75 protein-coding genes and 1 pseudogene are annotated in these 84,625 nt (G+C 70.4%); 42 read left to right on the forward strand and 34 right to left on the reverse strand.

Annotation, left to right across the window (positions count from 1 at the left end):
* Nucleotides 1-499: 499 nt before the first annotated feature.
* Together H483_RS21955 and pntB are read left to right on the forward strand one after the other, a co-directional pair.
* A complete protein-coding gene (locus tag H483_RS21955; RefSeq protein ID WP_042328790.1) occupies nt 500-2,083 on the forward strand; it encodes a Re/Si-specific NAD(P)(+) transhydrogenase subunit alpha in 1,584 nt (527 codons plus the stop codon).
* 4 nt (nt 2,084-2,087) lie between these two features.
* Nucleotides 2,088-3,512 (forward strand): Re/Si-specific NAD(P)(+) transhydrogenase subunit beta, encoded by a 1,425-nt coding sequence (gene pntB / locus H483_RS21960; protein WP_031264426.1) that lies wholly within the window; start codon nt 2,088-2,090, stop codon nt 3,510-3,512.
* A gap of 144 nt (nt 3,513-3,656) precedes the next feature.
* Here pntB and H483_RS21970 read toward each other — a convergent pair whose 3' ends face one another.
* Entirely contained in the window at nt 3,657-5,042 is a 1,386-nt protein-coding gene (locus H483_RS21970) for an ammonium transporter (protein WP_017835395.1), read from the reverse strand.
* Between the two features lie 403 nt (nt 5,043-5,445).
* On the opposite strand from H483_RS21970, the gene glnT reads away from it, so the two are divergent.
* The 7 genes from glnT (at nt 5,446) to H483_RS22005 (ending at nt 13,322) form a co-directional block, all read left to right on the forward strand.
* Complete coding sequence (glnT, locus tag H483_RS21975) at nt 5,446-6,738, forward strand: type III glutamate--ammonia ligase (RefSeq protein ID WP_031264427.1); 1,293 nt, start codon at nt 5,446-5,448, stop codon at nt 6,736-6,738.
* Between the two features lie 80 nt (nt 6,739-6,818).
* Nucleotides 6,819-7,724: a hypothetical protein gene (locus tag H483_RS21980; protein WP_017835397.1), complete on the forward strand. Its 906-nt coding sequence runs from the start codon at nt 6,819-6,821 to the stop codon at nt 7,722-7,724.
* Nucleotides 7,725-7,787: 63 nt separating this feature from the next.
* Entirely contained in the window at nt 7,788-8,537 is a 750-nt protein-coding gene (locus H483_RS21985) for a hypothetical protein (RefSeq protein WP_017835398.1), read from the forward strand.
* 31 nt (nt 8,538-8,568) lie between these two features.
* Nucleotides 8,569-9,951: an FMN-binding glutamate synthase family protein gene (locus H483_RS21990; RefSeq protein ID WP_017835399.1), complete on the forward strand. Its 1,383-nt coding sequence runs from the start codon at nt 8,569-8,571 to the stop codon at nt 9,949-9,951.
* Between the two features lie 96 nt (nt 9,952-10,047).
* Complete coding sequence (locus H483_RS21995; RefSeq protein WP_031264431.1) at nt 10,048-10,704, forward strand: XRE family transcriptional regulator; 657 nt, start codon at nt 10,048-10,050, stop codon at nt 10,702-10,704.
* A 125-nt stretch (nt 10,705-10,829) separates the two neighbouring features.
* A complete protein-coding gene (locus H483_RS22000; RefSeq protein ID WP_017835401.1) occupies nt 10,830-12,086 on the forward strand; it encodes an allantoate amidohydrolase in 1,257 nt (418 codons plus the stop codon).
* Between the two features lie 27 nt (nt 12,087-12,113).
* Nucleotides 12,114-13,322 carry an FAD-binding oxidoreductase gene (locus H483_RS22005; protein WP_017835402.1) on the forward strand — a complete coding sequence of 403 codons (1,209 nt, stop codon included), beginning with the start codon at nt 12,114-12,116 and terminating at the stop codon, nt 13,320-13,322.
* A gap of 42 nt (nt 13,323-13,364) precedes the next feature.
* Here the strand turns inward: H483_RS22005 and H483_RS22010 are convergent, their stop codons facing one another.
* From H483_RS22010 to H483_RS22035, 6 genes are all read right to left on the reverse strand, one after another.
* Nucleotides 13,365-14,225 (reverse strand): PhzF family phenazine biosynthesis protein, encoded by an 861-nt coding sequence (locus H483_RS22010; protein ID WP_017835403.1) that lies wholly within the window; start codon nt 14,223-14,225, stop codon nt 13,365-13,367.
* 28 nt (nt 14,226-14,253) lie between these two features.
* Nucleotides 14,254-14,730 carry a hypothetical protein gene (locus H483_RS22015; protein ID WP_017835404.1) on the reverse strand — a complete coding sequence of 159 codons (477 nt, stop codon included), beginning with the start codon at nt 14,728-14,730 and terminating at the stop codon, nt 14,254-14,256.
* A 31-nt stretch (nt 14,731-14,761) separates the two neighbouring features.
* A complete protein-coding gene (locus H483_RS22020) occupies nt 14,762-15,724 on the reverse strand; it encodes a TIGR03885 family FMN-dependent LLM class oxidoreductase (RefSeq protein WP_017835405.1) in 963 nt (320 codons plus the stop codon).
* The gene (locus tag H483_RS22025) at nt 15,721-17,619 is read right to left on the reverse strand and encodes a glycoside hydrolase family 15 protein (protein WP_017835406.1); all 1,899 of its coding nucleotides are present in this window, start codon (nt 17,617-17,619) and stop codon (nt 15,721-15,723) included. The genes H483_RS22020 and H483_RS22025 overlap by 4 nt, the downstream gene beginning before the upstream one ends.
* A gap of 2 nt (nt 17,620-17,621) precedes the next feature.
* Entirely contained in the window at nt 17,622-19,715 is a 2,094-nt protein-coding gene (locus H483_RS40445) for an SDR family oxidoreductase (RefSeq protein ID WP_017835407.1), read from the reverse strand.
* 114 nt (nt 19,716-19,829) lie between these two features.
* The gene (locus H483_RS22035; RefSeq protein WP_017835408.1) at nt 19,830-21,113 is read right to left on the reverse strand and encodes an acyl-CoA dehydrogenase family protein; all 1,284 of its coding nucleotides are present in this window, start codon (nt 21,111-21,113) and stop codon (nt 19,830-19,832) included.
* Nucleotides 21,114-21,268: 155 nt separating this feature from the next.
* On the opposite strand from H483_RS22035, the gene H483_RS22040 reads away from it, so the two are divergent.
* Nucleotides 21,269-22,288 (forward strand): TIGR03620 family F420-dependent LLM class oxidoreductase, encoded by a 1,020-nt coding sequence (locus tag H483_RS22040; protein ID WP_017835409.1) that lies wholly within the window; start codon nt 21,269-21,271, stop codon nt 22,286-22,288.
* Between the two features lie 17 nt (nt 22,289-22,305).
* On the opposite strand, the gene H483_RS22045 is transcribed toward H483_RS22040, so the two are convergent.
* On the reverse strand, nt 22,306-22,842 hold the full coding sequence (locus H483_RS22045; RefSeq protein WP_238556202.1) for a hypothetical protein: 537 nt from the start codon (nt 22,840-22,842) through the stop codon (nt 22,306-22,308).
* A gap of 103 nt (nt 22,843-22,945) precedes the next feature.
* On the opposite strand from H483_RS22045, the gene H483_RS22050 reads away from it, so the two are divergent.
* On the forward strand, nt 22,946-24,364 hold the full coding sequence (locus H483_RS22050; RefSeq protein ID WP_017835411.1) for an MFS transporter: 1,419 nt from the start codon (nt 22,946-22,948) through the stop codon (nt 24,362-24,364).
* Between the two features lie 185 nt (nt 24,365-24,549).
* Here the strand turns inward: H483_RS22050 and H483_RS22055 are convergent, their stop codons facing one another.
* The 3 genes from H483_RS22055 to H483_RS22065 are packed head-to-tail and all read right to left on the reverse strand — an operon-like array spanning nt 24,550 to nt 28,263.
* A complete protein-coding gene (locus H483_RS22055; protein WP_017835412.1) occupies nt 24,550-25,437 on the reverse strand; it encodes an alpha/beta fold hydrolase in 888 nt (295 codons plus the stop codon).
* Nucleotides 25,430-25,954: an SRPBCC family protein gene (locus H483_RS22060; protein WP_017835413.1), complete on the reverse strand. Its 525-nt coding sequence runs from the start codon at nt 25,952-25,954 to the stop codon at nt 25,430-25,432. Before H483_RS22060 ends, H483_RS22055 begins: the two co-directional genes overlap by 8 nt.
* Before the next feature lie 56 nt (nt 25,955-26,010).
* The gene (locus tag H483_RS22065) at nt 26,011-28,263 is read right to left on the reverse strand and encodes a catalase (RefSeq protein ID WP_017835414.1); all 2,253 of its coding nucleotides are present in this window, start codon (nt 28,261-28,263) and stop codon (nt 26,011-26,013) included.
* 226 nt (nt 28,264-28,489) lie between these two features.
* On the opposite strand from H483_RS22065, the gene H483_RS22070 reads away from it, so the two are divergent.
* From H483_RS22070 to H483_RS22085, 4 genes are all read left to right on the forward strand, one after another.
* Nucleotides 28,490-29,719, forward strand: a complete 1,230-nt coding sequence (locus tag H483_RS22070) for an AI-2E family transporter (protein ID WP_042328800.1) — start codon at nt 28,490-28,492, stop codon at nt 29,717-29,719.
* A 56-nt stretch (nt 29,720-29,775) separates the two neighbouring features.
* The gene (locus tag H483_RS22075; protein WP_017835416.1) at nt 29,776-30,987 is read left to right on the forward strand and encodes an acyl-CoA dehydrogenase family protein; all 1,212 of its coding nucleotides are present in this window, start codon (nt 29,776-29,778) and stop codon (nt 30,985-30,987) included.
* A complete protein-coding gene (locus H483_RS22080; RefSeq protein ID WP_017835417.1) occupies nt 30,984-31,463 on the forward strand; it encodes a hypothetical protein in 480 nt (159 codons plus the stop codon). Before H483_RS22075 ends, H483_RS22080 begins: the two co-directional genes overlap by 4 nt.
* A gap of 135 nt (nt 31,464-31,598) precedes the next feature.
* Nucleotides 31,599-32,498: an alpha/beta fold hydrolase gene (locus H483_RS22085; protein WP_017835418.1), complete on the forward strand. Its 900-nt coding sequence runs from the start codon at nt 31,599-31,601 to the stop codon at nt 32,496-32,498.
* A 113-nt stretch (nt 32,499-32,611) separates the two neighbouring features.
* Here H483_RS22085 and H483_RS22090 read toward each other — a convergent pair whose 3' ends face one another.
* Nucleotides 32,612-33,082: a hypothetical protein gene (locus tag H483_RS22090; protein WP_017835419.1), complete on the reverse strand. Its 471-nt coding sequence runs from the start codon at nt 33,080-33,082 to the stop codon at nt 32,612-32,614.
* A gap of 212 nt (nt 33,083-33,294) precedes the next feature.
* On the opposite strand from H483_RS22090, the gene H483_RS22095 reads away from it, so the two are divergent.
* Nucleotides 33,295-33,897, forward strand: coding sequence for a hypothetical protein (locus H483_RS22095; protein ID WP_017835420.1), 603 nt, complete (start codon nt 33,295-33,297; stop codon nt 33,895-33,897).
* A 73-nt stretch (nt 33,898-33,970) separates the two neighbouring features.
* Here H483_RS22095 and H483_RS22100 read toward each other — a convergent pair whose 3' ends face one another.
* The 4 genes from H483_RS22100 to H483_RS22115 form a co-directional block, all read right to left on the reverse strand.
* A complete protein-coding gene (locus H483_RS22100) occupies nt 33,971-34,522 on the reverse strand; it encodes a YceI family protein (protein WP_017835421.1) in 552 nt (183 codons plus the stop codon).
* Between the two features lie 118 nt (nt 34,523-34,640).
* Nucleotides 34,641-35,552 (reverse strand): alpha/beta hydrolase, encoded by a 912-nt coding sequence (locus tag H483_RS22105; protein ID WP_017835422.1) that lies wholly within the window; start codon nt 35,550-35,552, stop codon nt 34,641-34,643.
* Nucleotides 35,549-36,202, reverse strand: a complete 654-nt coding sequence (locus H483_RS22110; protein WP_017835423.1) for a TetR/AcrR family transcriptional regulator — start codon at nt 36,200-36,202, stop codon at nt 35,549-35,551. Before H483_RS22110 ends, H483_RS22105 begins: the two co-directional genes overlap by 4 nt.
* Nucleotides 36,199-37,554 carry an NAD(P)/FAD-dependent oxidoreductase gene (locus H483_RS22115; protein WP_017835424.1) on the reverse strand — a complete coding sequence of 452 codons (1,356 nt, stop codon included), beginning with the start codon at nt 37,552-37,554 and terminating at the stop codon, nt 36,199-36,201. The genes H483_RS22110 and H483_RS22115 overlap by 4 nt, the downstream gene beginning before the upstream one ends.
* A 157-nt stretch (nt 37,555-37,711) precedes the next feature.
* Between H483_RS22115 and H483_RS22120 the strand changes: the two genes are divergently transcribed.
* Together H483_RS22120 and H483_RS22125 are read left to right on the forward strand one after the other, a co-directional pair.
* Nucleotides 37,712-38,497, forward strand: a complete 786-nt coding sequence (locus H483_RS22120; protein ID WP_031264438.1) for an SDR family NAD(P)-dependent oxidoreductase — start codon at nt 37,712-37,714, stop codon at nt 38,495-38,497.
* Nucleotides 38,494-39,373: pseudogene (locus H483_RS22125) on the forward strand (SDR family NAD(P)-dependent oxidoreductase). Before H483_RS22120 ends, H483_RS22125 begins: the two are co-directional and overlap by 4 nt.
* A 15-nt stretch (nt 39,374-39,388) precedes the next feature.
* On the opposite strand, the gene H483_RS22130 reads toward H483_RS22125, so the two are convergent.
* Together H483_RS22130 and H483_RS22135 are read right to left on the reverse strand one after the other, a co-directional pair.
* Nucleotides 39,389-39,799 (reverse strand): cupin domain-containing protein, encoded by a 411-nt coding sequence (locus H483_RS22130; RefSeq protein ID WP_017835429.1) that lies wholly within the window; start codon nt 39,797-39,799, stop codon nt 39,389-39,391.
* Nucleotides 39,796-40,221, reverse strand: a complete 426-nt coding sequence (locus H483_RS22135; protein ID WP_017835430.1) for a DUF1622 domain-containing protein — start codon at nt 40,219-40,221, stop codon at nt 39,796-39,798. Before H483_RS22135 ends, H483_RS22130 begins: the two co-directional genes overlap by 4 nt.
* A gap of 80 nt (nt 40,222-40,301) precedes the next feature.
* Between H483_RS22135 and H483_RS22140 the strand changes: the two genes are divergently transcribed.
* The 3 genes from H483_RS22140 to H483_RS22150 are packed head-to-tail and all read left to right on the forward strand — an operon-like array spanning nt 40,302 to nt 42,268.
* Entirely contained in the window at nt 40,302-41,417 is a 1,116-nt protein-coding gene (locus H483_RS22140) for an LLM class flavin-dependent oxidoreductase (protein WP_017835431.1), read from the forward strand.
* Nucleotides 41,418-41,441: 24 nt separating this feature from the next.
* Nucleotides 41,442-41,804, forward strand: coding sequence for a thiamine-binding protein (locus H483_RS22145; RefSeq protein WP_017835432.1), 363 nt, complete (start codon nt 41,442-41,444; stop codon nt 41,802-41,804).
* Complete coding sequence (locus H483_RS22150) at nt 41,801-42,268, forward strand: hypothetical protein (RefSeq protein WP_017835433.1); 468 nt, start codon at nt 41,801-41,803, stop codon at nt 42,266-42,268. Before H483_RS22145 ends, H483_RS22150 begins: the two co-directional genes overlap by 4 nt.
* A gap of 334 nt (nt 42,269-42,602) precedes the next feature.
* Here H483_RS22150 and H483_RS22155 read toward each other — a convergent pair whose 3' ends face one another.
* Both H483_RS22155 and H483_RS22160 read right to left on the reverse strand, forming a co-directional pair.
* Entirely contained in the window at nt 42,603-43,523 is a 921-nt protein-coding gene (locus H483_RS22155; RefSeq protein WP_152427832.1) for a DUF6615 family protein, read from the reverse strand.
* Between the two features lie 57 nt (nt 43,524-43,580).
* A complete protein-coding gene (locus H483_RS22160) occupies nt 43,581-43,931 on the reverse strand; it encodes a hypothetical protein (RefSeq protein ID WP_017835435.1) in 351 nt (116 codons plus the stop codon).
* Nucleotides 43,932-44,170: 239 nt separating this feature from the next.
* Between H483_RS22160 and H483_RS22165 the strand changes: the two genes are divergently transcribed.
* Nucleotides 44,171-45,382, forward strand: a complete 1,212-nt coding sequence (locus H483_RS22165; RefSeq protein ID WP_017835436.1) for a D-arabinono-1,4-lactone oxidase — start codon at nt 44,171-44,173, stop codon at nt 45,380-45,382.
* Entirely contained in the window at nt 45,379-45,756 is a 378-nt protein-coding gene (locus H483_RS22170; RefSeq protein ID WP_017835437.1) for a sensory rhodopsin transducer, read from the forward strand. The genes H483_RS22165 and H483_RS22170 overlap by 4 nt, the downstream gene beginning before the upstream one ends.
* On the opposite strand, the gene H483_RS22175 is transcribed toward H483_RS22170, so the two are convergent.
* Entirely contained in the window at nt 45,719-46,288 is a 570-nt protein-coding gene (locus H483_RS22175; protein WP_238556203.1) for a GNAT family N-acetyltransferase, read from the reverse strand. The genes H483_RS22170 and H483_RS22175 overlap by 38 nt on opposite strands.
* A 29-nt stretch (nt 46,289-46,317) precedes the next feature.
* Here H483_RS22175 and H483_RS22180 point away from each other — a divergent pair, with 29 nt between their 5' ends.
* Nucleotides 46,318-46,725: a hypothetical protein gene (locus H483_RS22180; protein ID WP_017835439.1), complete on the forward strand. Its 408-nt coding sequence runs from the start codon at nt 46,318-46,320 to the stop codon at nt 46,723-46,725.
* Nucleotides 46,726-46,770: 45 nt separating this feature from the next.
* Here H483_RS22180 and H483_RS22185 read toward each other — a convergent pair whose 3' ends face one another.
* On the reverse strand, nt 46,771-47,541 hold the full coding sequence (locus H483_RS22185; protein WP_017835440.1) for an SDR family oxidoreductase: 771 nt from the start codon (nt 47,539-47,541) through the stop codon (nt 46,771-46,773).
* Between the two features lie 141 nt (nt 47,542-47,682).
* Nucleotides 47,683-48,429, reverse strand: a complete 747-nt coding sequence (locus H483_RS22190) for a cyclopropane-fatty-acyl-phospholipid synthase family protein (protein WP_017835441.1) — start codon at nt 48,427-48,429, stop codon at nt 47,683-47,685.
* Between the two features lie 457 nt (nt 48,430-48,886).
* On the opposite strand from H483_RS22190, the gene H483_RS0118960 reads away from it, so the two are divergent.
* From H483_RS0118960 to H483_RS22205, 4 genes are read left to right on the forward strand one after another with little or no spacing between them, the layout of a single operon-like run.
* Nucleotides 48,887-49,540 (forward strand): RNA polymerase sigma factor, encoded by a 654-nt coding sequence (locus H483_RS0118960; protein ID WP_152427833.1) that lies wholly within the window; start codon nt 48,887-48,889, stop codon nt 49,538-49,540.
* Nucleotides 49,537-50,181: a methylated-DNA--[protein]-cysteine S-methyltransferase gene (locus tag H483_RS22195; protein WP_017835443.1), complete on the forward strand. Its 645-nt coding sequence runs from the start codon at nt 49,537-49,539 to the stop codon at nt 50,179-50,181. The genes H483_RS0118960 and H483_RS22195 overlap by 4 nt, the downstream gene beginning before the upstream one ends.
* Nucleotides 50,178-50,870 carry a LysE family translocator gene (locus tag H483_RS22200; RefSeq protein WP_017835444.1) on the forward strand — a complete coding sequence of 231 codons (693 nt, stop codon included), beginning with the start codon at nt 50,178-50,180 and terminating at the stop codon, nt 50,868-50,870. The genes H483_RS22195 and H483_RS22200 overlap by 4 nt, the downstream gene beginning before the upstream one ends.
* A 24-nt stretch (nt 50,871-50,894) precedes the next feature.
* On the forward strand, nt 50,895-52,076 hold the full coding sequence (locus H483_RS22205) for an MFS transporter (RefSeq protein WP_031264442.1): 1,182 nt from the start codon (nt 50,895-50,897) through the stop codon (nt 52,074-52,076).
* A 113-nt stretch (nt 52,077-52,189) separates the two neighbouring features.
* On the opposite strand, the gene ppc is transcribed toward H483_RS22205, so the two are convergent.
* Nucleotides 52,190-55,066: a phosphoenolpyruvate carboxylase gene (gene ppc, locus H483_RS22210; RefSeq protein WP_017835446.1), complete on the reverse strand. Its 2,877-nt coding sequence runs from the start codon at nt 55,064-55,066 to the stop codon at nt 52,190-52,192.
* Between the two features lie 149 nt (nt 55,067-55,215).
* Here ppc and H483_RS22215 point away from each other — a divergent pair, with 149 nt between their 5' ends.
* Nucleotides 55,216-55,629 (forward strand): DUF4870 domain-containing protein, encoded by a 414-nt coding sequence (locus H483_RS22215; protein ID WP_017835447.1) that lies wholly within the window; start codon nt 55,216-55,218, stop codon nt 55,627-55,629.
* Nucleotides 55,630-55,748: 119 nt separating this feature from the next.
* Nucleotides 55,749-56,597, forward strand: a complete 849-nt coding sequence (locus tag H483_RS22220; protein ID WP_141244218.1) for a tyrosine-protein phosphatase — start codon at nt 55,749-55,751, stop codon at nt 56,595-56,597.
* Here the strand turns inward: H483_RS22220 and H483_RS0118965 are convergent.
* Nucleotides 56,581-56,982 carry a hypothetical protein gene (locus H483_RS0118965; RefSeq protein WP_017835449.1) on the reverse strand — a complete coding sequence of 134 codons (402 nt, stop codon included), beginning with the start codon at nt 56,980-56,982 and terminating at the stop codon, nt 56,581-56,583. The genes H483_RS22220 and H483_RS0118965 overlap by 17 nt on opposite strands.
* Nucleotides 56,983-57,232: 250 nt before the next feature.
* Between H483_RS0118965 and H483_RS22225 the strand changes: the two genes are divergently transcribed.
* The gene (locus tag H483_RS22225; protein WP_017835450.1) at nt 57,233-58,354 is read left to right on the forward strand and encodes a hypothetical protein; all 1,122 of its coding nucleotides are present in this window, start codon (nt 57,233-57,235) and stop codon (nt 58,352-58,354) included.
* On the opposite strand, the gene H483_RS22230 is transcribed toward H483_RS22225, so the two are convergent.
* The 5 genes from H483_RS22230 to H483_RS22245 are packed head-to-tail and all read right to left on the reverse strand — an operon-like array spanning nt 58,347 to nt 67,136.
* Entirely contained in the window at nt 58,347-61,787 is a 3,441-nt protein-coding gene (locus tag H483_RS22230; protein ID WP_017835451.1) for an exodeoxyribonuclease V subunit beta, read from the reverse strand. The genes H483_RS22225 and H483_RS22230 overlap by 8 nt on opposite strands.
* Nucleotides 61,784-64,741, reverse strand: a complete 2,958-nt coding sequence (locus H483_RS22235) for a PD-(D/E)XK nuclease family protein (RefSeq protein ID WP_017835452.1) — start codon at nt 64,739-64,741, stop codon at nt 61,784-61,786. Before H483_RS22235 ends, H483_RS22230 begins: the two co-directional genes overlap by 4 nt.
* A gap of 35 nt (nt 64,742-64,776) precedes the next feature.
* Nucleotides 64,777-65,370 carry a TetR/AcrR family transcriptional regulator gene (locus H483_RS22240; RefSeq protein WP_042328789.1) on the reverse strand — a complete coding sequence of 198 codons (594 nt, stop codon included), beginning with the start codon at nt 65,368-65,370 and terminating at the stop codon, nt 64,777-64,779.
* Between the two features lie 36 nt (nt 65,371-65,406).
* Entirely contained in the window at nt 65,407-66,210 is an 804-nt protein-coding gene (locus H483_RS38080; protein ID WP_017835454.1) for a Fic family protein, read from the reverse strand.
* Nucleotides 66,207-67,136, reverse strand: a complete 930-nt coding sequence (locus H483_RS22245; protein WP_017835455.1) for a putative nucleotidyltransferase substrate binding domain-containing protein — start codon at nt 67,134-67,136, stop codon at nt 66,207-66,209. The genes H483_RS38080 and H483_RS22245 overlap by 4 nt, the downstream gene beginning before the upstream one ends.
* 188 nt (nt 67,137-67,324) lie before the next feature.
* On the opposite strand from H483_RS22245, the gene H483_RS22250 reads away from it, so the two are divergent.
* From H483_RS22250 to H483_RS22275, 7 genes are all read left to right on the forward strand, one after another.
* Nucleotides 67,325-68,896, forward strand: a complete 1,572-nt coding sequence (locus tag H483_RS22250; RefSeq protein WP_017835456.1) for an amino acid permease — start codon at nt 67,325-67,327, stop codon at nt 68,894-68,896.
* Nucleotides 68,897-68,900: 4 nt separating this feature from the next.
* On the forward strand, nt 68,901-69,794 hold the full coding sequence (locus H483_RS22255; RefSeq protein WP_017835457.1) for an urea amidolyase associated protein UAAP1: 894 nt from the start codon (nt 68,901-68,903) through the stop codon (nt 69,792-69,794).
* 10 nt (nt 69,795-69,804) lie between these two features.
* On the forward strand, nt 69,805-70,482 hold the full coding sequence (locus tag H483_RS22260) for an urea amidolyase associated protein UAAP2 (protein WP_017835458.1): 678 nt from the start codon (nt 69,805-69,807) through the stop codon (nt 70,480-70,482).
* 55 nt (nt 70,483-70,537) lie between these two features.
* Entirely contained in the window at nt 70,538-72,520 is a 1,983-nt protein-coding gene (locus H483_RS22265) for a 5-oxoprolinase/urea amidolyase family protein (protein ID WP_017835459.1), read from the forward strand.
* Nucleotides 72,517-74,262 carry an allophanate hydrolase gene (atzF, locus tag H483_RS22270; protein WP_017835460.1) on the forward strand — a complete coding sequence of 582 codons (1,746 nt, stop codon included), beginning with the start codon at nt 72,517-72,519 and terminating at the stop codon, nt 74,260-74,262. Before H483_RS22265 ends, atzF begins: the two co-directional genes overlap by 4 nt.
* A gap of 370 nt (nt 74,263-74,632) precedes the next feature.
* Nucleotides 74,633-74,761 (forward strand): hypothetical protein, encoded by a 129-nt coding sequence (locus H483_RS40360; RefSeq protein ID WP_256378830.1) that lies wholly within the window; start codon nt 74,633-74,635, stop codon nt 74,759-74,761.
* 76 nt (nt 74,762-74,837) lie between these two features.
* Nucleotides 74,838-75,473 carry a hypothetical protein gene (locus H483_RS22275; protein ID WP_017835462.1) on the forward strand — a complete coding sequence of 212 codons (636 nt, stop codon included), beginning with the start codon at nt 74,838-74,840 and terminating at the stop codon, nt 75,471-75,473.
* A gap of 4 nt (nt 75,474-75,477) precedes the next feature.
* On the opposite strand, the gene H483_RS22280 is transcribed toward H483_RS22275, so the two are convergent.
* Nucleotides 75,478-76,074 (reverse strand): HD domain-containing protein, encoded by a 597-nt coding sequence (locus H483_RS22280; protein WP_017835463.1) that lies wholly within the window; start codon nt 76,072-76,074, stop codon nt 75,478-75,480.
* Nucleotides 76,075-76,199: 125 nt separating this feature from the next.
* Here H483_RS22280 and H483_RS22285 point away from each other — a divergent pair, with 125 nt between their 5' ends.
* Nucleotides 76,200-76,508, forward strand: a complete 309-nt coding sequence (locus H483_RS22285; RefSeq protein ID WP_017835464.1) for a hypothetical protein — start codon at nt 76,200-76,202, stop codon at nt 76,506-76,508.
* Nucleotides 76,509-76,524: 16 nt separating this feature from the next.
* Here the strand turns inward: H483_RS22285 and H483_RS22290 are convergent, their stop codons facing one another.
* Entirely contained in the window at nt 76,525-77,583 is a 1,059-nt protein-coding gene (locus H483_RS22290) for an NAD(P)-dependent alcohol dehydrogenase (protein WP_017835465.1), read from the reverse strand.
* Between the two features lie 254 nt (nt 77,584-77,837).
* Entirely contained in the window at nt 77,838-78,455 is a 618-nt protein-coding gene (locus H483_RS22295) for a hypothetical protein (RefSeq protein ID WP_017835466.1), read from the reverse strand.
* A gap of 384 nt (nt 78,456-78,839) precedes the next feature.
* Here H483_RS22295 and H483_RS22300 point away from each other — a divergent pair, with 384 nt between their 5' ends.
* Genes H483_RS22300 through H483_RS38370 form a run of 3 tightly spaced genes read left to right on the forward strand, consistent with a single transcriptional unit; the run spans nt 78,840 to nt 83,592 of the window.
* Complete coding sequence (locus H483_RS22300) at nt 78,840-80,813, forward strand: hypothetical protein (protein ID WP_017835467.1); 1,974 nt, start codon at nt 78,840-78,842, stop codon at nt 80,811-80,813.
* Nucleotides 80,813-82,420, forward strand: a complete 1,608-nt coding sequence (locus H483_RS22305; RefSeq protein WP_017835468.1) for a class I SAM-dependent DNA methyltransferase — start codon at nt 80,813-80,815, stop codon at nt 82,418-82,420. Before H483_RS22300 ends, H483_RS22305 begins: the two co-directional genes overlap by 1 nt.
* Complete coding sequence (locus H483_RS38370; RefSeq protein WP_193746834.1) at nt 82,417-83,592, forward strand: restriction endonuclease subunit S; 1,176 nt, start codon at nt 82,417-82,419, stop codon at nt 83,590-83,592. Before H483_RS22305 ends, H483_RS38370 begins: the two co-directional genes overlap by 4 nt.
* A gap of 117 nt (nt 83,593-83,709) precedes the next feature.
* Here the strand turns inward: H483_RS38370 and H483_RS38375 are convergent.
* Nucleotides 83,710-84,625: ATP-binding protein (locus tag H483_RS38375; RefSeq protein ID WP_305809408.1), on the reverse strand; the 916-nt coding region annotated here is incomplete at its 5' end.

An 84,625-nucleotide genomic window follows, 5' to 3' on the forward strand; every position in this document is an offset into this window, starting at 1 on the left:
TCAAGTCCCCCTTCGCCCACACATCGAGTGCAGCCGCGGTTGCCCGGGAGCCGGCCGAGAGGCCGGCTTCGTGCATTTCCGGGTGCGAAAGAGCTCCGGCGGGGCAGTGGGCAGACCGTGCCCACCCCACCTGAATCAAGTTCAATTTTCGTCGTGTCGTAAGCTCACCCAGACGTTCTCCCGGAGAGCGGCACCACCATGCCGAGCCCCGGAGAGGATCGCCATCCGGGTGGACGGAGCAGAGAGCACCCTCTCGCCCGCCCTGCCCGCGAGCTCGTACCCCGGCTCGCATCGAGCAGTTCGCCCGTGATGGAAGGCTTGAGACCGGTTTCCGGCCCGATCCCGGATGGCCCCACGCCGAGGCCGGACACCGTGTAAGGATCGGACATCGTCCGTGGTCGGTCGTGTCGGTCAACCTGCGTCGCTTCGTCACACCGCTGTCTTCCACAATCCTGTCGAAGGAACCCCCATGGCCTCGAGCCTCGAAGAGATCCCCGATATGTCCCCGCAGACCGAGGTGCCGGATCCCGTCGCCGCCCCCTCGGTGATCGGCGTGGTCGCCGAGTCCGGTCCCTCGGAGCGGCGGGTGGCCGCCACGCCGGCGACCGTCGGGAAGCTGATCGGCCTGGGATACCGGGTCGTGGTGGAGAGCGGGGCGGGAACCCGCGCCGAGTTCTCCGACGCGGCCTACGCCGACGCCGGCGCCGACCTGGTCGACGGCGACACCGCCTGGTCGAGCGACGTCGTGATGAAGGTCGCCGTCCCCACCGAGGCCGAAGTGGCGCGACTGCGGCCGGGCGCCACCCTCGTCGGCCTCCTGGCGCCGGCCCAGAACGAGCGGCTGCTGTCCGTTCTGGCCGAGCGCGGGGTCACCGCCCTGGCGATGGACGCGGTCCCGCGGATCTCCCGCGCGCAGTCGATGGACGTCCTGTCCTCCATGGCCAACATCGCCGGCTACCGCGCGGTGATCGAGGCCGCCCACCACTTCGGTCGGTTCTTCACCGGACAGGTCACCGCGGCGGGCAAGGTCCCGCCCGCGAAGGTGCTGGTGGCCGGTGCGGGCGTGGCCGGTCTGGCGGCGATCGGTGCGGCCAGCAGCCTCGGCGCGATCGTCCGCGCCACCGATCCGCGCCCCGAGGTGGCAGACCAGGTCAAGTCGATCGGTGGCGAGTACCTGCCCGTCGAGGTCCCCGACGAGGAGAAGGTCGTCTCCACGGACGGGTACGCCAAGGCGACCAGCGAGGCCTACGACCGGGCGGCGGCGGCCCTGTACTCGGCCCAGGCGGCCGACGTGGACATCGTCATCACCACCGCGCTGATCCCGGGCCGGGCGGCGCCGCGGCTCCTCACCGCCGCGGACGTGGCGTCGATGAAGCGCGGATCGGTCATCGTGGACATGGCCGCGGCCCAGGGCGGCAACGTCGAGGGCAGCGTGGCGGACGAGGTGGTGGTGACCGAGAACGGCGTGACGATCATCGGGTACACCGACCTGGCCGGACGCCTGCCCGCGCAGGCCTCGCAGCTGTACGGCACCAACCTGGTGAACCTCACCAAGCTGGTCACCCCGGACAAGGACGGGCGGTGGGCGCTGGATCTGGACGACGTCGTCCAGCGTGGGGTGACCGTGGCCAGGGACGGTGAGGTCCTGTGGCCACCGCCGCCGGTGCAGGTCAGTGCGGCACCCGCCGCGGCGGCCGCCGAGCCGCTCGAGCCGCCCGCGGAGAAGAAGAAGCTCTCCCCCCGGGCCAGGCTCGGCCTGATCGCCACCGGGATGGCGCTGCTGCTTCTGCTCACCGCAGTCGCGCCCGGAGACATCCCGCGCCACATCACGGTGTTCGTCCTGGCGATCGTGATCGGGTACTACGTGATCGGCAACGTCCATCACGCGCTGCACACCCCGCTCATGTCGGTGACCAACGCGATCTCCGGGGTGATCGTCGTGGGCGCACTGCTCCAGATCGGGATCGACAACACCGTCGGTCAGGTCCTGGCCACCATCGCGATCCTCGTCGCGTCCATCAACGTCTTCGGCGGATTCGCCGTGACGCGCCGCATGCTCGGCATGTTCTCGAAGGGAGCCTGAGGAGATGTCACTCGTGACCGCCGCCAACGCGGCCTACCTCGTCGCCGCGCTGCTGTTCATCATGTCCCTGGCCGGCCTGTCCAAGCACGAGACCGCCCGCCGGGGCCTGAGCTTCGGCATCGCCGGCATGGCGCTGGCGCTCGTGGCCACCGTCGCGCTGGTGATCGACCATCATCCCGCCACCACCGGGATCGTCCTCATGGTGGTCGCGGTGCTCATCGGCGCGACCCTGGGGCTGCTGCGCGCCCGACGGGTCCAGATGACCGAGATGCCCGAGCTGATCGCCCTGCTGCACTCCTTCGTGGGCCTGGCCGCGGTGCTCGTGGGCTGGAACGGATACCTCGAGCCCGAGCTGCACGGTGAGCTCACCGGCGCGCTGCTGGACATCCACCACGCCGAGGTGTTCATCGGCGTCTTCATCGGCGCCATCACCTTCACCGGATCGATCGTGGCCTACCTCAAGCTCTCGGGGAAGATGAAGTCCGCGCCGCTGGTGCTGCCGGGCAAGAACCTCATCAACGCCGGGATCCTGGTGGCGTTCGTCGTCCTCACCGTGGCGTTCGTCGTCACGCCGGCGCTCTGGATGCTCGCGCTGGTCACGGCCTTGGCGTTGGCCCTGGGCTGGCACCTGGTGGCCAGCATCGGCGGTGGCGACATGCCGGTCGTGGTCTCGATGCTCAACTCGTACTCCGGGTGGGCGGCGGCCGCGACGGGATTCCTGCTCGGCAACGACCTGCTCATCGTCGTCGGCGCGCTGGTCGGCTCCTCGGGTGCCTACCTGTCCTACATCATGTGCAAGGCGATGAACCGCTCGTTCATCTCCGTCATCCTCGGTGGCTTCGGCATCGAGGCCGCCGCGGGCGAGGGCAAGGACCACGGGGAGCACACCGAGATCGACGTCGCCGGTACGGCCGAGTTGCTGGCGGGCGCCTCGAAGGTGATCATCGCCCCGGGATACGGCATGGCCGTCGCGCAGGCGCAGTACCCCGTCGCCGATCTCACCCGCACCCTGCGCGAGCGGGGCGTCGACGTCCGCTTCGCCGTGCACCCCGTCGCGGGCCGCCTGCCCGGCCACATGAACGTGCTGCTCGCCGAGGCGAAGGTGCCGTACGACATCGTCTTTGAGCTCGACGAGATCAACGACGACTTCTCGGACACCGACGTGGTCCTGGTGATCGGTGCCAACGACACCGTCAACCCGGACGCCGCCGAGGACCCGGGCAGCCCGATCGCGGGCATGCCCGTGCTCCACGTGTGGGAGGCGACGGACGTGATCGTCTTCAAGCGATCCATGGCCGCCGGGTACGCGGGTGTGCAGAACCCCCTGTTCTTCCGAGACAACACCCAGATGTTGTTCGGCGACGCCAAGGACCGTGTCGACGACATCCTGGGCGCGCTCAAGGAGCAGCCTGTCGGGGCGGGCGGGTAGAGCCGGTCGCAGGATCCTGTACTACGAGGACCTGGACGACGAGGACCTGGACGACGACGAGGAGGCGGTCCCCACGCGGGACCGCCTCCTCGTCGTTGATCGGAACAGCAGGGTCGTTCGGAACAGCAGGGTCGTACGGAAGGTCTAAGTCGACGACGCGGGCGGCGACGCCGTGGCCGCCTCCGTCTCCCCGGCCTCGCCGACCGCCACGGCGTCGGTCCCGAGCCCGTCGGGTTCGAGTGCGCCGCCCTCGAGCCCGTCGCTCTCGAGCACGTCCTGGAAGTACGCCATCTCGCGGTGGTAGGCCTTGTCCAGGCCCTCCCGTTCGTCCTCCTCGGTGACCCGCAGGCCCATCGTCTTGTCCAGGACAAAGGCGATGAGCAGGGTGACGGTGAAGGAGTAGGCGAGGACGGCCGCGGTGGCCAGGGTCTGGGCGCCGAGCTGCCCGAACCCGCCACCGTAGAGCAGGCCCGCCTCACCGACCGGGGAGGCGGGATCGGCGATCACACCGATGAGCAGGGTGCCGATGATGCCCGCGACCATGTGGAGTCCGGCCACGTCGAGGGAGTCGTCGTACCCGAGGCGGTACTTCAGGCCCACCGCGTAGTGGCAGACCACGCCGCAGATCAGGCCGATCGCGATGGCGCCGAGCGGGCTGACCGCGGCGGCGGCCGGGGTGATGCCCACCAGTCCGGCGACGAGCCCGGACGCCACGCCGAGGGTGGTGGGGTGCTTGGCGCGGACCTGCTCGGTGATCATCCAGGCCAGTGCGCCACACAGTCCGGCGACCACGGTGTTGAGCGCGGCCACCCCGGCCGTGTTGCCCGCGGCGACAGCGGAGCCGGCGTTGAAACCGATCCACCCGGCGAAGAGCATTCCGGCGCCGAGGAACGTCAGGGGGACGCTGTGTGGCCTGCTGATCGCGGGGAAGCCGGCTCGTCGGCCGAGCACGAGCACCAGGGCGAGGGTCGCGACGCCCGCGTTGATGTGGATCGCGGTGCCGCCCGCGAGGTCGATCGCCCCCAGATTGTTGGCGATCCACCCGCCCGTGACCGAACCGTCGTCGGAATCGAACGCGAACACCCAGTGGGCCACGGGGAAGAACACCAGCACCGGCCACACGACGGCAAAGACGAGCCAGGTGGAGAAGCGCATCCTGTCCGCCACTCCGCCGGCCACGAGGGCGACGGTGATTCCCGCGAACAGCAGCAGGAACCCGGCGAACAGGGCGGGTGGCAGGCCCGGGGTCGCGGGTTCGGCCATGATGCCCCGGAGTCCCAGGTACTCGAGCGGGTCGCCGAGCAGGCCCGCGCCCCCGACCGAGTCGCCGAAGGTCAGCGAGTAGCCGATCAGGACCCACAGCACGGCCATCACGGCGACCGCGCCGATCGTCATCATCATCATGTTGAGCGTGCTGCGGATGCTGACCATGCCGCCGTAGAACAGGGCCAGGCCGGGGACCATGAAGGCCACCGCGACCATGGCCGCGAGCACCCAGGCGGTGTCTGCCGCCGCAATGGCTACGTCCATGTCTGTCTCTTTCCTCTGGGGCCACTCCCGGGCGGGGCGACGTGGGGACCGTGCGTTTCACAGTGTGAACCTGTGTTGCTTTCTGTCAGGTACCGCGCTCGTTGCCATTCGGTTACCGCGCGGTGGGCGCACCTGGCCTCGGGCCCGACTCTGCGTAATCGGGCCAGCTCAACAACGTCCGGTCCGGCCGGTAATCCGTAACACCGAGGTAACCAACTCGCCGTTTAGCCGCAGTATATTTTGACCACCAAGCAGAAACAGTGGATCAGGAGACGTCATGACAGTCACCGCAGACCCCTCCGCGGGGGTCGCCGACCGCGCGAACGGCGCGAGCAGGCAGTCGTCGTTCCCGGCGCTCGACTCCGACCGTGACCACCTGAGCGCCCCCGGCACCCTCGCCCGGATGGTCGCGGACACCGGGACGCGATTCGTCCTGGCCGTGTTCACCAACCTCCGGGGCAAGCCGTGCGCCAAGCTCGTCCCGGCCTCCGCGGTCGACCAACTGGAGGCCGGGGAGCTGGGCTTCGCCGGGTACGCCGCCGACGCGATCGGCCAACAGCCCAGGGACCCCGACCTCCTCGTCGTCCCCGACGCCCGCTCCTTCACCACCCTCGACTTCATCAAGCCCGGACTGGCCCTGGTGCACTGCGACCCCTGGGTGAGCGGGGAGCCGTGGCGCTTCGCGCCGCGCGTCATCCTGGGACGGATGCTCGCCGACGCGGCCACCGACGGCCTCGAACTCAAGGTGGGGGCGGAGGTCGAGTACTTCCTGGTCCGGAAGAACGCCGACGGGTCGCTGTGCACCGCCGATCCCAAGGACGACGAGTCCCACCCGTGCTACGACGCCCGGGGCGTGACCCGGATGTTCGAGCACCTCGCCGGGGTCTCGGACGCGATGAACGTGCTCGGCTGGGCCAACTACGCCAACGACCACGAGGACGGCAACGGGCAGTTCGAGCAGAACTTCGCCTACGACGAGGCGATGGTCACCGCCGACCGGGTCATGACGCTGCGCTACATCATCTCCATGCTGGCCGAACAGCGGGACATGATCGCCACCTTCATGCCCAAGCCGTTCTCCGACCGCACCGGATCGGGAATGCACCTGCACATGTCCCTGTGGCGCGACGGGCACCCGGTGTTCCCCGCGGTCGGCGACGACCGGTACGGACTGGGGCTCTCGCCCACCGCGTACTCGTTCATCGCCGGCGTGCTCACCCATGCCGCCGGCATGCACGCGATCCTGTGCCCCACCATCAACTCCTACAAACGTATCGGTGCACGCACGACGGCGTCGGGGGCCACGTGGTCGCCCACGGACGCCACCTACGGCGGCAACGACCGCACCCACTACCTGCGTGTGCCCGACGGCAACCGGGTGGAACTCCGCGGCGGCGACGGCTCCGCCAACCCCTATCTCGCCGTCGCGGTGCAGTTGGCCGCCGGCCTCGACGGGGTGCGGAGGGATCTCGACCCCGGCGTCCCCGCCACGGTCAGCGAGGCCACCCACACCCTTCCTCCGACCCTGCTGCACGCGGTGGAGGAGTTGGGCCGGGACGAGGTCGTCCGCGCCGCACTGGACATCGGCGGGGACGGCGTCGCCGACTACTACGCGGATCTCAAACGCGAGGAGTTCATCTCCTGGCACAACACGGTCACCCAGTGGGAGATCGACGAGTACCTGACCGCGTTGTGACGCGCCGCGGCCCCCGCCGCGCGGCTGTATCGCTCGACCCGACACCACCCCCAGACCCCACGACACCAGGAGAACCCCCCATGTGCGGCATCGTCGGACTCCACCTGCGCGACCCGGATCTCGAACCCCGGCTCGGCGACCTGCTCACCACCATGCTCGGCGAGATGACCGACCGCGGATCGGATTCGGCCGGCGTCGCGGTCTACGGCAACCCCGACTGGACCCCGGCCGGATCGGCCACCGTCACCGTGCTCGCCGACCTCACCGACGGCGTCGACGCCCGGACCCTGGCCTCGCGTGTCGGTGGGCACCTGGGGTGCGAGGTATCGGGCCGCGAGCTGGGTGCCACCGTCCTCCTGACCGCCGGGACCGACCCGCAGACCCTGGCCTCCGCCGTCCGCACGGCCCTCCCGGAGGCCGTCCTGGTGGGCCTGGGCACCGAGCTCGCCGTCCTCAAGGGCGTGGGACTGCCACTGGACCTGGCCTCGGGCTTCGGCCTACCGGGGGCCTCGGGATGGCAGGGCGTGGGGCACACCCGGATGGCCACCGAATCGGCGGTCACCCCCGCCGGGTCACATCCCTTCTCGGTGGGCCCGGACCAGTGCATCGTCCACAACGGGTCCTTCTCCAACCACGCCTCGGTCCGGCGCGAACTCGCCCGACGCGACATCCACTGCGACACCCTCAACGACACCGAGGTCGCGGCGCGGTTCGTGGCCGCCCAGATCGCCCTCGGGGCGGGCATCGACCAGGCACTGGCCGAGATGGCCGGCGTCCTCGACGGCTTCTACACGCTGCTGGTGTCGACCGCCGAGGAGTTCGCGGTGGTGCGGGACCCGATCGCCTGCAAGCCGGCGGTGATCGCCGAGACCGACCGCTACGTCGCCATGGCCTCGGAGTACCGGGCGATGGCGCACCTCCCGGGCATCGACGACGCCCGTCTCTTCGAACCCGAACCGGGCCGCGTGTACCACTGGCGGCGCTGAGCCCGTCCCCTGCGCAACCGAACCACCAGCACGCGGTGGAGTCCCCACCCGAAAGGAAGAACGATGACCGTGACGCCGGAACAGGCCTTCGCGCCGAGGGACCTCGGCCCCGTCGGCGACGCGCCGCCCGCCGCCCCGCACGTGATCGACGTCCGGGAGGCCGGGCTGCGCGAGACCAATCGGATCCTCCGGGAGTCCGACGGCACCGGCAGATACCTCCTCACCGCTCCCCGGGGGGCGCACGCGCTCGCTGTGGGCCTGACGGAGCCGGACGAGGTCGTGATCGACGGGCCCACCGGGTACTACACCGCCGGGATGAACGACGGTGCCCACGTCACGGTCAACGGGAACGTGGGGGTCGGGGTGGCCGAGAACATGATGTCGGGGACGGTGCGGGTCGCCGGGTCGGCCTCGCAGTCGGCCGGGGCGACGGCCCATGGTGGGCTGCTGGTGATCGAGGGAGACGCCGGCGCCCGGTGCGGCATCTCGATGAAGGGCGTGGACATCGTCGTCGGCGGCTCGATCGGTCACATGAGCTGCTTCATGGGCCAGGCCGGGCGTCTGGTCGTCCTGGGCGATGCCGGCGACGCCCTCGGCGACTCGCTCTACGAGGTCCACATCTACGTGCGGGGTCGCGTCGAGTCCCTCGGCGCCGACTGCGTCGAGAAGGAGATGCGGCCCGAACACCACACCGAGCTCCGGGAGCTGCTCGACCGTGCTGCCGCCACCGGGGTCTCGACCGAGGAGTTCCGGCGCTACGGCTCCGCCCGCACGCTCTACACCTTCGACGTGGACAACGCCTCCGCCTACTGACCGCCCGCCGCACCCCCGACAGGAGCCCGACATGCCCTTCGACGGACACACCCGATCCGACCAGGCCACCCCACCGCAGATCCCGACCGCGACGGTGGACCCGACCCTGCGCGAATCCGCCACCTTCCCGCGTTCGGTGATCCACGAGATCCAGCGCGCGGCCGCGACCGGGATCTACGACATCCGCGGCTGGGGTGCCAAGCGGAAGGTGCCGCACTTCGATGACCTGCTCTTCCTGGGCGCCTCGATGTCGCGCTACCCGCTCGAGGGATACCGCGAACGCTGCGACACCGACATCACCCTGGGCACCCGACACGCCACCAAGCCCCTCCACCTGGACATCCCCGTGACCATCGCGGGAATGAGCTTCGGTGCCCTGTCGGCGCAGGCCAAGGAGGCCCTCGGGCGCGGGGCCAGTGCCGCGGGCACCTCCACGACCACGGGTGACGGTGGGATGACGGCGGAGGAGCGCGGCCAGAGCTCGAAGCTCGTCTACCAGTACCTACCCTCGCGCTACGGGATGAACCCCGTCGACCTCCGCAAGGCCGATGCCATCGAGGTGGTCCTGGGGCAGGGAGCCAAACCAGGTGGGGGAGGCATGCTCCTGGGCCAGAAGATCTCCGACCGGGTGGCACAGATGCGGACCCTGCCCCGGGGGATCGACCAGCGTTCGGCCTGCCGGCACCCGGACTGGACCGGCCCCGACGACCTCGCGATCAAGATCCTCGAGTTGCGGGAGATCACCGGGTGGGAGAAGCCGGTCTACGTCAAGGTCGGCGCGACCCGCACCTACTACGACGTCAAGCTGGCGGTGAAGGCCGGCGCGGACGTGGTGGTCGTGGACGGGATGCAGGGTGGCACCGCCGCCACGCAGGACGTCTTTATCGAGCACGTGGGCATCCCCACCCTCGCCGCGATCCCGCAGGCGGTGCAGGCACTGCAGGAGATGGACCTGCACCGGAAGGTGCAGCTGATCGTCTCCGGAGGGATCCGCTCGGGGGCGGACGTGGCCAAGGCCATGGCCCTGGGCGCCGACGCCGTCGCGATCGGGACGGCCGCACTGATCGCGCTGGGGGACAACGACCCCCGGTACGAGCAGGAGTACCGCGCACTCGGCTCGGCGGCGGGGTTCTACGACGACTTCCAGGACGGGCGTGACCCGGCCGGGATCTCCACCCAGGACCCCGACCTGGCGCGACGACTCGATCCGGAGGCCGCCGGCCGGCGCCTGGCCAACTACCTGCACGTGCTCACGATGGAGGCGCAGACGATCGCCCGGGCCTGCGGCAAGTCCCACCTGACCCACCTGGAGCCGGACGACCTGGTGGCGTTGACGATGGAGGCCGCCGCGATGGCGCGCGTGCCGTTGGCGGGGACCGACTGGATCCCCGGCCGCGCGGGACGGGAGCTGTAGATGACCGTCGTGCCGGACGACCGGACCGGTGCCGGACCCGCGCCGGTCGCGGGTGGCGACTTCCGCCGGGCGGCGACGATGACTACCGTCGAGGACATGGCAGCCGGGCGGGATGACGAGCGGAGGGTCGTCCACCAGGCGGCGCCCCGTGAGCTCCCCGTGGACGTGCCCACCGGCAACGATCTCGAGCGCATCATCGGGTTCCACGTCCGCAGACTGCGTCTGGCGGAGAACCTGGGGGTCGCGGAGATGGCCCAGCGGATCGGCATCTCCAAGGCGATGCTGTCCAAGATCGAGAACGCGCAGACGTCCTGCTCGCTGAACATGCTCGCCAAGCTCGCCACCGGGCTCGACGTGCCGGTGACCTCGCTGCTGCGCGGAGCGGACACCCGACGCGACGCCGTGTTCACCCCGGACGGGCAGGGGGCGACGATCGTGGGCCGCGGCACCTCGGTGGGCCACGACTACGAGTTGCTCGGCGCGCTGCGGGGACCTAACAAGCGGATCGAACCCGTCCTGGTGACGTTGACCGCCGAGTCGGAGACCCACCCCCGCTTCCAGCATCCCGGCACCGAGCTGCTGTACATGCTCTCCGGGGACATGATCTACCACCATGCCGAGTCCGAATACCGACTCCGTCCGGGGGACTCCCTGCTCATCGACGGCGAGGGCGTCCACGGGCCGGTGGCGATGCTGGAACTGCCCATCCGCTTCCTCTCGGTGACCGCCTACCCCGACGGCGTCGACGGCTGATCCGCCCAGGTCAGCCCGTCCAGCCCGCTCCGCTTCACCCACGCCGCGCCGACCCTTCCGGGGGCCGTGGCGCACCCGCACCTTCCGCACCGTCCGGACGTTCCGGACCTCCCGAGGAGCCCGTCATGACCATTCCGGTCGCCACCACCGTCACCTCGCTGATGTCCGCGATCGCGGACGTCGGGACCGACCCGACGCGGGGCGGGTACAGCCGCCCCGTCTACTCCCGCGCGGAACTGGACCTGCGCGAGTGGTTCCTGGCCGAGGCGGCCGCGCGTGGTCTGGACACCGAGACCGACCGCAACGGGATCATCTGGGCCTGGTGGAATCCGGGTGGCCATCTGCTGGAGGACGCCGTCGTCACCGGCAGCCACCTGGACTCCGTGCCCGGGGGAGGAGCCTTCGACGGCCCGCTCGGCGTCGCCTCGGCGCTGGTCGCGGTCGACCTGCTGGAGGCACGGGGCGTGCAACCTCGGCGGGCCCTGGCCCTGACCGTGTTCCCGGAGGAGGAGGGGTCCCGGTTCGGGCGGGCGTGCCTGGGTTCGCTGCTGCTCACCGGCGCGATGGACCCGGCCACCGCGGCGCGCCTGACCGACGACGACGGGACCACCTACGCCGAGCTGTGCGCCGCCAACGGGCTGGACCCGTCGCGACTGGGCCGCGATGAGGAGGCGCTTCGACGGATCGGTCGATTTGTGGAGCTTCACGTGGAACAGGGTCGGGGTCTGATCGACCTGGACAATCCGGTCGCGGTGGCCTCGTCCATCATCGGCCACGGGCGCTGGCGGATCAGCTTCACCGGCCAGGGCAACCACGCCGGGACCACGCTGCTGGCGGACCGCCGCGACCCGATGATCCCGGCCTCCCGCACCGTCCTCGACGTCCGGCGCATCGCCCGCGCACACCGGGGGGCCCGGGCGACCGTGGGACGGATCGTGCCCACCCCCGGCGGCACCAACGTCATCGCCTCCCGGGTCGACCTGTGGCTGGACGTGCGCCACCCCGACGACGCCGTGACCGCCCGGATGGTCCACGAGATCGCGGAGGCGGCGTCGATGGCGGCCGCGCGCGAGGGCTGCGGGAGCTCGATCGTGCAGGAGTCGCTCAGCGGTTCGGTGACCTTCGACCCGGTGTTCCGTGACCGACTGCTCGACGACCTGCCCGGGGTCCCCGTCCTGGCCACGGGGGCGGGCCACGACGCCGGGGTCCTGGCCGCGCACGTCCCCACCGCGATGCTGTTCGTCCGCAACCCCTCCGGGGTGTCGCACTCCCCGGAGGAGCACGTGGAGGACGCCGACGCCGAACTGGGCGCCGAGGCGTTGGCCGACGTTCTCGCCGACCTGCTCACCTGCGATGACCTCCCGGCTCCCGACGCCGCCTGACCCGCACACCACGAGAAAGTGATCCCCATGACCGACACAGCGCACCCGGCCGACACAGTGAAGTTCCTCGTGATCGGCGGGGGACTCGAAGGGTTGTCGATCGCCTGGAACCTGGCCGAGCGCGGCGAGACCGACGTCCTCGTCGTCGAGAAGGACACCCTGTGCTCCGGCATGACCGGCAAGTCCAGCGGCATCGTCCGTTGCCACTACGGCTCGCCCACCATGGCGGCCCTGAGTTGGCACAGCATCCCGGTGTTCGAGAACGCGACCGAGTTGCTGGGCGACGACATGGCGTTCCGCCAGTGCGGGTACGCGGTGATCGTCGGCGAGGAGAACGTGATCCCGCTGCGCGCGAACGTGGCCATGCAGCAGAGCCTGGGCATCGAGACCGAACTCATCCCGCCGGACCGGATGGCGGAGTTGTGGCCCGGTCTGAACGTCGACGACGTGGCCGCGGCGGCGTGGGAGCCACGCGGCGGTCGCGGGGAGGCGTACATGACGGGGATGGCGTTCGCCGCCGCCGCCCGCCGACACGGGGTCCGGGTCCGCCAGAGCACCAGGGTCACGTCGCTGCTGCGGGGGCGGGGCGACCGGGTGGTGGGAGCCGAGTTCGCGGACGGCAGCACGGTGCACGCCGAGCAGGTGATCCTCGCGACCGGGGTGTGGGCGCCGCAGCTCGGCGCCACCGTCGGTCTGGACCTGCCCGTCCGGGCCCAGCGCGCGCAACTGGTGTTGGTGGATCAGGGCGAACCGCTGGAGCAGGTGCCCACGCTGTCGGACCTGGTGGGCCTGCAGTACCTGTGCCGCGAGCCCAACGGGGAGATCCTCGCCGGCAACTCCGACCACCACTCGCCGCAGTACATCGATCCGGACTCCTACTCCAACCGGGCCGACGACACGACGGTCGAGAAGGTCGTGGAGCGGCTCTTGCACCGCCTTCCCGACATGCCGGATCCGGCGATCACCGGCAGTTATGTGGGGGCGTACGACACCACTCCCGACTACAACCCCGTGATCGGCCCGTCACCCCTCGACGGATTGTTCCTGGCGGTCGGCTTCTCGGGGCACGGGTTCAAGATGTCGCCCGCGGTCGGTCGACTGGTCGCGGAGTTGCTCCTCGACGGGACGACGACGATGTCGGGGGTCGACCCGGCGGACTGCCGACTCTCCCGATTCGCTGAGGGCAGGCCCACGATCAGCCTCAACCCCTATGTGGGCGCCGGCGAGATGCGCTGAGCCGCGCCCGCCGACGTCGCCCGGCGGGATGCCGAGAGCCGGTCAAACCGCCCGGATCTCCCCGGTGACGAGGTGCGCCACATGACCGGTCACCCAGATGCCGGTGCCGGGAGCGTCGTCGCATCCGGCCGATATCGCCACGCATCCCTCGCGGCCGAGCACGGTGCCCTGCCGGGCGGTGTAGCGCTGCGGCAGCGTGCCGTTGCCGGTGAGCCACACGGCCAACCCCGCCTGGAAACTCCCCGTCACGGGGTCCTCCGGGATCCCGGCCGAGAACGGGAAGAAGCGGACCTCGACATCGACCTCGGCCGGGTCCGCCGGGTCCGTGGGGTAGCGGCCGAGGACTCCCACCCGGTCCCCTGCCAGGGCCTGCATGTCGGGCCTGACGGCGAGAACGGTCTCGGCATCCCGCAGGAGCAGCGCGCACGAGCCGGGGCCGTTGTCCACCCAGGAGTGGTCCACCACGTCGTCGCGGCTCAGGCCCAGGCCCGACACCAGCCGTTCCACCTGCGATTCGCCGAGGGGTCCGGACCTGATCAACTCCGGCGCGGCGAACGACCAGTCTCCGGCCCCCTCGTCGCGGACGGTGATCAATCCGATCCCGCATTCCTGCACGGCCCTGCCCGGCATCCGGGGCCGGCCCCCTGCCTCGTGCCACGCCGCGCACGAACCGAGGGTGGGGTGGCCCGCGAACGGCAGCTCCCCGGCCGGGGTGAAGATACGGACCCGGTAGTCGGCGGCCTCGATGGTGGGCGCTAGTAGAAAGGCGGTCTCGGACAGGTTGGTCCACCTGGCGATGGTCGCCATCTGCGTGCCGGACAGTTCGTCCGCGTCGTGGACCACGGCGAGGGGGTTGCCCCGGAACGGGACGGGGGAGAAGACGTCGACCTGCGAGAACCTCATTCCCGAGACGGTACTCCCGGGGCCCAGCTCAGCTCTCGCGGAGCGCTCCCGTGCACTTCAGCCGAAGCTTCTCCAGCTGCGCGCCGTGCTCGACCGCGCGCTCCACCAGCGCCTCCAGGGTCGGCTGGGGCAGCCGCGGGTCGCCTATGTCCAGCAGGGCCCGGAACCCCAACTCCTTGCCCCGGACCGCGATCGTGAGTGCCTCCAGTTCGAGCAGATCGCTGAGCGGGGATCGTTGGGCGAACCGCTGGTTGGGCTTGAGCTGACCGAGCTTCTCCGCCGCCCGCGCCGACAGGTCCTTGAGTGCCGACGGAGACGTTCCGGCCAGGGTCATGAGTTCCTCGAGGCTGTGGAGGTCGTCCTCGGTCTCGTCGCCAATCCGGGCGACGACCTCACGGATCTCCGGGTCCTCGTGGTCCTGCGCCACACGCCGGAACAGATCCACCCCGGCGGCGGCCCCGGCGTGGTGGTCCTGCATGTACGTGTGCAACATCTCAGTGGCCATGTCCGCGACGTTACGTCGTCTGGTCCTCAGGTCAACCGCGAGCGAGCGCCGGGAGCAGCTCCTGCTCCGCCAATTCCAGGAACCCGAGTTGGTCCTGGGAGACGTGGTGCAGGTAGATCTCGTCGAATCCCAGGTCCTCGAACTCGCGGAGCCGGGCGACGAGGTGGTCGACGGAGTCGGTGACGATCACGGTCTCCTCGATCTTCTCGTCGGGGATGTACCGGGCGACCAGGTCGAACTCCTCGGGGGTGGGCAGGTCGTAGGCGACCGGTGGGTCCACGGCGTGGTTCTGCCACTGGTCGCGGGCGACCTCGCGGGCGCGGCTCATGGTGTCCTCGATGGCCACGTGGACCTGGAGGGCGAGAGGGCCCCGGCCCCCCGCCGTGCGGTACGACTGGATGATCTGCCGGACCGATTCCGGGTCGTCGTTGATCGTGATGAGTCCATCGGCCCAGTTCGCCGCCCGCGCGGCGGTCTCCGGGGTGAGCGCCGGGCCCATGATCCGGGGTGGCGTCTCGGGTAGTGAGTACACCCGCGCCTTCTCGACGTCGACGAGACCGTGGTGCGTGACCTCCTCGCCGCGGTGCAGGCGGCGGATGACGTCGACGCTCTCCTCCAGGCGGGCCTGCCGAGTGGCCTTGCCGGGCCATTTGTCGCCGGTGATGTGCTCGTTCATGTTCTGGCCGCTGCCGAGGGCCACCCAGAAGCGATCGGGGAACATCTCCGCCAGCGTCGCCGACGACTGGGCGACCACGGCGGGGTGGTAGCGCTGGCCGGGCGCACAGACGGTACCGAACGTCATGTCGGTGGTGGCCAGTGCCGCACCCAACCACGACCAGGCGAAGCCCGAATGGCCCTGGCGGGTGGACCAGGGGGAGAAGTGGTCGGAGCACATCGCGATGCGGAAGCCCGCCCGTTCGGCCTGCTGGACGTCCCGCAGCAACCTGCCCGGGGAGATCTGTTCGTGCGAGGCGTGGAATCCGTACGTGGTCATCGTTCGCCTTCCTCTCGTCCCTTCCGGGCCGCCTGCAGGGCGTCGGCCGCCCGGATCAACCCGATGTGGCTGAACGCCTGGGGGAAGTTCCCCGCCAGGCGGCCGGATTCGGGGTCGAACTCCTCGGAGAACAGCCCCAGGTCGCTGCCCCGGGACACCATGGTGTCCATGAGGTTCTGGGCATCATCGATGCGGCCGCTCCCGGCGTACTGCTCGACCAGCCAGAAGGTGCACAGGACGAACGGGTACTCGCCGCCCTCCAGGCCGTCGATCCCGCTGTCGACCCGGTACCGGTGGACGAAGCCCTCCTCGGTGACGAGGTCCCGTTCGATGCACGCCACCGTCCCGAGCATCCGGGGGTCGTCGTAGTCCAGGAACCCGGTGTGGGGGAGCTGGAGCAGGGAGGCGTCCACCTCGGAGTTGTCGTAGGTCTGGGTGAAGCTGCCCAGCTCGGAGTCGTATCCGTGCTCGTTGATCTCCTCGGCCAGCCTCGCTCGCAACTCACGCCACCGCTCGACGGGGCCGTCGAGCCCGTGCTCCCCGACCGCGCGGACGCCACGGTCGAAGGCGGCCCACATCATGGCCCTGCCGTGGGTGAAGTGGTGGGTGGACCCGCGCATCTCCCAGATGCCGTGGTCCTCCCGGTCGAAGTGCTTCTCCGCGTAGCGCAGGAGACCCTTCTGCAACCCCCAGGTGTACTCGTCCTCGTGGGCCCCGGCCTCGCGCAGGTCGTGCAGTGCGATCATCACCTCCCCCACGACGTCGGCCTGGTACTGGTCGGCGGCTCCGTTGCCGATGCGCACCGGACGGGAGTCCTCGTAGCCGTCGAGGTGGTCGAGCTCCATCTCGATCAGCTGGCGCTCCCCGCCCAGGCCGTACATGATCTTGACGTCGTCGACGTCACCGGCGACCGCACGCAGGAGCCAGTCCCGCCACAGTTCGGCGCCCTCTGTGAGCCCGTGTGCCACCACGACCTCGATGGTGAACGCCGCGTCGCGGAGCCAGGTGTAGCGGTAGTCCCAGTTCCTCTCGCCGCCGAAGTACTCGGGAAGTGAGGTGGTTGGCGCGGCCACGATGGCCCCCGTGTCCAGGTTGGTGAGCGCTCGCAGGACGAGCAGCGACCGGGTCACCTCAGGCCGGGGATCGCAGTCGACCTCCAGCTGTGACGACCACTCGGTCCAGGCGCTGATGGTCGCCGCGATGGTCTCGTCGGCCTCGGGCGGGTCGGGCACGTCTGCGTGGGACGGGAACCACGTCAGGTCCCAGTCCAGCCGCTCCCCGGCGCGGACGTCGAACGTCCCCTCGAGTCGGCGGGCGCGCCCACCCTCCTGAGATCGTTCGTCGTCTCGCACGTCGGCGTGGGTGTCGTCGGTGGGCGACGAGTCGTCGTCGTCCTCGTCGGGCCACCGCAGCATCGGCCCGGTCACCAGGATGCCGTCGGGCCCCGCCAGTGCCAGCAGCGCTCGGTGCTCCCCGTCTCTGGCGATCTCCCGGGTCCACGGCGTGGCCCGTGCGTAGTCGAACCGCAGGCGCAGGTCGTGCTCGACGGTCACCTCGCCGTCGAGGCATTCGACCCGGCGGATCAGATCCCCCTGCGACTCGCTCCGCAGGAGGCAGTCGGTCACCCGGGCGGTGCCGGACGGGGACCGCCAGGTCGTCTCGAGCACGAAGGTCTCCGGGATGTAGCGGCGGTCGAGCACCTCACCGTCGACCACCGACAGGCGCCACCGGCCGGCCTCCGGTCCGTCGAGCAGGGCCGAGAACACGGCGGGGGAGTCGAATCTGGGCAGGCAGAGCCAGTCGATGCTCCCGTCCCGCGACACGAGCGCTCCGGTTCGCAGGTCGGACAGCAGCGCGTAGTCCTCCAGGGGTGTACTGCGTGTCGGGCTCGCCATCTCTAGAAGACGGGCTTGCCGCCGGTCACGCCGAGCACGGTGCCCGAGACGTAGCCGGCGTCCGAGGGCGAGGCGAGGAAGACGAACGCGCCAGCGCACTCCGCGGGCTGTCCCGCGCGGCCGAGGGGGGTGTCCGACCCGAACTCCTCCAGCTTCTCGCCGGGCTGCGTGGCCGGTTGCAACGGCGTCCAGATGGGGCCGGGGGCGACCGCGTTCACCCGGATGCCCCGGGACCCGAGTTCGGAGGCGAGGTTGACGGTGAGGTTGTTCAGGGCCGACTTGGTGGCCGCGTAGTCGAGCAGCGGCGGGGCCGGCTGGTAGGCCTGAATCGACGTGGTGGTGATGATCGACGACCCGGGGCCGAGGTGCTCCAATGCCTCCTGGCTCGCCCAGATGGTGGCGTAGAGATTGGTCTTGAAGACCCGGTCCATGTTCTCGCTGTCCATGGTCTCCAGACCCTCGCCGCGCGCGTGCTGGTAGCCGGCGTTGTTGACGAGGATGTCCAGTCCGCCGAGCTGCTGCGCCGCGTCCCGGACCATCTGCCGACACTGGGTCTCGTCGCGCAGGTCGCAGGGCAGCAGGACCGCCCGTCGCCCCGCGTCCTCGATCCAGCCCCGGGTGTCCTGGGCGTCGGATTCCTCCTCCGGAAGGTAGGAGATCGCCACGTCGGCGCCCTCGCGGGCGTAGGCGATGGCCGCGGCTCGCCCGATCCCCGAGTCGCCGCCGGTGATGAGGGCCTTCATGCCCCGGAGCTTGTCCGATCCGCGATAGGTGTGTTCCCCGTGGTCGGGGACCGGGGTCATCTCGGAGCTGAGCCCGGGGGGCTGCTGTTCCTGGGCTGGGAACCCGCCGCTCTCGTTGGTCATCTCCTCGGCACGTCGTGTGATATCGCGTGTGGTGCTCATATTTCCAACGTACGTAACGCTCTCGTATCCGCCACCGGCACGCGGGTCGGGATGCGAGTCGGCACGCGGATGGGCATGGACGGGGACAGCCGGGCCGACGGGCGGCCGGGTGGCCCGGCCGGCGGCCGCCTCCAGCGCCGCCACGGCCTCGACCTGAGACATCCCGGTGATCCGGAGGAGGTCGATCACGGCCGACCGGATCTGCCCCACCGCCACGCTGACGGCCGGCGAGCTCGGTGTGGCATAGGTGGAGGAGGCCGAGATCGCCGAGTCCAGCGCCAGGCGGCGGACCAGTTCGGCGTCCCCGGAGCCGGTGGTCCATCGGCGGAGCTCCTCCACGGCGGACACCAGGTGGTCGAGCGCGTCCACGACGACCGGGTCGACGGGGTCGCCGTGGCGGACCAGGTTCGCTCCCGCCCGGCACAGCGCCCGCCCGGAGGTGACCAGCAGCACCACCCGGTCGCCGAGTCTCCCCGAGGCCCGCAGCGCCCGCCGGCGTTCGGCACGTGCGCGACCGGGACCCGCGGGGAGACGTTCCCGCGTGGCGGATGCGGCGTCGAGGAGTTCCTGGCGGGCGGCGGCGAGGTCGTCCATCTCCTCGAGCCGCCGCTCGGTGCCGATCAGCGACCCGGCGGCGAGGTCGTCTCGCAGGGCGGTGAGCACGGAGGCGAATCGATCCAGGTGCCGGGCGGCGACCGCGGTGACCCTGTGGCGGGAATGGTGGGGGACCACCGAGGTCAGCGCGACCGCCACCGCGCCGCCGATCACCGCGTCACCGAGCCTGATCCACGGGCCGGTCTCCAGGACGGGGACGAGGACCATGACGACGACTGCCGCGACCGCCGCCTGATTGCTCAGCAGGCCACTCGCACGGAACGCCACCGCAGCGGTGGTCGCCGCGAGGACCGCCACCGTGAGCTGCCACGCGCCGACACCGAACCACCGGGCCAGGAGTTCGGCGGCCACGATCCCCAGGAGCACGCCCGTGGAGATCTCGAGCGCCCGGACCCGCCGCTGCCCTGCCGAGAGCCCGGTCGCGACCACGGCGGCGATCGGCGCGAAGACCGCGTTCTGGGGGCCGAACACCAGCTCGGCGAGGAGAAAGGCGAGGCCGGCGGCCGTCGCGGCGAGAAGCAGGGTGGGCGAGTACCGGACGACCCTCGCCCAGGACTCGGACCCGCGATGACGCACGCCCTCGACCAGCCGGGACCAGTGGGCGGAACTCTCCGACTCGATGCGACACCACCTCCGGCTACCGGCGTGAGTCCACGGTACGGGCGGGCCGCGGGGACGTCACCCGGATGATCAGCGCGAGAGCAGCCCCTTGGCGATGTGGGTCACCTGGATCTCGTTACTACCGGCGTAGATCATGAGCGATTTGGCATCCCTGGCGAGTTGTTCGACCCGGTACTCGGCCATGTACCCGTTGCCTCCGAAGAGCTGCACCGCGTCCATCGCGACCTCGGTCGCCGCCTCGGAGGAATAGAGCTTCATGGCCGACGCCTCGGCCAGGGTGAGTGGCTTTCCGGCCCGCGCGCGCTCGATGGACTGGAACACCATGTTCTGCACGTTGATCCGCGCCACCTCCATCCGGGCCAGTTTGAGCTGGATCAGTTGGAAGCGTCCGATCTCCTGGCCCCACAGGGTCCGCTCCCGGGAGTAGGCCACGCAGAGCCGGTGGCATTCCTGAATGATCCCCAGCGCCATGATCGCCACACCGGTGCGCTCGGCGGTGAAGCTGGACCTGGCGGACTCCCGCCCGTCGCCACCCCGGTGGTCCTCGGTCTCCCCGAGGAGGCGGTCGCGGCCGAGACGGACGTCGTCGAAGAACAACTCGCCGGTGGGGGAGCTGTGCAGGCCCATCTTCTTGAACGGGGCGCTCTGGGTCAGGCCGTCCATCCCCGTGTCCAGGACGAAGGTCAGGACCCTGCGGTCCCGCTTGGCGGTCGCGGCGGCACCGTCGTCGACACCGGCTGCCGCGCCCTCGTCGAGCTTGGCGTAGACGATCATCACGTCGGCGTGCGGGCCGTTGGTGATGAACGTCTTGCGGCCGTTGAGGATGTAGTCGTCGCCGTCCCTCCGCACGTAGGTCCGCATCCCGCCGAACGCGTCCGACCCCGAGTCCGGCTCCGTGATCGCCCACGACGCGACCTTCTCCATGGTCACGATGCCCGGCAGCCAGCGTTCCTTCTGCGCCAACGTGCCGCGCGACATGATCGTCGTGGCGCCCAGCCCGATGCTCACCCCGAGCGCGGAGACCAGGCCCATGCACGCTCCCGCGAGTTCGCTGATCACCACCGCCATCAGCGAGTCCTGGCCCTCGAACGCCCCGCCCGACCCGCTCGACCCGCTCGACCCGCTCGAGGTCTCCGACGCGCCCGCCTCCCGCGCACGCTGCCCGGCGAGCATCTTGCTCACCGCGTCGGCGGCCATCGTGTCGATCCCGAACTCCGCGAACAGTCTGCGGATGATCGGGTACGGCGTCATCTCCCCGCTCTCCAGGGCGTCCAGGTTCGGACGGATCTCCTTGTCGATGAAGCCCCGTACGGCCTCTCGGATCATCAGGTCGGTCTCGGACCACTCGAACATCGACGTCTCATCTCCTCGGTGTCCCAGGGCGCCGCTGGAACGTGTTCCGCCTGAAGTCTGCCGCGCCCCCGTCGGGCGGGGCGTGGTTTCGGCGTGAAACGCCTCGCAGCACTCAAGGCGCACAGCAGCTCGCGCGGTCGGGCACACTCGGGTGCATGAGCGATTCCCCCCACGATGCGACCGACCGGGCTGACCACGACCGGGTTGACCACGAGCGGGCCGGCGGCAACCGGGCTGACGACAGTAGGGCTGCCGACAACCGAGCCGGTCGCGCCCAGCTGGGGAGGGTGGGCCTGTGGACGGGTTCGCTTGAGGGCGTGCCGCCGGCGGGGATCCCGGACCTGCTCGGCGAACTCGACGACCAGGGATGGGGGTCGCTGTGGTTCGGGGAGGCCGTCGGGCGTGAGGCGTTCACCGCCGCGCAGCTCTATCTGTCGGCCACCAGCCGCATGGCCATCGGCACGGGAATCGCGAACATCTACGGACGGGACGCCTCGGCCGCCGGCGCGGCCGCGCGCACCATCGAGGCCCTGCACCCCGGTCGGTTCGTGCTCGGCCTCGGGGTCTCCCACGCCCCGCTGGTGGAACGGCACCGCGGACACCACTACGGTCGCCCGCTGTCGGCGATGCGCGAGTACCTCGACGCGCTCGACCGTTCCCAGCCCATGGCGGCGGGGGAGGACACCATGCCGCCGGTGGTGCTGGCCGCGCTCGGGCCCAAGATGCTCGAGTTGTCCCGGGACCGGACCTCCGGAGCGCACCCGTATCTGACCCTGCCCGAGCACACCGCGCGGGCGCGCGAGATCCTCGGCGGGTCCGGGGATGACGGGCCGGCGCTGGTGGTGGAACACGCCGCGGTGCTCGCCGCAGGTGTAGAGGACGACGACGAGCTGTGGCGGTCGCGGGCCCGGGACCACCTGAACATCTACACGGGACTGCCGAATTACCGGAACTCGTGGACCCGCCAGGGCTTCGACGAGTCCGACTACATCCGCGGCGGCAGCGACCGCCTGCAGGCGGCCTTGGTGACCCGGGGGATCGAGGCCACGCGGGTCCGGGTGCAGGAGCACCTGGACGCGGGCGCCTCCACGGTGCTCGTGCAGGTGCTCGGTGAGAACGTCCTGGCCCCGCCGGTAGAGGACTGGCGACGCGCGTCCGAGGGCCTCCTGGTCTGATCGCTCCCGGTCCCCGATCAGCCCTGGTACGCGGCGGTGTCGACGACGATCGGCCCCGCCACGGCTCCCCCGGTGGTGGTGAGGCGGTACTCGACCCGACCCGATCCGGTGGAGATGATCGCGTCGTAGGGGTGGGCGATGGGGTCCGGGACCCCGAGGGAGAACCGGGGGTGGGGGATCTGCGCGACCTTCTCCCCGCTCGCGCCGGTGTCCAGGTTGCGCCACGACAGCGTGGCGGTCAGGGCGCACGGACCCACGCCCGCGACCGCGAAGGCCCAGCTCACACTGGCCGTACCGGGATACCCGTCGCCCCGGAGTGAGGTGGACACGGCGCCGGCGCACGCACCGGTGGGAGACCCGCCCCAGGCGACCAGACGGTTCGGGGCGGGCAGGACCTGGACGACCGCCTCGGAGGAGCCCTGGGCGTGCGCCGTGGCCGGGGCCGCGAGGGCGGCCGACGAGGCGACGGCCGTGGCAGCGAGAGTCGCGACGACGGTGGCGGGGAGACGGCGGGCGGACCGCCGGGACGTTCCGGTGATGTTCACACTGGTCATGCTCGCACCGGGTGATGCGGACCACAAGAGCGCGGGGTCGGGAGCGAACGCGGTCGACACCTGTCTGTAATGTCCGACTACAGGTCTCTGGAAGGACACGACGATGGGCGGTAGGACTCGGGGCGGGGACGCCGTTCGTGCGGAGCAGAACGGGCTGGTCCTCGTTCTGGCCTTCGGCGGCATCGTCATGTCCCTCACCCAGACCCTGGTCATCCCACTGCTGGGCATGCTGCCCGCCATCCTCGGCACGTCGGCGACCAACGCAGCGTGGGTCGTCACCGTCACCCTGCTCGCCGGAGCGGTGGCCGGCCCGGTGATGGGGCGTCTCGGCGATCTCTACCCCAAGAAGAACGTCCTCATCGGCGTCACCGCGGTGATGGTCGTCGGGTCCGTGTTGTGCGCCCTGGCCACCTCGTTGTGGCCGATGCTCATCGGCCGGGCGCTCCAGGGTGTGGGGATCGGGGTCATCCCGATCGGCATCGCGACGATGCGTGAGGTCCTGCCCGCCGTGCGCCTCGGCCCGGCGATCGCATTGATGAGCTCCTCGTTGGGGGTCGGTGGTGCGCTCGGGCTCCCGGCGGCGGCCGCCCTCGCGCAGTACGGCTCCTGGCAGTGGATGTTCTGGGGCACGGCCGTGCTCGGCCTCGGGATCATCGCGATGATGGCCCTGCGCATCCGGTCGCTGCCGGCGGCCAAGCCCGACGGGACCCTGGATCCCGTCGGCGCCCTGGGTCTCGCGGTGGGTCTGATCGCGCTCCTGTTGGCGGTGTCCAAGGGCGCGGACTGGGGCTGGGCCTCCCCTCTGACCCTCGGACTGTTCGTCCTGGCCGCCGTCGCGTTCCCGGTGTGGGGCTGGTGGGTCCTGCGTCACCCGTCTCCGCTCATCGACCTGCGGGTGGCGGCGCGGCGACCGGTCCTGTTGACCAACATCGCCTCGATCCTCGTGGGCATGGGGCTCTACGCGCAGCTGCTGGTGATCCCGCAGATCCTCCAGCTCCCCGTGGCCACCGGTCATGGTCTCGGCCAGTCGATGGTCGCGATGGGACTGTGGATCGCGCCCGGCGGGCTGGCCATGATGGCCGTGTCCCCCCTGAGCGGACGGCTCATCACCACCCGCGGCCCCAAGCCCACGCTCATCCTGGGATCGCTGGTCATCGCGACCGGCTACGCCTCCGCCCAGTTCCTCATGGGGTCGACGTGGGGCGTCATGATCGCGGCCGTCATCACCAGCGCCGGGGTGGGTCTGGCCTACGGCGCCATGCCCGCGCTCATCATGTCGTCGGTGCCGCACTCCGAGATGGGGTCCGCCAACAGCGTCAACACGCTCATGCGCTCGATCGGCACCACCACCGCCGCGGCGGTCCTCGGCGTGATCCTCACGCAGATGTCGGTGGACTTCGGGGGGTTGTTCGTCCCCACCGAGACCGGTTTCCGTGTGGGCCTGCTGCTCGGGTGCGGCGTCGCCCTGGCCGCTGCGGCGGTCGCCGCCGTGATCCCGCCGCCGTGGGAGTCGGAGGACTGACCCGCCGAGCGCCGCGAGACCCGCGGCTCGCATTCGGCGCCCGCGGACTTGCGATGCGTGTCGGGACCGATCCCGCCGCGTAACCGGGTCGCAGCCTGACATTCCGCCCGCATAGGCCAAAGGGGCCGCGCACCCGGGGCCGCGCACCCGGGGCCGCGCACCCGGGGCGACGCAGCTCGACCGGGTCAGCCTCCGGCGCGCGCGGCGATCTCGCGGGCCAACTCCTCGGGGCGTTCCTCCGGTATCCAGTGGCTCGCGCCGCTCATCTCCACGAACCGGTAGTCCGCGTCCACGAACCGGGCCGTCCGCTCGGCGCCACCGCGACCGAGGGCCGGGTCGTGATCGCTCCAGACGAACGTCGTGGGCACGCGGACGCGGGCGGTGGCCTTCCCGGGCGAGGCCAGCGGCAGCGCCCGGTACCACCCGAGTCCGCCGGGCACGGCACCGTCGGCGACCATCTCGCCGTGGTAGCGCGCGATCATCTCCGGCGTCATACCCATCCCGGCAAGTGCCCGGTCCGGCAGGCCGCCGCGCGAACAGAGCAGCCGCTCCGGCAGCCAGGGGAGCTGGAACAGTCCGATGTACCAGGACCGGAGCAGCTGGTCGGAGAGGAACATGGCCTGCCGGAAGGCCGCCAGGTGGGGCACCGATACCGCCGTCAGTGACAGGACCCGGTCGGGATGCCCGGCGGCCACCGCCCACGCCACGGCCGCGCCCCAGTCGTGGCCGACGACGTGCGCGGCGGGCAGGTTCGCGCTGTCGAGCAGGGCGAGGACGTCGCCCACCAACTCGGAGAGCCGGTACGCTCGCCGCCCCGAGGGGCGGGCGGTGGAGCAGTAGCCTCGCTGGTCCAGGACCAGGGTGCGGAACCCGGCCGCGTGGAGGTGGGGAATTACCGCGTTCCAGCTGCTCGTGCGCTGAGGGAAGCCGTGGAGGAGCACCACGACCGCGCCGTCGACCGGTCCGGAATCGATGGCCCGGAACGTGAGGCGACCCCGGGAGAACGTGATCTCCCGGGACGTCGCCGGTTCGGGTCGCGGCGGGGTCGGGCCGGGGGAGGTCGGTTCAGCCACGGACGTATCCTCTCCGGACAGCCCGCTCAAGGATGCCCAGGGTCGCTTTGAGCGCGGACGCGTCCAGCACCGGCAGGATGCCGGAGTCGCGCCACTTCGGGTGGGCCTCGGACCAGTCGTAGTAGCTCACGACCTCGGTCCTCTCGCCGAGCGGCGTCAGGCGGTACCCGTAGGTATGGCCGATGGGCGGCCTGATCTGGCCGTCGATGGTCCAGGCGATCTCCTCGCCCGGCACGTACCGGGTGATGATCACGGTCACGTCGTACCGGCCGAGGTCGTAGTCGCCGAGTGACTCCCGGTCCATGTGGACGACGAACCGGTCGCCCGGGGCCGTGACCACCGACCCCTCGGCGGACTGCAGCATCCCCGAGGAGTCGATGGCCACGTGACCGTCCGGATCGCAGAGCACGGCGAAGATCCGGTCCGCCGGCGCCGCGATGACCCGCGTGGCCTCGAGGCGGGTCCCGGGGGCGGCGGCGTCGGCCCCGGACGAGCTGGTCGGTTCGCTGTCCGTCATGCCGTCGACGCTACCCCCGGGTATCGGCCGGGCGCTGTGGCGAGGTGGGAGTCGCCTCAGATCCGTACGGGGTCCGGCCGGTCCCATGCACGGTGGGTGGCGAGCAGCGGCTTGAGCGCGGGCAGCACCCCGGCCGCCTCGTCCACCACCACGACTCCGGGGGAGTCGGTGGTGAGCCCCACGTCCGCGAGTCCGTCGAGGGGAGCCAGCGAGGCGATCGCCTTCTTGTGCCGGTACATCTCGCTGATCAGCACATCGGTCCTCGGGTGGGCGGGGAGGTCCACCACGACGAGCGCGTCGAACTCGATCGACCGCTGCGTCTGGTACGTCCGTGACACGGCGACGGTCGCATCCGGCTCGCCCTCGCCCAGCCGGCCACCGGTCGGGGCGATGACCAGCGGGACCATATCGTCGGCGAAGACCGCCTGTTCGAGCTCCTTGACCGCGGCGACATCGGACCCCTCGGTCACGAGGATCCCGATGAGACGCCCGTCGGAGGGCCACTCGCGCCCGATCTGGGACAGCGCGGGGCTGGTGACGACCTCGGCCGTGGGCACCTCGGCGGGTGCTGGCAGACCGAGACCGGTGGCGACGGTGACGGCGAGGCCGTGGTCGATCCGGGCCAGCTGCTCGACCTGCCGGATCTTGATGTTCTCCTCGTAGCACTTACCCAGTTCGAACGTGTACGCGGCAGCGATGTGCTCCTGCTCCACCTCGGTCATGCTGGCGTAGAAGAGGGTCGCTTGCGAGAAGTGGTCGTCGAAGGTCGCCGGGGCGTCGCGGACCACCTGGGCGTCGGCGATCTGCTGGGCCACCTCCACGAGGGCACCGTCACTGGCGCCCGCGAGGAACGGGCATCCGCCGTCGAGGCTGTTCGGCTGGTACGGCGCGACCCCCACGTGATCGGCGGTCTGGTGCATCCCGTCGCGCAGCATGTCGTTGACCGGGGCGTGCGGCCGGTTGATCGGCAGCTGCCCGAAGTTCGGTCCGCCCAGGCGCGTGAGCTGGGTGTCGAGGTAGGAGAACAGCCGGCCCTGCAGGAGCGGGTCGCTGGTCACGTCGATGCCCGGCGCCAGGTGACCCGGGTGGAACGCGACCTGCTCGGTCTCGGCGAAGTAGTTCTTGGGGTTGGCGTTGAGCGTCATGGTGCCGATCACCTGCACCGGCGCGAGCTCCTCGGGGACGATCTTGGTGGGGTCGAGCAGGTCGATCCCGTGGAACATCTCGCTGACGCCGTCGGAGTCCACGGTGTCGGGGAACACCTGGATCCCCAGATCCCACTTCGGGAACGCGCCGGCCTCGATGGCGTCGGCCAGGTCCCGGCGGTGCAGATCGGGATCCATGCCGGCCGCGATCTGGGCCTCCTCCCACACCAGCGAGTGCACGCCGAGGTGGGGCTTCCAGTGGAACTTGACCAGGCTGGTCTCGCCCGCGTCGTTGATGAGCCGGAAGGTGTGGACCCCGAAGCCCTCCATCGTCCGGTAGGAGCGGGGGATGCCGCGGTCGGACATGTTCCACATGGTGTGGTGCTGCGCCTCGGTGTGGAGGGAGACGAAGTCCCAGAAGGTGTCGTGCGCGCTCTGGGCCTGGGGGATCTCGCGGTCCGGGTGGGGCTTGGCGGCGTGGACGACGTCGGGGAACTTGATGGCGTCCTGGATGAAGAACACGGGGATGTTGTTCCCGACCAGGTCCCACGTGCCCTCGTCGGTGTATAACTTGGTCGCGAAACCTCGCGTGTCGCGGACGGTGTCGGCGGACCCGCGCGACCCGAGCACGGTGGAGAACCGGACGAAGACCTCGGTCTCCTTGCCGTCGGCGAAGACGCCGGCCTTGCACACCCTGGAGGCAGCGCCATTGCCCACGAAGACGCCGTGCGCACCGGCGCCGCGGGCGTGGACCGCGCGCTCCGGGATCCGCTCGTGGTCGAAGTGCATGATCTTCTCGCGCAGGTGATGATCCTGTAGCAGGACCGGGCCGCGGCGGCCGGCCTTCTGTGAGTGATCGGTCTCGGAGAGCCGCGCGCCCTGCGCGGTGGTGAGGAACTCGCCCTGTTGGCGGGCGGCGTCCTCGGTATCGGAGGACTCCGCTCCGGTGGGGCTGTACGGCGTGGCGCCCTTCTGGTCCGGCTTGGGGGGAAGCGGGCCGGTGGGGTCGGTGGGCTCCTCGAGCGACGGGGGCGTGGGGGCCGGGACGCCGGGCACGACGTCTCCGCCGCCGATGACCTCGTCGGCGAGCTTGCCGGCGGCGTCGGCGACCTTCTTGGCGGCCGCTTCGGCCGTCTTCGATGCGGCGGATTTCTTGTCAGACATGTGACTCCTCCGATGGGTTGGGTCTGAGCGCACGGGTGTCGCACCGACTCTCCCACTCGGGGCGGACCGCGCAACCAGTCGCGAAGGAGGTCCGGTTGGCGTACGCTCCGTCGCCCGGTCGCCCGGACCAGCGTCGCCTCCCGCGGTCCCTTCGCGCCCTCCCGCCGGTGTGGCCGGGACTGACGAACTCGACGTCGACGGAGGTCAGCGCGCCTATGGTGGTCTCATGTCGACCCACGGTGAGGACACCGGCACGACCGTGATCCCCCGATCTCATCTCCCGTATCCGGTGGTGCTGGCGGCGGCCTGGGCGGCCTGCCTGTTGCTGATCGCTGGGGGCGGGTGGATCCTCGGACAGGCCATCGGCCGGTTGGCGATCATCTTGGCCCCGCTCGCCATCGCGGTGTTGCTCGCGGCCATGCTCCGGCCGCTCGTGGACCGTGTGCCCCGGCAGGTCCCGCGGGCGCTGGCGTCCCTCGTCGTCGTCCTCGGGGTCCTGGCGCTGGTCATCGGGGCGCTGGCGGTGGTGACCGCCCAGCTCGCGACCGGGGTTCCGGAGATGAGGGAGAAGATCGGCAGCGGCGTCGACACCGCACTGCAGTGGCTGGAGGAGGGCCCGCTCCACCTGACCGCAGATCGACTCCAGGAGGCGGTCACCCAGGTCCGAAGCTGGATCGAGTCCCACTCCGAGGCCGTCGCCGCGGGCGCCGTGCAGTTCGGCCACACCGCCGTCGACGCGGTGGCGGGCATGCTCATCTGTCTGGTGGCCCTGTTCTTCTTCCTCTACCAGGGGGAGACGCTGTGGAGGTTCTTCGTCAGGTGGTTCCCGCGTGCGGGCCGCCTCAGGGTCGATCGGGCACTGCGGCAGGGCTGGATCAGTCTCGGCGCCTACACCCGCACGCAGCTGACCGTGGCCGCGATCAATGCCACCGGGGTGGGGCTCGGCGCGCTGGTGCTGCGCGTGCCCTTCGTGATCCCCATCGTGGTGGTGGTGTTCCTCGCGTCGTTCGTCCCCATCGTGGGCACCCTCGTCGCGGGGTTGATCCCCACGGTCCTGGCGTTGGTGGACCGTGGGCCGGTGATCGCGATCGCCATGCTGGCGATCGTCCTGGTGGTCCACCAGGTGGAGTCGCACCTGCTGCAACCCGTCCTCATGGGTCACGCGGTGGCGCTGCATCCGCTGGCCGTGATCGTCGTGGTGGCCGCGGGCACGTACCAGTTCGGCATCGTGGGAGCGCTGTTCGCCGTCCCCGTCACCGCCATGGCCAACACGGTGGTGAGATACCTGGCCGGTGGGAATGGTGACGAACCGGACGGTGACGATCCAGGCGGGCCACCGGTCGACGGGCCGGGACCCGTGCCCGACCGCGCCAGTGTGTCCGGACCGGACGACGGGGACGACGACGGGGTCGATGCGCAGGCCGCTGCCTCCGATGGCGGCCCCGCCACCCGCTGACCCGATACCCGCAGCTCTGCCACCCGCTGACCAGAAGACCCGACCGAGAGGACCCGATGACCTTCAGCCTGGAACTGACCGAGGAGCAGCGTGAGCTACAGGACTGGGCCCACGCCTTCGCCGAGGAGGTCATCCGGCCGGCCGCCCACGAGTGGGACGAGCGCGAGGAGACGCCCTGGCCGATCATCCAGGAGGCCGCCAAGATCGGGCTGTACGGCTACGAGATCATGGCGACCCTGCGGCAGGACACTACCGGTCAGTCCTACCCGATCCTCTGCGAGGAGCTGTTCTGGGGAGACGCGGGGATCGGTCTGTCCATCATGGGCACCGGCCTGGCCGCCGCGGGGATCGCCTCGGCCGGGACGACCGAGCAGATCGTCGAGTGGGTGCCCCGCTGCTACGGCAGTGAGGCCGAACCGGCGGTCGGCGCGTTCTGCTCGTCCGAGCCGGAGGCGGGGAGCGACGTGGGCAACATGCGCACCCGGGCCCGGTACGACGAGGCCGCGGACGAGTGGGTGATCTCCGGGCAGAAGGCCTGGGTGACCAACGGTGGCGTGGCCTCCGTGCTGGTGGTGCAGGCGGTCGTGGACCCGGATCTCGGATCCCGCGGCCAGGCCGCCTTCGTGGTGGAAGCCGGGGCCGCCGGGATCCAGACCGGCTCCAGGATCAAGAAGCACGGTCTGCGTGCCTCGGCGACCGCGGACATCTTCTTCGACGACGTCCGCGTCCCGGGCTCGGCGCTGCTGGGCGGTAAGGAGAAGCTCGACGAGAAGCTGGCCCGCGCGAGGGAGGGCGAACGGACCGGCGGCCAGGCGGCCATGGCCACGTTCGAGCGGACCCGCCCAACCGTGGGGGCCATGGCCGTGGGTATCGCGCGGGCGGCGCACGAGTACGCGCTCGAGTACGCCAAGGGCCGGGTGGTGTTCGGCCGGCCCATCATTGAGAACCAGGCCATCTCGTTCCTGCTCGCGGACATGGCGGTGGAGATCGACGCCTCCCGCCTGTTGGTGCGCCGGGCGGCGTGGATGGGCGCGACCGGGCAACCCATGGCCCGGGCCGAGGGGTCGATGTCCAAGCTCAAGGCCGGCCGGACGGCCGTCTGGGCCACCGAGCGCGCGATCCAGATCCTCGGCGGGGTCGGGTACACCCGCGAGTACCCGGTCGAGCGGATGCACCGCGACGCCAAGATCTACGACATCTTCGAGGGCACCGAGCAGATCCAGCAGCTGGTGATCGCCCGTGCGATCTCCGGGGTGCGGTTGCCGTGACCGCCGAGGGATCGCGGGCGTCCGTCGAGGTGGTGCGGTCGAGTGTGGTCCGCGCCCCGCGGGAGGAGGTGTGGGCACACGTGGTGACCGCGGAGGGGATCTCCGACGAGTTCAGGCCCCTCCTGCGGATGCGGATCCCGGCGCGACTGGCCGGGGCCTCGATCGCGGACGTGCCGCTGGGCCGGCCGCTCGGGCGCGCGTGGATCCTGCTGGGCGGGGTCGTGCCGCTGGAGTACGACGACCTGGTCTTGGTCGACCTGGAGGCTCCCCGGTTCTTCCAGGAGCGCTCGGAGCTCGGGTCGTGTCGGGTGTGGGAGCACCGCCGTGAGCTCGAGTCACTGGCCGACGGCTCCACTCGGATCACCGACACGCTGCGGGCCGTACCGCGCGCGCTGATTCCCGGGTCGGTGGTCCGAGTGCTGGTCGGAGCACTGTTCACGCACCGGCACCGGCGACTCGTGCGGAAGTTCGGATGAGCGTCCGGGCCGGATGTGATAGAGGGAACTGCTCGCCGGGCCCCTGATGGCGCACAATGGGCCCAGGTACTCCTGGCGACGAGGTACGGCGCGGAGACCGTCCCCGAGGGGGAATGCGACATGCGGAAACCCGAAATGCAGAGAACAGTTCTTCACGGCCGCGAGCTGGCCTACAGCGAGTCCGGAGCCGGCGAGGGAAAGCCCACGCTGCTGCTCCTGCACGGGATGGCGGGGAGCTCCGTCACCTGGCGCGAGCTGATCCCCCGTCTGGAATCGAAGTTCCACATCATCGCCCCCGACCTGCCCGGTCACGGGGAGAGTTCGCTGGATTTCGACGACTACTCGCTCGGCGCCCTGGCCTCCGCTCTGCGGGACCTGCTGGTGGTCAAGGGCATCAGGCGCTGCACGGTAATCGGGCAGTCGCTCGGTGGCGGCGTGGCCCTGCAGTTCGTCTACCAGTACCCCGAGTTCTGCGAGCGCATCGCGCTGATCGGCAGCGGCGGCCTGGGCAAGGAGGTCAACTGGATCCTGCGGCTGCTCGCGGTCCCGGGTGCCGAACTGCTGCTGACCGCCGGCGCGGCGCCGTTCCTGGTGTCCGCCGGGGACAGGGCCCGCGGGTTCTTCACCGGCAAGGGCGTCCGCGCCATCGCCTTCGAGGAGCCCTGGGCGGCGTACGAGTCGCTCGGCCGCCCCGGTCACCGACGCGCGTTCTTCAAGACCCTCCGGGCGGTCGTGGACAACAAGGGCCAGGCGGTCTCCGCCAGTAACCGGCTCTACCTGGCGGCGCAGTTGCCGTTCCAGCTGATCTGGGGAGATCGGGACCCGATCATCCCGGTCTCGCACGGGCACACGACCCACGAGGCGATCCCCGGTAGCCGGCTCGCGATCGTGGAGGGCACCGGGCACTACCCGCACGTCGAGGATCCCGCCGCGGTCGAACGGATCCTCGTCGACTTCATGGAGTCGACGGATCCCGGTCACATCGACCACCAGCTGCTTGGTGAACTCGTGACGACCGGCGGCGACACCGCGTAGGTTCCGCTGACCTGCCGGGCGCGCACTGACACGACTCGGCCCCGGCGTCCTCTGCGGAAACCGGGGCCGGGCCTGCGCCGTCAGGCGCCGGGTCGGTCGAGTGCCAGGTCGTATCAGGCGTCGGTCTCGACCGTGTCGGCGTCGACCGCGTCGTCGTCCGGCTGGGCCTCGTCGCCGATGGTGGCGTCGTCGCTGTCGGTGGCGTCGCTGTCGGTGTCACCGGGGACCTCGGCGGCGATGCCACGGAGGATGTCGACGGCCCCGGAGATGTCGCCCCTCAGCGCGGTGGAGATGGCCAGGTCGGCGTTCGCCTCGCACTCGTCCCCCGAGAGGCCGGGGGCGACGGCGCCGACGGAGCCCAGGAAGTCGTACGCGGAGATCGTGCCGCACAGCTGCTGTGCGATCTCCGAGACCTCGGCGGGGGTCTCGACATCGTCGAGGTCGGTTTCGCCGGCCGCGGGGGCACCCACTGATCCGCTGTCGAGGCCGTCGAGGCCCGGGAGATCGCTCTGTGCGGCGGCGAGTCCTGCACCGGAGAAGGACAGGGCGGCAGCGGAACCGATGACGGCGATGGTCTTCTTCATGGTGGTCACCTTTCGATCGAGCGCCGGGTTCTCCCGGAGACACGCCGGAGACCATAACGGGATCGGCCGGCGTCGGCTGTGATCTGGATCACTCCCCACTCGGGGGTGGTGGGCGGAAACGGAGGGTGCGCAGGAGTGACGGCGTCGGGACAAATTCTTCTTCATGTCGCCGAGTGGCCGCCGCACCGCGTCGCTACGGGGATGCTTACCCCATGAGTGGAACCGCCGAGATCTATGACGCCGTCCTCCGTCCGGGCAAGCTGGAGCTGCTCCGCGGATGGATCGCGCACCAACCCTGGTTCGACGGGGACCCCGCGCGAGTGGAGCAGGTGACTTCCTACCGGTTCGTCGATCCCGACGGCGAGGTGGGCATGGAGTCCTTCCTCGTCACGGACGGCGTCCGGACGTACCACGTCCCCCTGAGCTATCGGGCAGCGGAGCTGCCGGGTGCGCAGGACGCCCTGGTCGGGACTCTCGAGCACTCCGTTCTCGGTCGGCGCTGGGTGTACGACGCACCGGCGGACCCCGTGTACGTGGCGGAGGTGCTGCGGGTGATCAGCCATCGCGACACCGCAGCCGACCACCTGGCGGTGGCGGACGGCACCGTCTCCCCGTCGCCGGTCAACGTCCGCGGTGGTGGGGACGACGCGGCCGGAGACTCGGACGCGGCCGCTCTACCTCAGGTCATCCGGTTAATCTCGGAGGAGAACGACGCCGAGGCGGACCGTCCGCTGATCGGCTCGCCGGGCACGCTCAGCGGGACGTGGCAGGACGCGGACGGCACGCATTCCGCCGTCTTCGTCGTCGTCGCCTGAGAACGCCGCCCCCACCTCGTAGGAAGGTGGGGGCGGCGTCGTCCGGTGGGGCCAAATGGGACCGGTAGGGAGCTCAGGCCCGCTTGACGGCCGAGAGCTCGATCTCGAGGGTGACCTTCTCGGAGACGAGCACGCCACCGGTCTCGAGTGCGGCGTTCCAGGTCAGACCGAAGTCGTTGCGGTTGATGACCGTGGTGCCCTCGAAGCCGGCGCGGAGGTTGCCGAACGGGTCGGTGGCGGTGCCCTCGTACTCGAAGGGGATCGTCACGGACTTCGTGGTGCCCTTGATGGAGAGGTCGCCGGTCACGTCCACGCCGCCGGAGCCGTTGGCTGCGATCTTCGTCGACCGGAAGGTGATCTCCGGGTGGTTCTCCATGTCGAAGAAGTCGTTGGACTTCAGGTGGCCGTCGCGGTCGGCGTTGCGGGTGTCGATCGAGGAGGCGGTGATGACGACCTCGGCGGTCGCGGCGTCGATACCCTCGGCGGGGACGGTGACCGTACCGGTGTAGTCGTTGAACGACCCGCGGACCTTGGTGATCATCGCGTGGCGGGTGACGAAGCCGAGGCGGGTGTGGGTGGGGTCGATGTCCCAGGTCCCGGTCAGATCGGTGAGGGTCGAGGTCATGGTGACTCCTTCGGTGGCGCCCGGCCGGATGCCGGGGTAAGTGGTTGTTGTGTCACATACAGTAGCGCCTCGATGGTGATGCGTCAACAACAAAGTCGGCGGGGTCTCACGCCGCCCGTCAGCCCACGTGACGGCGCAGGAAGTGCAGCGCGTGGGTGACCGCGAGGTCGTGGCACGGCCGGCCGGGGAAGAGATCGAAGTGATCGCCCGGGTAGTGGCGCACCTCCGCGCGGGCGGCGAACGCCGCGGTGCTCGCGGCGTGCGGTGGGGCGCTCCGGTCAAGGTCGGCGATCTGGACCAGCACGGGGGTCCCGGCGAGCTCGGCGGCCTTCGCGCCAGGCCGGAAGGACCCCAGGACCGCCCCGACCCCGCCCCCGATCTCGTTGCGCCAGCTCGGCCCCGCGATCGACGCGTAGGCCTCCTCGTATCCCCCCAGGGAGAGCACCGCGTTCGACCCCGGCGGACCGACCAATGGGACCATCGGCTCCGTCCGCCCCAGCGCCGCCGCTGCCTTGGCCGCCACGGTGGTGCCGGTCGAGCGGAGAAGTGTGCCCGGTCGGTGCTGTCTGGCGGCGGCCACCGCCGCGGCCCGCCCGTCGACGAGGGGGACCACCGAGATCACCGCGGCGATGCTCGACGCCCCGCCCGGCTCCCGAGCCACCTCGAGCGCGTGCCCGCCGCCCAGGGAGCACCCCCACAGGACGATCCGGTCGGCGTCGACGTCCGGCCGCGCCGCGACAGCGGCGACCGCCGCCCGGACGTCGTCCTGCTGCCGCGACGGCGAGACGACCTGTCGGGGCCCGCCGTCAGATCGTCCGAAACCGCGGTAGTCGAACGCGAACGCCGCGTACCCGGCGGCGGCGAAGGCCTCGGCGAACTGGAGCAGACCCGAGTCGGCCGTTCCGCCCAGCCCGTGTGCCAGGACGACGCACGGTGCCCGATCCGTCCCGGCCGCGGGCAGGAACCACCCGCGGCAGGTGTCCCCCCCGGAGCGGAAGTCGAGGTCGACGGGGGTGATCTGGCTGGTCACGAGGGTTCTCCAGGGTTGTCGACCTCCGGGTCCGGGCGGCCGTAGATGGCCCGGACCCACAGGTCCGAGGCGGTGGCGATCATGGGCTCGCGATCCGCACCGGGGTCGTAGACCAGGTGTTCGAGAACCGATTCGTTGATCTGGATCAGGGCGGTGGCGAGCGAGTCCGGGTCGGCCCCCTCGGGGGCCCGGCCGGCCGCCCGCTCGGAGCGGATGTACTCGGCGATGGGCGTCGCCAGCTCGGCCCGCCCCTCGTCCCAGAGGCGGCGCATGGGTTCGTGCGTGGTCCGCGCGGTGAGCAGGGCACGGTAGACGTGCGCGTTGTCGACCATCCGGTCCGCCAGGCGGCTCAGCGTGGTCGACACGCGGGACCGGAAGCGGCCGTCGGAGTTCACCAGCATGTCGTTCGACTTGGCGGCGGTCGCCTGGATGGACGAGAGCAACACGGTCACCGCCGCGGCCTTGGAGTCGAAGTAGAAGTAGAACGCCGATCGGGTGATGCCGGCCGCGTCGGTGAGGTCGGCCACCGAGATGTCGTCGAGTTTGGTGGTGCGCAGCTGCCGGTCGAGCTCGGCCAACAGGGCCTCGCGGCGTCGATCGCCGCGGGGTGAACCGTTCGCGCCCTCGCCGGAGGTACCGTTACCGCTCACGCGTGCGCCGCCGTCCGGATCATCCAGCCGAGGCGTGCCGCCCGCTCCCGTCCCGCCGGGATCTCGCGCGTCCGCAGGTCGTGCTCGTACAGGAAGTAGTCCACCTGCTGCTGGTGCCGCGGGGTGTCGAGCATGTGCCCGATGTACTTCTTCTCGTCCGCCACGATGACCTGCTCCATCTCCGCCCGCCCCGGCGTCCGGTACAGGCCGGCCGCCCACGCGGCGGCCAGCCTGGCCTGGGCCTCGACGAACGGGAACAACGTGGGCGTGGACTGCGCGAAGCCGACCATCACCAGGTCGTCGATGCCCGGGGAGAACATCCGCTTGTAGAGCGGCACGTGGTTGTGGGCGTCGGCGCTGAGGAAGTCCGGGTCGAAGAACGGGAACGAGGTGTTGTAGCCGGTGGCCTGGATGACGACGTCGAACTCCTGCGCGGTGCCGTCCTCGAAGTGCACGGTCCGCCCGTCGAACCGGGCGATGTTCCCCTTGGCCGTGATGTCCCCCGAGCCGAGCCTCAGCGGCAACTCGACCGACTGGGTGGGGTGGGCCTCGAAGAACTTGTGGTTGGGCGTGGGCAACCCGTAGGACTCCGGCCGACCCGCGGACATCGGCTGCATGGCCTGAATTGCCTTGCGCTGCCACGAGTAGGGCAGGAAGGGGAAGGTGGCGAAGTACTTGTCGGCCGGCTTGCCGGCGATGTACTTCGGCACGATCCACGCGCCGGACCGGGTGGAGATCACCACCTCGTTCCGCATCACCTTGGAGGACAGCTCCACGGCGATGTCGGCGGCGCTGTTGCCCAACCCCACCACGAGAATGCGCTTGTCCTGCAGGTCGAGCGGATCCCACGGGTCGACGTAGGCGTGGGAATGGATCATCTCGCCAGTGAACTCGCCCGGGAAGTCGCCGAACCGCGGGTCCCAGTGGTGCCCGTTGCCCACCACGAGTGCGTCGAAGCGGCGGGTGCCGGTGCGTTCGGTGGTCAGCTCCCATCCGCCGCCGTCGAGCCGTTCGGCGTGCAGGACCCGGTTCTCGAACTCGATGCGGCGCAGCAGGTCGAAGGCCTCGGCGTAGTCGTCGAGGTACTGCTTGATCTGCGAGTGGTGCGGGAAGTCCGGGAACTCCTCGGGCATGGGGAAGTCGCGGAAGCTCAGCTGGTGCTTGGAGGTGTCGATGTGGAGTGACCGGTACGCGCTCGAACTCCCGTTGGGATTGTCGAACGCCCAGTTCCCACCGATGCGGTCGGAGGCCTCTAATCCCACCGCCTCGATGCCGTAGTCGTCGAGCATCTTGAGGGTGGTGAGACCGCTGATGCCCGCGCCGATCACGGCGACGGTGGGGGCGGGTGCCATGGAAACCTCTTCCTGCCGGGAGACGCCGCGCCGGAAAACTATGGCGCGGATCACAGTGCCGTCCTAGATTATGGCCACGGGTTGACGGGCGTCAACAGCGTCCATGGCGCTCTGACGGGGCACGCCTTCCCGGGCTCGACCCCAGACGGAGGCGGACATGGCAGAAGATGCGGCAGGTGGGCGACACGCGGTGGTGGTCGGTGGCGCATCCGGGATCGGATGGGCCACGGCGCGGCGACTCGCCTCGGACGGGTGGCGGGTGACGGTGGCCGACGTCAACGGCGACCTCGCCGAGGCGCGCGCGGCCGAGTTGGCGGGCCTGACCGACGCTTCGGGCGGGGGTCATGAGTACAGGGTCGTCGACGTGGTGGACGAGTCGTCGGTCGAGACGCTGTTCGCCGGGACCGCGCCCGAGCTGGTCGTCACCACGGCCGGGGTGAGCACGCTGGGGTTGGTCACCGACCACGACACCGCGGAGTTCCGGAGAGTGGTGGACGTGTGCCTGACCGGCGCGTTCCTGGTGGTCAAGCACGCCGGGCGCGTGGTGGAGGAGGGCGGGTCGATCGTCGCCGTCGCCTCGCTCAACGCCCGGCAGCCGGGCCGGGGGATGGCCGCGTACTGCGCTGCCAAGGCGGGCCTGGTGATGCTCGCGCAGGTGGCCGCGCTCGAGCTCGGGGAGCGGGGGATCCGCGTGAACACGGTCTCGCCCGGATTTCTGGTCACCCCGCTCACCGAGCCGGTCCTGCAGATCCCCGGTCTCGCCGAGGAGTACGCCGAGAATTCGGCGATCCCGCACCGCGGCACCGCGGAGGACGTCGCCCGGGCCGTGCTGTACCTCGCCGATTCGCCCTGGATGACGGGGGAGGACCTGGCGATCGACGGCGGTGCCCAGTTGCGGCGCTATCCGGACGTGCTCGGCCTGGCCACCACGGCGTTCTCGTGAGGACGGGCCGCGGCCGCGGTACGGGTGCCCGCCCTGTCCCGGGGTTCGCCGGCCGATCCGCGATCGTCACCGGCGGGGGCTCGGGGATCGGCGCCGCGCTGGCCCGCGCCCTGGTGGCGGCCGGTGCCCATGTCGTGGTGACGGACATCGACCCGGCGGCCGCGCGGCGGGTGGCGGAGGAGCTCCCCGCGGCTGGCGGGAGCGCCCGGGCGGCCGTTCTCGACGTCACCGACGCGGCGGCGGTGTCCGATCTGGTGGGCGAGGTGGTCGCCGATCACGGTGGCCTGGACCTCATGTTGGCCAACGCCGGCATCACCTGGGGCGGGGACACCGAGCTGCTGACCCTGGGGCAGTGGGACGCGATCATCGACGTGAACATTCGCGGGGTCGTGCACTGCGTCCACGCCGCGTACCCGGAGATGATCCGCCGGGGATCGGGGTCGCTCGTGCTCACCGCGTCGATGGGCGGGTTGTGCCCGGCGGGACTGATCACGAGCTACGCCATGACCAAGCACGCCGTGGTGGGGCTCGGGCTCTCGCTGCGCGCGGAGGCCGCCGGCCACCGCGTTGGGGGTGACCGTGGTGTGCCCGGCCGCGGTGGACACCGCGATCCTGGACAAGGGCGAACTCGACGGTTTCGACGGCCGCCACTTCTACCTGGAGGGCCAGGGTGTCCGGGAGCCGCTGGACCCGGACCTGCTGGCCGACAGCGTCCTGCGCGGGGTCCGCAGGAACCGGGCGCTCGTGATCGAACCCGCGCGGGCCCGGGCGACGTGGCGGCTGCAGCGCCTGTCGCCGGCGCTGATGGACCGGATGCTCACCGGGTACGTGCGCGCGACGAGGCGCCGGCGGGACGAGGGGCCCACCGGCGCCTGACGTCGGGGACGTTCCTCAGTGCTCGTCGGCGTCCGACTCGGCCTTGGTCGCGTGCACGGTGCCGTGCTCGTGCTCCGGCGGCGCGTAGATGGAGTAGACCTTGAGCGGCTCGTCACCGATGTTGGTGACGTTGTGCCACGACCCGGCGGGGACCAGAATCACCCAGTCGTCGCCGACCTCCTCGTCGAAATCCAGGCGGTCCTCGGCGGGCCCCATCTGGACGCGACCCCGGCCCTGCTCGACGCGCAGGAACTGGTCGTGATCCTCGTGCACCTCGAGGCCGATGTCGTCGCCGGGAGCGATCGCCATGACCGTCATCTGCATGTGCTTCCCGGTCCACAGCGTGGTGCGGTAGTTGGTGTTGGACAGGGTCTCGTCCTCGATGTTGACGACGTAGGGGTGGGGTCCGTGATCACTGGCGGTCATGGTGTGGTCCTCTCGCTCTCGTGCACGTCGGCTCGCGCCCGGTCGTCTCCATCATGCCGGGCGCGCCCGCCGCGCGATCCGGTTCCCTTCTGCCACGGCCACCGGCCCGAGATCTCGAGCTCGAGCGACCAGCTGAGGAAGGTCCTGATGAGCACGACGAGTGCGAGCAACCCTACCGAGTCGTAGCTCGGTGAGATCGCGACGGTCCGGATGATGTCCGCGGCCACGAGCAACTCCAGGCCCAGGAGGATCGCGCGTCCGAGTCGGCGACGAAACGCGGTGTAGGCGTCCCCCTCCGGGCCGGACCGGCGGCGCGGGTCCAGGGCGAACAGGGCTGCCACCAACGCGCCCACCACGATGGCGGCCACGCCCGCCGCGTCGATCGTCTTGCCCACCAGTTCCACGGCCTCCGAGAACGTCATGGAGGAACTGTAGACCGGCCCGGCAGGGCGTGAGGGGCCTCCGCGAACGCTATGGTTGACAAGTCAACTAATATGGGGGCATGACTCAGCACAGCGCCTCCACCCCCGCGTCGTCGTCACAGTCCGTCGCGCTGGGCCTCGACACCTTCGGTGACACGACGGTCGACTCCAGCGGCGCCCGCGTCCACCACGCCCAGGTGATCCGGGATGTGGTCGAACAGGCCGTCCTCGCCGACGAGGTGGGGGTCGACGCCTTCGGGGTGGGCGAGCACCACCGCCCGGACTTCGCCGTCTCCGCCCCGGACGTCGTGCTCGCCGGCATCGCCACCCGCACGCAGCGCATCACCCTCGGCTCGGCGGTCACCGTCCTGTCCAGCGACGACCCGGTCCGCGTGTTCCAGCGTTTCTCCACGATCGACGCCCTGTCCAACGGGCGCGCCGAGGTGGTGCTGGGGCGCGGGTCGTTCACCGAGTCGTTCCCGCTGTTCGGGCTCGACCTCCAGCAGTACGAGCAGCTGTTCTCCGAGAAGCTGGACCTGTTCTCCGCGTTGCTGCCCGAGACGCCGGTGACGTGGTCCGGCGAGCTGCGGCGACCCCTGGTCGACCAGCGCGTCTACCCGGAGACCGAGCACGGGCTCTCCGCGTGGATCGCGGTGGGCGGCAGTCCCGAATCCGTGGTGCGTGCGGCCCGCTACCGCATGCCCCTCATGCTGGCGATCATCGGTGGGCCCGCGGGCCGGTTCGCGCCTTTCGCCGACCTGTACCGCCAGGCGAATGCGCAGCTGGCGGGCACCGACGCGCCGCGGTTGCCGATCGCCGTGCACTCGCCCGGTTTCGTGGCGGAGACCGACGAGAAGGCCGCCGCCCTGGCGCTGCCGCACTGGCTGGTCAACCGCAACCAGATCGGGCGCGAGCGCGGGTGGGGGGACGCGAGCGAGGCCGACTTCCACCGCGAGGTGCGGTCCGGGGCGATGTACGTCGGCTCGCCCGAGACCGTCGCGCAGAAGATCGCCGCGACCGTGCGCACGCTGGGACTGGACCGCTTCGACCTCAAGTACGCCAGCGGACCGACCCCGCACGAGCACCTCATGACCTCGATCGACCTCTACGGGCGCAAAGTCATCCCTCGCGTCCGGGAGCTGCTGGCCGGGGCCGGATACGAACCCGGGGTGCCGCAGCAGGTGTCCCGCGCCTGACGGGCCGGGTATTACCGTGGGGCCATGCTCTTCGCGTTCTCCGTCGCACCCACCACGACTGCGGACGACTCGGCGTCCATGAGTGAGGCCGTCGCCGAGGCGGTCCGGGTGGTCCGCGCGTCCGGACTGCCCCACGAGACCACGTCGATGTTCACCACGATCGAGGGCGACTGGGACGAGGTCATGCCCGTCATCCGCGCCGCTACCGACGCGGTCCTGGCGGTGTCCCCGCGCGTGAGCCTGGTGCTCAAAGCTGACCTGAGGCCCGGCCGCTTCGGTGAGTTGCGCGGGAAGGTGGACCGGGTGGAGCGCCGCCTGCAACACGGCCTGGCGGCGGATCCCGGGGGAGGGGAGAAGGGCGACGACGACGAGGTGGTCGCCCCGTGACCTCCCGCACCCCCTCGGATCACTCCGTGAACGACTCCGGTTCCGCCGGCCTGCACGGCGCAGACGGTGCCGCCCCGCGTGGTCCGCAGACGGTTGCATACGTTGCGGCCACCGCGCTCGGCGGGATCGGTGCTGTGGTGGTGGCGGCCGTGAAACTGACCTCCCCCGAGGCCGGCACCTTGGACGTTCTGCTGTGGAGCGCTCTCGCGGTGTTGCTCCTCGCCGCGGCTGCCCGCCGGTGGTGGTTCGGGGCCAGCGGCGAGGATCGCTCGCGTCGCATCGCCTCCGAGCTCGGGGCGGGCGAGGTCGTCGAGGCGGTGCAGGCCTCGTCCGGTGAGGTCGACGCGGTCCGCCGACTCCGGGCCGCGTACCCGGGTCTCGGGCTCCGGGATGCGGTCGAGCTGGTTCGGCGACATAGTGGTGACGGCCGGACCGTGGAGGGCCGCGGCAGCGGGGGCGGTTGACCCTCCCCGGGCCAGCGAGGCCAACCCCCGCCTAGAGACCGCGGCCACCAACAAACACATCGACGTAGTCCCCGTTCCAGGAGAGTTCGACTACGCCCACGTCTGGCGTTTCTGTGTGCCGATCTGGGGCCCGATGCCAGTCATCTCAGCGACGGTGCACCAGCCTATCTGTCGCCGGAGGGAGCTGTAGCGGTTGTCCGTGTCTGCGCGGCCTCTGCTCGATCACAGGCCCAATTGCGGAGGAGGGCCTGCTGCATCGTCAGGTGAGCCACGATCGCATGCCAGAAGCCGACCGGTTAAAGTGGTGCAAACGCCAGCCTTTCGCTTTCCACAGTCAGCTACTCCGGACGATGACTACGCCTGCAATGTTGTCGGCTGGCGGTTCGCCCAGTGTGTCGCCGGCGATGATCGACACAACGTAGTCAGGTGGTGATCGCACGAGTCCTCGAAGCATCAGCGACATGTACGGCGCACCGAAGTGCCCATAATCTCCCGGTAAGTCGCTGAACACTCGGCCGGTTTGGTCTAGTTGAACCATCTCTTTGACGCTCTTGCTGAACTGCCCCTGGCGCACATCGAGAACTCGATCGACGAGGGTACGGGCGATCGCGCGGACGCCAACCTGGGGCATGTGGAGGAAGGCCGAGAGGTCATCCGTGAGATCTGCGCTGATTGCACCCAGCCAAGCCGATTGCTCCTCGGCATTATCGAAAGCGGTCTCCAACGCGACTGAACGCTGGTATGTGGATTCGGCGTCCACGACTAAGTGACTATCGGCGAGGAGTGCGGGCATCAAGGAGACTGCGAGCGTGGCGCAGTTCGCGCAGTCCTCCGAGTTGTGCGATTCAGCTCCGCAAGTCGCTGCTCCTCGGTAATGCTGTGTGCCGAGGTACAAGCTGTAGACGGGCGCGACGTCGAGTGCGGCAGCAGCGTCGAACAAAGCTCGACGTTGCTCGCCAGAGTTGTGATTGAACTTGAAGCTCCATTTGGCTTTGTCGACGTACAAGCGCTTCGCCTGCACGATCATCCCGAAGCTCTCGCCGCTCGGTGCCACCCACCACCAGAGCCAGTCGGCGCCGACCTTGGCCTCCTGCTTGCGGGTGAACGTAGCGAACCGGACCCGCGGAGACGTCCGGCTCAGCAAGATCTCGGTGACAGGTTCTTCCGTCCACTGGAGCCCGGCCGCCTCACATGCGGCCATATGTTCGAGACAAGCGGTACGGCCCCCAGCAAGGGCGGCATCGATACCAGTCACTGGTCGATACTCGCATGGGAACTGCCGGCTCGACGAGAATATAGACCGGCCAGCGTGTCAGACTCGGCCGCGCCTCCACGCCCACGCCGACAGTCCCCCCAGGACCAGAGCGGTGACTGGCAGGACCCACCGCCCTGGAGAGAGAGCGTGGAGCTGCCAGAACTGATCGTTTTCCAGGACCTGGACGCCGTCGTGGGAGTCGGCCAGAGGCATGTACATCGGCACGCCTCCGGTCGCAGCGATGAGCGGGAGCCACATGGTCAGCGACCCGGTCGCCAGGAGCACGCAGAGCGGAAAGGCCACCCAGAACCAGGGGAACCCCTGCGAAGGCTCGGAGGCTCGTCGGGGCAGTACGGCAGCTCCGACCACCAGAACGATGACCACGGCGAACGTCCAGACCCAGACCATGGCAACGACGGTAATCCAAGGCGCGACCGGGGGGCCGGACGCCATCGACGGACGCCCGCGGCCGGATGCGTGGGCATCGCATAGATGCCACCATGCGGGTGACCCGTTCCCGATCCTCGGAGACGATCATGTCGACCGCCCTCCTTCCTGACCGTCTTCGCACTCAGCTTCGCGCTGTAGACCACGCCACCGCGCCGTGCGGTGACATCGAGGCAAGACCGAGACAAGGAGGAACACCGATGACCAAGGAATTCGTCAACTGGTCCGGGAGTCTGCGCTTCACCCCGTCGGACACCGCGCGGCCGTCGGACGAGGCCGCGGTGCAGGAGGTGGTCCGTCGAACCGCTGAGGAAGGGGGGACCATCCGGCCGGTGGGATCGGGGCACTCCTCGGTCCCGCTCATGCAGACCTCGGACGTCCTGCTCACACTGGACGAGATGTCCGGGCTGGTCTCACATGACACCGATGCCGGTCGTGCCTCGTTGCTACCGGGGACGGGCATCGCCCGGGCGGGTGAACTGCTCGCCGAGCACGACCTGGCGATGGAGAACCTCGGCGACGTCGACTACCAGGCCCTCGCCGGGGCGATCGGTACGGGGACGCACGGGACCGGCCGGGAGCTGGGCAACCTCTCCCAGACCGTGGTCGGTGGCCGGCTGGTGACGGCGGACGGAGAGGTGGTGCCCTTTGGGGAAGACGCCGGGCCGGAGTACGACGCGGACCTCCTCCGCGCGGCGCAGGTCTCGATGGGCTCGCTCGGGGTCATGACGTCACTGACGTTGCGCCTGCTGCCCGCGTACAAGCTGCACCGCCTCAACTGGTGCACCCACATCGACTGGGTGCAGGACAACTTCGCCGAACTCACGACGTCCAATCGGCACTTCGACTTCTACTGGTATCCCCGCAGTGACGAGGCCCAGGTCAGAACGATGAACCTCCCCGGGCAGGAGCCGGACCTGACCCCCCCGGGCGACCACGTCCACGAGGACGCCACCGGCGTGAGCTACGACATCATCCCGAACTCACGGGACCTGAGGTTCGAGGAGATGGAGTACATGCTGCCGTTCGACGAGGGCCTGGAATGCTTCAAGGTCCTGCGGGAGCGGATCAAGGAGCGGCACCGCCAGAAGGTGGGCTGGCGCGTCCTGGTCCGGACCATCGCGCCCGACGACGCGCTCATCAGCAACTGCTACCAGCGCCCCACCATGACCATCGCGCTACTGCAGAATAACGAGCTGCCCTACGAGGAGTACTTCAACGACATCGAACCGATCCTGCAGGACTTCGGTGGCCGCCCGCACTGGGGCAAGAAGCACACCATGCGCGCGGACCAGCTACGCGGTCTGTACCCGGAATGGGAGACGTTCCACGACGTCAGACGCCGCCTCGACCCGGACGGTGTCTTCATGAACGACTACCTGCGGTCCCTGTTCGAAGGGGATGTGGCATGAACCAGGAGATCGGCCGGACCCTGTGGGTGTTCCCCGGCGGGAACATCCCGTCAACCAGTACCGGCCCGGAACCCGAGTACACCAGCCGGGACGAGCTCTGCATCCTCAACGTGTGCGAGACCGACGCCAGCCTGGAGATGACGATCTACCACTCCGACGGCGACCCTGTCGGCCCCTACCCGGTGCAGGTCGCGGCCCAGCGGGTGCGGCACGTGCGCGTCAACGATCTGATCGACCCCCAGGCCGTGTTTCTGGGTGAACCGTACGGCGTGGTCATCCGGTCGGATGTGCCGGTGTTCGTCCAGGTGACGAGGCTCGACACCCGTCGTGGCGGTCTCAGCGGTATGACGACGATGGGTTTCGCTCCCGACTGAGACGGCGCGATGCGGGAGGGAGTTCCCTGCGCATGCAGGCGCGCGGCCACTGGTCGAGGCCGTGGGCGATCTCCGCAGCCCGGATCTCTCTGAGGCCGGGGCTCTCCTCGTGCTCGGCGAGGTACCGGAACCCATGACGCTCGTAGTACGGCCCGTTCCACGGGACGTGGGTGTAGGTGGTCAACGTGACCGCGGGGAGCCGGTGCTCCCGCGCCCATCCGATCGTGTGGTTCAGCAGGGCCGTCCCGATCCCGCGGCGCATGACCTCGCTGTGCACCGAGACCTGGCCCAGGTGAGCGTTGCCGTCGACCACATCGGCCAACAAGTACGCCACCGGCCGGTCGGATCCATCGGTGCTGACCCACGCCCGCCCGTTCTGCACAAACTCTCGGAGTGAGTCGATCGACGGCGGGTCGTCCTCGGCCACCGAGGTCATCCCCATGTCCGCAAAGGGTGCTCCGGCCGAGCGTTCGATGTCCTGCAGGACGATCAGGTCGATTTCCCTGGCGGGCCGGATGCGGTACGTCGTCACCGGCTCGCTCTCTCCGTTCACATCGTCCCGTGCAACGCAGTCTGGGCGTTGCGTCTCAGGCAGCACTCGCCGCCGCCGGGCTTCCCACCGCGAGCCTCACCGCCCCCGACACCATTCGCGCGGTCTTGTGCGCCGTGGCCTATCTCGTCCTGGCCGCCGTCCTGGGCCTCGCATTCGGCACCCTCACCCGCAGCTCCACCGGTGCGCTGGCGATCATCGTCACCGTCGCCCTCCTCGTGCCCGCCCTCACGCCGGGCATGCCCGGCGTCCTCGGCGAGATCGCCGGGACCTACTGGCCCACCACGGCCGGACAGAGCTCTTACGCGGCCACCTCGACCGGCCCGCTGACGCCATTGGCCGGGCTCGCCGTCATGGCCGCGTTTACCTTCGTGACCGCCCTCGCAGCCCACGTCACGCTGAAGTCGCGCGACGCCTGACGGCCCGCGCGACGAGAGGGCGACCGTGTCTCCTGCGTCTCCGCTCTACTGGGCCAGGACCTTGTTGACCAGGCGCGTCGCGAAGTTGGGTGAGAACTTGGAGATGTTCGCGAGCACGGTCGTCTGCTCGCCGACGCTGTAGGACGTGCGATGAAAGCGGCGGTCAAGGGGTGTCGGGTGGACGGACTGCCAGACCTTCTCCGCGACCTGCTCGGGGGTGATCTTGATGCCGAGTGTCCGGGTCGTCTTGGCCTTGGGGTCCGCGAGAGCGGTCTTGGCCCACAGTGGCCAGATCCCCACCACGCGCACGCCGTGCGGGGCCCACTCGAGCTCCAACGCCTCGGTCAGTCCGGCGACGTAGAACTTGGCGGCGCTGTACGTGGCGATCCCGGGCTGACCGTAGATCGCCGACGCGGACGCGATGTTGACCAGGTGCGACCCCGGTGTGGCCTTGAGGTATGGGAACGCGGCTTTGGCGCCGAGCGTCACGCCCAGCACATCGATGTCGATCTGGGCCTTGACCGCGTCAGCCGAGATCTCCGTCAGGTCGCCGGCGACGAGGACGCCCGCGTTGTTGTCCAGGACGTCGAGCGTGCCTCCGGTGTGCGAGGTGAACTCCTCCAGCGCCCTCTCCCACTGCTGCATGTCGCGGACGTCGAGTTCCCCGGTGATCCAGTCGGGATGCTTCGACTGCACCGCGGCGAGGGCGTCCTTGTCGACGTCGTACACTCCTACAGTCCAGCCTTCGCGGCTGAATCGCTCCGCCGTTGCCAGGCCGATTCCGGCCGCTCCGCCCGAGATGAAGATCGATGCCATTCCCTGTCCTCCACACGCAAGTCCGAGGCAGCGTTCGCCCGGAGTGTCCGACACCCGACAATACCCAGCACTGGACGGGCGTGGTGGTGGGGCTCGAGGGCCGCGACGTCGGTGGTGGCCGCAGTGGGGTCGGGTTCCCGGCTAGCGCTTCATGAGGGCGAAGACGCCCCACCCGAGGTACTCACGGGTGTAGCGCGCGTAGCGGGCGGGAGTGGTGGTGAGTTCCTCCCTCACCTCGGTGGCGAGGTCGTCATCGGGGTTCCGGTCGAGCCAGTGGCGCAAGTTGAGCCATTGGGCTGCCGTGTACCGGTCCCAACTGTCCTGGTCGGCGAGCATCATCTCCACGACGTCGTAACCGAGACTCTGAAACCGCCCTATCAGGTCGGGGAGCGCCAGGAAGTCGGCGATGGCGGTGGCGTGGCAGGCGACGGCCGTCTCCTCGTCCGGCGGGGTGCGCCGCCAGTACGGCTCGCCGATCAACATCACGCCTCCCGGACGGAGGCTGCGTTCGAGCAACTCGATCGTCTCGGCGACACCGTTTCCGATCCAGGTGGCACCCACGCATGCGGCCAGATCAACCGGCTCGTCCGCGACATGGCCTGCGGCATCCCCGTGGATGAAGTCGACACGGTCGGCGACCCCTAGTTCTGCGGCGCGGGCCCGGGCCTCCGCGGTGAAGACCGTGCTGATGTCCACGCCGGTGCCCGTGATCCCGTGATCACGCGCCCAGGTCGTCAACATCTCGCCCGAGCCGCTGGCCAGGTCCAGTACTCGCGTCCCTGGCGTGAGTCGGAGGGCTTTCCCCAGCGCGGCGAGTTTGTCCTCGGTGAGTGGGTTGTGGATCCGGTGGCTGCTCTCGCGGATGGTGAAGATGCGGGGAAGGTCCATTAACTCGACCTCGTTCCTTTCTGTACTGCCCTGTCCTTTGCGGGCGATAGCTGCCCGAGTGGGCGGGAGCGGGCCGGCAGAGAGCGGTGTGGGGGGACACCGTGCCGGACCTGTGATGATGGGCCTTCCAAGCGGAGACGCTGGCCCCGTTGTTCTTACGCCGGGGGAATCCGAGCAACCGTCAGGACGAGGCCCGGCACGTGAGGATGATCCGGGCACCGCGCGCAGCGGTGGTCTCGATGACGACCATGCAACTCACCTCCGCAGACAGCCACTCGACCAGTGGTGTTGGTGGCCCAAGATATCACCCGTCGCGGACTTCGAAGCCGTGCTCAGGCCCCACCCTCGTCTCCTGCCGGACGGACCTCACGTTCTCGCGGCCCGGAACGACTACCTGCTGAAGTCGGAGGGAGGGTCGTGTGAACGAGGTGGCGGGGACGAGGGGAAGATCGAATTCATGAGGGCAGCCTTCGACGGTGCGGTGGTCCGGCACGGGCCGACCGTCCTGCGCGTGTGCCGCGCGGTCCTGGGACCCGGCCCCGATGCCGAGGACGCCTGGTCCGAGACGTTCCTGTCCGCGCTGCGGGCCTGGACGGATCTGCCAGATGAGACCAACGTGGAGGCGTGGCTGGTCCGGGTCGCCCACCGCCGGTCGGTGGACGTGGTACGCCGATCGGTGCGGTCGGCCGCTCCGGCGGGAGGCGCGGACGATGTCGCCGTGCTCGACGAGTGGGCGGCCAGGAGCCACGGGCGCAACGGGTCCGCGTGGAGGGGCCGTGAGGGCGACGACGACGACCTCGGCGACCACCCGATCTGGGACGCCGTCGCCGCTCTGCCCACGCGGCAGCGGCTCTGTGTGGCCTACCGGTACCTGGGCGGGTTGCCATACGGCGAGATCGCCGCGCTCACCGGGGGCAGCGAGGCGGCCGCGAGACGCGCGGCGGCCGACGGCGTGGCGGCCCTGAGGCACACCGTCGACCGCGCGACCGCAACTGGCCGCGAGGTCCGAGAACCCACCGTGCCCGACCAGACCGTGCCCGACCAGACGGTGCCCGACCAGACCGTGCCCGACCAGACCGAGCACACGACGCGAACCAAGGAGCAGCCATGACCGCGGACGACGTCATCGACACACTCCGCGGCGCCCCCGCGGACACGGACCGTCTGCGCGACCGACTGGCCCGCGACGCGCAGCGAGGGGGGCTGGTGGATGTGCTGGTCCGGTCCGTCGAGTCGCCGATCGGAGAACTGATCCTCGCGGCGACCCCGCGCGGCCTGGCGTATGTGGCGTTCGAGGGGGAGTCCCGGGACGAGGTCCTCCAGTTGCTCGCCACGAAGATCGGCCCTCGCGTCGTGAGCGCGAGCACTCCGGGAACGCCGAGCGGGGGCACTGGCGACGCGGACATCGCGAGCGTGCTCGACGACGCCACCACGCAGCTGCACGACTACCTCGCCGGGCGTCGCCGCGAGTTCACCCTGCCGCTGGACACCGTCCTGGCCACCGGGTTCCGCGGCCTGGTCCAGCGCCGACTGTCCGAGGTCGGCTACGGGCGCACGGCCACCTACCGGGAGATCGCCACCGCCCTCGACAAGCCCGGAGCGGTCCGCGCGGTCGGCACGGCGTGCGCCACCAACCCGCTTCCCCTGGTGTGGCCATGCCATCGGATCCTGCGCTCGGATGGCGGTCTCGGCGGCTACCGGGGCGGGCTCGAGGTCAAGAAGCGGCTCCTGGCGATGGAGTCGGCTGCGTGACCGCAGCGCAGGTCGCGGCGCTCTACGGCGTCTGGGTGATCGCGGTGATCTCGCCGGGGCCCGACCTCGTCGTCGTCCTCCACCGGTCGCTCGTCGGTCGCCGCCACGGTGTCGCCACGGCGGTCGGGGTGGTCACCGGGATCGCGATCTGGCTCGCGGCCGCGTTCGCCGGACTGGCCGCGCTGGTGCGCGTGTATCCGCAGATCATGACGGGGCTACAGGTGGCGGGCGGGCTGCTGCTGGCGAGTCTGGGGGTGCTCGGGCTGCGGGGGTGGTGGCGCTCGAGGTCGAGGGCGGGGGCCGCGGGACTCGATCCCACCGGCCCGGAATCGTCGGACTCCACCCCGGCCGCACCCACGCCGGCCGCACCGGCCACACTCGGCACTCGACCGCCGGGAACCGACTTCGTCCGCGGGCTGGCCACCAACCTGGCCAATCCCAAGGCGCTGGTGTTCTTCGGCGCCGTCCTGACCCCGTTCCTGAGGGGCGAGGTCCCTCCGGGGCAGTCGGTCGCACTCGTCGCGGGCATGATCGCCGTGGCGCTGATGTGGTTCTGCACCCTCGCCGTGGCGGCGTCGCACCGACTGGTCAACGAGCGAGTCGGGCGGGTCCTGCCGACGGTGGATGTGGTCGTCAGCACGTTGTTCGTGGCGGTGGGGGTGGCGTTCGTGATCGAGGCGCTCACCTGACGATCGGGCGATAGGTTCTGCCACATGACAAGTGCGCCTTCCGATCGCGCGTGGTGGCGCGCCGCCCTCGCGGTGTTCGCCGTGGGATGGGGCGCCAACCAGTTCGCACCGTTGCTGCTGCTCTACCGCGAGGAACAGGGCCTCGGACAGACCGAGGTCACCGCGATGTTCAGCGTGTACATCGTGGGGCTCCTGCCCACGCTGCTCGTGGCGGGCCGGTGGTCCGACGCCCACGGTCGACGCGTGCTCATGCGGCCGGTCCTCGTCCTGTCCCTGGTCGCCACGGTGCTGATGCTTCTCGGGCCGCAGGACCCGCTGTGGCTCTACCTCGGCCGTTTCCTGGCGGGGCTCGCATCCGGTGCCGCGTTCGGCGCGGGCAGCGCGTGGGTGCGCGAACTCTCCGCGGGTGCCGCACCCGGGACCGGCGCGCGGCGGGCCGCGATCGCCCTGACCGGCGGATTCGGGCTGGGCGGACTGGTCGGCGGCCTGGTGGGCCAGTTCGCCCCCGCTCCCATGATCTCGGCCTACCTACCGCACCTGGTGCTCGGGACGATCGCCCTGGTGGCCGCCTGGAACGCCGCCGACCCCTACCGCCCGCACGGGGGCGCCGACCCCGCCGGGCTCATCCCCTCGAGCGCGGGCACCCGTAGGTTCCTGCTGGGGGTCGCGCCCTGGGCGCCGCTGGTGTTCGGGTGCGCCAGCATGTCGTTCGCGGTGCTCGCGGACCTGCTGGGCGGCGACGCAGGAGGCCTGCCCACCGCGTACGCCGGGGTGATGGTGGGCGTCACGCTCGGAGCCGGGGTGCTGGTCCAGCCCACCGTGCGCCGGCTCGCCGCGTCCTCCCCGCCGTCCCGCCCCCCGGTCATCGGCCTGACCGCCGCCGCGCTGGGCATGTCCGCGGGCGCGGTCCTGGCGGCGTCCCCGGACCTGCCCGGCCGGGCCCTGTGGCTGCTGCCCGTCGCGGTCCTGCTGGGCGCGGGGTACGCGACCCTGCTGGTGGCCGGGCTCGTCGAGGTGGAGCTGCAGTCCGGCCCCCGCGACCACGCCGGTCTCGTGGCCGTCTTCTACGTCCTGGCCTACCTGGGCATGGCGACCCCGTACGTGCTCGCGGTGCTCTCCCGCATGGGCGGCCCGGTGCCGTGGATCGCCGCCCTGGCGGTGGTGTGCGTGCTGCTCATCCCGCTCGCGCAACGGCAACTGCGGTAGCGGCCCGGTCGCCCCCGCCCGTGCCCCGCCCCGCCCGGCATCGAGAAGAGCGTTCCGCGCACCCGCACTCGAGAAACGTGTTCGGAACGGTTTTCTCGATGCGGTGGCCGGGCTCAGCCCGAGTTTCGCAGCGCTGTGGCCAGGCCGTTCATCGTCAGTTGGATGCCCGTGCGCACGTCGGGGTCGTCATCGCCCGCGCGGTAGCGCCGCAGCAGTTCCACCTGCAGCCTGTTGAGCGGTTCGAGATACGGGAACCGGTTCCGGACGGAACGGGCGAGGGCCGGGTTGTCGTCCAGCAGGGTCTCCTGACCAGTCACGGCCAGCAGCATCTCGCGGGTGAGCTCGAACTCGTCGGAGATCACCCCGTGGATCCTCCTGCCCACCTCGGCGTCCGGGACCAGCTCGGCGTACCGGCCCGCCAGACTCATGTCGGCCTTCGCCATGACCTGCGCCATGTTGGACAGCGTGGTGCGGAGGAACGGCCAGTCCCGGTAGAGGCGGCGCAGCGTGGCCAGGCGCTCCTCGGCGTTCGCGCCCCCCGCGTCGTGGCCGTCCACGTCCGTGGGCCCGCCGTCGTCGACCCAGCGCTTCAGGGCGCTGCCCACGCCGAACCAGCCGGGCAACATCACCCGGGACTGCGACCACGACAACACCCACGGGATCGCCCGCAGGTCGTCGACCGAGGAGGTCTGCTTCCGGGACGTGGGGCGGGAGCCCATGTTGAGTTCCCCGATCTCGCTGAGCGGGGTGGAGGTGGTGAAGTACTCGATGAACCCCGGGTCCTCGTGGACCAACTCGGCGTACGCCTCGCGGCCGAGGCGGGCGAGGGCGGCCATCACCGCGTAGGCCTGCTCCGCGTCGTCCCCCAGACCCTCGACGTCGAGCAGCGAGACCTCGAGGGTGGCCGCCACCAGTGCCTCGAGGTTGCGGCGGGCGCGCACGGGCTCGGAGTACTTGGCGGAGATGATCTCCCCCTGTTCGGTGATCCGCAGCGCGCCCTGCACCGCGCCCGGGGGCTGCGCGAGGATCGCGTCATAGGAGTTCCCGCCGCCGCGCCCCACCGCGCCGCCGCGACCGTGGAAGAAGCGCAGGTGCACATCGGCGCGTGCGGCCGCATCGACCAGAGCGAGCTCGGCCTCGTACAGGGACCAGTTGGCGGCGAGGTATCCGCCGTCCTTGTTGGAGTCCGAGTAGCCCAGCATGACCTCCAGCACGTCCTCCTGGGAGCGGACCAGTGCACGGAACTGCGGGAGCGCGAGCACCTCGTCGAGCATCCTGGCCCCGCCGGCGAGATCGTCGATGGTCTCCAGCAACGGGATGAGGCGCACGGTCGACCGGGGCTCGTCCGGGCTGCCGGAGAACAACCCGACCTCCTTGAGGAGGACGGCGGGTTCGAGAAAGTCGGAGACCGAACCGCACATCGACACGATGTAGTGGGGCACCACGTCCGGTCCGAGCCCGGCGACCGCCTCCGCGGCGGCGCGCAGCACCCCCATCTCCTTGTCCGCGAACTCCGAGAGCGACGCACGGACGCCCAGCAGCGGGCGATCGTGGGAGAGCTCGGAGAGCAGGAGCTCGACACGGGCGTCCTCGTCGAGCGCCGAGTAGTCCTCGGACACCCCGGCGAGCGCGAACAGCTCGGTGAGCAGGTCCTCGTGCGACTCCGAGTTCTGGCGCATGTCCAGGGACTGCAGGTGGAACCCGAACGAGTTCAGCGCCCACCGCAGGTCCCGTAGTCGCGGGGCGCGCAGCAGGTCTGACCCCACTGCGGAGAGTCCCGCGTCGATGATCTCGAGGTCCGCCGCCATCTCCTCCGGATCCTCGTACGGAGGATCGTCGTCCAGGCCGATGAGACGCCCGGCGGACAGGAGTACCGAGCGGGGCAGCGACGACCCGGTCGCGCGCGCACGCGCGGCGAGCCGACGACGGACCACCCGGACCGCCTGGCGGAACGGAACGTCCTCCCGGGCCGGGCTCCCCTCGACCTGGGTGTCCTCGAGGGAATCGGCCAGTGCCGCTATCCCCGGGTCGACCTCGACGATCCGGGCCGACATCGACAGCTCACGTTCGAGGAGGCGCAGCTGCTCGGCATAGTGACCGTGGAGCAGCTCCGCCGCCCGGTCGGTGGCGAACCGCACCACGTCGCCCGTGACGTACGGATTGCCGTCGCGGTCGCCGCCGATCCACGAACCGGGCCGCACGACCGCACGACCCCCGCACCCGAGGCGCTCGTCGATCTGCGCGTTGAGCGGGGGGATCACCTCCAGCAGGGTGGCCTCGTAATACTGCAGCCCGGCCATCACCTCGTCCTCGATGTGGGGACGTTCGTTGCGGATGAGGGCGGTCTGCCACAGCGCGAGCACGAGGCGGCGCAGCTCGAGTTCGATCTCCGCGATCTCCGCCTCCGTCACCGGGTCCTGGTCCCTCGACCGCAGACCGTCCCGGCGGGCCATGAGGAGATGCACCCTGCGGGTGGCCTCGAACACCATCCGGCGACGGGTCTCCGTGGGGTGGGCGGTGAGCACCGGGGACACGCGGGCGGTCGCGCGCACGGCGGCCAGTCGCTCGTCGTCGTCCGCCTCCAGCAGGTCCGCGACCCGGGTCCACGTGACCTCCAGGTCCCCGTCGGGCGGCGTCTCTCCCGCGGCCCGGTGGATCCGCCTGCGGCGCTCCTGATGCAGGTCCTCCGCCACGTTGGCAAGCAGGGCGAACAGTGAGAACGCACGGATCACCGGAATGGCGTCGGCGGCACTGATGTCCTTGAACAGGGCGGACACCTCGTCCCTGTCGGCCTCCGAGCGCCGCACCGCGAACGCCGTCCGGCGGGCCGTCTCGACGAGATCGAACACCCGGTCCCCGGCGTGCTCCCGGATAGTGTCGCCGAGCAGGGAACCCAGGAACCGGACGTCCTCCCGCAGGGGGGCCACCGCGCGGGCGAGAGGATCGGTCCCGGAATCGGGTGCGGTGTGATCCTGTGCGGTCTCTGTCATGGCCGCCAGGGTAGGCGGGGGATGTGACAGGCGGGTGAAACCGTGGTTCGGGGGCGCATGGGGCGCGCGGCGTGCACGACCGCGGGGATCAGGCGGACACGGGGGTCATCCCTGATGTCCCCGGGCCCCCGGTGGCGCACACTGGGGGTATGACGCAACAGCCCGGATTCCCCCAGTACGGCGACTCCCAGTACGGCCAGCCCGTGGCCGGCCCCGACGACCGCACCCCCGCGGCCCTGGCGCACGCGTCCAGTCTCATCGCCATGGCGCTCTCGGCGGGGTGGCTCTCCTTCGTGGGGCCGCTGGTGATGTGGCTGATCTACAAGGACCGCAGCCCGTTCGTCCGGCAGGCCGCTGCCGGGTCCTTCAACTTCAACGTCGGCCTGTGGATCATGAGCATCGTGGGCTGGATCTTCATCATCACCGTGATCGGCATCCCGATCGGACTGGTCCTGCTGGCGGTCTCCTTTGTCCTCCAGATCGTCGGCCACCTGATCGGGGTCGTGCGGGCCACGCGGGGCCGGACCATCAACTACCCGTTCCAACTGCGCATCCTGAGCTGACGCCCCCGCTCGCACCGGTCCCGGCGATCCGGTAGGAACGACAGAGGGGCGGCGCGCCATCCGGGCGCGCGGGAGCCCGAGTGGGTGCGGAGCAGTGGACGCGGAGAAGGGGACGCGCAATGGGCGCAGATGCGCGCGTGAACACCGGGGTCGACGCCGAGGTCGTCCGGGATGTCAGTGCAGCGGCCGGGGCGTCCGGTCCGGCGCCGGGGGACGTCCGACTCACCAGCGTCCACAATTTCCGTGACGTCGCCGGCCACGGATACGCCCTCGAGCCGTCCGGGACCATGGCCCGCGGTCTGGTCTACCGGTCCACCACCTTGTCCGTGGGTGAGGACGACCTCGGCGTGCTCAACCGGCTCGGGGTGAGCACCGTCGTCGACCTGAGGACCGACGAGGAGATCGTCCGTCAGCCCGATGTGATCCCGGACGGGGCCCACTACCTCGCGATCGACGTGCTCGCCGGGAACACCTCCGCCGCCGCCTTCACCGGGGCCGGCACGTACAGCGTCGAGGACGCCCGGAGGGAGACGGCGATCATGTACGAGCGATTCGTCGTCGGGGACGAGGAGCGGACGGGTTTCGGACGCGTGGTCCGCGCCGTGGCGCGGTCGACGGGCCCGGCGATCGTGCATTGCACCGCCGGCAAGGACCGGACAGGCTGGACCTCTGCCGTCCTGCAGCTGCTCGCCGGCGTCCGCGAGGAGGACGTGATCGCCGACTACATGTTGACGCGCGAGCTGTCCGTCGACTTCGTCAACGCCATCCGCTCCTACGTCCGGGCGGAGATGCCCGAGCGCCTGGAGGCGATCGACGTGCTCATCGGGGTCGAGGAGGCCAACATCAGGCGGTCGCTGACAGCGTTGAACCGAGAGTTCGGCGATGTCCGTCGATACCTCGTGGACGGCGCCGGAGTAGAGGCGGGCCTGGTGGACGAGTTGGGGGCGCGGCTCAGAGCACCACGATGATCGCGCCGAGCACGCCACCGAAGGCGATCGCCTCGAGGACCACCGCCACCGTGCGGCCCACCTCGGTCCGGGCCATGGAATGGACTCGGGGGCCCGCCATCGTCAGCGCGAACACCAGCACCAGCAGCGCCACACCCACCAGGGTGTCGGCGAGAAGCGCCGCGACGCCGTAGACGGCGCCGAGGCCGATCACCCCGCCCGTCGCCGCGGCCGAGACCGCGGTCAGCGGCGCGGGGAAGACCGCAGCCGGGGCGGCCTCGCGGATCCCGTGGTCGTCGAAGCCGGGGCGGGCCTCGGGCCGGGCCTCCTCCTCGGGGCCCTCAGCAGGAGGAACCGGGACGGAACGGCTCCGGCCCCCGTCCTCGAGCATCAGATGTCCGTTCATGTCCAGGACCCTACGTTCGTTTTCCACGGGAACGCTCGGTCGTCGATAGGAATCTGAGTAGAAAACGGAACGCACTGGTCAAGGCGGTGTGACAGCCGGAGAGATCGGTCACAACCGCCGGCTGAGCCCCCCTCCGGGCCCTGCGGCTGCAGGACCGCCACAGGGCCCACCCGCGTAGGATCTCGCCTGGAACCGGTGGGGGCCGGGTCTGTTCGACGGTGGGGAAGATCGGGGGATCAGCGTGGGAGCTATGGGTGCACTCGGAGGGTGGTTCGAGCCCGGAGACCATGCGGGAAGGGCGTTCGACGAGGCCGAGGCGGTGCTCCTGGCGTGTGAGGACCTCACGGCCGTGATGGAGACGATCCGGCGCTCGGATTCCCCAGTCGAGGCGCGTCGCGCCCTCAAGCTGGGGTTCGGCTTCTCAGGACGGCAGGCCGCGTTGCTCCTCATGCTCCCGGTGATGTCGTTCACCCGATCCGAACGTGACCGGATGCGCGACAGCCGCCGTGACCGGCTGGACCTCTTCGCCGACGTCACCGGCTCGATCCCGGCCCTGCGGCAGGACGACGTCCGATCGGCACCGGCCCCTGTGGACGCGGGCCCCTCCGTCGCCCGGCCGGAGTGGGTCGCCGATCTCGACGGCGCCCTCGAACGGATCCGGTGGGCGATGGAGGGGGAGAGGGGCGACGGTTCGGCTACACAGGAGTCCGTGACCACCGTGGCTCCCGTGACCACCGGGGCTCCCGCATCGACCGGGCAGGTGGTTCGTCGATCGCGGTCCGGACGCGTGGATGACGCCTCGGTGGTGCTCGACGAGCAGGTCGGGGAACTGTGCGACGCGCTGGCCGAGATCGTGCAGGTGGAGGGGCTGCCCGATGCGTGGCTGGATGATCCCCGGGCGTCCGATTCCCGGGCGGGCATGTTGCTCGACAGTTGCGGTGTCGACGATTCGGTGGGGATCCGCACGCTTGCCTGGCACCTCCGCCGGACGGGCCTGGACGCGGTCGAGGGACTGTTGCCGTTCGCCGACCCGCTGGACCCGGCCCAGGGCTTCGATGTCCAGGCGCGGATGTTCGAGCGCGCCATGGCCACCGGTGGGCTGGGTTCGGAACCGGGGCCCGGGGTGACCTGGGCCGGGAGACTGTGGCCGATCGCGGAGAGGCGGGGTTACGGGTACGCGGTCTCCTACCGGGACGGTCCGGGTGCCGGAGCGGTCTGGGCGTACGGCGGGGACGAACCGCTCCACCGGGTGTGGGACTCGGTCGTGGACCTGCTGGTGGAGCTGTACCGGGCGGCGACCACCGGCGAACCCTGCGATGCCGCCATCGCTGCCGCGACGCACGGGCGCGTGGCGTGGACGAACCTCAGCTGAGGTCCCGACCTATGACGGTGGCCCGGCCGCCGCGGCAGAACACGAGGTCGACGCGGCTGACCGTCCGGCCGGTGGTCGCGCCCAGGAGTTCGGCGTACGCGCACAGCTGGAGCAGATAGTCGTCCACGGTGGCGCAGGTGACGGCGACATCGGTCTTGTAGTCGATGACGGACAGGGACCCGTCGGGGTGGTCGACGACCAGGTCGACCACTCCCTCCACCGCGACGGACGTGCCGTCGGCCGTGGTGAGGGATCCCGCGACCGGCAACTCCGCCCAGTGCGGGCGGACAGCCGCCCTCCGCACGGGGTCCGAGGTGAGGGCCGTGCGGGCGACGGCGACCATCTCCTCGACGGCCTCGGGGGACCTGGCGCCGCGGACGCCGCCACCGAGACCGAGGGCGGTGAGCTGATCGGCCGCCCACGACTCCCACTCCTGGATGGCCGAGGAGGGGGCTGCTGCGGCGAGCTCGGCGAGATCGGTGTGTTCGGCCAGGTGATGGACGGCGGTGCCGACGTCGGGACCGGAGGCCAGGGGGACCGTACGGGGTGCGGGCGGCAGTTCCTCCTCGCGCGTGGGAGCGGGCGCGAAACGGTCCCACACGGCAGCGGCCAGTTGCTCGGGTAGCGAGGGGTCGGGCCCGCCCGCGGGGTGATGGGCGATCCGGGTCGCCGACCACCCGGCTCGCTCGGCGGAACGGGCGACGACCTCGCGGCTGCGGTCGTTCCATTCGTCCCGTCCGGGGACGTCGACGGGGGGTGCGGGCGCCGGTTCGAGCAGGTCCTGTCCGTAGGGCACCAGCTGCGGCGCGTCGGGCACCTCCATGACCGAGCCGAGGAGCGAACCCCACAGCTTCCGGGGTTTCGGGTTCGTCTCCTTGGTCAGAACGTATCCGTGCCCGGAGACGGCGAGGCGACTCTCCGCGCGCGTGGCGGCGACGTACAACAGCCTGATCCGCTCCGCCAGTGAGTGTTCTGCCTCGCGTTCCGCGGCCCGTGCGAACCCGGGATCGCGCACCGAGGTGGAGAACGAGGCCGCGGGCCGTGGAGGCTCGTCGTCCGTCCACAGCAGCCTGTCCCGGTCACCGGGCCACTTGCGGCTCATCCCGGCCAGCACGACCATCGGGTACTCGAGACCCTTGGCGGCGTGGATCGTGGTGATGCGCACGGCGTCGACCCCGATCTCCGGGATCGCCGCCTCCGGGACCCGGGCGTCCTCGGCGGTGAGGGCCAGCGCCCAGTCCGCGTACTCGCGCAGGTCGGCGCGGGCGGGGTCGGCGGCGGAGTCCTCCCACTGCCAGGCGTGTTCGATCACGAATCGGATGCGTCGCCACAGGTCGCGCCGGCGGGGCGACTCGGCGACCGATTCGAAGACCATCCGGTCGTGGACGAGTGCCTCGAGGATCTCGCCCGGCCGTCGGCTCCGCCGGGACAGGCCGGAGAGGTAGTCGATCCCCACGGCGACGGGGGAGTCGACGAGGTGGTCGGGCGCCGGGGCGCCGGGGGCCCATGCCCCACCGGCCGCACGCCAACGGAGCAGGTCGTCGTCGCCACAACCGAAGAGCGGGGAGCGGAGCGCTCCGACGAGCGACGCCTCGTCGGCCGCGTTGGCCACGGCCCGCACGGCGAGGAGGAGGTCCCGGATCTCGGGGGTGCCGTAGACGATGGACGACGCTTCGGTCCGGAAGTCGATCCCGGCGTGGTCGAGGCATTGTTCGATCATCGGCAGGGAGCCCCGGGAGGGCAGGAGGATCGCGATGTCCCCGAGGCGGAGCGGGGTGTGGCCGCCATCCTTGGACTCGTGTGTCCACTGCTCGCGGACGGCGGTCGCGATCACCCGTGCGACATCGGAGGCCTCGGTCCAGTGCCGTGTGAGGTCGTCATTCGCGTCCGCGGGGCAGTGATCGGGCAGCGTGGGCACGTCCTCGGTGCGGAACACGAACGGCCGGGGCCCGTGTGCGGGGTCGTGCGGGGGCCGATCAGGACCCGGTTCCAGTTCCCGGTACCCGGGCTGCACGCCCTGCGCGGCGAGCATCACCTCCGAGAACACCGAATTGACCCAGTCCAGCACCGCCCGCGAACACCGGAAGTTGGTGGTCAGGCGCTCGAGCTCGACCCCGTCCATCCGCTGCGCCCGCAGGTAGGTGGAGATGTCCGCCCGGCGGAAGCGGTAGACGGACTGTTTGGGGTCGCCGACGGTGAACAGCCTTCCGGCCACCGGCCCCGATACCGGCCCCGCACTCGACCCGGACGTCGACCCGGCCCCCTGTCGGCCGTCCTCGGCGGTGAGGAGTACGGCGAGGTCGAGCTGGATGGGATCGGTGTCCTGGAACTCGTCGATGAGGATGCGCGTGTACCGGCTCCTGACCCGGTCCCGCACCGCGGGGTCCTGCAGCAACTCCCGCGCCAGGACGAGTTGGTCGTGGAACTGCAACGTGCCGCGCCGGCGCCGGTCCTCGGCGTGCCCGTGGATGACCGGGATGAGGGCGTCCAGGACGATCGCGATGCGGGGGCGCCAGTGGGCGGACAGGACCTCGGTGCAGATCGAGGGCAGTCGCTTGATCTCCTCCTTGATCCCCCTGACGGTGTCGGCCCCACCCCAGTTGGGCCCCTTGCCCCCGCTTCCGGGACCGAGGGGCTTGGCGAGGAGTTCGACCCAGGTGGGAGAGGCCGTCGGATCCGCGGCCGCCGACTGCAGGTCCCTCAGCCAGTCCTCGTGCTTGGAGAGGGTCTGATAGAGCTTGTCGGTCTCGTCCTGGCAGGACTCGCGCCAGCCGATGATCGACCCGATCGCGGCGACGATCTCCGCGAGATCGGGGGTGGCGGGCAGCTCGGAACCGGGAACCCCGCCGGAGTGGAGGGGACCGCGCGGGAGTCGGTCCCAGTCGCGGTGCAGCGCCTCGACGATCTCGCGGAAGGCGAGGGTGCCGACGCCGGCGTCGAGCATGTCGTCGACCGCCTGGGCCAGGATGCCGGAGCGCGCCCCGTCCCGGTCTCCGCCGAACAGGACGCTCGCGCATTCCTGCCACATCGCTTCCACGGCCGTGGCCTCGGCGGTGTCCTGCTGGGCGGTCACCTTCGGGGGTATCCCGGCCTCGAGCGGGTTCTCCGAGAGCAGGCGCAGTGCGAACGAGTGCAGGGTTCCGATCGCCGCGGTGTCGAGCCCGGCGAGTGCGGCGTCCGCGCGGTGGTCTCCGCCGTCCCGACGGTCGACCAGGTGGACCCGCAGCCGGTCACGCAGTTCGGCGGCCGCCTTCTCGGTGAACGTGATCGCGGCGATCCTGTCCACGGGCACCCCGTCGGTGAGGAGGAGGGTGCTGAGCCGGCGGACCAGGGCGTGGGTCTTACCGGTGCCCGCCCCGGCCTCGACGAAGAGGGTGGCGGCGGTGTCCCGTTCGACCCGGTCCCGGGCGGGTTGGTCGTGAAGCGTGCTCATGAGGTCGATTCCGATCCGGTCCCGGCGGTGTCCCCGGTGACGATGCCGACGAACGCGGGATGGGACGCCAGTGGCTCCCGCCCGGACAGCCGCTCCCACGTGCGGTCCAGGTCCGCTCCTCCGAGGAGTTCGGCCAGGTCGCGGGAGGATCCGCGCCCGCCCTTGAGGGGGAACCATCCCCGCTGGATGGCGTCGACCAGGTGGCCGACGTCCGAGCGGACCCGGTCCATGACGGTGTCCGAGATGGCGAGGGAGATCTGCTCGAAGCCGCCGCGTTCGGTGCAATACCAGTAGCGGGCCTCGCACACGGCCATGTGCCGGGCGGAGGCGGCGGCCGCGGCGTACAGGGGGAGCTGGAACCGGGTGCCGGCCACGGTGGGGTCGTCCTCGCCCGGGCGCAGTTCCGCCCCGGGAGGCGTGCCGGTCTTGTAGTCGGTCACGCGCTGCGCACCATCCCGGACGTCGAGTCGGTCGATCGATCCGGCCAGGAGCAGGGTCTCCGGTCCGCGGGAGGTGCTCACCTCGAACGGGATCCGGGCCGTCGGCTCTCCGGGCAGCTCGCGCCCGAATCCGAACTCGGTGGCGGTGGGGCGCCAGCCCGCAACCGAATCAGCGCTGTCCTCCTCGAACCACCGGCCGAGCTCGACTTCCAGGAGCATCCGTCGCCGGCGCCACAGGGGGGCGAGCAGCCCGGGGGCCGCGGCGACGGCCTTGTCGCACTCCTCCGAGAGGGCGCGCATGAGCAGGTCACGATCCGGACCGACCCCCAGCTCGAGTCGGTCGTCCACGTATCTCTGCAGGATCGCGTGGACCAGGTCGCCGTAGTCGCGGAGGTCCATCTCGATGTCCGCCGCCGGGTCGTCGAGCACGCGGACTCGTAGAACGGTCGCGAGGAAGAACAGGTAGGGGCTCTGGGCCCAGTCCTCCAGGCGGGTCGGCGAGACGGGTGTGTCGAGAACCGTGACCAGGTCGTTCACTGACGACACGTCTCCGGTGAACCGCGAGAACACACCGAGCCGCCGGTCCCTGCGCATCTCGTGGGCCCGGATGAGTGGCTCCGGCGCGGTGGGTCCCGCCCGCCACCCGCGTGCCGCCAGTTCACGGAGGCGTAGCTCGGTGAGGGTGGCCGGATCGGGACCCAGGAGGGGTGCGGGCGAGAGGACGCCGTCGACGAACGAGGGGACCGCGGTGACGGCGGGGCACCCCGCCACGGCGTCCTGCCACCGGGTGGCGTGGACCTGCCGGCCGGTGAGGCGCGAGACCGTGGGCAGGAGCCACCGGGACGGGATGCGGTGTCCGCCGCCCCGCATCGACCCGCGGGGGAACGAGCACAGTCGACGGTTCGCGCCCGCCGACAGGGCCAGCTGGAGGACCCGGTACCGCTCGTCGAGCAGTTCGGAGGCGGGCGGTCCGACCGCTCCCTCGGGCAGCAGCGGGTCGGGTCGGTGCAGGACGGGTAACAGTCCCTCGGCCATGCCCACCACGCACACCGTGTCGAGGTCCCGGCCGACCGCGTCGTCGATCGGACCCAGGCTCACGCCCGCCCCCTCCTCGCCGACCCGCTCGGTGATCGAGTCCAACCGGGTGGACACGGCTCCGACGATCCGCTCGCGGGTGATCGCGGGCGACAAGGTGTCGAGGTCGGCGAGAGAGCCGACCGCGGCCTGCACCGCCGCCCGGTTGGGGGTCTGCCGGAAGACCGAGGTGAGCAGGGCGTCCAGCGTCTCACCGACCTCGGACCAGGTCCGTGCGGATTCGAGGGCGCCGAGGGTGGACCGGATCCTGTCGACGAGGCGAAGTAACGCCGCGGCGGCCGCCCGGTCGGAGTCGGTGAACCCGTCCCCGGGCTGATCACCCCGGTCCGCGAGGCGTTCGGCCAGGCGGGCCCAGTCGCCCGCTCCGATGACCGGGAGACGCGTGCGGGTGAGCAACTCCAGCCGACGGGACGAGACCGACGCGCCCTGCTCGTCGAGGATCACCACGGCTCCCTCGGCCACGATCGAGAGCAGGTCGGCGCGCGGCATGAGTCCCGGGTCGATCGCGAGTAGTCGCACGAGGGACCGGCCGGCGGGCGTGCGACCGAGATCGGTGGCGGAGGGTCCGTTGACGACGATCCCCGCCTCCGAGAACGCCCGGAGCGCCAGTCGGAGATAGGGATCCGGCGACGGGTAGTAGACGCCGATCCGGTGCCCCGGGGTCCCGTCCGCCAGGCGTGAGCGGACGAACCGGACCACGGCCCGCACCTCGTCATCCGGGTCCGACGCGTGCAGGACGTGGGTTCCCGTGACGGCGCCGTCGCCGTCGGGCTCCGCCGCGGAGGCCAGGTGGTCGGCTCCCGTCCCGGGGATCGGCGTGACCCCTCGCGCGTCCAGGGCGGCGCGCAGACGTCGCTCGGTCTCTGTTCCCCTCAAGGGGGCCGCGAGGACGACGCGGCCGAGACCGTCGAGCCTCTCGAGCGCGGCCGAGACCGCCTCGAACTGCGTGTAGTAGGTGGCGCCGGTCATCGCACGGGCCTGCTCCGACAACCGGAGCACCTCGGCATGGAGCCGGTTCTCCGCGGCCACCGACCCCGCCTCCACGGTTCCCAGCCGCAGGCAGGCCCGGGCCACCGCCTGGCCGGTGACCGGCTCGCCGGCCACCGCCCGGAGTTCGCCGGGGTCCGCGTCCAGGGCCTTCTCCACTGCCGCCTCCAGGAGCGGGAACGGCAGCGCGGCGCGGGGGGCCAGGGCGGGTGCGGACAGCTCTGCGACCACCTGGTCGGCGGTCCGCACCGCGACGCCCGCCGCGCCGCCGGACAGGGCCAGCGCCCGGACCAGGTCCCGCGCGGCACCGAACGAGGCGACGATGACGGTGATGCGACCGAGGGCGTCGTGCGCGCGGAGTCGACGGATCTCGGCCACCACGGGAGAGCCTGCGATGGGAAAGCCAGCGGCGGGGGACTGGGAGCCGGTCACAACGTCATCGTGCCTCACGGCTACGACAGGTCGGCTCACCCCGTGCCGATCACGCGGACCGCGGCCGCCGCCCACCGAGCGGCGTCCACCGCGACCCCCGGGTGGTCCTGACGGTGCGGGATCACGGCCTCGACCACCCGGAAGGGCAGGTCCAGGACCGGATCACCGGGGTCGAGGTCGGGGCGACACCCTGAGACGAGCTCCCGGTAGATCCCCCGTAGTTCGGAGCGGGCGGCCCGGAACTCGTCGAAGTCCTCCCCGGCCAGCTCCGGGAGCACGTACAGCATCCCGATGTTCCAGCGCGAGGCCAGGAGTCCCTCGACGTCGATCGTCGCGAGTTCCCGGAGGACCTCCCCCGGGTCCCGGCTCCCGTCGCGCAGCCCCCGGGCCCTGTCCAGGGTGGGGCGCACCGTCGTGTCGAGGAGGGAGACGAGGATCGCGGCCTTGGTGGGGAAGTGCGTGTACAGCGAGGCCTGCCGCAGGCCCACCGCGTCGGCGATGGCCCGGGTCGAGGTCGCCGTGTACCCGCGGGTGGTGAACAACTCCGCCGCCGCGTCCAGGATCTCCTCTGCCGGGGTCGCCCCGGGACGGCGCCGGTCCACGAGGCGGGGCCGTCCGGGTGAGGACACGGTGCTCCTTTCGGGCGCAGACCCGCGATACGGGTCCTAGGGGGTGACGCTCCGATCCATCGTGACACGGAGGAACTCGAACCGGTGCGCCGTGGGATCGACGCTCCGGCGAGGGGGCACCGGCATCGAGGAGACCGCGGCCTGGACCCACGACCCGCGATCGGTCCGGGTGAAGTCGAGGTCCACCCCGTGGGCGCGCGCGGCGAGGAGCGCGGCGACCGCGGCGGCCCGCCCGTTGCCCTCCCGGAAGGGGTGGACGTAGTTGAACCGCGCGTACCAGTTGGCCAGTGCGATCGCCACCGTCGTCGTCCGGCTGGCGGTGCCGGGCGCCGACGACAGGGCGTCGGCGACGAGATCCGCGGGGTTCTCGAGCGGAGCGGTCATCATGGCGACGCGGGCCGTGGGCGCGAACGCCGACCCCTGCTTGCTCAGGCCGACGATCCGCGGCAGACCGGCCCAGGGGTACACGTCGCAGAACAGCGCCGCGTGGACCCCGGACACCGTCCGGGGGGCGTGCGCGGGATCGCGGAGGAGACGTGCCCCCGCGGCGACGGCGAGCAGGGCCTCCGCGCGGCCGAGTGCCCGGGCCGAGGTGAGGCCGAGTGAGTTCTCCAGCACGGATGTCCCTCGGATGAGGTACGGGGTGCGTCGGGCGAGGATCCGGGGCCGGGGACGCCGGGTGGCCTCCGGGGGGAACGCGTTGCGGACGTGGAGGCGGATCAGCCGCCCCGGGGCCGCGCTGTCGACGAGGTCGAGGATCTCGTCGTCGTCCTCCTCCGGCCTCCACCCCTCCAGCGCGGAGATCGCCAGCATCGCGCTGGTGGCCGGATGGCGGGTCACCCCGGCTCCCGGAGCTCGCCGGTGGACCGCAGGTAGTCGAGGGTGCGCTGCGCGCCCGCGATCTCGCGAGCGGTGGAGCGCAGTCCGGCGCGCTCGGCGGTGGTGAGGGCGGACAGGGGGACCCGGTCGCTCCCGGGCCCGTCGGACCCGGCACGGAGGCGGACCTCCCACCGCAGCCGCGCGGCGAAGCGCGTGGCCGCGCGCAGGGCCTCCCAGCGGTCGTCGGGCAGGACCCGGGGGTCGGCGGCGAGCTCGAGGCGTGCGTCGGTCGAGGTGGCCGTCACCCCGGCCCGCAGCGCGGCCCACCGGGCGAGCTTGACGACCGGGGTGAGGACGCAGGCCTTGAGGTCGACGACCGGGTCCGACCGCAGGGCGCGGGTGAGCCGGGACGGCACCGATGCGCGGGTGGACAGTGCGTCGGCGAGGATGTCGGTGAGGATCACCGGGTGACCGGCCACGGCTCGGGCGGCGATACGGGGCAGGAGTTCGGGGTCGTCGTGGCCGTCCGTCAGTGGCCGGGCGTCGGCCAGGAGTCCCAGGTGGACGACCCCCAGGTCCCGCGCGGGGGCGTCGGCCCACCCGTCGGCGGCCCGCGTCCACCCGGCGACGCTCCGGATCAGGCGGGGATCGGCGGCCGAGGCGGGGGACGTCTCGGCGAACCAGGGCTCGTGCGAGAGGTCGGTGGAGGCGACGGCGCGGCGCACCGCCCGGCCGTCGGGTCGGCCGGGGTCACGGGGGGCGTCGGGATCGACGACGACGGCGAGGGTTTCCAGGTCGCTCCCCGGGACGGCCTCCCCGCGGCCCACCGATCCGGTGACCCAGACGGCGCGGGAGACCGCCGGGCCCAGTCGTGCGGTGAGCTCGCGCCGCACCCCGTCCGACCAGGCTCGCGCGCGCTGGTCGCGGGGGTCACGAGGGGTCGGCATGGGGGCATTCGATCATGCGACCGGGCCACCCGCGAGGGGTGGGCGGAGGCGTGAGGGCCTGTTAATCGGATGGAAACACCGGGCAACCCGGGGGTCACACGCGAGGAGAAAACTATCGGCAGACAGGAAATGGTCCGGCGCAGCTCGGGCTCCTGCTATCGACAACCACCCCGAGAGGAGCCCCGGGCATGAGCGATCCCTCCGGCCTCGCCACCCCGGTCCCCGCTGGTCGGGATGACGAGTCCACCCCGGCTCCCGCACGTCGCGGGGACCACGACGACCTCGCCGACCTCGGTTACGACCAGCAGCTCCACCGCAGCCTCGGCACCTTCGCGTCGTTCGCGGCCGGGTTCTCGTTCGTCTCGATCCTCACCACGATCTTCCAGCTGTTCGGGCTGGGGTACGGGTTCGGCGGACCGGCGTTCTTCTGGACCTGGCCGATCGTGTTCGCGGGCCAGTTCCTGGTGGCCCTGTGCTTCGCCGAGCTCGCGGCCCGGTATCCCCTCTCGGGAGCGATCTACCAGTGGTCGAGGCGGATGGGCGGCGAGATCGTCGGGTGGTTCGGGGGTTGGTTCATGATCCTCGCCCAGATCGTCACCGCCTCCGCCGCGGCCATCGCGCTCCAGGTCGTGCTGCCCAGTATCTGGTCCGGCTTCCAGATCATCGGCGACGACCCGGCCCTCACCTCGCCCTCCGGCGCGGCGAACGCCGTCCTGCTGGGATCGGTGCTGCTCGTCATCACCACCACGATCAACTCCCTCGGTATCAGGTGGATGGCCTACGTCAACAACATCGGCGTGACCTGCGAGATCGTCGGAGTCGTCGCGGTGATCCTCGCGCTGCTGACCCACGCCGTCCGCGGGCCGCAGGTCGTCTTCGACACCGCGGGCATGGGGGACCAGCCCGGGTACATCTGGGCCTGGGTCGTCTCCGGCCTGATGGCCGCCTACGTGATGGTGGGCTTCGGCTCGGCCGGCGAACTTGCGGAGGAGACCGTCAACCCCCGCCGGGTCGCTCCACGGACCATCCGGATGGCCCTGACCGTCTCGGCCCTCGGTGGCGGACTCATGATCCTCGCCGCGCTCATGGCCGCGCCCAGCCTCACCGACGGCCGGCTGGCCACCGAGGGGCTGCCGTACGTCCTGAACTCGGTGCTCGGGAACTTCTGGGGCAAGGTGCTCCTCGTGGTGGTCGTGGTGGCCATCTTCATCTGCACCCTCGCCATCCAGACCGCGGCCACCCGGTTGATGTTCTCGATGGCCCGCGACGGGCGCCTGCCCTTCTCGGCCACCCTGTCCCGCGTCAACCCACGCACCGGTACCCCTATCGCCCCGGCCGTGCTCATCGGCGTGTCGTGCATCGCGATCCTGCTGGTCAACATGGGCAACGCCGCGATCTTCGCGACCCTGGCCTCGGTGTGCATCATCCTCATCTACCTCGCCTACCTGTGCGTGACCGCGCCGCTGCTCCTGCGCCGCCTGCGGGGATGGCCGAACGGCCCCCGGCTCACCGACGCCGAGGGCAAGCCGCTGTTCTCGCTGGGCCGCTGGGGGATCCCCGTCAACGTCCTGGCCGTGGGGTACGGACTGCTCATGACGGTCAACCTCGCCTGGCCCCGGACGGAGATCTTCGACCCCTCGGGACAGACGCCGTGGATGCGATGGGCCGGCGTCCTGACCGTCCTCGCCGTGGTGGGGCTCGGCATCCTGTGCTTCCCCCGCGGCAAGACCCATCCCAAACCCGTCACGATCGGAGAGTGACCTGATGACCAGCGCCACCGAATCCAGCACGACCGACTCCAGCACCACCGACAGCACGTCCACGACCTCGGGCGCCCGCGAACACGCCCGTGCCCAGGCCGGCGCGATCACCGACGCCATGCCGGTCGTTCCGGCCACCGACTGGCCCCACCCGCCGGCGGACATCCCGACCGACCGTCTCACCTGGGCGGAGTCGATCCCCGGCGGCCGGTACACCGCGCTCACCCTGGCCCGCGGCACACGGATCCGCCTCACCGACCGGGACGGCACGGCCTGCGCCTCGCTCATGATGTGGCGGGCCGACGCCCCCTGGGAGCGCCTCAACACCGCCGACACGGTCAAGGTCCCGTGGCAGGCCTACCTCGGGACCGGTCATCCGTTGCTCTCGGACCAGGGGCGCGTGCTCGCGACGATCGTCGCGGACACCTCCGGCCACCACGACGCGCTGTGCGGCGCCTCGACGCTGGCCGGCAACGTCGCCCGCTACGGGGCCGGAGCACCGGAGTCCGAGTCACCGGCGGGGCGGGAGCTGTTGCTGCTGGCCGCTCTCAAGCACGGATTGACCGAGCGGGACCTGCCCCACACCGTGTCGTTCTTCCACGGCGTCCGGGTCGCGGACGACGGGGCGCTCGTGTCCACCGGCGGTGCCGGGGCCGGGGCGACCGTCGACCTGATCCTGCACCTTCCCGTCGTCGTGGCCGTCGCGGTCGCGGACCACCCGCTCGACCCATCGACGCGGTACCACGCCGGGAGCGTGGAGCTCCTGGCCTGGAGCGCCTCACAGGATCTCGACGCCCTCCTGGCGGGCTCCTTCCCCGGCGTCGGGGACGACCTCGAGTACCGCCGCGCCGTCGCCAACTCCGAGGCCGCCCACCGCGCCTTCACGCAGATCGACTGAGGAGAACCCCATGACACGTTCGACCGTCACCCCCGCAGACCTTCCCCCCGCAGCTCTTCCCCCCGCAGAGCTGGCACTCGCCGGCGGCGCCGTGGTCGCCGACGAGACCGTCGCCGCCCGGGCCGCCTGGTCCCGCGTCCTGTTCCGGGGGCAGACCCTGACCATCGTCGATCTCGAGGGAAATCAGGCCGTCGACACCCTGTTCTACGACGCGCACGACCCCACCCGGCGCTACAGTGCCCCGGCGACCGTCGCCGCCCAGGGGTCGATCTTCCTCACCACCGACAGCGTGCTGCGGGACGACGCCGGCGAGCCCCTGGTGACGATCACGGCCGACGAGGTGGGCAACCACGACACCCTCGGTGGCGCGTGCTCGCAGGAGTCCAACACCCTGCGGTACGGCCACCACACCCGGCACCAACACGCCTGCGTGGAGAACTTCCTCCGCGAGGGCGCCCGGCACGGACTGGGCAAACGGGACCTGGTCCCCAACGTCAACTTCTTCATGAACGTGCCCGTGGATCCCGACGGCACCCTCGGGATCGTCGACGGACTCTCCGCGCCCGGCAAGCGCCTTGCGCTGTGCGCCGACCGCGACGTGATCGTCCTGGTCTCCAACTGCCCGCAGATCAACAACCCGTGCAACGGCTTCGACCCCACGCCGGTGCGGATGATCGTCACCGCCTGAGTCCGCCACCCGCGAGCCCGCCACCCGCGCACCCGTCACCACAGGAGACGCCACCATGACCCGCCTCGAGATCCTCCACCCGGGACTCATCACCACCGTCCAGGACTGGCCCGGCCGCGTCGGGTACTGGGGCGTGGGCGTCCCGCCATCAGGGGCGATGGACGACTACTCGCTGCGACTGGCCAACACCGCCCTGGGCAACCCGGAGGGTGCCGCCGGTCTGGAGTGCACCCGGGGCGGCCTGCGGATCCGGCCTGATGCCGCGATCACGGTCTGCGTGGGCGGCGCGCACGTACGCCCCACGGTGGACGGTCGCCCGGTGGCCCAGTGGAAGCCGGTCCCGCTGGACGCGGGATCCGTCCTCGACGTCCCCGTGGTCGACGGGCCGGGCATGCGCGTCTACGTGGCGGTCGCCGGTGGCATCGAGGTGCAGGAGTATCTCGGGTCGTCGTCGACCTTCACCCTCGGACGGTTCGGGGGACACGAGGGACGCACCCTCGCGGCGGGGGACACCCTCGCCGTCGGGGAGCCCGGACCGGGCGAGCCCCGCCGGATCCTCGCCGACGAGGTCCCGGCCATCGGCCATCACTGGCACATCGCGGTGGCCGAGGGGCCGCACGGGGCGCCGGAGTTCCTCACCCGCGCAGGAATGGACGAGCTCTACGCGGCCAGCTACACGGTGCACTTCAACTCGGACCGAACCGGGGTCAGGCTCGAGGGGCCACGACCGAGGTGGGCCCGGCCCGACGGTGGGGAGGCCGGCCTGCACCCGTCGAACGTGCACGACAACGCCTACTCGGTGGGCGCCCTGGATTTCACCGGGGACACCCCGATCCTGCTCGGTCCGGACGGCCCGAGCCTGGGGGGCTTCGTCTGCCCCGTCACCGTGGTCAGCGGAGACCGGTGGAAGCTCGGCCAACTCGCGCCCGGGGACACCGTGCGGTTCGTCCGCGTGCGGGTCGACACCGCCGGCGATCGTGCCGGGATCGCCGGGGCGGCGGCGGCCGGCCGCCCGTACGTCCTCGGCGACGGCGGTGACCGCGACGACGGCGTGCTGGGCCGCGGGCACACCGCCGACGGGGTGACCGAGGTGACCTACCGTCGGGGTGGGGACGACAACGTGCTGGTCGAATACGGACGGATGGAGCTCGACCTCGAGCTGCGTGCCCGCGCCCACGCCCTCTACCTGCACCTTCAGGTGAACCCCGTGCCCGGCCAGCAGGACCTCACGCCCGGTATCCGGTCGTTGCAGGTCAAGATCACACCCGGCCGCAGTACGGTCGGCGCCACCCTGGCCGCCCTCCGTGAGGCCGAGGCCGCGCTGCCCGCCGCCGAGGACCTGGCGGTGTCGAGTAGGCGCGTCCGGCTGCCGCTGAGCTGGGACGACCCCGCCACCAAGGAGGCCATCGAGAGGTATATGTACGGCGTGCGCGACGACGCCCCGTGGTGTCCGTGGAACATCGAGTTCATCCGCCGGATGAACGGCCTGGAGACCGCAGACGACGTCTACCGCACCGTCTTCGACGCCGAGTACATGGTGCTCGGGCTCGGGGACGTCTACCTCGGCGCCCCCGTGGCCACGCCGCTCGACCCGCGGCACCGACTGGTGACGACCAAGTACAACCCCGCCCGGACGTGGACCGCGGAGAACTCCGTCGGCATCGGTGGTGCGTACCTGTGCATATACGGGATGGAGGGGCCGGGCGGCTACCAGTTCGTGGGCCGCACCACCCAGGTGTGGAACCATCGCCACCCCGAACCGGCACCGGGATTCGACCCCGAGCATCCGTGGCTGCTGCGGCACTTCGACCGCATCTCCTGGTACCCCGTCACCTCCGAGGAGCTGGCCGACCTCCGCGCCGACACCGCCGCCGGACGAGGCCGCGTCGACATCACCGACGACACGTTCTCGCTGGCCGAACACACCGCGTTCTGCGAGCGGGAGGCCGAGTCGATCGCCTCCGCCCGACGCCGGATGGAACACGCCCGCGCCGAGGAGTTCTCGCGCTGGGCCGCCAGTGGGGAGCTGAGCGCATGAGTACCGAGACGACCGGAACCGACCTGAGGGCCCGGGCCGAGGCGGCGGTCGACCACGTGGTGGCCCGACTGGCCGAGGCGGACCGGCCCGAGGTGTTCATCCAGGTCCGCCCACGTGAGGAGCTGGTGGACGACATGATGGCCTCCCTCGCCGCGGGGGGCCCGCTCGCCGGGATGACGCTCGCCGTCAAGAACAACGTCGACGTGGCGGGGCTACCCACCACCGCCGCGTGCCCCGGGTTCGCCTACCTGCCTGATCGGGACGCGGTGGCCGTCGCACGCCTCCGCGCGGCCGGAGCCGTGGTGCTGGGGGTGACGAATCTCGACCAGTTCGCGACCGGCCTGGTCGGCACGCGCAGTCCGTACGGGGCCGTGCGTGCCGCGCACCGGCCCGACCACGTGTCGGGCGGATCGAGCTCGGGCTCGGCGGTGGCGGTGGCGCTGGGGATCTGCGATCTGGCGATCGGCACCGACACCGCCGGGTCGGGCCGGATCCCGGCCGGGCTCAACGGGATCGTCGGCATCAAACCCACGCTCGGCGTCGTCTCGACCGACGGGGTGGTCCCCGCCTGCGCGAGCTATGACTGCGTGACCATCCTCGCCCGCGACGTCCGGACCGCCGCCCGCGCGACCGGGGTGATGGCCGGCGGAGAGGGAACCCGACCCTGGCCCACCGACACACCGCTGGACGCGGGACCCGGCGCGACGATCGCCGTCCCGCGTGAGCTCGTGGCCATGGCCCCGGGGTGGGCGGAGGCGTTCTCGGGCGCCGTCGACCGGGCCCGCGCGCTCGGGTACCGGGTGGTGGAGATCGACCTCGGGCCGTTCCTCGCCGCGGCGAGGCTGCTCTACGACGGCGCGCTCGTGGCCGAGCGGTATGAGGCGGTCGGTGACTTCCTCGACTCCGCCCCGCACTCGCACCCACGCCCGGACGCGGGCATCGACCCGACCGTCCGGGACATCATCACCCCGGCCCGCGACATCACTGCGGTCGATCTGTTGCACGACCGCCGGGAGGTCGAGGCCTTGCGCGCGGAGGCGGTGGCCGAACTCGATCGTCTGGGTGCGGCTGCACTGCTCGTCCCCACCGCGCCCTTCCACCCGACCATCGCCGAGGTGGGAGCCGACCCGATCGCCCTCAACAGCCGTATGGGAACGTACACGAACTTCTGCAACCTCTTCGACCTGTGCGCCGTGGCGGTGCCGACCGACGAGATCGACGAGGGGGACCGCGGGACGGCGCGGTTCGGCGTGACAGTGGTGGGCAGACCCTTCCACGACGGGCCGGTGGCCGACATCGCGGCCGCCCTGTCCGGGGAACGGAGATCCGGCGCGGAGCCGTTCGTTCCGTGGCCGCTGAGCGCGGGGGCGCCGGCGGTCGACCTGGTCGTCTTCGGCGCCCACCGCCGTGGGGGCCCGCTCGAGCACCAGCTCATCAGCAGGGGCGCGGCCTGGCGTGGGCCGGTGCGGTCCAGCGCCGACTACCGGATGTACCGCCTCGCCACCGAGCCACCCAAGCCCGGGGTCCTGCGGCACCCGGACGGCGCCGCACTGCTCGGCGAGAGGTGGAGCGTCTCCCCGGCGGCGCTCGGCACGTTCCTCGACCAGTTGCCCAGGCCGATGCAGCTCGGCCGCGTGACGTTGGCGGACGGCACGGAGGTGGTCGGATTCGGCTGCGAGCCCACCGCCGTCACCGCGGAGGCCGACGACCTCACGGACCTCGGGGAGTGGCCGATCGGGTGAGCACCCGGGCCCTGCCCGCGACCCGGCCCGGGGTCGGGTGGCGACGGGGCCGACAGCGACGCGGATGCCTGCTCCCTTCCCTACAGAACTGTACGAGCCGTCCGGATCCGGGCCGGCCGTAGCGGGGGAGTGGTCCGATGTCGTGTGGCTGGGATGACGGGTCCGACGGACCGCGCGAGAGGTGGGGGCAGCAGGGTTATCGGCCGGAACCGCAGCGCTCCGGCTCGGGCGCGGTGATCGCCCTGGTCACGATCCTGGCGGTCCTGGGACTGGTCCTCCTCGGTGCGCTCGCCTACCTGCTCCTCCGAGAGCCGACGCATCGGGGTGGACCGACAACCGGCAGGCCCGCTGCAACGCCGGCGACCCGGTGGTGGCCGGGGGCTATGCGTCGGTGTCCAACAACGACGTCGTCTACTCGATCGATGCCGGCGGGATGGAGATCTACGAGGACGGTGTCCTGATCTCCTCCCAGCCGATGGTGGAGTTCTGGGCCGGGTGAGGTGGCCGGCCTCGGCGGATACGCTGGGGGTCAGGTCCCGCACCCGTCGCGACCTTGAACAGTGAGGTGAGCGCCCGTGAGTCAGCTCGTGTCCTTCTACGAGACCGCGCCGGTCACCGACAAGCGCGGGTTGCTCACCGACGTCATCCAGCGGCCCATGCAGGTGAGGTCGGGATATGACGTGGTCGAGGGTGAGGTGGTTCCGCGGGTGGTCTACGTGCAGGCGCCGATCGAGGGCCGTCCGCTGCTGGTGCCGTTCGGACAGTACGACGCGTGGAGCCTGCGGCAGCGCTTCGAGGAAGCCTTGAGGGTGATGAACACCCTGGGGGCCTGCGAGATCGAGTGCGCCACCTACAGCGCCCGCCGCAACGCCGTCGCCGCGCGCGTGGGGGTGGGCCCGATGGCCGGGTGGGGCAAGGTGACCCGCACCCAGAGCACGGACTTCGACTACTCCTTCTCGGGTTCGGGCGCCTCGCCGCGCGACCCCGGGCCGATCCGCTGGACCAACATCCCCGGATTGGACGCCGCCAAACAGTCGGTGCTGCTCAACGGCGGCCGCCGGGTGGAAATCACGATCGAGTCCGAGTCCGAGTTCGCCGCGGATTCGGACCTCGCCCGGCGGCTCAAGTCGGCCGGCCTGGTCCTCGGACTCGAGGGGCGGACCCAGGCCAAGACCCTGCTGCGGATCAAGGCCGAGTTCCCGGCGGTGTGACCGCTCACCCGCTGGCCGGCGGCACCAGCGCCGCGACGTCGTCCACCGCCCGGCGGAGCTCCCGCGAGACCGCGCAGTCCCCGAGGCGTCGGGTGACCGCGTCCGAGATCGACCTGTAGAACCACAGCTTCTCCTGCGGACCGGCGTTGAAGAGCTTCCACATGTCGTCACCGAGGCGGCCATGGGCGGCGACCATCGACCGCAGGTTGTGGATCTTGTCCGCCGCCGAGACCAGCAGGCACTCCACGGAGTCCTCCGCGAGCGCGGCGAGGTACCCCTCCTTGCGCACCCGCCAGGGCGGGGTCGTCTCTCCCGCGGTCTTGTCCTCCGAGACGCCGCGGACGATCCCGGTGACCCGTGCGCCGAACTCGGCGGTCATGTCGTCGGCCGAGTAGACGGACGGTGGGACGTCCTCGAGGACGTCGTGCAGCAGCGCGGCCACCGCCACGTCCGGGTCGTCGGTGAAGTCGGACACGATCATCGCCACCGCCACGGGGTGCGCGATGTAGGGCGTCGGGTCGTCCTTGCGGGTCTGGCCGGCGTGGCAGCGGGCCGCGACCGCGAGCGCACGGTCGATGGTGGGGGTCCAGGTGAGGGGCACGGTGCTCTCCGCTGCAGTCGGAACCGGCCGGCCGGGGCGGAACCGACCGGCCGGGTGGGGACGTCGAACCTCATGACGACGAGACCAGGACGACGACGAGACCAGCACGACGACGAGGTGAGCATATGCCCGACGGGACGATCAGAGCGGACGCGGACAGGATCGCCTCCGCCGTGGCGGTGTTCCGCGAGTCCGGGGAACGCGTCGCGGAGGTGACGTTCCCGCACGTCGCGGCGGGCGTGGCGGCGGCGCTGCCCGGGGGTTCGGCGATCGCGTCCGCTCTCGACCGGGCGTGTGGCGCCGCGGCGGTCTGCGCGACCCGGAGTTCGGGGCGCCTGACCGGGCTGGCGGACTTCGCCGAGCAGGCGCACCGTTTCCTGGAGGCGCGGGACGAGGACTTCGCGGACCTGCTCGCGCAGGTCGCGCCGCGGTGAGTCAGACCGCGGTGAGTCAGAACGTCTTGGCGTCGATCACGAACCGGTAGTGCACGTCGGACCGGACGACGCGGTCGTAGGCCTCGTTGATCGTGTCCGCCGAGATGAGCTCGATCTCGGCGGTGATCCCGTGCTCGGCACAGAAGTCGAGCATCTCCTGGGTCTCGGGTATCCCGCCGATCATGGATCCGGTCAGGATCTTGCGCCCCGCGGCGACGGACCCTGCCCGCACCGACATCGGCTCGGTCGGGATCCCGATGTTGACCAGCGCCCCGCGCGGCTTGAGCAGGGCGAGGAACCGGTCCATGGGCAGGTTCGCGGACACCGTGTTGAGGATGACGTCGAAGGAACCGCGGAGCCCGCGCAGCGTGGCCTTGCCCTCCTCACCGGCGGTCGCGTAGTGCTCGACCGCGCCGTACCGCAGCGAATCGTCGCGCTTGGAGGTGGTCTGCGACAGGACCGTCACCTCGGCACCCATCGCCACGGCGAGCTTGACCCCGACGTGTCCGAGCCCGCCCATCCCCAGCACGGCGACCTTGGTGCCCGGGCCGACGTTCCACTGCCGCAGCGGCGAGAACATGGTGATCCCCGCGCACAGCAGCGGCGCCGCCGACGCCGGGTCGAGACCGTCCGGCACCGACACCACCATGGGCTCCTCGACCACGATGTGGGTCGAGTAGCCGCCGTTGGTCACCGGGCCTTCGGGGTCGCCCTCGGGCAGCGGCGAGCCGTAGGTGGCGATCGCCCCGCGCTCGCACTCCTGCTCCTGGCCCGCCATGCAGGACGAGCACTCGTGGCAGGCCCCCACCAGGCACCCGACGCCGACGCGATCGCCGACCGCGTGTCGGGTCACCTCGGACCCGACCTCCTGGACGATGCCGACGATCTCGTGCCCCGGCGCCACGGGATAGGCGGTCTGGCCCCACTCGCCGCGCACGTGATGGATGTCGGAATGGCAGATCCCGGCGTACTCGATCTCGATGAGCACGTCGCCCGGGCCGGTGTCCCGCCGCCGGATCGTGGTCTTCTCCAGTGGCGCGTCCGGTGCGGTGGCGGCGACGGCGGCGACGTCCATGTGATCTCCCTTGGGTCGAGTGAATCGTGAGCTGATTGTTGATTTGGCTATCAGCCACAGTAGAGGGATTTCGTGCCCTGCCGCCGAGTCGACATCCGAGGCTGCACTGGTGCGGAAATGCGAAGGTGCCCTCCTGAACAGGATTGATACGTCTCGTACAGAGTCCGTACCGCCAGCTCAGAAGGGCCTCGCGTGATCCACCTTCGTTCCGCATGTTCAGCTACAGCGAGTCAGCCGAACTCTCCCGATAGAGGTCAACTACCGGCGCTTCCGAGGCTGCCGAAGACGTCGACGCTGCCGAGGTTGACGCTCCCGGTAGTGGTGACCGAGAAGTTGCGGAAGTGCATCGCGACCGGGAACTGCGCGTCCTGGAGGGCGCTGATCTCGCTGGGTCCGTCGAGCGGTGCGATGCTGTCCTCCGTCACGCAGATCGTCGTGGCAACGTAGTCCCCGTCGTTCAAATTCGGGACGCTGACCTTATGCGGGCTCGCGAAGGCCCCTTCCTGGCCGAGCAGGTCGCTGGTCTCGTTGACCACGACGCGGAGATCAGACTGATCGGTCGGCCAGACCGGGTTGCTGAAGAGGTCCTCGGCAAAGCTGTCGTCCCAGGTTTCCGGGTCGATGTCCTCTTGGCTGATAGAACCCTCGACCACCAGCGGGCCGACACAGGCCATGTTCTCCGGTGCGACGACAGTGAAGTGGGCAGTGTCGCCACTGACGTTCACTGTGAGTTCGGGCGAGTCGATCTTGAGGATATCTGTGGGGTCGAACGCCTGAGCCTGGGCGATTGCGGGCGCGATGAACGAGCCCGCACCCATCAGGGCAGCGGCGATGGCAGCGGTGCCGTACGTACGGATTGATGCTGAGGTCATGGAAATTCTCCTGGCTGAGTTGACAGTGAAGTGAGAGGTGACGTGGTCGTGGGACCTAGTGGTCCTGGCTGTCCTGCTGGAGGGGAGCGCGGTAGAACCTCTGTCGGTGCAGGACTCAGTCGAGCGGGTTCGGACCGCGCGACTACTCCCCGTGGGCGACTGCAGGCCGACGATTGCGGTGTGGCCGCTTGCGAGTTCATGGTTCACAAGTGACCTCCGGGGCGGATCGAGTGGTTGTGTGTCGCCACGTTCCAACGGCTGAGTGGAAGTAGACAACTACGTGACTTGATAAGGCCCCTTATCGCCGCATGCGTATGATCACATCGGTTTCTAAGGTAGCGTCCCTCGCATCGCAGACCAGACTGAACGAGAGGTGGTGACCCCGTGGAGACTCTGACCATGCAGCAGATCGCCGACCTCGCCGGCGTGAAGCGCCCGGTCGTCTCGGTGTGGCGCTCCCGGTCAGCCGCATCGGAGCACCCCTTCCCTGCGCCGCTGGATCCGGCACGGCTGGTGTTCTCCGCGAACGAGGTCGGCCGCTGGCTGCGCGTCACCGGCCGGGGGAACAACCCGGACGCGCAGGAGGATGCGGCGCTGTTCTCGTCGCTGATGGACCGGGCGGCCTCGCAACTCGACGACGCCTCGGCGCTACTCCTGCTCCACGCGCTGTCCGGTGCGCCGCTGGCTGACCAGAGCCGCGACGACCTCGCGACGCTTCCGGTGGGACACGGAGTGGAGGAAGTTCTGTCCGTGGCGCAGGCGGATAGGGCACTGCGTGACAGCGACCTGGTCGCGTGCGTCGATCGCCTCGCCGAAGCCGGCATGACTGCGACACGGGTGCTCGAACGGCTGGCGCGCCGTCAGGAGAAAAAGGACGCGCCGCTCGCCTCCGAGTCACTCACTGCGAAGGGCGATGCACTCGCGTGTGAGGTGGTCGCGGCGCTGGCTGGCGATTACGACAGGGCACTCGTGCCGTGGGGTCCGGGCGGCCTGCGCCTTCTCACGAGCGTGGTGGCCAGGTCTTCCGAGCTGGATCGCCCGCGAGTCGTTGCGCCAGATGGCCCGACCGGGCCGGTGGACCGACTTCTCTGGCGGTACCTCGCCGCACTCGGCGCCCGCCTGGAATCGGCGACGGCCGGTTCAGCCACGCTTCTCGTCGGGCAGTGGGCGGCGATTCCCTGGGAACGGACTGAGAGCTTCTTCGACTCGATAGACAACGTGGTCCTGGGCCTGGAGCCGGGCAGCGCCGCAGTGGTGTTCGCGCCTGCACCGCTGCTGGTCGACGAGTTACCGGGGACGGACCATCGGCGGCAGATCCTGAGCGGGAGGGGCGGCGACTACGTGGCGCCTCTGCGCTATGTCGCTCGCCTGCCGCGGGGATTGTGCCGGGTCGGTGGCCGTCGCCGGATGGCCGTGTGGGTGCTGGGCGAGTCTGGCGACGCCGCCGGGGACCGGGGCTTCACGACGTTCGGGGAGCATTCGGCGCACGCGCTCGACGCGAGGGAGAACCGGGCGCTCGCCTCCGACGTCGTCGCGGCCCTCCGCGGAGGCGCCGCGCGGCGGAGTCACGCGTTCCTGCGCGGCGAGCACCGACTCACGGAGGCGGTGGTGGTCAGGTCCGCGCTCGCTCTGCCGGTCACCGCCGACGTCGCGGAGGACGGCGGTGATGCGCTGGCCCGCCTGTGGGAGAAGCGCGACGCGTCGGCGTCCGGGGTGCTCGACGGGGTCGACGTGGTGGCGGCCGGATCTGCCGCTGATCACTCCCTGCCGTGGAGAGCGGCGACCACAGGCCAGCACCGGCCGGCCCGGGTGATCACGGGCGTGCGCATCCCCGCTGAGGTCTTCGCGGCGGGCCCGGGCGGCATCGGCGTGATCGGACCGGACGAGGTGCGCGGCCAGTGCGCGCTCGGGTCGAGGTCGGTCGACCTGGTGGAGTTGGTCCGACGCGCGCCTCGTTTCCGGCTCACGGAGCCGGGCGACGTGGTGTTCACGACGACGAGGGGGCCGGCCGCCATTATCGACTCAGTCGGCGGCTATGCAGTTCAGGCGCCGGCCCGGATCCTGCGCTGCCTGGAACCGGTGGAGGGATCGCGACGTATTCTTCCCGAGCTCGCGGTTCGGGACATTTCGGCTGCGCGGGGATCGGATTGCCGTTCGTGGCGGCTGCGCACCGTCGTCGTCGACGCCTGTGGCCCCTGGCGCACGGTGGCGGCACGGGCCGCCGAGCATCGGGCACGGCTCCTGGCCGAGTTGAGTGCGCTCGACGCGCTCACCACTGAACTGTCCGACGGACTCGCGGCGGGCACGCTGCGCATAGACCACAACTACTCAGAGCAGAACAACAAGGAGAACGCCTGATGGCGAAAGTGTTGGTTCCGGTGCCCATGGAGGCATCGACCCCTAAGGAACTCAAGGACACGCTGTGGAAGGCGGCGGACAAGCTCCGCGGGTCCATGGATGCGTCGCAGTACAAGGACGTCGTGCTGGGGTTGGTGTTTCTCAAGTACGTCTCGGACGCCTTCGAAGAGCGCCGTGACGCGATCCGCGAGGAGCTCTCCGGTGAGGACGAGGCCTACCGCGCGGAGACGCTCGAGGACGCCGACGAGTACCTGGGTTCCGGCGTGTTCTGGGTGCCCGCCGAGGCCCGCTGGGAGTACCTCTCGCGGCACGCCAAGGGAATCCCGGCGTCGTCGACCACTGACGCGCAGTCGATCGGTGAGCTGATCGACGCCGCGATGCGCGCGTTGATGCAGGCCAACGAGTCGCTGGTGGGCACGCTGCCGGTGTTGTTCGGGCGGGACAACGTGGACCAGCGACGTCTGGGTGAGCTGGTGGACCTGTTCAACGCGGCGCGTTTCACCGGCGGCGGTGCCTCCAAGGCGCGGGATCTGCTCGGGGAGGTCTACGAGTACTTCCTGGACAAGTTCGCCAAGGCCGAGGGTAAGCGCGGCGGCGAGTTCTACACCCCGCCCGTGGTGGTGCGGACGCTGGTGGAGATCCTCGAGCCGCATTCGGGGCGCGTGTACGACCCGTGCTGTGGGTCGGGGGGCATGTTCGTGCAGACGGAGAAGTTCCTCGAGGGGCACAAGGAGGATCCGACCAACGTCGCGGTGTACGGGCAGGAGCTCAACGAGCGCACGTGGCGGATGGCCAAGATGAACCTGGCGATCCACGGGATCGACTCGCAGGGCCTGGGCTCGCGGTGGGGCGACACCTTCGCCCGCGATATCCACCCTGACATGCAGGCCGACTACGTGATGGCCAACCCGCCGTTCAACATCAAGGACTGGGCGCGGCGCGAGGACGATCCGCGCTGGGTCTACGGGGTGCCGCCCAAGCGCAATGCCAACTACGCGTGGATGCAGCACATCCTCTCTAAGCTGGCAGCGAATGGCGAGGCCGGCGTGGTGATGGCCAACGGCACCATGACCACCTCGACCAGCGGCGAGGGCGACATCCGCAAGGCAATGGTCGAGGGTGACGCGGTGCAGTGCATCGTGGCCCTGCCGGGGCAGTTGTTCCGGGCGACGGGCATCCCGGTGTGCGTGTGGTTTTTCGCGAAGAACAAGGCCGCCGGCAAGGGCGGCTCGGTAGATCGTCGGGGGCAGGTGCTGTTCATCGACGCCCGCGAGCTCGGTCACATGATCGACCGCGTGGAGCGCACGCTGAGCGAGGAGGACCTGCAGCGCATCGCCGAGGTTTTCCGTTCCTGGCGGGGGCGCCCCTCCGCGATGGGCGAGTACGAGGACGTGGCTGGCTTCTGTAGATCGGCCACGCTCGAGGAGATCAAGGCCGCTGGCTACGCGCTCACCCCTGGTCGCTACGTGGGCGCGCCGAAGGCTGAGGAGGACGACGAACCGATCGACGATAAGATCGCTCGGCTGACCGGGGAGCTCACTGCCGCCCTCGACGAGTCGGCGTGGCTGGATGCCGTGGTCCGCGAGCAGCTGGGGAGACTGCAGTGACGAAACTGGCGGATGTCGCGACAATCGTCGATTGTGAGCACAAGACCGCACCGATAAGTGAGAACGGTTCGTACTTTGCAGTCGGGACCCCAGCGATGCGCGGGAACGTCATCGACTTCTCGGAGGCGCGGCCGATCGACCGTGACACATTCGATGCGTGGACTCGCCGCCTGCGACCAAACGCTGGTGACATTCTCTTCGCGAGGGAGGCGCCTGTCGGTCCAGCCGTTCGAATCCCGCAATCGGAGAACGTGGCACCTGGTCAACGCACCGTCTTGATCCGAGCAGAAGCTGCGCAAGTTGACTCCCGGTATCTCTACTACAAGATCGTGAGTCCGCAGTTTCAGGCGGCAGTCGAGGCGGTGTCCGCCGGGTCGACAGTTCCTCACTTGAATGTGGCTGACGTGCGATCCATGGACTTGGGCGAGCTTCCGACGATGGCTGAACAGGTCGCGATTGGCGAGGTTCTCGACGCGCTGGACGACAAGATCGCCGCGAACCGCGACCTCAGGGCGACTCTGAGGTTGATGACAACAGCGTTGGTTCAAGCCGCATCAGGAGAGACTGAGTCGCACGCCTTAGCGAGTGTCTGCTCGACGATTACTCGCGGTATTGCACCCAAGTATGCCGACGGCGGATTACGCGTAATCAATCAAAAGTGTGTGCGTAACGGTGCTGTTGATCTGTCTCAGGCACGATGGTCGTCGTCGGTCCCAAAAAGCGACGAGAAGCTTCTTGTTGACGCTGACGTGCTGATCAATTCGACAGGGCAGGGCACGCTGGGTCGAGTGGGACGCTGGATCGGATATGGCGAACTCGCAACCGTCGACAGCCACGTGTCTATCGTCCGCGTCGATCCCGATCTCGCTGATCCGACGTTCGTTGGAGCAGTGCTCTTGGAGTTGGAAAAGCAGGTAGAGGATCTCGCTGAAGGCAGTACCGGTCAGACTGAACTTCGGCGTGATCACCTGGCTGCACTACAGTTGAGACTTCCAGACCTCGCGATTCAGCGCGCGACAGGCGATCGTATTCGAGTCATGGACAATCGTTCAAACTTGGCCCGGGACGAGAACTTCATTCTCGCCCGCGCCCGCGACGAGCTGTTGCCATTGCTCATGAGCGGCCGGATCACTGTTAAGGACGCCGAGCGCGCTGCCGAGGACGTGCTCTGAGTGTCTCTCCTGTGTTCGTCGACGTTGTTCAGTGAGCATCGGCCACGTCCTCTGAGTGGCACTGAGTTACCAGCGAGGTTAATTCAGCTCCGGACACGGCGACGAACCTCTGGACGATTAACTGGTGGCAGGAGGATTCTCGACCAGAAGGTATCTGCGGTGCCGACTCTGAGGGGGCGCGGTGGCCCGAACCCGCTCCTCTTCAACAAGTCTCCGGAGAACCGGTCGGAGAGAGCCCCTCGACTTTCCGATGAGCTCGGACAACTCGGCGATGGAGATAGGGGCCATCGGAGAGAGCGAGTTGAGCACTGCCTCTTCGGTATCCGCCGGCGCGGCTGGAGCCCCGAAAAGAGCAAACTCTTCAGTCCCTATGGGCGTGAGAACTCCTTCTCGGGTGAGGGCGTGCAATGTGTGCCGTGCGTCATCGGAGTCCATCCCCAACTGATCTCGAGCCGTCGTGACGGTGACACGACCGTCACGCCGGGCAATCGCCAGCAATGCGTCCTCACCACGAGCGAGGTCACGACCGACGGCATTGCGTGCCCAGCGTCGGTGGGCATCAGAATCCGCGCCGTGACGACGAAACTCGACGATGACACTGTCTGGGGTCACAGTGAACTCTGGACTTTCGAGCGAGCGGGCGCGCATTTCGTTGCGCATCAACGGCACCCCGCCGCCCTGCCCTTCTGCCACCTTCCCGCCGGAGCCCAGGGACGGAACATTCTTGAGCATCTGGAGAAGTGTCTGGTTCCGACATTTGGAGATGCCGTTTCCAATGTTGTCCCGCGTCTTCTGCCAGAGCCCGCCGGGACTGGTGACAGTCACTCGGTCCGGGTAGATGTCAACCGCCACAGCTTGTCCCAAGAACATGGGGTGATACTCACGGTGCAGCACGGCGTTGCCGATGGCCTCCCGCAGCACCTCCTCGGGAATCTCCAGCTCATCCGTCCGGCCGGATCCGGTGACAACGGAGTACGTTCTGAGATTCCTGGCTACGGCGGATACCGCGTCAGATACCGGCTCTTCGCATCTG

Origin of the sequence: Dietzia sp. UCD-THP (genome assembly GCF_000349585.1) — a bacterium.
Taxonomy (GTDB): domain Bacteria; phylum Actinomycetota; class Actinomycetes; order Mycobacteriales; family Mycobacteriaceae; genus Dietzia; species Dietzia natronolimnaea_A.

What these genes read in the sequence shown, in the direction of transcription:
- H483_RS21955 (WP_042328790.1), top strand. Translation starts at nt 500, where the DNA reads ATGTCCCCGCAGACCGAGGTGCCGGATCCCGTCGCCGCCCCCTCGGTG.
- pntB (WP_031264426.1), top strand. Translation starts at nt 2,088, where the DNA reads ATGTCACTCGTGACCGCCGCCAACGCGGCCTACCTCGTCGCCGCGCTG.
- H483_RS21970 (WP_017835395.1), bottom strand. Translation starts at nt 5,042, where the DNA reads ATGGACGTAGCCATTGCGGCGGCAGACACCGCCTGGGTGCTCGCGGCC.
- glnT (WP_031264427.1), top strand. Translation starts at nt 5,446, where the DNA reads ATGGTCGCGGACACCGGGACGCGATTCGTCCTGGCCGTGTTCACCAAC.
- H483_RS21980 (WP_017835397.1), top strand. Translation starts at nt 6,819, where the DNA reads ATGTGCGGCATCGTCGGACTCCACCTGCGCGACCCGGATCTCGAACCC.
- H483_RS21985 (WP_017835398.1), top strand. Translation starts at nt 7,788, where the DNA reads ATGACCGTGACGCCGGAACAGGCCTTCGCGCCGAGGGACCTCGGCCCC.
- H483_RS21990 (WP_017835399.1), top strand. Translation starts at nt 8,569, where the DNA reads ATGCCCTTCGACGGACACACCCGATCCGACCAGGCCACCCCACCGCAG.
- H483_RS21995 (WP_031264431.1), top strand. Translation starts at nt 10,048, where the DNA reads ATGGCAGCCGGGCGGGATGACGAGCGGAGGGTCGTCCACCAGGCGGCG.
- H483_RS22000 (WP_017835401.1), top strand. Translation starts at nt 10,830, where the DNA reads ATGACCATTCCGGTCGCCACCACCGTCACCTCGCTGATGTCCGCGATC.
- H483_RS22005 (WP_017835402.1), top strand. Translation starts at nt 12,114, where the DNA reads ATGACCGACACAGCGCACCCGGCCGACACAGTGAAGTTCCTCGTGATC.
- H483_RS22010 (WP_017835403.1), bottom strand. Translation starts at nt 14,225, where the DNA reads ATGAGGTTCTCGCAGGTCGACGTCTTCTCCCCCGTCCCGTTCCGGGGC.
- H483_RS22015 (WP_017835404.1), bottom strand. Translation starts at nt 14,730, where the DNA reads ATGGCCACTGAGATGTTGCACACGTACATGCAGGACCACCACGCCGGG.
- H483_RS22020 (WP_017835405.1), bottom strand. Translation starts at nt 15,724, where the DNA reads ATGACCACGTACGGATTCCACGCCTCGCACGAACAGATCTCCCCGGGC.
- H483_RS22025 (WP_017835406.1), bottom strand. Translation starts at nt 17,619, where the DNA reads ATGGCGAGCCCGACACGCAGTACACCCCTGGAGGACTACGCGCTGCTG.
- H483_RS22035 (WP_017835408.1), bottom strand. Translation starts at nt 21,113, where the DNA reads ATGTTCGAGTGGTCCGAGACCGACCTGATGATCCGAGAGGCCGTACGG.
- H483_RS22040 (WP_017835409.1), top strand. Translation starts at nt 21,269, where the DNA reads ATGAGCGATTCCCCCCACGATGCGACCGACCGGGCTGACCACGACCGG.
- H483_RS22045 (WP_238556202.1), bottom strand. Translation starts at nt 22,842, where the DNA reads ATGACCAGTGTGAACATCACCGGAACGTCCCGGCGGTCCGCCCGCCGT.
- H483_RS22050 (WP_017835411.1), top strand. Translation starts at nt 22,946, where the DNA reads ATGGGCGGTAGGACTCGGGGCGGGGACGCCGTTCGTGCGGAGCAGAAC.
- H483_RS22060 (WP_017835413.1), bottom strand. Translation starts at nt 25,954, where the DNA reads ATGACGGACAGCGAACCGACCAGCTCGTCCGGGGCCGACGCCGCCGCC.
- H483_RS22065 (WP_017835414.1), bottom strand. Translation starts at nt 28,263, where the DNA reads ATGTCTGACAAGAAATCCGCCGCATCGAAGACGGCCGAAGCGGCCGCC.
- H483_RS22070 (WP_042328800.1), top strand. Translation starts at nt 28,490, where the DNA reads ATGTCGACCCACGGTGAGGACACCGGCACGACCGTGATCCCCCGATCT.
- H483_RS22075 (WP_017835416.1), top strand. Translation starts at nt 29,776, where the DNA reads ATGACCTTCAGCCTGGAACTGACCGAGGAGCAGCGTGAGCTACAGGAC.
- H483_RS22085 (WP_017835418.1), top strand. Translation starts at nt 31,599, where the DNA reads ATGCAGAGAACAGTTCTTCACGGCCGCGAGCTGGCCTACAGCGAGTCC.
- H483_RS22090 (WP_017835419.1), bottom strand. Translation starts at nt 33,082, where the DNA reads ATGAAGAAGACCATCGCCGTCATCGGTTCCGCTGCCGCCCTGTCCTTC.
- H483_RS22095 (WP_017835420.1), top strand. Translation starts at nt 33,295, where the DNA reads ATGAGTGGAACCGCCGAGATCTATGACGCCGTCCTCCGTCCGGGCAAG.
- H483_RS22100 (WP_017835421.1), bottom strand. Translation starts at nt 34,522, where the DNA reads ATGACCTCGACCCTCACCGATCTGACCGGGACCTGGGACATCGACCCC.
- H483_RS22115 (WP_017835424.1), bottom strand. Translation starts at nt 37,554, where the DNA reads ATGGCACCCGCCCCCACCGTCGCCGTGATCGGCGCGGGCATCAGCGGT.
- H483_RS22120 (WP_031264438.1), top strand. Translation starts at nt 37,712, where the DNA reads ATGGCAGAAGATGCGGCAGGTGGGCGACACGCGGTGGTGGTCGGTGGC.
- H483_RS22130 (WP_017835429.1), bottom strand. Translation starts at nt 39,799, where the DNA reads ATGACCGCCAGTGATCACGGACCCCACCCCTACGTCGTCAACATCGAG.
- H483_RS22135 (WP_017835430.1), bottom strand. Translation starts at nt 40,221, where the DNA reads ATGACGTTCTCGGAGGCCGTGGAACTGGTGGGCAAGACGATCGACGCG.
- H483_RS22140 (WP_017835431.1), top strand. Translation starts at nt 40,302, where the DNA reads ATGACTCAGCACAGCGCCTCCACCCCCGCGTCGTCGTCACAGTCCGTC.
- H483_RS22145 (WP_017835432.1), top strand. Translation starts at nt 41,442, where the DNA reads ATGCTCTTCGCGTTCTCCGTCGCACCCACCACGACTGCGGACGACTCG.
- H483_RS22160 (WP_017835435.1), bottom strand. Translation starts at nt 43,931, where the DNA reads ATGGTCTGGGTCTGGACGTTCGCCGTGGTCATCGTTCTGGTGGTCGGA.
- H483_RS22165 (WP_017835436.1), top strand. Translation starts at nt 44,171, where the DNA reads ATGACCAAGGAATTCGTCAACTGGTCCGGGAGTCTGCGCTTCACCCCG.
- H483_RS22170 (WP_017835437.1), top strand. Translation starts at nt 45,379, where the DNA reads ATGAACCAGGAGATCGGCCGGACCCTGTGGGTGTTCCCCGGCGGGAAC.
- H483_RS22185 (WP_017835440.1), bottom strand. Translation starts at nt 47,541, where the DNA reads ATGGCATCGATCTTCATCTCGGGCGGAGCGGCCGGAATCGGCCTGGCA.
- H483_RS22190 (WP_017835441.1), bottom strand. Translation starts at nt 48,429, where the DNA reads ATGGACCTTCCCCGCATCTTCACCATCCGCGAGAGCAGCCACCGGATC.
- H483_RS0118960 (WP_152427833.1), top strand. Translation starts at nt 48,887, where the DNA reads ATGAGGGCAGCCTTCGACGGTGCGGTGGTCCGGCACGGGCCGACCGTC.
- H483_RS22195 (WP_017835443.1), top strand. Translation starts at nt 49,537, where the DNA reads ATGACCGCGGACGACGTCATCGACACACTCCGCGGCGCCCCCGCGGAC.
- H483_RS22205 (WP_031264442.1), top strand. Translation starts at nt 50,895, where the DNA reads ATGACAAGTGCGCCTTCCGATCGCGCGTGGTGGCGCGCCGCCCTCGCG.
- ppc (WP_017835446.1), bottom strand. Translation starts at nt 55,066, where the DNA reads ATGACAGAGACCGCACAGGATCACACCGCACCCGATTCCGGGACCGAT.
- H483_RS22215 (WP_017835447.1), top strand. Translation starts at nt 55,216, where the DNA reads ATGACGCAACAGCCCGGATTCCCCCAGTACGGCGACTCCCAGTACGGC.
- H483_RS22220 (WP_141244218.1), top strand. Translation starts at nt 55,749, where the DNA reads ATGGGCGCAGATGCGCGCGTGAACACCGGGGTCGACGCCGAGGTCGTC.
- H483_RS0118965 (WP_017835449.1), bottom strand. Translation starts at nt 56,982, where the DNA reads ATGAACGGACATCTGATGCTCGAGGACGGGGGCCGGAGCCGTTCCGTC.
- H483_RS22225 (WP_017835450.1), top strand. Translation starts at nt 57,233, where the DNA reads ATGGGTGCACTCGGAGGGTGGTTCGAGCCCGGAGACCATGCGGGAAGG.
- H483_RS22230 (WP_017835451.1), bottom strand. Translation starts at nt 61,787, where the DNA reads ATGAGCACGCTTCACGACCAACCCGCCCGGGACCGGGTCGAACGGGAC.
- H483_RS22245 (WP_017835455.1), bottom strand. Translation starts at nt 67,136, where the DNA reads ATGCCGACCCCTCGTGACCCCCGCGACCAGCGCGCGCGAGCCTGGTCG.
- H483_RS22250 (WP_017835456.1), top strand. Translation starts at nt 67,325, where the DNA reads ATGAGCGATCCCTCCGGCCTCGCCACCCCGGTCCCCGCTGGTCGGGAT.
- H483_RS22255 (WP_017835457.1), top strand. Translation starts at nt 68,901, where the DNA reads ATGACCAGCGCCACCGAATCCAGCACGACCGACTCCAGCACCACCGAC.
- H483_RS22260 (WP_017835458.1), top strand. Translation starts at nt 69,805, where the DNA reads ATGACACGTTCGACCGTCACCCCCGCAGACCTTCCCCCCGCAGCTCTT.
- H483_RS22265 (WP_017835459.1), top strand. Translation starts at nt 70,538, where the DNA reads ATGACCCGCCTCGAGATCCTCCACCCGGGACTCATCACCACCGTCCAG.
- atzF (WP_017835460.1), top strand. Translation starts at nt 72,517, where the DNA reads ATGAGTACCGAGACGACCGGAACCGACCTGAGGGCCCGGGCCGAGGCG.
- H483_RS22285 (WP_017835464.1), top strand. Translation starts at nt 76,200, where the DNA reads ATGCCCGACGGGACGATCAGAGCGGACGCGGACAGGATCGCCTCCGCC.
- H483_RS22290 (WP_017835465.1), bottom strand. Translation starts at nt 77,583, where the DNA reads ATGGACGTCGCCGCCGTCGCCGCCACCGCACCGGACGCGCCACTGGAG.
- H483_RS22295 (WP_017835466.1), bottom strand. Translation starts at nt 78,455, where the DNA reads ATGACCTCAGCATCAATCCGTACGTACGGCACCGCTGCCATCGCCGCT.
- H483_RS22305 (WP_017835468.1), top strand. Translation starts at nt 80,813, where the DNA reads ATGGCGAAAGTGTTGGTTCCGGTGCCCATGGAGGCATCGACCCCTAAG.